This is a genomic window from Planctomycetota bacterium, assembly GCA_018242585.1.
Classification (GTDB): Bacteria; Planctomycetota; Planctomycetia; order Pirellulales; family PNKZ01; genus JAFEBQ01.
Genome location: JAFEBQ010000003.1, coordinates 1 through 115,343, shown reverse-complemented (window position 1 = coordinate 115,343; position 115,343 = coordinate 1). Strand labels below are relative to the sequence as shown.

The following is a 115,343-nucleotide window of genomic DNA, read 5'->3' as shown; positions in this document are numbered from 1 at the left end:
GCGTGGCCACCACCGTGTCGCCGGCGCCCGACACGTCGGCCACCGGGCGGACGTGCGCGGCGAAATGATGAACTTCCTGGCGCGAGACCAGCGTCATCCCCTCGGCCGCGCGCGTGACCAGCACGTAGTCAAAGAAGAACTGCCGGCACAAGTCGCGGGCCGCCTCGACGATTTCCGTTTCGCCAGCCAGGGGCCGGCCGACGGCTCGTTCGAGTTCCGCCAAGTTGGGTGTGATGAACGTCGCGCCACCGTACAGGCTGAAGTCGCGTTTCTTGGGATCAACCAGACAGAGAATCCCCTGCTCGCGGCACTGGTCGATGACGGCCCGCAGAACTTCTCGCGGCAAGGTTCCTTTTTCGTAATCCGCCAAAAGCACGATGTCGTGCTGCGACACCCGGCCGACCATCTCGCCCAGAGCTTCGATCGCCGATAGCTCCAATGCTTCGCGCACGCCGTCCTGATCGAGCCGGACCAATTGATGCCAGGCGTCGGCCAGCACCCGGGTCTTGCAGACGGTGGGCGAGTCGTGACAGACGTGCAAATGGGCATCGATCGGGCCATGCCCCACCAAGGTATCGCGCAGCAGATCGGCCTCGGGATCGTTCCCCACCACGCCGACCAGCGAAGCCCGGGCCCCCAGCGCGGCCAACGAGGCGGCCACGTTGGCGGCGCCGCCGGGGCAGTGGCGCTGGCCTTGCATCAAGACAACGGGAACCGGCGCTTCGGGAGACAGGCGTTTAACGTGCCCCGACACGTAGCGGTCGAGCATGCAGTCGCCAATGACCAGCGCGCGGACTCGGTTAAAAGCTTCCCACGTTTGCATGCCGGCTATTGTAGACTCGCCAGCGCACGGTGGCGAAGGGGTATGAGCAGACTGGCTTTTGCGAGGCACATGTTTCCGAGTGGCACACCCAGACTCCGTACGAGCTAGTGTCACTAGCCGCTTTCTTCTTGCGAGGTGCCGGTGGCGACCGTGCCCCCCGGGGCGATGATCGGGGCCTGGCTGCCGTACCACCACCGCGCCAAGCGGCGATTCAGCTTGCCGCGCGGCGATTGGTTCAACACGAACATCACGAAGAACCACAGCGCGCTCATCGCCAGCAGCGCCGTGCCAAACGCCCACAGCGACGTCATGGCCATGTCGTAGCCCAGCACGTGGGCCGGCTCGATCGCCGCTTCCAACCGCTCCTGGACGATCACCGCCATATCGGCGTCGCGAAACGCCGCGGGGCGCGCCGGAATGATCACTGGCTCGATCGCCGCCAGCCAACGCCCCGCGTAGTCGCCACCAACCGGGTCCAGATAATCATCCAGCGATGACAGGTCGGCCTCTTGGGGCAGGTCGCGCGGGCCATCGCGATTCGACAACTCGCGCAGCGTTTCGATCCGCGCCAAGATCCCGTCGGTCAAGTAGAACCGCGGCGGAAGCTGATCCTGATCGCGATACCGCTCCAGGAACGGATGCTCGATAATCTGGCCGCGCATGGGCGGTCGACTGTCATCGCCGCGCAAGTCGACCAACACCGTCACCAGGTTCCGCTCCCCCGGCGTCTCGGTCGGCAACTCGGCAAAGTCCCCCAACTCGACCTGCACGCCCAACACGCCCACGACGCGGCGTGCCGGATCGGCGGGGTCGTTCCAGATCGGCACGGTGATGGCGATCTCGCGCTCGCCGGTCGCTCGGCTGTTGAAGATGTGGGACCGGTGTGGGTAGGTGATCGGTTCGAGGCCGCGCGTCTCGGGAGGCAGGTCACGGCGCTGGCCATGAAAGTAGTCACGGAAGGCGAAGTTATGATCGATCGTCTTCGTGCTCAGCGGGCTCCGTGCCAACTGGGTGCCATCGGCCCCCATCACGAACCAGATATTTGCTTCCAGGTCAGACGAGTTCTCGTGCGTCGCCTCGATCAGCTTTTGCAGTTGCTGGCGCGGCGCGCCGTCGCGCGCTTGGCCGGCCGATTCGCTGACCAAGCGCGCCAGCTTCGGGCCCGCCGCCAGGTGTTCCAAGCGATACCAGCGGCGATCGATCTGCCGGGCCACGTTCTCGGCAGCCAGCCGCGACGCGAAGCGTTGCCCTTCCAAGGCTCGATCGACCAGCGTCGTTTCCGACAAGCCCACCGCCGTCGTCGCCTCGCGCCAAAAGAACAGTGCCACAATTACCAGCAGCAGCGCCGGCCCAATCGCCCCCAGCCACATCAACGGCCGCCGAGCCAACCGCGTGGCCCGGGCGTCGAGCGCCCCGAGCACCGCTTGCGGGTTGGCGAATCGCCGGCGCGGGTCGATCGTCAGGCAGTGGTCGATGATGTCGGCCAGCTCGCGATCGACGCCGGGTACGTGCCGATGCGCGGTCGGCCGCGGAGACGTCGACAACTGACGGACGTACTCGCTGAGTTGCGATTCGAGCGGGCCCGCCGTCGCGATGCGCTCGGCCGCCCCCGCGCTTCGGTACGGCGGCTCGCCGGTCAACAGACAATACAACAGCGCGCCGAGCGCATAGACGTCCCACCGCGCATCGGGCGCGGCGTGCAGGCTGGCCTGCTCCGGCGCCATGAAGAACAAGGTTCCCAGCGCCGGCGTCTGCTCATTCGACAAGCGCGACTGGCCAAAGTCGGCCAATCGCGGACGCATATCCTGGTCCAACAGCACGTTGGCCGGCTTCAGGTCACAATGCAAAATCCCCTTGCCGTGGGCATGGACCAGCCCCACCGCCAGGTCGCGAAACAACGCGATCGCTTCCTGGGCCGGCACCGGCCCGTCACGCAGCCGGTCGGCCAGCGAGCCATGCTCGCAGAACTCCATGATGTAATACGGGGGCTCGGCGTCCCAACCGACGTCGAGCAATTGGACCACGTAGCGATCGGCCGACAGGAAAGCCAGCTTCTCGACCTCGCGCGACAAGAAAGACCAGTCGAGCCCACCCCGGTGGGAATAGAACTTGATCGCCACGTGGCGGCGGGTGTTCTGCTCGATCGCCATCCAGACTTCGCCATAGGCGCCGGCCCCCAGGAACCGCTCGGGGACGTAGCCGCGCACTTCGGTCGGCGGCCCGCTGTGCGACAGGCTGCGCTGCTGCGCCTGGCGGCGTTCGTCCTCGGATAACGGCAGTGTGGGCGAGTCGGTGCTCATGCGGCTGCTGCACGAAAACGATGGCGGCGCGGCTCATGGCGCGAAGCAACCCCTTCATCTTACTCCGCGGCGCAAGAAAAAACCCCGGCTAGTCCGCGGGGACTGGCCGGGGCGGCAATCACGGAGCTGTCACGCGGCGCGGTTTAGCGCTGCTTGGCCGGGCGAACCGCTTGCCGCCCAGGGCGCTTGGCCGGTTGGGCCGATGGCTGAACTTCCAGCAGAGCCGGCTCGTCCAGCGAAGTCAGCGACGGACGCGCCTCGGCGGCCAACGGCGGCTGGGCCGCGGGGACCGACGCTTCCTCGGCCGCGATCGGCTTGAGCGCCACCGCCGGCTTTAGTTCGAGCATCCCCTTCGCCTCGGCGCGTTTGCCGTCAGACTTGGCCTTCGCGGCCGGTCGCGCGGTCTTTTCTCCTTGCGGCGCGGTGGGCATCTTGACCGCGCTTCGCGAGACGTTCGACAGCGACTTTGGCGCGCTGGTCAGTTGCGGCTCCGGCACCGGCGGCATGGCCGGGCTGTCGAAGTCTTCTTGCACGGCCGGCGCGCCAGCGCCAATGTTATAGACGATCGATTGGGTCGCTTGCCCGTCGGTGTTGTACCAACTCCATTCGCCGATCTGTTCCCCCTTGGTGTATTGACCGACGATCTGCTTGCGGCCGCTGTCGTACCACCATTGCCAACGATCGCTCTGTTGGCCGGCGGTGTAGTGCCCCTCGATGGCCCGCTGGCCGCTCGGGTGCCACCACGAGAACTTGCCGTTCGGCTCGTCGTTGCGGAAGGTTCCTTCCATCGCCTTCTGGCCGTTGCGATACCAGACGGTGTAGGTGCCGTCTCGCTCGTCGTGGCCGTCCTTGCCGATGACCTTGGTCTCGCTCGCACCGGCCAGCCAATCTTCGCGAGTCTCGGTTCGATCGAGCGCGAACAGGAACTCGGCCTGGGTCTTCTTGACACCCGGCGAGAACCATTCGACCTTGATGCCGCGGCGGCGGCCAGCCGAGTAGGTCTCGTCGGCCACGACCTTCTTGTCGGAGGAATACTCAATCAGGCGGCCGTCGATTTCGCCGTCGCGGTATTCGACTTCGCGCCAGGCGTTTCCATCGGGGAAGTACCAGACGCTCTTGCCGTGGCGCAGGCCTTGTTCATATTCCCAACGCGCCACCGGGCGCTCGTCGGCGTCGACAATCGCCCACACGCCGGTCAGCTTGCCATCGACGAACGTGCCGGTGGCCAGGAATGGGGCCTTGAACAGCTTGCCCCAGGTGTTGTTCAAGCACGAAGCTTCGCCGGCGTCGAAGTGTCGGACCCAGGTGCCATGCCGAGCGCCGTTGCGGCATTCGCCGCGCACCATCAGCCGGCCGGTCTCGCTCCACATGGTCCATTGACCGTGATTGACGATGTCGCCCGAGGCGTCGCGAATGACCTGACGCTCGACCTTGATCTTGCGGTTGGGATAGCGCTCCTGGACGACTTCGACGTCGCCGGGCTGAGCCTGCAGGGTTTGCGGCTCGGCCACCGGCAACAAGCCCGGCGCGGCGGCCGGCGTGGACGCTTCGACCTTGGGTTCAGCCGCCGCCAGTCGCGGCGCTTGGCTCATCGTGCCAGCCAAAGCCACTGCCACGGTTCCTACCCAGCGAACCATGCGAGGATGGATGAGTTGCACCATGGGTCTCGAACTCCCTTTCGATCGACCAGACGACTGGGGCTTGAAATGTTGATGGGCTGCGGCCGACAGCTCGCGCGGTGCGACCGATCGGCATTGGCGACGTGCGAGCGTCGCCGGCGAGCAACCCGGTGGCAAAGCCGGCATGGAAGATAGACTCTTCGCCGGCGTCAGAACCGAGTCGCTCAGCAGACCTTATCGGCGCGTCACAACCGGCTTTTGATGCTTTTGCGCCTTTTCCTCACAGGCTACGCAGTTTGCCGCGTCGCATGTAAAGTTACGCGAAGTTTGCGGGAAATGCCGCTGCTAGCGGCGGCATATTGTCCGTTGTTAGTGGTCCGTGGTCCGTTGATAAAGGCATTCCAGTGGAGTGCAACTGGCAACGGACAACTAATCACTGACGAATTGAGGGCCAAAGGCCCGGCACATACCAGCCTGGGGCAACGCCCCAGATCGTCGCGATTGAATAGGGATCAAGGGCTGAAAGCCCGACCCATCCTCGCGGTGACACGGAACGGAGATGGGGCGGGCCTTCAGCCCTTCAAACAATTTGGCGCCCGAAAACGTGGGGCGTTGTCCCGCGCTGGTATGGGGCCGCACCTTTGGTGCTAACGGCTACGCCGTGCGAAAGCAAAATATCGGGTAGCCCCGACAACTCGCTTGTCGGGGTTGCGCAGCAACAAGAGGGATCGTGCTACGGCGTAAAGCGAGCATCGAAACCCGCACTGCGTCCTCCCGTCGCTCGCGCGACCCGGACAACAAGTTGTCCAGGCTACCCCGCTGTTTGTCCGTTGTTAAAGACATTCCAACGGACTATTGACCACTGACAAGACAGAGCCAACGCGCGAGGGCCACTCGTCACGCTTACTTCCCAAACAACTCCTTGAACCGCGCGGATGATTTCGGGAACTCGGTCCCTTCGCGCTTTTCGGACTTGGCCGGGCCCGGCGACAGCTGGTGGTTGCCACCTTCGGAATCGTTCACGTCGAAATAACAGTGAAACGCCACGCGGTTCGCCGGGTCGTTGACGAACGCGTGCATCTGCTCGATGAAGTGGACGTTGTCCTGACCCCCGTGGCCGTCGGGCCGGCGGTTCAATCCCCACTCGGGAATCGCCAACGGCTTGCTGTGCTTCTGAGCGAACTCGGTCCAGAACTTCAGCCCGCGCGGACTGTAGTAGATCCATTCTTCCCAGACCTTCCGTTGCCGGGCGGCGATCTCGGCAACCGTCGCGTCGGCTGGCCACGGGTAGGTGTTCACGTTCCAGGTCTCGTCGTACACGTCGACGCCGACATAGTCGACGAACTTGTCGCCGGGCCAGGCCTCGTCGGCCGGAAAATCCTGATCGCCGAGCGTCGGGTTCCAACAGAACTGCAACTGCTCGCAGCCCGGCACGCCGCGCATGGTGGTAACGATCTGCCGCCAGTACTCGGCGAAGGCTTGCGGATCGGCCTTGGCGCGCCAGGTGTACCAGCCGCCGTTGAACTCCCAGCCGGGTCGCAGGATCGTGTCGGTCAGCTTGTAGGCCACCAGGTTCTCGGCCAGTTGGCGGAAGTGCTGGTTGTAGTCGCCGGCCGCGCCGCGCGCCAGCGAGACCGGCACGTTGACCCCCTTGGTCCCTTGCTTCGGCCCGCTGCCGTCAACCGGGCCGGCGAGCATTGGCACGGCCAGGATCAACCGCCGGCCCGGCTTGGCTGCAGTCCACTTGCCCCAGGCGTCGAGCCAATAGGTGGGCCACTCGACGTTGTCCCACGACTCGCCGCCAATGAAATCCAGTCCCCACACCGCCGGCCGATTCAACCAGCCAGCAAACGCATCGACACCAGCGGTGCCCACGGGCCAGTGATAGGTACCCAACGCGGGTTCAGCCGCCGGCTCCGCGGCGTCACCCAAAGAAGCGACGCATAACCCAACAATCAGAGCAAGAATCTGTTTCATTGTTCTCTCGAATCTCCGTCCATGATCGAACCTTGGCACTAGCCCCAACCTTTGAAGCGACTCGCAGGCAACTTGTCGTACGCCGCTAGCGCACGCTTTTGAGGAGCCGCCGCGAGTCGCTTACCACGATAACTGAAATAGACGATCTGGTCGCCTTCTTCGCCGGACTGGTCGTCAATGATGTACGGATGCACCTGCCACCAACTATGTGACTCGACGCCCACGGAGCGAATCCATGTTTCTGCTCCCTTGAGCGAAGAGGCGACATGAAATTGCAGGGCGTCGAAGTATGGCCTACGACGCGGCCCCAATACCTCGTAATGCATCACCACCCAAACTTGGCGACCCTGCTTTCGATTACTCTTTTTGCTTTGTCGATTAAGCGTCGCAATTTTGGCTTTGCTCATGTTTTGCCCCATTCTCGCCACCTCCGTGCCAAGTTCCGTGTCAGCTGGGTAGCCCCGACAACTCGCTTGTCGGGGTTGCGCAGCAACAAGAGGACTCGATTTTGGATTGAAACTCTCGCAGCGCGACTTCTGCTCCCTCTTGTCGCTAGCGCGACCCGGACAAACAAGTTGTCCGGGCTACCCACGGTTCATGCTTCTTCTCAATCCCGTCTTTTCTCTCCGTGCCGAACTCCGTGTCACCGTGCCTCTGTGGCTAATCCGCCTCACTCGCCGATGACTTTGACCAAGACGCGTTTCGGGCGGCGGCCGTCGAACTCGCCGTAGAAGATTTGCTCCCAGGGGCCGAAGTCGAGCTTCCCCTTGGTGACGGCCACGACCACTTCGCGACCCATCACTTGCCGCTTCAGGTGGGCGTCGGCGTTGTCCTCGCCCGTCCGGTTGTGGGCATAGCGCGCCGGCGACGCGTCGAACGGGGCCAGCCCTTCGAGCCATTTCTTATAGTCCTGGTGCAGGCCTGACTCGTCGTCGTTGATGAACACGCTAGCCGTGATGTGCATGGCGTTGACCAGGCAGAGCCCTTCCTGAATCGTGCTCTGCTTGACGATCCGCTCGATGGTTGGCGTGATGTTCTCAAAGGCCATCCGCGCCGGCAGGTTGAACGTCAGATACTCAGTGTGGGACTTCATGAGAGGAGCTACAGGATTCACCACAGAGGCACGGAGGATACGGAGAGGTCTTTATTGAAGAGAATCCGACCACGACGGACACGACGCAAGAAGCGAAGAGAGCAGAAATATTGAACCGCAAAGACGCGAAGAACGCAAAGAAAGAAGAGGTCGGGATGTGGGGAAGTAGCGGGTGGGGAGTCGCTATCGCGAACTGCGGGCCGTGAGCAGAGAGGTCGTTTACACCTCCACGTCTCAACACCCCCACTTCCCCACGTCTTCTCCGTGTCCTCTGTGTCTCCGTGGTAAATCCTTCTCCGTCGTGCCGTCGTGTCGTCGTGGTTGGTATTACTTCTTCTCCGCTGCCGACGGGGCATCGATGGCCGGGAAGGGGAAATCCGCCGACGGCGTGTGTTGCTCGGTCATGATCCGCTCGATCTTCGCCACCAGCTCGGGATGCTCGGCCGAGACATCCTTCGTCTCGCCAACGTCGGTGCGCAGGTTGTACAGCTCGATGTGCCGGTTCGGCTCGCGCTTCTTCTGTCGCGGGTTCAAGTCGGTGCGAATTCCTTTCCAGTCGCCGACTCGCACGCTTTGAAAGCCGTCGTAGGCCGAAAACTCACGATACAAGAATGGCCGCTCGGCTTGCGTCTGGCCGTTCAACGTCGGCACCAGACTGATCCCGTCGCAACGTGCCGGCACCAGCGACTTGCCACCGGCCACTTCCAGCAGCGTCGGCAGCCAATCCTCAAAGCCCGACACGCGCTCCGAGGTGGCGCCAGCTGGCGTGTGCCCTGGCCAGCGCACGATCGTCGGCTCGCGCACACCCCCTTCGTAGAGCGATCCTTTGAAGCCGCGAAACGACCCGGCCGAATGGAAGAACTCGCTATCGGCTCCGCCGACGCGGTCGTAAACCGGTCCATTGTCCGAGCTGAAGACCACGATCGTGTTGTCGTCGAGCTTCAGTTCCTTGAGCAGATCGAGCAACTGTCCCACGTGCCGATCAAGCCGCGTGACCATGGCCGCGTAGGTGGCGTGAGGCTTGAAGACCGGCACGTAACCTTGCTTGCCCACGTAGGGCTCCTCGGGATACTTGTCGGCGTACGCGGCCAGCGAGTCGTCCGGCACCTGCAACGACACGTGTGGAATGATCGACGGGAAGTACAAGAAGAACGGCTGGTCCTTGTTATCGCGCACGAACTGCAACGCCGCGGCGGTGATCATGTCGGGCGCATAGTGCTTGCCGATGAAGGGGGCGAACGACGCGGCGCTGGTCGGGTCGGCGCCGACCGGGAACTTGGCGTGGCCATCGACCGCGCCATCAAGATCGACGCGCTGGTCGTCGTTCCACAGGTGATCGGGATAGTGGCTGTGGGCGACCCGCTGGCAGTTGATGCCGTAGAAATGAGTGAACCCTTGCCGCAGCGGCCGCCCGGTCGACTCGGGCCCGCCAAGGCCCCACTTGCCGTAGCCGCCGGTCACGTAGCCCAGCTCTTGCAACAGCTTGGGGAGCGTCACCGTGTCGGCCGGCACCGGGAACTGCCCCTCGGGCTTGGCCTCGCGATTGTTGCGAACGAAGGAGTGCCCCGGGTGCAGCCCGGTCATCAGCACGCAACGCGACGGCGCACAGACGGCACAGCCAGCGTAGTGCTGGGTGAATCGCATCCCTTCGGCGGCCAGCCGGTCGATGTTCGGCGTCTGGTATTTCTGCTGGCCAAAGCAACTGATGTCGGCGTAACCCAGATCATCCGCCAAAATGAACACGATGTTCGGCGGCTTCGGCGCGGCGCTCGCTCGCTCGGCGGCTAATGACAAGCCGAGCGTCGCCACGACGAAGGTGCAGGCCAGACGGACCAAGCGCAATGGGAACACGTGCGAGCGGGCCATGACAGAAACCTTTCGCGAGGGCAAGTGAAGGGCTAGCGATGCGGTGCGGCTGGCAACGCTCAATCTTGGCTGGTCGCGCGGCGCGGGTCAATCGTCGGGGCCCGAGGGCCAACGAATAACGCGAAAGCAAGGAATCGCCAAGTACGGCGGCAGCCTAACTGTGGCTGAACTCGTCAGACTTCAGGCTGAATCACGTTCAATGCTCCGAAGTCCAACGACTTCGGCTACAGGTCACCCGCATCGCCCCTTACGTCACCCGTTCGGCGAACAGGATGTCGAGCGTGGTCCCGAGGCGCGCTAGTCGGCGGACCATCGCGTTCTGGCCGTTGCGCCCTTCGTGGCCGGTCTGGCCTCGCTGGGCGAAACCTTCCCCAGGGGGGTGCGCGTGCCCGAGATTTCCGTCATCCTCGGCTTCACGGAAAACGATTGGCTTGCGGGTGAAATTGCCCCTAAAATGCCGGCTTCTTTCCGAGCCATCGAACGATCATTGTCCTCTGCCGGAGCGATCTGCATGACACGGTTACGTTACGCCACGCGCGCCCTCGCGTGCTTATTTGCGGCACTGATCTTGTTGCTCGTTCCACAGGCGATGACAGCCGCCGAGCGGCCCAACATTGTGTTCATTCTGGCCGACGACTTGGGTTGGCACGATGTCCCCTGGCATGGCAGCGACTTCAAGATGCCTGCGCTCGACGAATTGTCAAAGCAGAGTCTGAAGCTTGAAGCGCATTATGTCCACCCGATGTGCAGCCCGACGCGGGCCGCGCTGTTGAGCGGGCGCTACGCCAGTCGCTATGGCGTGACCGGCGCGCAGAACGAACGCGCCTTTCCGTTCGACACCGTGACTTTGCCAGCCGCTTTGAAAACGGTGGGCTACACGACGGCCATCACCGGCAAGTGGCACTTGGGCTCGCTGCCTGAGTGGGGGCCGAACAAGTTTGGGTTTGATTACGCCTATGGCGTGCTGGCCGGCGGCGTGTCGCCGTACGATCACCGCTACAAGGAAGGCCCGTACGTCAACACGCTGCATCGCAACGGCGCGCCGATCGACGAGAAAGGGCACATCACCGATCTGTTCACACGCGAAGCGATCGACTTCCTCGAACGGAAGCACACCGCGCCGTTCTTCCTGTACGTGCCGTTCACCGCGGTCCATATTCCCATCGACGAAGAGGCCAAGTACATCGACCAGAACTCCCAGATCAGCGACCCGGGGCGACGGATGTTGGCGGCCGATTGCACGCATATGGATGAATCGGTTGGCAAGATCCTGGCCACGCTCGATCGAACCGGCCAGCGTTTGAACACGATTGTGATCTTTTGCAGCGACAACGGCGGACACAGTCCTCATCCCAATCACGGCGGCTACAAGGGCACCTTTCCCGAGTTGACGATTGCCAGCAGCAACACGCCGCTGCGCGGCTTCAAGACCGAACTGTACGAAGGGGGCATCCGCTCGCCGACGCTGGTGACGTGGCCCGAGCATTTACAGCCTGGCACGATTACCGAGCCGATGCACTGCTCCGATTGGTTCGCCACGCTGGCGGCCCTAGTCGGGTATGAAGCGCCGAGCGATCTGCGCTGGGATGGCGCGAACCTGTGGCCGGTGCTGTCGGGCGAGGTCAAGGCGCTGGCCGAGCCGCGCACGTTGTACAACGCCGGCGTGCGCTACCGCGAGCAATGTGTCCGTCGCGGAGAGTGGAAGCTGATCGTCTCGGCCAAGGGAAACGTCGAGTTGTTCAATCTGGCGGACGATCTGAGCGAGACGAAGAACGTCGCGGACCAGTATCCCGACGTGGTCAGCGACCTCAAGCAACGTCTGAGCGAAGCCGCCGCCCGCGACAACGAAAGCAAAGTCACCGGCGACGTGATTCCGAAGTCGTAATGGTTTTTGCAAACCGAGGGTTTTCCCAAGGACGAATCACCGCAACGTCATGACGAGTTCAGAAAAGAGCAAGAGTGCAACATGGAAAGCTGTATGCTTGTCCGGTCTTGTAGCGTCAGTTGTTGGTATTGGAGGCATGGTGTTTTACGAGCCACCGTTTTACAGCGATTACCTCTCGGACATGTGGGTTCTCGCGCTGTTCAATCTGGCATTCTATTTCGGGCCGATTGCGGCGATCATTGGTGGCATGGGCTGGTGGCTGCGGCGATGACCTTAGTTCATCAAGTCGTTAACGATCGCTTTGTGCTTGCCGCGATGGCATTTTCAAGCACCAAAGGTGCGCACCATACCAGCCTGGGCCAACGGCCCAGGTACGATGGCGCATTTAATTCCAAGGGCTGAAAGCCCGCCCCATCGGACTGTTGACGTGCCACAATCGCTGAGCCTGGTAGTCGTGCATCTGATCTTCAGCACGCATGGCCGCAAGACTTGGCTCAGCACGGAATGGCTGCCGAACCTCCACGCCTACCTTGCCAGCGTCACCCGCAACAAGGGTTGCGAATGTTTTCGCGTCGGCGGGACCGCTGACCATGTTCACCTGGCAATCCGGCTGTCGCGCACCGAGACGATTGCCGACGTGGTAGAAGAGGTGAAAACCGCTTCATCGAAGTGGGTTAAGGAGCAAGACGCCTCGTTGGGCGCGTTCGCCTGGCAGCGCGGCTATGCCGCGTTTTCGGTTTCGCCCAAGGACGTTGACGCGCTGGTCGCTTACATCGACAACCAAGCAGAACATCATCGCACGCGATCATTCCAGGACGAATTCCGCGCCTTGTTGACCAAATATGGCGTCGATTTCGATGAACGCTATGCCTGGGATTAGGTTGGGGCAGGCTTTCAGCCCTTGGGCATTGTGGCGCGACGCATACCTGGGGCGTTGCCCCAGGCTGGTATGGGGTCGGGCCTTTGGCCCTGCAACTTGCGCTAAACCCAAACAGCGTGCTGGGCTGAACACAATGGCGACGTCAAATCATAGACGCAGGCGGTTTGGCCCTAGCACTTCAACCCCTGCCCCAACGACGTGGTCGCTCTCGCCCTCGTTGTGGCGCATCTTCGTCGTGTCATCGTGGTTAAATCCCCCCGCGCGTGATCGCCCGGCGGCGTCACACGATCTGGCAAGCTTCGTTGAATTCCAATCGCGGGCTGCGCGGATAGAGCTTCGCAGCGTCGCCGTAGCCCAGGTTGCAGAGGAAGTTCGACTTGACCGTCGTGCCGGCGAAGAACGCCGCGTCAACCGCCGCGTTGTTGAACCCGGACATCGGCCCGCAATCGAGCCCCAGCGATCGCGCCGCCAGCATCAAATAGGCCCCCTGCAGCGACGAGTTGCGCAGCGTCATCGTCTCGAGCACATTCTCAGGCAAGTCCTTGAACCAGGACCGGGCGTCGGCGTGCGGAAACAGCTTGGGCAGCAACTGGTAGAAGCGCAGGTCCATGCCGACAATGGCCGTGACCGGCGCCGCCATCGTCTTGTCGACGTTGCCGGGATCGAGGGCCGGCTTGAGCTCGGCCTTGGCCGCCGCCGATTTGACGAATACCAGGCGCATGGGGCTCATGTTGGCCGACGTGGGGCCGAACTTGGCCAGCTCGTAAACTTGCTTCAGCAGCTCGTCGTCGACCGGCTTGTCGAGCCAATGGAAATGGGTCCGCGCGTCGCGAAAGATCAGATTCAGCCCGTCATCGGACATCAGCTTGGCCATCGTATCACTCCTTGCCGCAAAAGATGAGTCGGCCGACGAATGCGCCTATGAGATGTGGCGCATTGTAAGGAGCGCAGTCGGCCAAGGCCAGCGGCGGAGAGTGATGCAAATCGGAACTACGAGGCGACCTATCGCCTGACAATCTCATCCCGCAACCAGTTCATGACGCTAAAGAACTGTTCCCTTGCTGCTCCGCTTTCAAGCGCGGCGAGGTCGAACGCCGGCTCTCCATCAAGCAGGTCTCCCGACATCGACACGCCATGTATCTTTGCCAGTCGATCTAAAAGCTCCTGTCGCATGCTCGGCGCGTCAAACGGCGCAACCCGCTTGAGCCGTTTCATGCGCAACGCGACCCTGCCAAGCGAATAAAGCGTGAACAAGACGTTGGAAAAATCGCGGTGCGTGAAGCCGACGGTAACCGAGCCGTACGTCGTTCCTTCGCCCCAGCGCAATTCGCAAGCAGCGTTCTTTGCCCATTGGATGATGGCCGCCGCCGCATTACGTGTCCCCGTCCCAAATTGAGTATCTATGGCCGATAACAGCGACGTCTCGTCCCAAGATCGCTTGTCACGCGGCCCCGCCTCAATGGTTTGCCCAATGACGCGAGGCACCAGAGTTTTGAGCCCTGGGCCGGTGTATTGCTTGATCTCGACCGCCAGCACCTCGGCGGGGTCCATCTGCTTGTTTAAGAATTCGACAATCCGCTGTAGCTCGGGCGGGATGATATCGGCGACAAAAACCAGGCGGATTTTTCCCGCCTGCAAATTCGTTTTCGCTTGTTCCCAGAACTGGTCCACAGTCCCCGCCTGGCCGATGAATCTTTCTATTTCTTGCTCTGGCATAACACCGCGCGCTTCACACGATGTTTCGTATTCCGCACGCATTTTCTCCACCGGCCAGTAGGCAACCGCATTGGCCGCGTAATCGAGCAATTGGCCCACGACTTCACGGCGAATTCGCGTGTCACTGCTGCGCTTTACTTCAACGAGCGTGGGAATGGCATCCTGGTCGAGAAACAAGTGGTCGAGCGACCAGCGGCCACCGCCATCCTGTTCGCCAGGGACCGACACCTCGCGCGAAATGAGCAGCCAGCGCCTTGGCTCAGCGCGATTCATCTGGCCGCCGGCCAACAAATTCGGATGCTTGGCGAGGATCGCCTGAAAATCGTCCTCTGTTTCGTAAGGCTGAACCGTGAGTTCAACGAGTTGCTCGCCGTTGAGGACAAAAATGCCATCGCTCATTGTTGGTTACTGCCCACTTCGATAAAAATGTCGGCAAGTCGCACGTATTAGGCCCGTCTGGCGTTAGCGCTTCGGTGGCGCGGCGATCATATCGACGGTCAACGCGCGCCCCGGCGCGCCGGTGGCGGCGATCGACGCCTTGCTGGCCGCCGGCGGCCGAGCCGGATCGTAATACTCGGGGCGCAGCGCGTTGAGCTGCTTGCTCGTGTCGTCGCTGGTCACATAGTACGTCGCTTTGACCAGATGGCGCAGATCGCTGCCGCCGAGCGCCAACAGCTTTTGCAGGTGCTGGAACACCTCGCGCACTTCGTGGGCCCCGTCGCCGGCCGTGTTGCTGTGCAGGCCCGAGATGTACATCGTCTGGCTGCTGTTCAGACAAGCCACGCGGCTGAAGACCGGCGACGCCTTGACGCCCGAGGGTGTGAAGAACGCCACCGACTCGCTCTTGGGCAATCCGGCCGCGGCGCTCGACAGGGGCGGCGTGGCGATCAGCTCGATTTCGATCGGGCCGGCCATCGTCCATTCGACGTACACCACCGGCGTGGGCCGACCGCCGAAGAACTTCACGATCTCGGCTTCGGCCAACGGGGCGGCCGAGATGGGCTGCAAAAAGCACTTCAACTGCACGACCGATTCGCGAGTCAGCCCGAGTTCCTTGAGCGTGTTGTCCAGACTGGCCAGTGTGGCGGCCGTGGCTTCGGACATGTCCCCCGGCTTGGCGTCGCCCGAAACATAAACCTTGGGACCGGCGGGCAGCACGCCGACGTGCGCGCCCCCCAGTCCGCTCGGCGGGGAAGGGACGACGGCCACACGCTCGCGCAGCGCCTGGCCCGGCACAGCCTTGATCGACGTGACCGCCACGGCGTCGGCCGCAACCAGCGCGTCGGCATGGGCCAGCTTGCCCACGGCAAACGTCACGGCCGGCTTGTTGCCGCCAGAGAAGCGTGCAGCCATCACGGCGCGGGCTTCGGCGGCGGCGGCATCGCTGGTCGCACAGACGTTCAACTTGACGATCGCGCTCATATCGCTGCCCGAGTTCTGCAGCACCGTGGCCAGCAGGTCGAAGACCTTGTGGGCTTGCTCGGTGGCCGTGCGGCCGACGACCGACCCTTGCGGTTCGAGCGCGAACAGTTGCGTGGTGTGCAGCAGATTGGCCGGCCCGACCACGACGGCTTGCGAGCTGCCAGTGGCGGCGTCGGAGCCGATGTATTCGAGCTGCGTGACCGGCTGCTGCGCCCAGCTCCACGCCGGAACGAGCAACACGACGACGACCAACAGAGCCAGGCGATCCAGGCGGCGACTCATGGTGAGGTTCCCAGCGGTTCGGCAGGAGATCAACGGCAGGAAAGAGATGGCAATTGTGGCCAATCAGGTGCGCGGCTGGCAAGCAATTAATACCTTTTCACCGCAAAGACGCGAAGGACGCAAAGATAATACAGAAGGCAGCTTGAATCGCAGAGCACGCAGGGAGGCGCGGAGATCGTTACTTCCGTTCTTTTCTCTGCGCTGCTCAGCGTCCTCTGCGATTCAATTCTTCTGGTCTTCCTTGGCGACCTTTGCGTCTTTGCGGTTCAAAACTTGCCCGCTTAAGTCTACTTGTCGCCGACGACGCGCGTGACGATCTCGCGGTCGAAGTAGTTCACCGACATGCCGGCGTCGATGACCAACTGCTGGGCGTTGATGCCGCTCGACCGCGGGCTGAGTAGGAACGCCACGGCGGACGCCACTTCTTCGGTCTTGACCGCGGCGCGGCGCAAGGTGGCCTGCTCGGCGAACAGGTACGAATCGACGTACCCGGGAATGCCAGCCGAAGCGCTGGTCTTCAGCAAGCCCGGGGCGACGGCGTTGAACCGGACGCGCGAGAACTGGCTGAACGATTTGGCCAGGAAGGCCAACGACGAATCGAGAGCCGCCTTGACCGGGGCCATGAAGCCGTAGTTTTCCGACGCCATCCGCGTGGTCGAAATCGAAATCGTCACCACCGACCCGTCGGGGTCCAACAGCGACTGAAACTCGCGGGCAATCGCCAGCAGCGAATAGCACGAGATGTCGACCGCCCTGAGGAACGCTCCCTTGTCGGTCTCGTGAAACGGCCGCGGGCCCCCCGGCGGATAATCGGCAAAGGCAATCGAGTGGACAATACCGTGCAGTTTAGGATGCTTGGCGGCGATCTCTTCGCGCACGCGGGCAAGCTGCTCGGGAAACTCGACGTCGCAGACGAACACGTCGGCCCCGTCGACGAGCTTGGCGACTTCTTGCTTGCGCTCGGGCGTGCGGACGACGTGGACGACCGTGGCCCCGGCCTCGCGCAACACGCGCCCCACGTGCCAGGCCACGCTCTTGCGATTGGCCAGGCCAAAGACCAGCATCGTTTTGTCGGCCAGTTGCAGAAAGTCGGTCATGCGAACCTTAAATGCTTAGCCACAGAGGCACTGAGACACGGAGGGGAGCACGGAGGAAATCAAATGCTTAATGCGAAATGCTTAATTGAAGACAAGCGACAGGACAATTGAAACCCTCGCATTTCCTTTCTTGCTCTACTCTCCGTGCTTCACTCCGTGTCTCAGTGTCTCCGTGGCAAATACCGTCAGCCGGGCGGGACCAGCATGCATGCGAAGTCGAACCTCACGGCCAGCTTGCCGGCCGTGCGCACCGTGGCTTGCAGGAAGTACGCCTCGGCCAACCGCTCGGTCAGCTTGACTTCGATGTCAATCGTATCGCCCGGGCGGACCATCTGCTTGAACCGGACGTCGTTCATCCGCGTGGCCACCGGTACGCCCGCCTTGCCGGCGACCAGCTTCGATAGTAGCACCGCTCCGGCTTGCATGGCCGCCTCGCACAACAGCACTCCCGGCACCAAGGGAAACTGCGGGTAATGCCCGGCAAAGAAGTCTTCTTCCCCTGAGAAGTGTTTACGGCAGACGATGCGGTCGTCACTTTGTTCGACGATTTCGTCCAACAGCAGCATCGGCGGCCGGTGCGGGATGGCGGCCAGGATCGCGTCGCGGCTCATGACGCCGCCACCGTGGATGAGGCCGACGCCGAGTTCGCCCCCGCGGCGGTCGCGCTCTTGAGCAGGTAGCTGTCAACTTCGTTCGAGACGATCACTCCGTAGTTCACCGCACCGAGCCAACCCGACATGATGATCCCCACGCTCCCCGCGTGGTACAGACCGCGAACCTGCTCGGGCAGAGCCCGGCTGACGGCCAGCCCTTCGAACTTGGTGCCAAAGCTGGCGCCGCGCTGGTGGCGCGTGTAGTGCTCGAAGGTCCGCGGCGTCGACGCTTCGGTGTAGGCCAGCCGCGTGCGAACGTCGGGAATGTATCGTTCCAGGGCCGCGATCGTGCCGTCGATCAAATCCTGCTTCGAGGCGGCGTAAGCGACTTCGTCCAGGTGGGCCCAATCCTCGAACCGCGCGTTGGTGCTCGACACGATCATCGAGCGATCGGTCCCGGGGCGCGTGCGCGGATAATAGAACGAATAGGTCCGGCTGGTGATGTCGCGACTCAGCAGCGCATCGGTTCGGAACAGCGGCGCGGTCGAGCTGAACAGCAAGTCGCCGTGGCTTTCGTCCAGCGCGTCACCCGGGTGCAGGGCCATGTAGACCTGCGTGCTCGAATTGTTCAGCCGCACGGCCTTGGCGTCGTCGACAAACTTGCGGTCAAAGTGCTGCTCGCCGACCAAATTGAAGACGGTGTTCAGAAGATTAGCATTCGAGATCACCGAGCCGGCGCGGATCACACGGCCGTTGACTGTCACGCTTTCGACCCGGCCGTTGTTCACGCCGATGGCGTCGACCGCGGTGCGAATGCGCACGTCCACGCCATTGCGCTCCATTTCGGCGCGCATCAAATTGATCAGCCGATCGGTCCCCCCCTGGAACGTGTAGACCCCCTTCGACATGAAGTTCGAGAACACAATGCCATAAGTGATGGCCGGGTCTTCCAGAGTCGAGCCGTTGGCGTACGTGATCGGCTCCATCAACAGCCGGATCACGTCTTCGCGCCCAGGGAAGAACTTTTGGAACAACTGGCCGACCGTGGTCTGCTGGTCGTCGTAGAAGTTCATGTTCCGCGCCGCGTCGAAGAACGCGGTCACGGTCTCGGCCGCGATACCGAACCGTTCAACAAGCTGGCGAGTAAAATCCTCGCGCGTGAACGTGGTCCGCAGCGAGAACATCGGGTTGTCAAAGCGGATGTTCTTGAGCTGCACGATCGAGTCGGCGATTTCCGGCGTCCAATACCGGCGACAGCTCTTGATCATGCCGACCGGAAAGCCGTGCAAAGAAATGTCAAAGATGTGCCCGCCGGCGCGCTTGAACCAGGTGGCCATGCCGCCCAACTGGTAATGATGCTCCAAGAGCAGCACGCTGCGCCCCTGCTTGGCCAAGGTGTTGGCCGAGGTCAGCCCGGCCAGACCGCTGCCAATGACGATCACGTCGTAATAGTCACGGGCGTCTTTGAGAAAGTCTTTGGCCATGGGGGTGGGGAAAAAGTTGCTGGTTGTTAGTTGCTGGTTGCTAGAAGAAATGCGTTGGGCATCGGCGCGGTGTCCTAATTCCTTGTCTTCGCTAGCAACTAGCAACACGCAACTAGCAACTTTTTATTTGCAACTAGGAACCAGCAACTTCTCGCGACAACACATGCCTGTTCGCCATGCTGATGCCGCTGACGATGCTGCCAATGATACCAAGGAAACCTTGGTCCGTCCCGCACAAGAAGACGTTTTTCAGGTGGGTCAGCCCGTCGTAATGCTTGACGGCCGCGCCGTAGACCGCGCCGTTTTCGTGGCCGGTAAACCGCTTGATGGTCGTGGGGGTGAACATGTCGCTGGCCACGATCGACCCGCGGAAGTCGGGCACGAACCGGACGGCCGACGCCAGCATCTGCTCGTACCAGTCGCGCTTGGCGGCGCGATAGTCGGGCTCGGCCAGGGCCTGCCAACGGTCAAAGTTGGCCAGCGCCGTGATTCGCACGATGCCTTCTTCGAGCGGCTGGTCGTATTGAAAGTTATTCGGCGAGCAGATCACGCCGCTCCGCACGTCGCCCAGCCCGTCGGGCCGCCGCCAGTGGAACTTGTCGCTGTCGTTGAAGAAGACAATCGTCCGGTCCACGCCCAGCGCGCGGGGCTCGCAGTTCAGGATCGACATCGACTCGATGAACGACAACTGGCCGATTGCCTGGGCGTCGATCGCAGGCTGCTGGTCACAAAGGCGCATCGTCTCGAGCCAGCCGGCGCTCGACAGAATAGTCCGCGCTTCCAGTTGCGTGCCGTCGTCCAACTCAACGCCGGCGGCCTGGCCATCGCGAGTGACAATCTGCTTCACGCCGGCGCGCAAGCGCAGCTCGCCCCCCAGCTCCTTGAACCGCCGCACCAGCAGCTTCAAGATCGGCCGCACGCCGGCCCACGGCCGGGCGAAGCCTTCGAGGTAGACCCCGCGGAACAAGATGCAGAACTGCACCCAGTCCATGTCGTCTTCGCGGGCGCTGCCGTAGTACAACACCGGCGCGAAGATCATTTCGACTAGGAGCGGGTCGGTCACATACTGGCCCACCACGGCTCGAGCCGACGGCTGGTCGTGCGCGCCGTCCATCTGGTCATAGTCGACCAGCGCGGCCACCAGCCGGCGAAAGCCGTCGATCTGCGCGGGGAACCGCTCGGCGACCTGCGACTCGAACTTGCGGAAGTCATTGTCAAAGTCGAGCGTCACGCCGGGAAAAGCGACCTGCGAGCCCACCTGCGGGCACAGCGCGAAATCGTCCCACGAGAAGCGCAACTGTCTGAGCAGCCGGGCCAGCGGGCCTTGCCGCGCGCCCTTGGGCGTGAAGTTGGTGACCGCGTGCAGACCGACGTCGTAGTTGCGACCGTCCAGTCGGTAGAATGAGTTCAAGCCGCCGATCGTGGTGTGGCGTTCGAGGATGGCGACACGCTTGTCGTAATGGGCCAGCCGGATCCCGGCGGCCAATCCCGACAAGCCAGCGCCAATGATCAGAACGTCGTACATCGCGCTTGCGCTATTGATAGGTTGTGAGGCGATGAACGCGGAAAAGGTTTCAAGCGGGACCGACGAACACCCCTCCCTTTCAGGGAGGGGCTGGGGGAGGGTCGAGGCATCGCGCCAGATTGAAGCGGAACCCTCATCCGGCGGCTAGCGCCGCCACCTTCTCCCGGAGGGAGAAGGGGTTGTTCTGGAACTCGCTCATGGCGTTGAATTGTTAGCGCGTCGAATGCCGGCGCGTCACTCGATACCGACCGCTCAGGCCTTCTGCAAATCCTTCATCACCGGTTCGAGGTACGTCACCGTGCTCTGCATCGAGCGGAGTTGTGGATAGTCTTCCTCGGGAATCTGCACGCGGTATCGCTTGCGCAGCTCCATCACGATGTCCAGGAAGTCCATGCTGTCCAACTGCAACTGTTCGCGAAACGCGACGTCGTCTTTCAAATCCCCCAACTCGGCGTCGGGAGAAATGTCCTCCAGGATTTCGATAATCGCTTCGCGAATCTCAGCCGATGTCATCCAGGCAACTCCTGCGTAGGCTTGTTTAGTCGACACGTCGGACAATGACGGCAGAGTTGATGCCCAACATGCCGAATGAATTGTTCAAAATGTAGTTCACTGGTCCGATCTTCCGCGCCTCGTTCACCACCAAACCCGGCAAAGCGCACTCGGGATCGAGCTCTTGGACGTTGATCGTGGCGTGACAAGTCTGGTCGTCGAAGGCCGGCAAGTTCCCCGCCAGCTCCAGTGCGCCGGCCGCCCCCATGGCGTGGCCGATAAAGCTCTTGGCGTTGTTGAAGTACGTGTTCGGGCAGTCGTGAAACACCCGTCGCAGGGCCGCGCACTCTTGGGCGTCGCCGCTCGATGTGCCCGTGGCGTGGGTGCTGACGATGTTCACTTCGTCGGCCGAGATGCCAGCGCTGCGGAGCGCCTTTTCGACACATTCGGCCTGCCGGTCGGCGTTGGGCAGCACAAAGTCCGTGGCGTCGCTGTTGATCGCATAGCCGGCGATCTCGCCATAGATCTTCGCGCCGCGAGCGCGAGCGTCGCTCAACCGCTCCAGGACGTAAATGCAGCCCCCTTCGGCCACCACGATCCCGTTGCGCTGCTTGTCGAACGGTCGCGAAGCCCGCGTGGCGTCGTCGTGCCAGGCCAGCGCTCCTTGGCTCTTGAAACTGGCGAAGATGCCGAACGTGTGGATGCTTTCCGACACGCCGCCGGCCAAGGCCACGTCGACCTCGCCCAGACGGAGCATCTGGGCCCCTTGGATCAAGCCCGCGTTGCCGGCGGCGCAGGCGGCGCCGATTGTGTAATGCGGGCCGGTGATTCCCATGTTCAGCGAGATTTCACCCGCCGGGTTGTTGGCCACCGTGCGTGGGTTGTGATGGTGCGACCAGAACTTGGTGTCGTAGTCGAAACCCTTCAGCTCGTGAATCTCGTTTTCGGTCTCGACGTTGCCGTGTTCGGTCACGCCGATGTAGATGCCCACGCGCGACGGATCGAGGCCGGCCCAGTCGAGCTTCGAGTCGGCCACTGCTTCTTGAGCGCAATAGACACTCACGCTGCCGGCTCGGGTGCCGCGGCGAACGTCTTTCTTTTTCTGATAGCGTAGCTCGTCGAAACCGCACACGCCGGCCACGGTTGCGCCGATGTAGCGAATCTCGTAGGGGCGGACGCCACTCTGGCCGGCCAACAGCGCGGCGCGGAACTCGGCCAGATTGTTGCCATTGGGCGCAGTCAGGCCGATGCCGGTGATGACGATCCGTTGCTGGTCGGGCCGCTCGGCGGCCGGGACACCGGCGATCATGGCGTTTGACTGGGAGAAGAGGATCGATGGGTGGGCCAAAACGCCGACTCACCCCGGCCGGTCACCGACTTAGATCGGTGTTCACGGCCAGGCGCATACGTAGAGCCGGTCGCACGGACAGTTTGCGTCTTTGATACGAACCTTCGAGGTTACCGGTTCGGGGCCAGCTTGACAAGCGGCCGGGGCGTAGGGAGCGTCCAGTGGCAGGCATGTTAAGCCGTTTAGTCGCAGGGATTTGCTACGCGAATCCCTTGGATTCGCCGATCTGGTGGAGAACCGGGGGGTGGGGCACTATCGCAACTACGGAAATCAGAATCCATCTAACGGTCAATAACCCAGTCATTAGCATGAGAAACACGAGCTTTCGACGGCTTGAGACCACGGCTCGCTTAAGATTTACGATGAGATCATGCACTCGTGCCGAGCTTAGCGTAGTTAGACAGGGGTCTATTGGCCGATTTCTCTAGCCCCTAGCCCCTCTTCTCCCCAAACTCCTGCCAGAGGTACCACGTGGCCAGGGTGTACCCGATGGCGATCACGATCCAACGGATCAGGTTCTTGTTGGTCCGCTGGGCCATCAGCGCCCCGCAATAACCGCCGGTCATCGACGCGACGGCCATCAGGCCAGCAATCGGCCAGTCGATCTGTCCCGACATGATAAACACCACGACGGCCACGCCGTTGATGCACGAGCCGAGCAGGTTCTTCAGCGCGTTCATCACGTGAATGTCAGGCAGCCCCATCATCGCCAGCGCGCTGAGCATCAGAATGCCGATCCCGGCGCCGAAGTAGCCGCCGTAGATCGCCACCAGGAGTTGAAACCCCATGATCGCCAGCACCCGCCCGCGGGTCGGCGCGTCGTGGGCCGCGCCGATGCCCATCGCTCGCGCAATCACCGGCTGCAGCGCAAACAGCGACGCCGCTGTCAGGATCAGCCAGGGGACCAGCGCGTCGAACACCTTCGACGGCAGCTCGATCAACAACAGCGCGCCGATCAAGCCCCCCAGCAAGCTCGGCCCAATCAGCCAAGGAACCCAGCCGCGCGCGGCCGGCCACTGGCGTCGATAGCCCCACAAGGCGGCCACCGAGGCGGGGAACAGCGCCACGGTGCTGGTCGCGTTAGCCGCCACCTTGGCATCGGCGGGCGAGAGCTGGCGAGCCACGGCCAGCGCCGCGGCCAGGGCCGGAAACGTCAGCAGGGTGCCGCCGCCAGCCACCGAGTTGATCGCGCCGGCCACGAACGAGACCAGTGCCAACAAGATCATTTGCGCGACGCTCATCGATCGGTCGCTCCTTCCAGCGGCGCGGCGCGACCACGATCCAGCCAGGCGAGCACGGCCCCGACGCTCAGAATGAACAGCGACCAGGCCGACTCCCACGACCAATTGGCCCAGGCATAGTCGACGCCAGCGTAGACCATGTATGCGCACACCAGACAGACGACCAGCGGCAAGACAGGGTACAACGGCACGCGGAACGGCCGCGGCGTGTCGGGCTCGCGCACTCGGAGGACGAACAACGAGCTGATCGACGCGGCCAGAAACAGCCAATAAATCGGCGCGGTGAAGGCCACGAGCTTGTCGAACATCTCGCCGCTGGCCGCGTAGACCCACCACATGACGACGATCACGCTCGTCGACAGGATGGCTTCGAGCGCCAGAGCGGCGGTCGGCGCGTCGCGCCGCTCGTCCCACCGGCCGAGCCAGGCAAACCGCGCGTGTCGGCAACCAAGCGCGTAGTACAGCCGCGAGCCGGTCAACGTCATGCCGTTCAACGCGCCGAGCGTCGACACGCAGACCAGCACGGCCACGAACCGCCGGCCAAAGTCGCCGAGTGTCAGTGCCGCGACATCGGCGGCCGGCACGTGACTTTTACCCAGGCCTTCCAGCCCGAGCGCGTGGACCATTGCGTAGTTGACCAGCAAATAGATCGCCGCGACCGACGCGGTGCCCAGCAGCAGCGCGCGGAACAGATTGTGCTTGGGATCGCGAACCTCGGCCGCCACGATCGGCATTTCGTGCCAGCCGCTATAGGCGAACAGGACGAAGATCAGGGCCAGCGCCCAGTTGGTCGAAATATCCCGCGCGATGAGCTGGGAGACTTGGGGATCGTGAGGTTGCGCCGGTGTCAGCAAACCCAAGACCACGACGGCCAACAGCCCGATGATCTTGGCGGCCGACAACACATTCTGCGTCCACGCGCCGCGGCGCAAGCCGAACAAATTCACCACGGTCAGCGACAACGTCGAGCCGAGCGCGTAGATCAGCATGCCAGAGTCGCCCAGGTTCCACAGCTCTTGGGCATAGTTGGCGAACACGGTGGCCAGCACGCCGACCGAGCCGGGCCGAATGATCCACAATTGCGCCCAGGCAAAAATGAAACCCGCCCACGAGCCATAGCCGCGCGACAGGTAAACCAGATCGCCCCCCTCGGCGGTCCAGGCAGTGGACAACTCGGCGTAGCAGAGCGCCCCGGCCAGGGCGAACAGCCCGCCGAGCGCCCAGACGAGCATCAGCGCCGCTTCGCTCGGCACGCTGCGGGCCACCGTCGGCGTCGATTGAAAAATGCCCGAGCCGATGATGATGCCAACGATGATCGAAGCGGCATCCCACAACGAGAGTTGCGGCCTGGGCCGCGCCGTCGTTTCAGCAGGCTGGTTCACGTTGGCTCAGGCTCTTTTTTTGCCACAGAGACACGGGGGCACGGAGTGAAGCACGGAGAATGGAATGAATGTTAATGACCAATGTCCAAGCACCAATGACCAATTTACTCAACGAGTCCGCTTTTTTGGTCATTGCGACTTGGTCATTGGTTATTCGTCACCCTTGCCCCACTGCCTTCTCCGTGCAGGCCTCCGTGTCTCCGTGGCTAACTTACTTGGAAGCGGCCGAAGGGGCCGGCAAGACCGCGATGTCGCGGAGCCATTGCTCACAGGCCGCGGGCCAGGTGGCCGCCGCGGTGCCGGGCACGGCGCGCATGCCGAACCCGTGGCCGCCCCGCGAGTAGACGTGCAGTTCGGCCGGCAGCTTTTCGGCCCGGACTGCCTGGTACAACTGAATGCTGTTGTCGGCGGCTGATAGATCGTCACCCGCCACGGCAAAGAACATCGGCGGGGTCTGCTTGTCGACCTTGAATTGCGCGCCGAGCTTGCCGGTGGCCTTGTCGACGATACCGCCGCCGTAGATCAACGCGGCAAAGTCGGGCCGGCAACTCGAACGATCCGAGTCATCGATCGATTCGTAAGCTCGGTGGGCGTAGTTGCATGACAGATTCGCGGCCAGGCTCCCCCCCGCCGAAAAGCCGATCATGCCGATCTTGGTCGGGTCGATTTGCAGCTTGCTGGCGTGCGCGCGCAGCAAGCTGAGCGCGCGCTGCGCGTCTTGCAACGGCTGGAGCGGCGGGCCGGCCTCGGGCTGTCCTTCGCGGCGTGGCACGCGATACTTGAGTACCGCCGCCACCATGCCCAGCGAGTTGGCCCACTGGGCGATCTCGACCCCTTCCTTGTTCCAGGCGAGCATCCGGTAGCCGCCGCCGGGCGCGACGATGATTGCCGCGCCGTTGCGCCACTCGGCCGGCGGAGCATAGATCGTGATCGTCGGCTGCGTGACGTTTTCGACGCGCTCGGGGGGCTGGCCCGGTCGGCCAACGCTAAGCTTCTCGGGTTCAATCTTGCCAGTCTCGCTGGGTGCCTTGCCTGGCCACAGTTCGATGCCGCCGGCAGTCGTCACGTCAAACAAGGTCACCGGCTCGCGCATCGCCGGCCGCAGTATTTCGCCCGGCAGCGGTGGAACGCCGCCGCGCGGAATCTTGGGCGCGCTCGGATCATTCGGAAGCTGCGCCAACGTGAGCGAGGGAGCGGCGAACAATAACGCGGCGGTCCAGACGAAAGGTGCGCGAGACATGGAGCATCCTCCAGCAGGGAACGGGCAGGAAAGTCGAGCGACAGCGACCGCTGAGTATAACGTCTGGCCAAGTCGCGTGCGCCGTCTCGTCGATTTACGCCGGTAAGCGATAGAACTTCGCGGCCGTGCCGCCGAAGATTTGTTCGCGCTCGGCGGCGCTCAAGGGGGCCAGCGCCTGTCGCATGCTGGCGAACACTTCTTCGTAGCTGGCCGACAACTCGCAGACCGGCCAGTCGCTGCCAAACATCAGCCGCTCGGGTCCGAACAGCGCCAAGGCCGCGGCGACGTACGGCTGCAAGTCGGCCACGGTCCAGGCGTGCCAAGCCGCCTCGGTCACCAGCCCCGACAGCTTGCAATAGACATTCGGGCATGCCGCCGCCGCGCGGAACGCCGGCAGCCAATCGTCGAGCGCGTGCTCGCGGACACGCGGCTTGGCCAGATGATCGATCACCAGCGGCAACGTCGGGACGTGGCGTGCGACCGTGGCCGCGTGCTTCAAATGCTTGACGTAGAACAGCAGATCGAACGGCACGCCGGCCCGCTCCAGCACGCGCAGGCCGCGCAGCACATCGGGGCGAATGATGAAGTCGTCGTCCGGTTCATCCTGGGTGACGTGGCGCACGCCGACGAACTTGGGGTGCGCGCGGAACTCGGCCAACTGATCGGCGCAAGCTGGGCTGGCCAAATCGACCCAGCCAACGACGCCGGCCACAAAGTCGTAACGCTCGGCCAGTCCCAAGACCCAGCGGTTCTCGGCCAGGTCGTGCTGGGTTTGCACGAAGATGCTCCGCGCGATGCCGGTCACCCTTAAGTGCGGCAGGATATCTTCGGGCAGAAAGTCCCGACAGATCGGCGCCAATTCCGGCGCGCGAAGCCACGCATAATTGAACGGCTGACTCAGTTGCCAGAAGTGCTGATGGGAGTCGAGCATGGGGGGGAGAAGTTGCTAGTTGCTGGTTCCTAGTTGCTAGCGAAAGGCGTCTAGTGGTGTGTCTTTACTAGCCGCTAGCAACTAGCAACCAGCAACTTTTTGAACCAGCAACTCGCAACTTTTCTCATTTCCCCAAACACCAGCGGCCGTCGATCAACTCGAGCTTGATGGACGGGGCCGGGATACCGGTGGTGACTTTGCTGGCGTCGAACGTGGCTACCGTACCCCCTTCGTTCATCCGTGGGTCAATGTTCTTCAGCGCTCGGAGCGTGATTGCCATTTTCTCTCGCACCTCTTTCAAGAAGCCCATCTGCTGCTGACGACCATCGGCGGTGGCCCCTTTGACCAACGCGGCCGGGATCGCCAGTTCCACGAATTCGTCGTACTTCTCGGCGTCGAGCAGGTTGGCCGCGCGCTCGACAAAGGTGTTGATCGCCTGGCGCTCCGCAGGCGTGGCCGCGCGCAAAGCTGCGGCCGGCGGCGGCGATGATGACGCCGACGCCACGGCCGGCGCTGCGCCTGCGCGCTTGCAGATCAGATAGATGAACCGGCTCCCCTCGACGTTGTCGAACTGTTGGGGCCAGGGGTCATCAATGCTGCTGTTCAGACAAATCTTCAACGCACCTTCGTCGAGCTCGTAAATCCCTTTGCGCCCGTTCTTGATCGGGTTCTTGGCATCCCAGATCTTGATTCGCTTGGGGCTCGAGCTGGCGTCGACGCTGAACCGAAACTCGCTAAGCGTCCAGGTGATTTCGAGCGGGCTGAAATTGACTTTGAACTTGTACAGGTCCGCGTTCGGCATGATCTTGCCATCGACCTGCGCGACCAACGGCTCCCAAGCCCCCTGCAGCGCCAGTCGATCGCCGGCGAGCTCGTCTCCCGCTTTCGGAATCGCGTCGCCGTTGAAGGGTTCGCTGGTCGGCTTAGCCGCGCCGACGGTTGGCGCGCCTCCTGGCGGCAGCGCGCCGCGTCCCAAAGGTCCAAAACCAGGGCGCATGCCAGGGCCAAAGCCCGGTCGCCCACCGGGCCCGACCATCGGTCGTCCAGGTCGTTCGGCTGGCGCGCCGTCAGGGTTCTGCGGAGTGGCTGGCTTGTCGGTGGCCGATCGGTCTGGCCGCGGCCGTTCGACCCGAACCTTCGCGCCCCCTTGCCCGTCAACCTTTTCCGGCGGCACGCTGATCGTGATCTCTTTGCCCTGCTTGTTAATCACCTTCAGGCGCAGCCAACCAGGCTTGGTGTATTCGATGAACTCGCCGGTCTCCTTCTGACCAGCCCGCTCGAAGGTGACCTTGTCACCCGGCTTCAGCGCCTTGGCATCGTCAGCGGCCGCCAACACAGCGAAAGCCGACACGAACAGCCCGAGGATCAGAGCGAACACCCAGCGAGCGCGTGCGAAGTGCATGGGGGCCTCGTATAGAAAAGTTGCTAGTTGCTGGTTGCTAGCGGCTAGTTAAGACAATCCAGTGGACGCATTTCCCTAGCAACTAGCAACCAGCAACTCGCAACTTTTAATTCATTCTCACACCAATCGTTAGCAGCACGTTGGCATAGCGCTGCAGGTCGGCGGTTTGCACCGTCAGGACATGGTCCGGCGTGGCCACCGCGTCGTAGAAGCTCCACTTCTCGATCGGCCTGAGTTCGACCCCAAGCTTTTCGCGCTTGATGACCGCGCGATACTCGTCCCAGACCGGCGGATCGGACTTCAAGGCGTACGGCCCCTCGAGCTCGTACATCATCGTATTGATCTCCTCGACCGCCACGGCCGAGAGGATCGCCTCGAGCACCTGGGTACACGTCACCACGCCGGGCATCAGGTTCAAGCTCACCAACTCGGCGTTGGGGCCGCGCTTGCTCGACGCCGGGTAATGCCCGTCGGCGATCAACACCTTCGAATGATGGCCGGCCCGGCCAAGAATCTCGTTTAACTGGGGATGGATGAGTTTGTGTTTGAGCATGGGGAAAGAAGTTGCTAGTTGCGAGTTGCTGGTTGCTAGTGAAAGGCATCAGATGGAAGGTCTTTACTAGCTGCTAGGAACCAGCAACTAGCAACTTATTAAACGCCACCATCGTCTGCATCGCCGCTCCGGTCGCGTCGGGCCAGGAGAGGACTTCGGCCGACAAGTATCCTTGGTAATCGATCGATCGCAGCGCGGCAATGATCGGGGCGTACTCCATGTGCCCCAAGCCGGCTGCCCGACGGTTCGTGTCGACAAAATGAACGTGGCCGATCTTGCTGCCGCCGGCGCGCAGGGCCGCCGCGATGTCGACCTCTTCGATGTTCATATGGAACAAATCGGCCAGCAACACCAGGTTGTCGGTCCGCGCCCGGCTGATCACCTGCAGCCCCTGCTCGACCGTGGTGGCCATGTTGGTTTCGTAACGATTCAACGGCTCGTAGACGAGCGGCACGCCATACTTGCGGGCATGCTCGGCCAGGTCGTGCAGCGCCTCGGCCAACCAGCCGTGCGCCGTCGCCGCGTCGATCGTATCGCCCCAGCAACCTTGCATCGAGCCGATGATCGCCGGCGCGCCGAACGATCCGCCATAGTCGATCATCGAGCGGATGAACGCGGCGGCCTTGCGCCGTGCCTCGGCGTCGGGCAAGCACAGATTCAACTTGTGCTTCACCCAGCCGGCGCCGGTGCCAACCGCGGCCAGCTTCAAACCATACTCATCGAGCAACCGGCGCAGCGTCGCCGGCTCGACCGCGTCGGGACCGGGTGCGAACAACTCGATGGCGTCGAAGCCCAACTCGCGGGCCACGCGACACGCCCCGGGCAGGTCGTCCCAAAAAACAAACGGCCCCCCGCGGGCTTCGTTGACGAGGCTGATGGTGACGGCGGATTTCATGGGGGAGAAAAGTTGCTGGTTGCTAGTTGCGAGTTGCTAGGGAAAGGCATCAGGTGGAGGGTTTTTACTAGCAACTAGGAACTAGCCGCTAGCAACTTCCTCAAAGAAACAACGGCTTCAAATGTCGGTCATACAAATTGCCCGTCACGTTCTTGGCAATCGTCGTTTCGCAGGTCTGCAAGCAATTCAGGTACTTGTCACCCATCTGCGCCGCGATCTTGTAGCCGACGTGAATCAATTGCCGCAGGTGCGGGTTAAAGTCGGGGCATTTCGGGTCGTGCCTTAGCGCCGCCACGAACTGCTCGCTGCTCCAATCGTTCACTTGCTCAACCGGCGGTAACTTCTTCGGGTCGATATCGATCACCGTGGCGTAGGGGGCACACAGGGCGTCGCGCTTGTCGAGCGCCTTGGCGTAGATTTCCTTGGCCACCTTCAACCCGTCGCCCCCTGCTTCGGCCAGACCGATGCACTCTTCCAACCACGTCGTGCCGGCCGTCTTGATGTGCAAGCCGGCGTCGAACTTGGCCAGGCAACGCCGAATTGGCCCATAGATCGAGAACTTGTCGCTTCCCGAGTGGACGCTCAGCTTCAAGTTCTTGGGCAAGCCGAACTGCGCGACCGCATAGGCGATCACCGCCAGGTCGTCGTGGAATTCCTTCTCGAATTGGACTAGATCGCCGACGTAGTCGACCCCCTTGTTGAACCGCCCCGTGAACTTGGGGGCGATCGTCTGGATCGGAATTTTTTGGGCCGCGATCGCCGCCAGGATCACCAACAACTCCGGCGGAGTCTGCGGGCTGTCGGTCTCGTCCATCGAGACTTCGGTGATGAACTTGTCGGTCCCTTTCTTCTCGGCGATGTGCCGGTAGATCCGGCCGGCTTCCTGAACCGCCAAGAGATACTTGCCCGCGATCCGCTCGACGTCGGCGCGCGAAATCTCGAACGGTTGCGCGATGCCGGGAATGGAAATGCGCCCGACCAGTTGCGGGTGGGCGTCGGCAAACTGGCGGACCGCGACCGGATCGGCCGGCTTGCCGATCGATTCGGCCACGTCGACGGTGTAGAAGTCGCTGGTGCCGATAAAGCCGTCGACCGTTTCGAGCCGAATGTGATCGGCGTCGATATGGAACGGCCGCTTCCAACCGAGCTTGGTGACGGCAGCCTGGGCGGCGGCCAACACGCTCGGCGGTTCGGAGCCGACGGTGGTGTGTTCGCGGTACGACTTGTTCCAGACGGGGACGATGTCGACCCCTTGTTCGGCGGCGCGGAGGCAAGCCCGTAACTGGGCCTCGGCCTGATGTGCAAAGCGATCCCCCATGCCGAACGAGTATTTACCGAGCGTGAGCATTTTTTGTTGGTCCGTTGTCAGTGGTCCGTGGTCAGTTGTTGGGCGGAGCGATTAGCAATTAGCGATTAGCCAGAGAGACGGTTCAGACTTCTTGTCGATCTAATCGCTAGATTTGTAGGTCAGGCCTTGGCCTGACAAGTGGCTTTAACGAGCCTCCGTCAGGCCAAGGCCTGACCTACGGGCTAATCGCTCGCTGCTCGCAGCGCCCCCTATTACGCCAGCGCGCAGGCACGTCCGCAAGGGGCGACAAAAACCGGCGACTGAACGCCGTGCTCACCAACTCGCGGCTCTCGCCGCCCTAGCCCCTAACCCCTAGTCCCTAGCCCCTCTTCTCCCCCCTCAACACACTTCCACCACCGCTTTGATCACGCCGGTCTCGGGGCGGGTGTACGACGGGAAGGCCGCGATCAGCCCGTCGATCGGCGTCCGGTGCGTGATCCACGGCCGGGTGTCGATCTGGCCATCTTCGATCAACTTGATAATTCGCGTGAAGTCGGGCGGCAGGGCATTGCGGCTACAAAGCAGCGTCCCCTCGGGGCGATGGAAGACCGGGTGCTTGAACGTCACCTCGCCGGTCGTGATGCCGACGTAGACCAACCGCCCCGTCGGCGCTACGTAGCCGAACGCCGCCGACATCGACACGTTCGAGCCGGTGGCGTCGATCACCACGTCGGGCAGGTTCCCATCGGTCACGCGGCGCAGGTCGGCCTCGACGTTTTGCGTGAGCAAAATCGTCTCGTCGACCTTCATCGTCTCTTTGCAAAAGTCGAGCCGCTGCTGGTTCATGTCGAGCACCAAAGTCCGCGCACCCGACAGCTTGACAAATTCGATCGTGGCCAGCCCGATCGGCCCCGCGCCGATGACCAGGCAGTTCTCGCCCTTGACCGGCGCGCCCCGGTTCACCGCGTGACAGCCGATGGCCAAGGTTTCGACCAGCGCCAACTGGTCCATCGTCAGCTTGGTCGACGGGTGGAGCTTGTCGGCACGCAGCACGAACCGTTCGCACATCCCGCCGTCGATCATCACGCCGATCACATTCAGATTCGCGCAGCAATTGCCCGCCCCCTTGCGACAGGCGTGGCAGTTGCCGCAGTTCATGTACGGCTCGACGGCGCAGCGATCGCCCGGCTTGACGTTCGTGACGCCGGAGCCAACTTCCAGCACCTCGACCCCCAGCTCATGTCCCGGGATGCGTGGATATTTGAAGAAAGGCATCTTGCCCAGGTAGCCGCTGATGTCGGTGCCACAGATGCCGACGCGATAAACGCGGACCAGGGCCTGGCCCGGCCCAGGCTTGCCGGGCTCGGGAACATCAATCGGCCGGAACTGCTTAGGAGCCTCGAGCTGGAGTGCCTTCATGCGTGCGTATACCTCTGGTTAAGTTTGTTTGCCACGGAGGCACAGAGACACTGAGTTAAGCACGGAGGTGACGAGTCAGTAATAACCAAGCACCAATGTCCAATGACCAATGACCAAAGATTCTGCTCGCCTATCGCTTTTATTGGTCATTGAGATTTGGTCATTGGTGCTTCGCCATGCATCTTTATCTCAATTCTCTCCGTGTAATCCTCCGTGACTCTGTGTCTCCGTGGCTAATCCTACCCCGGCGCCGGGTCATTGTTCTCCGGACGGCCTTCGGTGTAGTGCCAGTTGTGGATCGGTTTCAAGATGGCCAGCACTTCGTTCAACAACGGCTGATCGATCGGCTTTTCGGACCATTCGACCCAGCGGCGGACGTTCGCCGGATTGGCCGAGCCGACGACACAGGTCGTCAGCTCTTCGTTGGCAATCGAATATTGCAGCGCCAACTGGGCAATGTCGACGCCCCGCGCGGCGCAATGCTCGGCCGCTTGTTTGCAGATGGCCCGCACCTCGGGCGTGGCCTTGTGCCACGGGGGCAGGGCTTGATTGGTCAACAAGCGTGCCGAGAAGGGGGCCGCGTTCATGATGCCGACGTTCTTGCTCTTCAGGTACGGCACCAGATCGGCCAGCATGGTGTTCTGTAGCGTGTAATGGTTGTACGACAACATCACGTCCAGCTCGGTCCGATCGAGGACGTAACGAAACATCTTCATCGGATAGCCGCTAACGCCGATGAAGCGGACCTTGCCTTGTTGTTTCAGCTTGCGGAGCGCCGGCAGGGTCTCGTCGACGATCTGCTGCATGTCGACGAACTCGATGTCGTGACACAGCACGATGTCCAGATAGTCGGTCTTCATCCGCTCGAGCGAGACGTCGACGCTTTCGACGACGCGCCGCGAGCTGAAATCGAAATGGCTGGGCGCGTAGCGACCGAACTTGGTCCCCAGCAGGTACTTCCCTCGCGGCACATCGCGCAAAGCGACGCCCAGCAGCACTTCGCTCATCCCCCGACCGTAGTACGGCGAGGTGTCGATGAAGTTCATCCCCAGTTCCAGCGCCTCGTGTACCGAACGGAGGGCTTCGTTCAAATCGACGCTGCGGAACTCTTGGCCCAGCGACGACGCGCCGAACGACAGCCACGACAGATGCAGACCCGTGCGGCCCAGCGGACGTAAACGCACAATCGAATCTCCACGCGACCAGTGAAGGAGCAAGTCCGTGGATATTAGCGTCTTTTCGAGGGCAATGCGAACGGCCAGAAAGTGCCGCGTCGTCGCTTAATGCCCGGCGCCCCAATGGCTGCCCGGTGGGGGCAAGTTGCCGGTCGCATCCAATGGCAACGGGCGCGGTGGGACGATGATCTCCAAATCCTTCCGCTCCCGCGCCTCGGCCAGATAAGCCACCGAGCACTCCGCTTCGACCAGGTGAAGCGTGTTGTGAATCCAGCAGACTCGCGCGTCGATCGGATCGACCAGCCCGATTGTCGCCATGGCCGCGTCGATCGCGCCCCGGTCGGTGGCAAAGCTCAAGGGGAGTCGCGCCGCCTCGGGATGGCCGCCGGTAATGCAGTTGATCTTGGTGACTTCCATGTCGGCCTGCTCGACGGCGCGCTTCAAGACATAATCAGCCAGGCCGATGCCCGTCGCGTTGCCGTGCGTGGCTTCGGTGAGCGCGCGAACAATAATCCGCCGCACGTTGCCACGTCCGCCCGGCTCGCCCGCCGCGGGGGTCATCCGCTTGCGATAGACCACGTTGGGGTCCAAGCCGGTGCCGCTGATGTTCTTGCCGATCTCGTCGATCAGCAGCACGTCGGTCCGCTCGAACGGCAACCGTGGCAGCCAGGCCGCCGCCAGCTTCAGCAACTCGCGCTCGCGGCTCTCGAAATCTTGCGGCGCGACGGCCTCGATCAACGCCGTCTGGTCGTACGGGTTTTCGACAATCGCCAAACCCGCCACGATTCGGCAGCGCTTCAGCACCTGGCCTGCGACACTGCGCAGGATTTGACCGAAGCTGTAGTTTTGAATGGCCCGGTGATAGATGATCGCGCCGTTGTGCTTGCCTAGACCGATGAGCATCATCTTCATCAGCCCGCTCTCGATATCGCCGACAAACCCGGTGTGCGGCTTCACGCGACCACAGACCAGCACATGGTCCGCCGTCGAAGCGTGCTTGTCGAAATGGATTGGGAAGCCTTCGTCGGCCTGGCAGACGACGACCGTTTCCATCGACGCGCGAATCGGACAGCCGCAATACTCGGGCGTGACGTTGTAGCCGCGGAGGATTTCGACTTGCCCCTCGGCCGTGCCGCCGCCGTGGCTCCCCATCGACGGAACGATGAACGGCTCGGCTTGCAGACTTTTCAGGTGCTCGACCGTGGTTTTGATGATCAGGGCGATGTTGGCGATGCCGCGGCTGCCGGCGGTGATGGCCACGGTTTGACCCGGACGGATGGTCCGTTCGAGCCCGAGCTTCTTCAACTCGGCGCCGACCGTGCCGGCGATGTCGGCGACCTGTGGCGCGTCGAACGTCTGGCGGACGCGAAACATCTGGGGGTAATCAAGCATGGGACACTCGCTAACGATCGTGGGTTCTGACGCCCTCATCATATCGCGCCAGGAATACCAACCACAACGGAAGCAAATGACGACGCTCTGCAAAAAAGGAGTTTTGAACCGCAAAGACGCAAAGTTCGCAAAGAGAACACAAAGGGTGGTCAATGCTTCAACATTTACGTGCTCCTTCTTCTTTCTCCCTTCTTTGCTCCCTTTGCGTCTTTGCGGTTCAGACTCTCTTCCCATGGTTTTCACGTCGTGCCGTCGTATCGTCATGGTTAGCCTTCCCCTGCCCCCATGCCCGCAGCGTCTTCCTCTGCTACGATCAGCAGCATGATCGGACCCGAGATTACCAGTGTGCAGAACCCGCGCGTCAAGCAGCTTGTCAAGCTGCGCGACCAGCGCGGCCGTGCGCGGCAAGAGCGGATCGTCATCGACGGCCCGCGCGAGGTATCGCGCGCCGTGGCCGCGGGCGTGCGCCTGGCCGAGTTGTTCATCTGCCCCGCCCTCTGCCGCTCGGCCGAAGCCCGCGAACTGTGTCAACAGGCTCAGGCCGGCGCGCTGGGAGACGCGCAGATTGCGCCGGTCACGGAGACCGTCTTCGCCAAGTTGGCCTACGGCGAGCGTCACGATGGCGTGGTCGCGGTGGCCGAGCGGCCGACGGCCCGGCTCGACGAGTTGCGTCTGCCCGAGCGGCCGCTGGTCGTGGTGCTGGCCGGTGTCGAGAAGCCAGGGAACGTCGGCGCGGCATTGCGCTCGGCCGACGGCGCCGGCGCGTCGGCGCTGGTCGTGGCCGATGGCGCAACCGATCTGTTCAACCCCAACACGATTCGTGCCAGCCAGGGGGTGATCTTCTCGTTCCCGGTGGTCGAGGCCACGGCGGCCGAGACGTTGAGTTGGTTGCGGCGGCGTGGTTTGGCGATGTATGCCGCGCGCCCCGACGCGGCGACGGTTTACACCGACGCCCATCTGACCGGCCCGGCGGCGTTGATCCTGGGGAGCGAGGCCGAGGGGCTCGACGCCGTGTGGCAAGCCGACGATGTCCACCCGATCCGACTACCGATGCTGGGCCAGTCGGACAGCCTGAACGTGTCGGTCACCGCAGCGGTGTTGTGCTATGAAGCGCTGAGACAGCGCGAAGCGATTAGCAATTAGCGGCTAGCGATTAGACAAAGGCAGCAACCGGGTAGCACCGACAACTTGTTGTCGGTGTCGCGTCAGCGACAAGAGGGATCTGTGCAAAGACGCGATCTCGCGCGAGTGCGCCTCTTGCTGCTACGCAGCCCCGACAATAAGTTGTCGCGGCCACCCAAAGCACACTGACGAGCTTCGACCATTCAATTTTCTTGTTCGCAACCGTCGGCCGTGGTACGGTGAAGAGCATGTCGAACGGGCTCTCACCACAGAACGAACAATACCTGGCCCAGGCCGTGGCCAGCGGGCTTTACCCGTCGGTCGAAGCGGCGATCGATGCCGCGGTTCAAGCGCTGCGCGAAAAGAACCCAGCGCCCGAGTTCGTGCCCGACGAACATGCCGATTTGGTCGATGAAGCGCTGGCTGAATCGGCCGCCGGCAAGTCGCGCGTGATGACCTCCGAAGACTGGGCACGCCTTCGGCAACTGGCACGCGAAGTGGCAGCTGCGTCAGGACAACGCGTCTGATGGCAACGGTACGTCGCGCCGATGCGGCTGATCGCGACCTTGACGAAATCGTCAGGTACATCGCCCGCGACAATCTTAGCGCTACCCTGGCGTGGCTTGATGAAGTTGAACGACTGTTCGCGCTGCTGGCCACGCAGCCTGAAATGGGGCACGTCTTTCGTGCTCGCCGACTGGGACTCGTGCGTCGTCACGTCATCGGCAATTACGTGATCTATTTCCGACCCGAAGCGACGGGCATCGAAGTGTTGCGCGTGATTCACGGCGCTCGCGAACAGCGCCGGCTTGTCTGAGTGGGTAGCACCGACAACTGGTTGTCGGTGTCGCGTCAGCGACCAGAGGGATCGGTCACAGGACGCGATCTCGCGCGAGCTTGCCTCTTGCTGCTAGACAGCCCCGACAACAAGTTGTCGCGGCTACCCACTGCGTAACCTTACCGGCCCGTGGCGGGGGCGGCTTTCTTGCGGCGCGAGAGGTCGGCTGGCGTGCTGCTCGTCTTGTTCGTCAGGTATGCGACGAGGTTCGCGATCTCTTCCTGGGTTAAGTTGTCGAGCAACCCGTCGGGCATGATCGACTTCTTGGCCAGTTGCATCTCTTCGACATCGTCCTTCGGCACGGTTACCTTCTGGCCGTTCGATTGCAACACCACCAGCGTGTGGGTGCCGGCCGAGCCGACGATGCCTGTGTAGGTCTTGCCCGCCGTGGTGGTCACGACCTTGCCGGCGTACTGATCGGAGATCACTTCCGACGGGAACAGCAGCGCCCGGAGGATTTCCTTCTTTTGGAACCGCTGGCTGACGGTCGACAAGTCGGGACCAATTCCTTCGCCGCGACCGGCATAGCGGTGACACTTGGCGCACTGCGCCTTCTCGAAGACCAGCGCGCCCAACGACGCGTCGGCCACTTCCAGCGCCTCGCCGTCGATCACCGTCAGCAATTCCTGGTAGGTCCAACGGCTGCCGTCCGTCTCGGCCGGAAGCTCCGCCGCCGGCAGCTCGGGATACGTGGCCGCGAACCACTTCTGCCATTTTTCCAGCGCTTCGTCCCACTTGGCGTCGGCCGGGCAAAGCTGTTGATCAGTCCAGTGGTCCAACAGCTTCGGCACCAGCAGCTTGCCTTCTTCGCCCAAACGGAGGCCGAGCAAAATCGCTTGCCGCATCGTTTCGGCGTCCTCGGGCTTCTTGGGACAGGAGGTCAATTGCATCAATACTTCCTGCGCCGAGCCGGCTTCCAGAATGGGCAGCGAGCGCATCAACAGCGGCCAGTTGTCACCGCCAGGCTGTTGCGACAGCCCCATCGCCAGATCAAGCCGGCGGTCGGGCTGCTTCTCGAAGCAGCGCCGCAGGTAGTCCATGGCGTCTTCCTGGCCGCTGCCGGCCAGCAAGGCGACGATGCCTGTCTGCAAGCGCCGCGCGGGCTCACCTTCCAACTCGGCCAGCTCGTCATCCAAGTCGATCAGTTGCGCCACCAGCTTGGGCGTCATCGCTTCCAACGTGGCCAGCACGTTCAAGGCCGCGGTCGGGCGCTTGGCCCCTTCGGCCAACACCTTTTCGCGTTCCTCGGGATTCAACAGGGTGCAGAAGTCACGCGCCACGTTGTCCAAGTAACCGGCGTAGCTATAGCCCGCCGTCTTGGTGCGGGCCAGCTCGTAGAACTCAAGCACGGCCAGCTTCTGGTCGGTGTCCCAACCGCTGCGCAAGAATCGCGCGCACATCGCGGTATGAATCTTGTCTTCATCAGCCGCCTTGCCGTTCAGCTCGTCGATCAAGCGCGGGATAATCTCCTCGGCTTGCAAGTAGCAAAGCACGCGGACCAACTCGCGGTTCATGTCGGCGTTGCCGCTGGGATACTCTTCGGCCAGCGCCTTGCGCAGCTCCTCGACATCTTTTCCTTTCAGCTTCCCTTCGATCAGGGCCAACTGAGCCACGCGCATCAGGTCCAGGAAGTCGCCATCGCTCAAGTAACCTTTCAGCAACTCGCGCGCGCGAGTCAAAACGACCAGCGACGTCTCGCGATCTTGCTCCAGCGGCAACAACGCCGCCGAGCCAACCAGGAACACGCGGGCGGAAGGGTCGTCCAACACCAAGTCGCGCCACTCTTCGACCGGCAAGTTCTGGATCGCGCGATACGCGGCCCAAGCGGTTGTTCGATCGGCGTCACCCAACACCGGAACCAGCGACGAGGCTTTCACCTGGTAACGTCCGCGGGCGATTGCCTCGCAAGCCTGTCGGCGCACCAGCGGGTCGGCATCGGCCACCAGCTTGACGACAGTTTTGGTCATGGTGGGCTCGGGCTTGATGCCGGCCAGCCAGGCCGCCTTGGCCCGGATCGGTCCGCTGGCGTCCGCGGCCAAGCGCTCGATCAGCGTGGCATCCGCATCGGGTCCGTACAACGGCATCAGCATCATCGCCCGCAAGCGATCTTCGACGCGGTTGTTGGCGTCGAGGGCCACGGCGACGATTTGTTTGTCCCAATCGGCGCCGAGCTTTTCCTGGATCATGGCGATCCGCTGGCGACCCCACGCGCTGTTGGGCTGCGGCTGGCGAATGGCCTGGGCAATGGGCGATTGCTTCGGTTGCGGCGGCTGCTTGCCGGTCCAGACCACGCGGTAGACGCCCCCTTCCGAGCCGCGACCACCGCAGACAAAGTACAGCCAGCCGTCCGGGCCCACGCCCAGATCGGTGATGTTCAGCGGCTGACCCGCGACGAAAACTTCCGTCGTGGCCGTGTAACCCGCCCCCTTGGGCTCGGGATGAACGGCCAGAATGCGACCTTGCGACCAATCACCCAGGAACAATGTCTGGCGGAACTCGGGCGGAAAAGCCGTGTGCTGATACGACTCGACGCCAGTGGGCGAACCGCGACCGGTGTCGGTCACACCAGGGAGCCCATCGAGGAAATACTGCGGCCACGGCGACCAGCCGCTGCGCGAGCCCAACTCGGCGCCAGCCGGCACGTGAAACACACGGGTCTGCCGATACCAGGGCAAGCCGGCGTCCCATTCCATATCCGAATCATAAGTGAACAGCTCGCCCCAGCCGTCGAACGCCATGTCATAGGCATTGCGCAAGCCGCCGGCATAGACCTGGACAAAGTTTCCATCGGCGTCGGTGCGAATCACCGTGCCGCACGGGGCCTTGATGCCCACGGCATGGCCGTTGGCGTCTTCATACTTGGGCGTCAGCAGATCCCCTTCGTAGGGATGATGGTACGGGCTGTTCAGCGCGGCCAGTGGCGCGGCGGCAGGCGTCGCTTCTTGTTCGGCGTCGGCTTGCTTGACCGCGGGCTGCTCGGCGGCAGGCTCCTTCTTGCGTCGGGCCGATTCCTTAGACGCCGACGCATTGGTGGCGGCGGGCTTCTCGTCCGTCGCTTGTTCTTCGTCGACAGGGTTGGTCGTCGCCTGGGCTGGCGTCACTTCGCCGTCGGCGCTTGGCAGTTGGGCCGAGGCGTGGTTGCCGATCATTACGTAAATCAGTCCGTCGGGCCCCAAGGCCACGGCGTGCGGGCCGTGCTCGGCAATGCCACCGGTGAACTTTACGAGCGCGGTCACCTTCTCGGCCGTGCCATCGTTGTCTTCGTCGCTCAAGCGATAAAGCGCCGCCCCGTCCGGGCCTTCTCCCACGGCGAAGACCTGACCATTCAGGGGCAACATTCCCTGCACGCTGGTGATCTGTTCGCAATAGGTCTCGACCGAGTCGACGAGGCCGTCCTTGTTCTTATCGACCACGACCATCAACGGCCCGCGCTCGCGCGAGATGAGGATTTCGCCCCACTCGTTGAAGGCCATCGCGATCAGCGAGCCCGAAGCGTCGGGATGAATCACACGTTCAATGCGGAAGTTGCGCGTCACCTGGAAGCGCCGCGCCTGAGAGCCGTCGTCGGTGCGGACCTGTTCGCCCCAAGGGGCCGTGCTTCCCAGCTCGCCAAAGCTGCGGGCCGCCGGCCAGGCCGAGTCGTTCAGACCATAGCGTTCCCAGCCCGGCTGCACCTGGGTACGGGCGCGCCAACTGGCGTCGGTCGAGAAGGCCAGCTCGGTCGAACCCTTGGGACGCACGACCACGCGCGCCACCAGGGCCGCCGACGTGCCTTGGGTGTTGTCGACTTTGACGGCAATGCAATTGCGACCGCGAACGAGCATCTTGGTGATGTCGAACGTCTGCATCACGTGCCAATCGCTCCCCTTGCCAGCCAGACGACCGTTGACGTACAGCTCGTAGCGATCGTCGGCGGTGATTTGCACGCGGGCCGTGTCGACGTTGTTCAAGTCGAGCGACTTGCGAAAGTAGCAAGTCGCGACGTCCTTCGGCGCGCCGGCCGCCCAAATCCATTGCGGCTCGCCGGTGTCGACGCTGGGCGTGCCGGGCTTTTCGGGGCCGGCGACGGCAGGCGGTTCCTGGCCCGGGCGCGGCGGGGCGGCGTTGGGACGCGCCGGCTGGGCGTTCGGGTTCAGATTCGGGCGCGGACCATTCATGGCCTGGCGCGGGCTGGCGTTGTTCGACGCCCCGCCGCGCTGGTTGGCGTTGGCCGTTTTGTTCGAGCGATTGCCGGCCGCGCCGTTCAGCGCCGCCGACGGATGGGTGTGCGCGTGGTTCCGAGCGCCGGTTGAGCGCTGCGCATTCGCGCCGCTCTTCGTCATGGGCGCGCCGGTTTTGCCGGCGGCGCTGTTGTTCATCGCGCCGGCGCGAGTGTTCGTGCGCGGCCCGTTGATGGAACGCGAGTTCGGATCGCGCTGCGCTTCGGCCGGCAAGGCGCGCGGAGCCGTGCTCTGCTCTTGCGCGAGCGCCCACGTGGCCAGACACCCGGCGAACACCGCGCCCACCATCAGGCGGCGCGACCAGCGGCGAACATTGACATCCATGTCAGTCCCTCTGTCGAGTTTCACGGGCGACGCAAGGCGTCGAGCGATTCTCGCGCGTGACGAAACAAGTTCGACAATCTTGATGGGCTCGGGCCGAGCGCAATCCGTCACGCTCGGCGGGTAGTGGAGGCGAAGATTACCAATAACAAGAGTTTCAGAGCAACACGACTTAAGCGTGATAGCACGTCGAAACGTCGCACCGCGCCAGCACTCGACTGGCGCCGCCGCCGATTGACCCGCGCCGAACACGCCGATAGCATTGGCACTAACCTGGGCTGGCGGCGTGGAGATTGCCGACCCTCGGGCACTGGCGCGGCTGCCAGTTCTCTCACCTGCGAAACGGATTGATCAGCATGCAGTTACGCTCGTTCGGCCCGCTGGCGGCGTTGTTGATTTTGACCAGCTTCTGGGCTGGCTGCGGCTCCGACTCGAAGCCGGGTAAAGCTGTCAGCGAAGCCGGCGCGCCAGCAGCCACGGCTTCGTCCCCCGCGCCAGCGGTCGCCGCGAAGCCTGCCGAGCCGGCTCCGGACGAGATGGCCGAGCGGCGTGCCAAGTTTGTGCCGCCGGCCACGCTGGCCGAGGTCGACAAAGCAGCCGGTGGTTGGACCGACAACGAGCTGATCGACGGCATCGCGCGCCTGCGCCAGCAACAAGCCGCCGCCAAGCCGCTGGTCGACGTGGCGACGGCGCTGAAACTGAAAAACGACAGCAGCGACGCCAACACCAAGATCGCCAGCGCACTGGGCCAGTTGCCGGCCAATGACAAAGAGGTCGATTACGAAGCCACCTGGACGCATCACCTCAAGAGCGAGATCAAGAGCACCAACCCGATCATGTTCAACTCGGTTGAAGAAGGGGATCTGGCCTCGTTGACGGCGGTCGACATGTTCGCGCTGAGCAACAACATGGTCTCGTACGGCTCGAAGGAAACGCTGGTCTCGTGGCAGACCAGCAAGGACCATCTGCTCGACAAGGTCGTGCTTCGCGACGACCTGACCTGGTCGGACGGCAAGCCAATCACGGCCCATGACATTGAGTTCTCGTTCCGCATGATTCTCGACCCCAAGGTGCCGATTCCGGCCGTGCGCACGGGCGTGGACAAGCTGTTGTGCGTCAAAGCCTACGACGCGCAGACCGTGGTTTACTTCCATCCCGAGGCGCAACCGATCAATCACCAGAACATCAATTTCCCGTTCCTGCCCAAGCACGTCTACGAAAAGACGTATCAGGAAGACCCGACGCTCGTCACCAGCGCAGCCCACCATGAATTGGAACGGCACCCGCTCAGCGGCAACGCTTACGTGGTCACCAAGCACGAGCCAAACCAGGAGTTCGTCCTCGAGCGGCGCGAAAGCTATTACACGCACAACGGCAAGCAGGTCCGTGACAAGCCGTACTTCAAGCGGATTGTCTTCAAGATCATTCCCAACGGCACGACGGCGCTGCTGTCGCTGAAGAAGGGGGACGTCGACGACTTGCAACTGACGCCCGAGGACTGGCACACCAAGACGAACGACGACGACTTTTACGCCCGCAATACCAAGGTCCGCGCGCCGGAATGGACGTACGCCTACTTTGGCTGGAATTGCAGACGGCCTTACTTCACCGATGTGCGCGTGCGGCGGGCGATGAGCTTGGCCTTCAACTATCGCGAGATGCTCGACAAGCTCTGCTATGGCCTATACCAGCAAAGCCGCGGCATCTTCCACGCCGGCGCGTGGATGGCGGCGAACCCGATGCCCGAGCCGTACACGCAAGATTTGGATCGGGCCGAGTCGCTGCTCGACGAAGCCGGCTGGACCGACAGCGACGGCGACGGAGTTCGCGACAAGCTGATCGACGGCAAGCGCGTGCCATTCGAGTTCACGCTGTTGTGCTACGATCTCGAACCGGCCAAGGGGATCTCGACGTTGATGAAAGACTGTTTGGAACAGATCGGCGTCAAATGCAACGTCCGGACAATCGAACGAACGACACTGATCGCGTTGGAGCTGGAGCACAACTACGACGCGGCGTTCGGGGCCTGGGGCACGGGGTCCGACCCGTACACGCTGGAAAACATCTTCGCCACTGGCGAGGGGCGGAACTTCGGCCTGTACAGCAACCCGGAGGTCGATCGGCTGTTCGAGCAAGGCAAGAAGGAGTTCGATCGGCAGAAGCGGGCGGCCATTTACGCCCAGATTCACCGCGTGGTCTGGGAAGATCAACCTTACACGTTCCTCTACAGCCGCAGCTCGTTCTATGCGTTCAACAAGCAACTGCGGGGGTACAATTTCAGCCCCCGCGGGCCATTCCACTTCACTCCGGGGATCAACAGCATCTGGCGCGTGGCGGAGTGACGGGGCGGGCAAGAACGCCTCTCCCTCCCAGGGAGAGGTGGCGAGCCCTGCGAGCCGGAGAGGGTAAAGACGTCGCAGGCCGAACGGCTTCGCGCCCGCGAACGAATAACCTGACCGCCGAACCACTTAACCAAGAACGCCGATATCCTCCCCCCTGCCCCTCCCTGGAAGGGAGGGGTGTTTGCGGTGGGCGATGCGAACGTCGTACATGACACGGTGACCACTCACTAAATAATGCTCCACTATCTGGTGCGACGATTGTTGATCGGTCTGCTCACGCTCGTGATGATCACGTTCGTGATCTACGGGCTGATTCGCGCCATGCCCGGCGACGCCACGACCGCCGGGATGAGCGAAGACCTCTCGCACAAGATCAGCGAGAAAGACCGCCAACAAATGCGGGCCATCTACGGGCTCGACGACCCGTTGCCAGTCGGCTACGGCAAATGGCTGAACAATGTTTTGCACGGCGACCTGGGCTTCTCGCGCTCGCAAAAGGATTCCGTCTCGCGAATTCTGTGGGCCAAGATCGGGCCGACGCTGCTACTGAGTGTCAACTCGCTGCTGCTCACTTATCTGTTCTCGGTGCCGATGGGGCTGTACGCCGCGGCCCGCAGCAACAGCGCCAGCGAGCGCGCGATGAGCGTCGGGCTATACATCCTGTATTCGTTTCCCACGTTCGCGGCCGCGGTGTTGCTGCAAATTGTGCTGGCGGTTCGCTTCGAGTGGTTTCCGCTGACCGGAAACCGGAGCCCGAACTACGACGAGCTGTCCTTCTGGCAGCGGGTGCTCGACATGGCGCACCACGCGGTGCTGCCGCTCGTCTGCGAAACGTACGTCGGGCTGGCCTACTACTCGCGGTTCGTCCGCTCGAACCTGATGGAAGTGCTGCGCCAGGATTACATTCGCACGGCCCGGGCCAAAGGCTGCGACGAGCGCCGCGTGCTGTTTTATCACGCCCTGCGGAACACGATGATCCCGCTGGTCACGCTGGTGGGGCTGACGTTGCCGGCGCTGCTCAGCGGTTCGGTGATCATCGAGCGCATCTTCAACTGGCCTGGGCTGGGGCTGATGTTGTTCGAGTCGGTCGCGGCGCGCGATCGGGAACTGATCATGGCGATCACGTTTCTGTACGCGGTCCTGGCGCTGCTGGGGACGCTGTTGTCGGACATTCTCTATGCCGTCGTCGACCCACGCATCACGTACAGCTAGGAGACACGCGCACTAACATCACGCGGCCCGCACCGACCCTTCTCCCGCCGTGAGAAGGTGGCCGATAGGCCGGATGAGGGTCACCGATTTTTCGTAACACAGCCCGAGGCGGAGTGGACCCTCATCCGGTTCGCTGCGCTCACCACCTTCTCCCGGGGGGAGAAGGGTTTTGAATGCGAACCGATGACTGAACTTGCGACCGACAATTTGACAACGTCCGCCGAGGCGTCGCGTGGCTTTTGGGCCGAGACGTGGCGTCATTTTCGCCGCCGGCGTTTGGCGATGGGGGCGTTGTATTACATTGGCTTCCTCAGTCTGGTGGCGTTGTTCGCGCCGGCGCTGGCTGGTACGCGGCCGGTGGTCTGCAAGTACAAGGGGAGCATCTATTTCCCCTGTCTGTACTATGTGACTGGTAACGAGACGCCGGTCTTTCTGCGCGATCGCGTCCGGCGGCCGCTGGCCAAGAATCTGAAGGTCAAGGATCCCGACAGTTGGGCCCTCTGGCCGCTGATCTTCCAGGATCCCTATCGCCGGGTCGACGACAATGAATGGGACGATCGCCCGGGCAACCCCAGCGGCGCCGACGGCGCGCCCAATCGCATCAACTTGCTCGGCACCAACCAGAGCGGCGTCGACGTGCTGGCCCAGATGATTCACGGCACCACGATCGCACTCTTGGTCGGTTTTGTCTCGATGGGCATCGCGTCCACCATCGGGATCACACTCGGGGGCCTGGCCGGCTACTGTGGCGGCTGGCTCGACATCTTGATCAGTCGCCTGATCGAGCTGGTGATGTGCGTGCCAGCTTTGGTGCTGATTCTGGCGCTGTATGCCGTGCTGCCCAAGGTGACCATCTGGCACATGATGGCCCTGATCGGCTGCACGGGCTGGACCAGCATCGCCCGGCTGACCCGGGCCGAGTTCATGCGTCTGCGCCAGGTCGACTTTGTGACGGCGGCCGAGGCGTTGGGCGTGGGGCAATTGCGGATCATGTTCCGCTACATTCTTCCCAACGCGCTGGCGCCGATTCTGGTGCCAATCACCTTTGGCATTGCCGCCGCGATTTTGACGGAAAGTTCACTCAGCTTCCTCGGCTTCAGCACGCCGCCACCGAATCCAAGCTGGGGCACGCTACTGACTTCCGCCCACGGCAACCCCAGCTTGTGGTGGCTGGCGTTGTTCCCCGGAGTTGCGATCTTCCTGGCCGTGCTGGCGTATAACCTGGTAGGCGAAGGGCTGCAGGAAGTGACCGATCCCCGCTTGCGCGGAGGCCGCTAGCAACACCTCCGCCGGGCCGGCCGCCGACGACTACCACTAGCCGAATCGAGCGGCGCACGGCAAAATCATGCGATCGATTACCTCGTTGCCGTTCAACTTGACCTAGCTAGCACAGCTTTCCATGAGCCGACCGACCCAGCACGACACCTTGACCCCCTCCGACCTCGATCGACCCGCGCCGCCGATCGTCGTGGACGTACAGTCGGTGCATAAGGTCTATGGCAGCGGCGAGTCGGCCTACGAAGCGCTGCTGGGGGTCGATCTGGCCGTCCCGCGCGGCGAGTTCGTGGCGATCATGGGCCCGTCAGGCTCGGGCAAGAGCACTTTGTTGCACTTGATGGGGGGCATCGACACGCCCAGCCAGGGACGCGTGATGCTCGAAAACATTGACATGGCCACGTTGGACGACGACCGGCGAACCATCCTGCGGCGCAAGCGAATCGGCTTCGTGTTTCAGTCGTTCAACCTATTGCCCTCGCTGACCGCGGAAGAAAACGTGGCTTTGCCGCTGTTGCTCGACGGCGTGCCGCGGGCCGAAATCAACCGCCGGGTCGAAACCATGCTCCAGCGCGTGGGGGTGGCGCACCGTCGGGCCAATCTTCCCAGCCAGATGTCCGGTGGCGAACAGCAGCGCGTGGCGCTGGCCCGAGCGCTGGTCATCGAGCCAGCCGTGCTGATGGCCGACGAACCGACGGGGAACCTGGACTCGGCCAAGGGGCAACAGATTACCGCGTTGCTGCGGCGGCTGGTCGACGAACATGACCAGACGATCGTCATGGTGACCCACGACCCCAACGTGGCCCAGCAAGCCGACCGGCTGGTGCGCCTGCGCGACGGACAGATTGAAAGCGACGAACGGGTCGGCGCGACGCAAACCTTCGCCGCCAGCGGCTGAAACATCGCAGCAAGCAAAGTCTGCACCTCTCCCTTGAAGGGAGAGGTCGCGAACGCAGTGAGCGGGTGAGGGTAAAGGCGTCGCTGGTCGAGAGACTTGGTGCTCGGTGGGAAGACTCTGATCGCGATACCTTTTGGCTTGCGACGTCTCTACCCTCCCCCCTGCCCCTCCCTGAGAGGGAGGGGTGTTTGTCGCGCACGCTGCAACGATCGATCGTGACTCGTAAGTTCCTAACCAAATCCAATACACCACCATGCTTTGGCATTTGAGCCGACGATTGTCTGCTGGCCGCCGTGGGCGCGTCTTGCTCACATTGTTCAGCGTGATCATCGGTGTCGGCACGATGGTTGCCACCCAGGTGGCCATCACGACCACCCGCCGCAGTTACGAGGCCATGAGCCACGCCATGAGCGGCCGGGCCGACTTGGAAATCACCAGCGGCGTCGGCCAAGGCATCGACATTGGTTTGGCCGAAGTAGCGGCCAAGCAGCGCGGCGTCGTCGCGGTCACGCCGGCCATTTCGCGCGCCAGCCAACTCTACTTCGAGAAGGAAAAGGCCAAGCTGCTGGTCCTAGGGGTCGAGCCCGACTCGCTGGCCGCCAAGCAAGACTATGAACTCCACGGCGGCCAGTTCTTCGACCAGGGTGAAGGGGCGGTCGTCGATCGTAACTTTGCCCGCAGTTTGGGCATCAAGCTCGATGACGAGATCAAGTTCCTGACCGGCCTCCGTGGCATGCAACGGGTGAAGGTCGTCGGGCTGATGGCCCCCAGCGGCGCGGCCAGCCTGATGCGCGGCGGCACGGTGCTGTTGCCCTTGCCGTTGGCGCAAAAGATGTTCGGCCTGGGCCGCAAGGTCGACGTGCTGCAACTGGAACTCGACCCGCACGCCTCGGCCGAGCAAGTGATCGCGTCGCTCACGCCCCAGTTGCCCGCCGGCGTGGTGATTCGCAAGCCGGCGGCCCGCACGTCGCTGGGCGAGGAAACCTTGCAGTCGTCCGAGCAAGGGCTGTCGTTCGCCGGCGGCCTCGCGCTGATTCTGTCGGTGTTCATCATTCTGAACACGTTCATGATGAGCGTCACCGAGCGCCGCGGGCAGATCGCGGTGATGCGCGCCATCGGCGCCACCCGGCGGCAGACCATGAACCTGATGCTGCTCGAAGCGACGACGCTGGGCATCGTCGGCTCGCTGCTGGGATTATTGTTCGGGCTGTTCGGGGCCTATTGGATCACGCGCGCCATGGAGCGCGTGCTGCAAGCGCAATTGCCGGCGTTGGTCGTCTCGTACGATCGCTTGGCGCTGGCGGTGATGTTGGGAATCTGCTTGTCACTGTTGTCGGCCTGGTGGCCGGGCTGGCGGGCCAGCCGCGTGTCGCCGCTCGAAGGGCTGGGGCAATCGCCGGCCGGCGAATGGCCGGGGCTGCCCAAACTGCTCGCCTCGCTGGGCCTGGTCGCACTGTTGATCGGCAGCACGTTGCTGACCCTGGCGATCTTGCGAATCCTGCCCATCGAGTTTGCCGTGCCTGGTGGTTGTGCGGCATTGATCGGCCTGGTGTTGGCCATTCCATCCTGCTTACGCCCCCTGTCGGGCGTGATCTCCTGGTTGCCGCGCCAGATTCGCCCGGTCGAAACGCAGATGGCTCTTGGCCAACTGCTGCTCCACCCGATCCGCGCCATGTTGACCGTTGGCACGGTATTTCTGGCCCTAGCGGCCGGCATCGCGCTGGGGACGACCATCCTCAACAGCACGCGCGACATCGACAACTGGGTCGACAAGCTGCTGGTCGCCGACTTCTGGGTTCGCGCCATGATGCCCGACATGGCCACCGCCAGCGCCGCCGACGTGCCGGCCGAGGTGGGGCAGGAACTGCGACAAGTCGAAGGGATCGAGCATGTCGGGACCATGCGCTATGTCAGCATGCGGGTCTCGAATCAGCCCGCCATGCTCATCGCCAAGCCGGTTGGTCCCCAGGATCGACTCCCCTTGGACCTGAAGGCGATCAGTGAAGCCGAGGCCGAACAGAAGCTACTGGCGGGCGAAGTGATCCTGGGTACCGCTCTGGCTCAGCGCGTCGGCAAAAAGGTCGGCGACCAGGTGCAACTCGACACCACCTCGGGGCCGCGCGACTTCCGCGTGGCCGCCGTGACCAACGACTATTTCGCCGGCGGGCTGACTGTTTACATGGAGCGGCAAATCGCCGAGAAAGCCCTCGGCATCTCGGGCGTCAATGCGTTCGTGGTCCGTGTCAAACCGGGACAGGCCGCGACGGTCGAAAAACAACTTCGCGCCATCTGCGACAAACACGGTCTCATGCTGCAATCGGCCGCCGAAGTGCGGCAGTTGGTCGACGGCATGAAGCTGGGAATTGTCGGTGGCTTGTGGGGGCTGTTGGCCCTGACATTGGTCGTGGCCGCGATCGGCATCGTGAATACCCTGACCATGAACGTCCTGGAACAGACACGCGAGTTGGCCCTGATGCGAATCGTGGCCATGACCCGCGGGCAAATGCGGGCCACGATCCTGATGCAAGCCGCGATGCTGGGGCTCATTGCCCTGGTGCCGGGCACGGCGGTGGGGGCGCTGCTGGCGTGGATCATGCATCTGGGGGCGACGAGCGAATTTGGCCACACGATGGCGTTTTCGCCTCAACCGGGGTTGATGGCGATCCTGCTGGCCGCGGCAGCGCTAACCGTGGTGATTTCTTCGCTGTTTCCCGCCGAACGAGCGGCGCGACTCAACCTGCTGACCGCGATTCACTGGGAATAAGCGCGCTTGATCGCACGTTCGCCATTTTCCCAGGATGACACCCCCTGGGCCTCGTATCGCCGGTGACACTTTCGGCGCCATCTGAATTTCGTTGCATTCTCTCCGTGCCGCGCGGTAGGCTTGAGGTGCGTGCCGATTGTGTAAGGTTCCGGTTGCCCCTTGTTCCGTGCGAACAGATGGTAGCCCGCGGCGCGAAGTCCGGTCGGTTCAGCGCCGCGGTTCCGTGGGTGCTGGCCGGAACGCCTCGCACCGCGCGTTGAACGACCAGGCCGACGCCACCGCGACGCCACTGTTAGTAGATCGCAGCGCCACGACGACATCGACCCGTGCCGTGCCATCTGTCCGCAGCTCACCCCAGGAGTGCGGGCCGTGGACATTGAACTCAGATTTTCGACCGAATCGGTCCTCGAAGCGGGTCCGCTCGATTCGCTCACCGTCGATCCGCGCCTCAGCATCGAACACGTCCTAAGGCTGATGCGCAACTACGTCTCGGGCAGCGTGCTCGTCTGTAGCGACGGCCAGTTGTTGGGCATTTTCACCGAGCGCGACGCGCTGCGATTGATGGCCCGCGGCTGCGACATGTCGGCGCCCATTTCGACCGCCATGGTCGAAAACCCGATCACGATTCGCAGCGACTCGTCCATTGCCCAGGCGATCCTGCGGATGTCGTCCGGCGGCTATCGACGGCTGCCCATCGTCGATGGCAACGGCTGCGCCACCGGCGTGGTGCAGGTGGCCGGCATCATCCACTTTCTGGCCGAGCTGTTTCCCAGAACCGTTTACAACCAGCCGCCGGTCAACGAGCCGGTGGCCTATGAGCGCGAAGGACCGTAGCGCCAAAGTATCGCAGGTGGGGAGCCGACGCGCCGCCCATCGTCCGCGATGCGCGGCGCGCCGGGCGTCGGCTCCCAGGTTGATTCGCACCGGGTTACCTTGCTGGGATTGATTCATGGCTACGGTCGAAAAGCCGATTCGGGACATCGAGGAAGCCACCGTTCGCTTCTGTGGCGACTCAGGGGACGGCATGCAATTGGCCGGCACTCAGTTGACCAACACGTCGGCCCTACTGGGGAACGACGTCGCCACGCTGCCCGACTTCCCCGCCGAGATTCGCGCGCCGCGAGGGACGCTGGCCGGGGTGAGCGGCTTTCAGATTCACTTCGCCAGCCACGACATTTACACCCCCGGCGACACGGTCGACGCGCTGGTGGCGATGAACCCCGCGGCGCTGGCCACGAACTTGTCCGACCTAGCGCCCGGCGGCACGTTGATCGTCAATGAAGACGAGTTCGAAGATCGCCAGATCAAGCAGGCCGGCTATCTGACCAATCCGCTCTCCGACGGCAGCCTGGACGGTTACCAGTTGTTCCGCGTGCCGATGACGCGGCTCACGCGGCTGGCCGTGGCCGAGCAGAACCTGGGCGTCAAGGAAAGCGATCGCTGCCGGAACTTCTTTGCGATGGGGCTGGTCTTCTGGCTGTACGATCGGCCGCTCGACCCGACGCTGCGCTACATCAACGACAAGTTCAGCAAGCGCCCCGAGATTGCCGAGGCCAACCGTCGCGCGCTCCGCGCCGGCGTGAACTATGGCGAGACCGTCGACGCCTTCACCAGCCATTATCGCGTCCGCCGCGCCAAGCTCGCGCCGGGCACCTATCGGAACATCATGGGGAACGAGGCGCTGGCCACGGGGCTGATCGCCGCGTCGAAGCTGAGCAATTGCGAGTTGTTCCTGGGCAGTTACCCAATCACGCCCGCCAGCGACATCTTGCACGAGCTGTCCAAGTTTAAGCATTACGGCGTGCGCACGTTCCAGGCCGAAGACGAAATCGCCGCCGTCACCTCGGCCATTGGGGCCGCGTTCGGGGGCAGCATGTCGGTCACCAGCAGCAGCGGCCCGGGCATCGCCTTGAAGCAAGAGGCGATCGGTCTGGCGGTGATGACGGAGCTACCGTTGATCGTCATCAACGTCCAGCGTGGTGGACCGAGCACGGGGCTGCCCACCAAGACCGAGCAAGCCGACCTGGGCCAGGCGATCTTTGGCCGCAATGGTGAATGTCCGCTGCCGGTGATTGCCGCCCGTAGCCCGGCCGATTGTTTCGAGGTGGCGATCGAGGCCTGGCGGTTGGCCACGCGATATATGACTCCGGTCATGCTGCTGAGCGACGGCTTCATTGCCAACGGCAGCGAGCCGTGGCGATTGCCCAACGTGGCCGACTTGCCGACGATCAGCGTCGAGCACCCGGGCGCGCTGAACGAAGGTGACACGTTCCGGCCCTATGCGCGCGACGAGCGGTTGGCGCGCCCCTGGGCCTTGCCCGGCACGCCGGGGCTGATGCACCGGATCGGCGGCCTGGAAAAGCAGGACATCACCGGCAACGTCTGTTACGACGCCGAGAATCATCAGCACATGGTCCATCTGCGCGCTCGCAAGGTGGCCAACATCGCCAACGACATTCCCGAGCAAACGGTCGACGGCCCGGCCAGCGGCGACTTGCTGGTGGTGTCGTGGGGCGGAACCTACGGCGCGTGCGCCACGGCCGCCCATCACGCCCAGACCGAAGGGCAAGCGGTCGCCCATTGCCATTTGCGATATTTGAATCCGCTGCCGCGCAACCTGGGCGAAATTCTATCGCGATATCGTCGCGTCTTGGTCCCCGAGTTGAACCGCGGGCAGTTACGGATGATCTTGCGGGCCGAATACCTGGTCAACGCCGTCGGCTTGAACAAGATCAAGGGCAAGCCGTTCGTCGTCGGCGAAGTGACGCGCAAGATCAACGAGCTGTTGAAAGGCGAAACGAACGGCGCGACGAACGGCGACGGTTTCGTCCCCACGCCCACGCAATCACCTGTCTCTTTAAGAGAAGGGTTGCAGGGAGACTAAAGAGATCACGCATTATCTGAGCATCCACCATCATAGAGTCAGCGCTAGCCCTTCTCCCTCCGGGAGAAGGTGGCCGGCAGGCCGGATGAGGGTCAACTCACCACCCGCTAACACAAGACAACCCGCAACCAACCGATCCAAGCATCGCATTCCCGGAACAGAAAGCGCACGCCACGATCATGGCTACTGAAATCTCACTTCCCGTGCTCAGCCCCAACGACTTTGCCAGCGACCAGGAGGTCCGCTGGTGCCCAGGCTGTGGCGACTATTCGATCCTGGCCCAGATGAAAAAAGTGCTCCCCACCCTGGGCGTGCCGCCGGAGCGGACGGTGTTCGTCTCGGGCATCGGCTGTTCGAGCCGGTTCCCGTACTACATGAACACGTACGGCATCCACTCGATTCACGGCCGCGCGCCGGCCGTGGCCACGGGACTAAAAGCCAGCCGGCCCGATCTGTCGGTCTGGGTCATCACCGGCGACGGCGACGCGCTGTCGATCGGCGGCAATCATCTGATGCACGCCATTCGCCGCAATCTGGACATCAACATCATCCTGTTCAACAACCAGATTTACGGCTTGACCAAGGGGCAGTATTCACCGACGTCGCCGCTGGGCAAGGTGACCAAGAGCACGCCGCTGGGCGCGATCGACAACCCGATCTATCCGCTGTCGGTGGCGATCGGCTGCGAGGCGACCTTCGTGGCCCGCTCGACCGATACCAACATCAAGCATCTGAGCATGGTGCTCAAGCGCGCCGCCGAGCACCGGGGCACGTCGTTCGTCGAGGTCTATCAGAACTGCCTGGTGTTCAACGATGGCGCGTTCGACTACGCCACCGAGCGCGATCAGAAAGTTGAACACACCGTCGAGTTGGAACACGGCAAGCCGTTGATCTTTGGCAAGAATCGCGACCGGGGCATCCGCCTGAACGGCATGAACCCCGAGGTCGTCGAGCTGGGGCGCGGCATCAGCGAGGATGACTTGCTGTTCCACGACGAACGGCTGCCCGAGCCAAGCCTGGCCTACCTGCTGAGCCGGATGCGGTACCCCGAGTTTCCCGAGGCAATCGGCGTGTTCCGCGACGTCGACCGGCCCCGCTACGAGGAATTGCTCAACGACCAGATCGCCGAAGCCCGCAAGGCGAAGGGGGACGGCGAGCTGGCCAAATTGTTTTCCGCGGGAGAGACGTGGACGGTGGAAGCTTAGTTTAAGGACACCAAATCACCCGCGCATCACCATCGAACGCCCCCGGTCATTGACCGGAGGCTAAAGTGAACGCGCCGTAGCATCCCAGGAGTCGCATCATGTCGATCTGTCCCTACTGTGGCGAAGAGAACATCGACGGCGCCGATGAATGCGTGCAATGCCAGACGTCGCTGGCCTATCTGACCCGTCCCAAGGCCAATTCGAGCCTCGAGGAAAAGCTGCTCCGCGACCGGGTCTCGATGCTGGCCCCGCGCCAGCCCATCGTCGTCAGCCCGGACGAGCACGTGGCCGAGGTGATCGATCTGCTGGTTGGACAGTCGATCGGTTGCATCCTGGTCGTCGAGGGGGACGTGGTGGTCGGCATCTTCAGCGAACGTGACGCGCTGATGCGGGTGAACACCGACTTCGACGCCTTGCGCCATCAGCCGATCCGCGACTTCATGACCCCGCGCCCCGAGATGATCGAAGCCTCGGCCCAGATCGCCCAGGCCTTGTCCAAGATGGACACCGGCGGCTACCGGCACATGCCGGTCACGACCAACGGCCGGCTGACCGGCATCGTCTCGATCCGCGACATCCTCGACTACATCACGGCGAATCTGTTGACCGATGCCGTGTAGGGGAAAAAGTTGCTGGTTGCTGGTTCCTTGTTGCTAGTGAAAGACCGATTGGCGTATTCTGCTTCACTAGCAACTCGCAACTCGATCAGTTGCTGCCGCTTTGTCGCAAGCCGCAACCGTTGTTCTTTCATCCGTTTTGAAAGCGCGAGCAGGCCAGCGCTAACCCTTCTCCCCCCGGGAGAAGGTGGCGGCGCAAGCCGCCGGATGAGGGTTCCGTGGCAATCTTGTTTCGTCCGCCAAATGCCTATCACCTCAATCGTGAATCCGTTGACGCCTAATCCCTCATGGTGAGTTGACCCTCATCCGGCCTTCGGCCACCTTCTCCCGGAGGGAGAAGGGTTGATGCAGGCCGTCGCCTGAATTGGAAGCATGACACTGCTGGACTGCGGAAAGTATTTGCTTATGAATCGCTCGCGATTAACGCTTGCCGCATGTTGCCTCATCGCCAACTTCGCACTCTCCGCCCGCGCCGACGAGCCAGGCGACAATCGGCTGCAACCGTGGCAAAGCGGCGTGAGCATTCGCCCCGTGTCGAGCGTCCCGGGCCGGCACACCATTCACAGCTACTACGTCTGCAACCCCGAGAGCCCCGATGGCCGGCAGGTGCTGTTCTATTCGTCCCTCGCGGCGAACGGACACACCGGCGATATTTGCTTTGTCGATCGCCTGACTGGCAGCGAAACGACCGTCGCCCGCAATGTTTCGTGCGAAGACGCCCATCGGGCCGCTTGTCAGCAGTGGATTTCCGGCGGCCGGCGCGTGGCGTTTCACGAAGTCCGCGACGGGCGCTGGTACGTCGTCGTGGTTGACGCCCAGACGCTCGAGCGGCGCGATCTGGCCGCCGATCGGCAATTGGCCTTCGGCGCGCCGCGCGGCGACTGGCTGCCGATCTATGGCTGTCACTGGGACCCCGGCGAGCATCGCGACCTGGAACTGGTGAATGCCGCGACCGGCGAAATCAAAACCGCGGTTCGCGCGACCGACGTCGAGCGGGCCTATCCCGACTGGCTGGCCAAGGAGTTCGGCGATAAGCGAACCTCGCTCTTCTTCCCGGTCCTCAGCCCCGATGGCCGGCGTGTGTTCTTCAAGATCGCGGCCGGCAACGGCGGCAGCGTCTATCAATCAAAGGCCGCCAGCCACCGGCAGGGACTGATCGGCTATGACCTGGAGCGCGGCCAACTCACCTTCCAGCGCGCCAAGTGGGGACACCCGGCCTGGCACCCCGATTCGCGCCGCGTGATCGAGATGGGGAACATCCTGATCGACGCTGAAGGCGGCGCGGTCACTAAGATTCCCAGCGAGCCTTATCTGAGCGGGTCGCACCCCTCGGTCAGCCCGGACGGCAAGCTGTTCGTCACCGACGGACTGCTGGGCGATCTTGGCGACGAGCCGAAGCAGTGGGGGGTGATGGTCGGCGACCTGCGCGGGACCGCGCATCAGGTGCTCCACCGCTTCGACAACTCGCGGGGAGCGAAATCGTGGCGGGTCTCGCACCCTCACCCGGCCTTCAGCGCCGACAACCGGCGCGTCTACTTCAACGTCAGCAACAGCGAGTGGACCACGCTCTACGTGGCCGAAGCTGGCGGCGCTGACTGAACCGAGACGGCCGGCGCCGCTTGAATTGGCGCTGACTGGCTTGCTGGCGCCGCGGGACTTGTCGGCGCCACCGGCATGTTCGCCGAAGCCGGCACCGCCGTCGCCGTGCCACTCGGCGCAGCCACCGGCGGAGTGAACAGCGCCGGGTGAATCACCTGCGGCTGCAGCGAGCGGGGCGTGAACGGCGAACCAGTCTTCAACTCGCGCAGATGTTCGAGCAGAATCCGCCGCACCTCCAACACCGCCAGCGGGTGGCGATGCACGTTCATGTGATCGGACGGCACGACGATCTCGGAGTTCACGCGTTCCAGGTGCGCGCTCTTGAACGCCACCACGCCATCGCCTTCGCCGGCGAACTTGCCGGCCAGGCCGCGCTCCGGAACCATGCCGACGATGTTGTGCGACTTGACCCACGGTGGCTGATCCGACTGGAGCATCACCGGCAAGACCGGCGATCGCGGGTCCAACGAGTCTAAGCTGGTTTTCACGCTCACCAACGTGGTGTCCCGGAACACGCCCGGGTTCTGCGTCACCACCTTCTCGGGCACCAACGAGCGCGGCAGCGAGATGAACTTTTGCGCCAGGTAGCGCGTGGTGTCGTTGGCAAAGCTGCTGCCGCGATGCGGCGTGGCAATGGTGATCAGCCGGCGAACCGACGGATTGGCCTGGAAGAAGAACATCTCGGCGAGCTGTTCCTTTTCCTCGAACGACGCTTTGACCACGTCGAACGGCTGGTCGCTTTCGATCTTCCAGAACGAGTCCTGGCTGTTGATCGTTTGCAGCTTCGAGACCAGGCCACCCATGCTGTGGCCGACCATCACCATCTGGTCGAAGGCCGGCTCGCGGCGCTCGGGATCGAATTGCTTGCGCACGGCGGCCAGGTCGCGGCGGCAGCGCGTGGCCGAGTTCCAGAACGGTTCGCCGGTCGGGTACAGGTAGAACCAAATCTGGTAGTTGTCGCGCAGCTCGGGCACGCTTCGCAGATCGTTGAACATCTCGGTCCACGTCAACGGACTCGACCACAGGCCATGCACCATCACCACCGGAATCTTGCCGGGCTGATAGGGCTGGAGCATGTAGAGCCCGGTCAGGTTTCCTTCCTTGTCGGGCCGCAACAGCCCGTAGGTCGCCAGATCGTTCAGCTTTTTGTTCTGGTTCAGGAAGTACGCCAGCGGCGTGCTCAGATCGCTTTCCAGCGGCACCTGGTTCTGGCCGACGGCCACCTTGGCGGCTTCCATCGGGTCGTACAGCTCGAGCAGCGCGCGGTGTCGCGCGCCGGGGCGCAGCTCGTTGCAGTTCTCGTCGGGCAACAGCCGCATGAACGCCGTCAGCGGGAAGGTCATCCCCTCGGGATAATACTTTTCCTGGTCGCCCTTCGTTTCCGGGCGTTTGCGAACCGCGATCAGCGGCACGCCCAGGCCATAGGCGCGGAACTGGTTGGTCAGCCCAGTCACCTCGAAATCGCTGGCGAACTTGATCTCTTCGATGTCCTCGGACTTCCAGGTCTGGCTAGACAGAGCGACCGTCACGTCGAATTTCTGCCACGCGGTCTCGATATGGTGCGTCCGGCCGGGCATCAAGCTTCCCTGCTTCTTGGCCAGTCGCAAGGTCGCTTCCAGCGCGCCGTTGTACAACTCGCACGCGCCGCGGAACTGGGGATCGTACGGATTGCGCAGCGAGGCGAACCGCGTGTCGAACAGGTACAGGTAGGAGTAGGCCACGCTCGCCCCGTAGTAGTCGAGCGCCGCCTTGCGATCGCGCGCTTCGACTTTCTGGCCGGCGCGGTAGCTCAGCTCGGCGAACGTGTACAACTTCTCGGCCGTCGGGTCGTGCTCGATCACCGATTGCAAGTCGGTCAACAGCTTGGCCGGGTTGCCGCGCAGCTCCTCGGTCAAGTTGTACTGACGCAGCACCTGCATCGACCGTTCGGTGGCCTCGGTCTTGGTGCGCAGCTTCAACTGATCGACCAGCGGATTATTCGGTGCCGAGCGGACGTTCAGGTACTTGGGCGTCGCACAGCCGACGACGAGCACTAGGGCCAGGCTCGACACCAGCGCCGCCGCGCGCAGCGACGCCCGCGGCGCGCTCGTCGAGCGCGCGGTCTGAGCGATCGGCATCAAGGTCGGACAACGATTCATCGGCCGCAATGATTACAGGCGGGGAACCAGGCGGTTTGCTGGGCAAGTGTGCGGCGCAGGTCTTGCTATGGACCGTTCGGCGCGCGGCACCGCCCGATAGGGACCGGGGTGAATAGGAAATTCCGCGCTAAGGGTCAATGCCGAAACGGGTTGAGCGAGTTGCTGGCGCTCGCCAAACACAACCCGACGGGTGGCCCGGACAGCTTGCCTGTCCGGGTCGCGACAGCGACGAGAGGCACTCGAACTCGGCCACTACAAGCTCGCTTCCGTAACGCAGAACCCTCTTGTGGCTGCGCCACCACGGACAACAAGTTGTCCGGGCGACCCGAGTTAATGTGATTTTCCTCGGGAAATCCCCGGGATTCTGCCCCCGCCATCAAGCGCGTACAATGCACACACTCCCGCTGCCAGCAACGACCCGCTAGCGAGCACTCGCCGGCGACCCGCGACTGGCCCGGGGGCGTATCAGAAAGTATCGCCACGACGCCGCTTGCCAGCATTGGAAACGGAACCGCTTCATGCCACCTCGGGTCATTCACAATTTCGACGAGCTGCAATCGCTGGTCGGCCAGAAGCTCGGCACGAGCGATTGGTTCGAGATCACCCAGGAGCGGGTCAACGCTTTTGCCGACGGGACCAGCGACCATCAGTGGATTCACACCGACCCGGTGCGGGCCGCCAAGGAAAGTCCGTTCGGCACCACGGTGGCGCACGGGTTCTTGACCCTCTCGCTGATCCCGGTGCTGGTCCAACAGATTGTCGACTTTCACGGCGTGAAGCTGATCGTCAACTACGGGCTTAATCGGGTCCGCTTCCCCAGCGCGGTCAAAGTCGGCGCCCGGGTCCGCATGATCTGCGAGCTGTTGGAAGTGAAGGATCTGCGCGGCGTGCTGCAAGTCACCTGCAAACAGACCTTCGAAATCGAAGGCGAGGCCAAAGCCGCCTGCGTCGCCGAAACCATCGTCCGACTCTTTTCGTAGTCCTTCCGTGGCTCAGTTTATTTCACCACAGAGACACAGAAAGCACCGAGGAAGACACGGAGCAATGCGGCAGGCATTTTGAACCGCAAAGACGCAAAGATCGCAAAGGAAAAAGGGAATGCGTCTCGAATCGCGGAGCTATGAATCTACAACACCCTCACTCTCTGCGCTGCTCAGCGTCCGCTGCAATTCCATTCCTTTTGTCTTTCTTAGCGTCCTTTGCGTCTTAGCGGTTCAAATCCTCTTCTGAGCAGCGACTACCGGCGCGCGGACGTGGGTTGCTGTGACGGCTGCAGGCGGCGTTCGACCGCCAGCTTTTCCAGCAACTCGGGCGAGGCCCGATCCAGGACGATGATCTCGCTCTTGGCCCGCGGATCGTTGAGCGACCGAACAATGCAGATCAACTCGGCCCCTTCGCTCTTGGCGCTCAACTGCTCAAGCAGCACCTGCTCGCCAGACTGAAGTGACGCAGGCTGAGTGGCGGGAACGGCCGCCACCGGCGTCGTGATCGTATCGAACGGCACAGGCGCCACGGTTTTATCTGCCGCCCCAGCGCCGGCGATCACGCGGTCGAGTTCGTGCTTGGCCAACTCGGCGTGAATCACCTTCAGCGACGCGAACAAGCCTTCGTTGTCCTTCGGGTCAGCCGCATTGCAGACGCCGATCAACAGCCCCTCGGCGGTGAACAGCCCGCCGCCACTGCGACCCTGCACCGGTTGGCCAGCAGTCTGCAGATTGTCGGCCCCCAGGTATTTGTTGATCGCGGTCACGCGCGTCAGCCGGGCGCTCGACGGCCCGCCGTGGTCGCAACCAATGCTGACCACCGGGTCGTCTTTGGCGATAGTATAATCGCGCGGCGCGACGCGGGCCGGCTGCACGCCGCAGCCGGGCCGAATGCTCAGCAAGGCGATGTCTGGTTCAATGCTGTAACCAATCAGCCGAGCTGGCAGCTTTTGCGGCGCACCAGGGGCGAGCAGATCGACTTCGATCTTCCCCTTGCCTTGCGATTCGCGGAACACGTGGCCGCAGGTGACGATCAAGGCCTCGCCCGATTGAGTGTCAATGATCGTGCCCGAGCCGACCGAGTGGCCGCTGGCATCGTTGATCCGCAAGCGAACGCTGGCCGCAGTCAGTCGATCGACCATGCCGTCGGTCGCGTTGCTCGGCACTGGAGGCACGCAATTGACGTACGGCGTTGCCGGCATGTTCGCCGGCGCTGAGCTATTCACCGCTGCGTCGACATTCGGCGATTGGACGTGCGGAATGGCCGGGCCGGTGGCCGCGGTCAGTTGCCGTTGTGCCGGCTGGGGCTGACGCGCCCCCGCGGCGGTGAACATGGCAATCAGCTTATCGGCCGTCGTCGCGCCGACCACCCGCTGGACTTCGCGACCGTCGACCACCAGCACGAAGCACGGCACGCCGGTCACGTTGAACTGTTTGGCCAAATCCTTCTGCGCGTCGACGTCGATTGCTTGAACCGGATAGCCGGCGGCTTGCAGTTGCTGAATCGCCGGCTGCATCTGCCGACAGGGGCCACACCAACTGGCGGTGAAGTCGAGCAACACCGGCTGGCCGGGGCTCGCAAGCGCAAGCGACAACAAGACCATCTGCACTGCGACCATGTTTCCCTCCGTGGATCGTGTCGCCGCATTGATTATTTTTATAGGCCAGGCGCGATCGAGCCGTTCCCTGCTCGATCCCTCGCCGGCGAACCCCGCATGCCGTCCGCGCATCCTTGCTTGGTCGGCACAGGGGAGGCGAATCTTGGTCAAAGTCCCTGTTTCGAGCAATGGCAATCGCGCGATTTTAGGCAGCCGGGGGAGGCCCGTTCGGGGGCCGATCGCACTAGCCGCTAGCACGTCGCTTCGGCTACATTGACCACGCGTTTTGCCGCTGGTTTCAGCGGCGGATTTCGACCACAACGACACGACGAACACGACGTAAGACAGAGAAAGAAGAGAGTTGAGCCGCAAAGACGCAAAGATCGCAAAGGCGGAAGGAAAGGCATTTTGAATCGCAGAGAGCGCAAAGGATCGCGGAGTTAGAATTCTGGTATTCCTCTCTCTGCGCAACTCTGCGTTCTCTGCGATTCCATTCCTTTTTGTCTTCCTTTGCGAACTTTGCGCCTTTGCGGTTCAAATGATCTCTCTTTGCATTAAAGGTCGTGTCGTCGTGGTCGAATCTGTCTTGTTCCTTGTCCGCACGTTTTGAGTTTTGATCCATGCCCCGTCGTATTCTGGTTACCAGCGCGCTCCCCTACGCCAATGGCCACATCCACCTGGGCCACTTGGTCGAGTACATCCAAACCGACATCTGGGTGCGGTTCCAGAAGCTGACGGGCCAGCAATGCGTCTATATCTGTGCCGACGACACGCACGGCACGGCCATCATGATCCGCGCCCGGCAAGAAGGGCGCAGCGAGACGGCGCTGATCGCCGATATGAAAGCCGCCCACGAGCGCGACTTCGCCGGCTTTCAGGTCGCGTTCGACCATTACGGCTCGACCAACAGCGACTCGAACCGCAAGTTGTGCGCCGAGTTCTGGGCCGCGCTACGCAAGGCGGGCCTGGTCGTCGAGCGGAGCGTCGAGCAGCTTTACGACCCGGTCGCCGGTACGTTCCTGGCTGATCGATTCATCAAAGGCACCTGTCCGAAGTGCAAGTCTCCCGACCAGTACGGTGACAGTTGCGACAAGTGCGGCTCGACCTACAGCCCGACCGAGCTGATCGACCCGCGCAGCACTCTGTCGGGCGCGGCGCCGGAACTGCGCGCGGCGCACCATTGGTTCGTCCAGACCGAGCAGTCCCACGAGTTCCTCGACCGCTGGACGCAAGAGCACGATCACTTGCACCCGGACGTGGCCAACTGGCTCAAGGCGGCCTTTCTGGCCGAGCCACTGCGCGACTGGGACGTGACGCGTCCGGCGCCGTACTTCGGCTTCGAGCTGCCCGACGCGCCGGGCAACTACTGGTACGTCTGGTTCGACGCGCCGATCGGCTACCTGGCCAGCACGGCCGATTGGTGCGCCAAGCATGGCGAGGACTTCCTGTCGTGGTGGAAGAACCCGACGACCGAAGTCCATCACTTCATTGGCAAGGACATCACGTACTTTCACACCTTGTTCTGGCCGGTGATGCTGAAAGCCGCCGGCTATAACTTGCCGCACAAGGTTCACATTCACGGCTTTCTGACGGTCGACGGCGAGAAGATGTCGAAGACCAAGGGGACGTTCATCCGCGCGGCCACCTATCTGAACTATCTGGACCCGGCGTGGCTGCGCTATTTTTACGCCTCGAAGCTGGGGCCGAAGCTCGACGATCTGGACCTGAACCTGGAAGAGTTCACCACCAAGGTGAACAGCGACCTGGTCGGCAAGATCGTCAACCTGGCCAGCCGCACCGCTCACTTTGTCGAAACGCTGTCGGCCAAGTATCCCGACGACGGCGGCTTGTTCGCCGCGGCGGCGGCCGAGGGCGAAACGATCGCGGCGGCCTACGAGGCGTGCGACTTTAACAAGGCCATGCGCCACGTGATGGCCCTGGCCGACAAGGCCAACGAATATGTCGACGCCCAGGCGCCGTGGAAGCTGAAGAAGGATCCGGCCCAGGCCGACAAGCTGCGCGATGTCTGCACGATTGTGCTGAACTTGTATCGGCAGTTGGTCGTGTACCTGGCCCCCGTGTTGCCCCGGCTGACCGAACAGTCGGGCACGCTGCTCGGCGACCCGATTGTCGATTGGCGGCAGGCGCAGCAGCCGCTGGTCGGCGCGAAGCTCGCGAAGTTCGAACACTTAATGACCCGCATTGACCCCAAACAGGTGCAAGCCATGATCGACGCCAGCCGTGAAGAAACGCCCGTGACTCCCGCCGCGCAGGCTTCGTCGAGTACGCCATCGGCTTCGTCGAGCGCGCCTACTGCCGCTTCAAGCGCGCCAGCCGCCGCCTCGAGCGCCGCCGCGCCGTCGGCTTGGAACGACACGGCGGACGCTTTGGCGAACGAGCCGCTGGTGGCCGAGCGAATCACCATCGACCAGTTCACCAAGGTCGACCTGCGCGTGGCCCGGGTGATCGCGGCCGAGGAGATTCCCAAGGCCAAGAAGCTGTTGAAGCTGACGCTGTCGCTGGGCGGCGAAGAGCGCCGCAACGTGTTTGCCGGTATCAAGAGCAAGTACAAGGCCGAGGAACTGGTCGGCCGGCTGGTGGTAATGGTCGCCAACCTGGAGCCGCGGCAGATGACCTTTGGCATCAGCGAAGGGATGGTCACGGCCGCCGGCGCGGGGGGCGAAGAGATTTACCTGCTCGCTCCCGACAGCGGCGCCAAACCCGGCCAACGCGTACACTAAACGTGCGCGCTCGGTGACAGTTCGGTTTTTCACCGCAGAGGCGCAGAGGACGCAGAGCATCGCGGAGGAAGCTGCGAGAAGGGTTTCATCGCGCGGCGATCTCATCGCTTCCATCATCCCCGGGTGCCATGCTCAAGTCAGCAGACTTGAGCATGTGAAGCGGGCACAAAGCATGCTCGCGCGTAGCTGAAGTCGTGGGACTTCATTCGTTGTCTCGCCCGCCGCTCCGAAGCCTTGCGACTTTGGCTACATGGCGCCGGGCCACGGACGGGCTCGCTTATCACTCGATCGTGACGAACGTCGCGCTAGCCGCGCCCGCCTTCGCAGCAGGTTTCGCAGATGCGGTGGCAATCGGCACATTGCAGCTTGGCGCGAATGTCGATCAGCCGCCCGCCGCAAACCGGACAGAGCGGCGCGGTGTTCGCGCCCAAGCGCTGACACGCCGACTCCGAATTCAGACGCTCATCGGTCGCAGGATGGTGTTGCATGGGCGTCAGTGTAGCGCGAACGTGCATTTTCGTGTAGTAGGCCCGTCCGCGCACACGCGCCAGCACGCTAACGACACAAGCAGCCGACGCATCGCCATGCCCCATCGCGGCCAAGGCCGCGCACCCTCGCCCCTTGTGGGAGAGGGTGGCGAGCGCAGCAAGCCGGGTGAGGGGTGGAAGCGTGAATGGCTTCGTGTTGCAGGGCTTTGGGCCCTGAATGTTGCCGTGGCGCACCGACCGTCGTACAGTGGTGTCCCGTAAGGCACCATTGTCTAGGAGAAGAACCACTGCCGTAATCCAGGCAACCATGAAAACAATTCGATCTGACGTGTGAACGTCAGTTCTGCTTCCTACAACGACCAACCTGGGCCGCAAGGCTCTTGAATGCACAGAAGCAGCACTGCCACGTCCCCGCAAGGGGGCGTCGGCTATTGCTGTTCTGTGCGCCCTTGGTCGGGCAGTAGGAGCGGTCGTAGTTCGGCGCTCCCGTTTTTATTCCGACAGGGGACACAAGCATGGCAAATCAATGGTTCGTGGTCCGCAATGGCAAGGAACAAGGCCCGTTCACTTCACAACAGTTGCGAACCTTTGCCTCACAGGGGCAACTTCGCCCTGCCGATGACCTTCGTCGGGACGACATGAAGGTTGCCGTCCATGCGCACACGATCAAGGGCTTGTTCCCGGCCGCTGAAGTGGTCTCGGCGCCAACCGCGACGGCGCCAACGCCACCCGCGCACGGCACAATTACGATCTTTCGAGAACCGTCGTCAACGGGCTTTATGTACGGTCTGGGGGTATCAGTCGATGGAACCGCCAAAGGCCGTGTCGGTGGTGGGCTGCTTTCGGGACTCATGGATGTCGCCATGTCGAGAAGGCATTCCATTACGTTCGAGCTTCCCGCAGGTGAACATGTCGTTGACATTGCGGGCGGTGGCCTCAAGCGCAGTTCAACCATACTCGTCGAGCCAGGAACCACGGCTCGGTTTCAGGCGTTTTTCAGCAACCGCGGTGCTCTCGGTGGGGGTATCAACTTCGTTGCCGGGAATGGTGGCACGATCTTGCCAGCCAATCCTACCGAAGCACCGGCGAAGAAAAAGAGAAGCTTAACGAAGGTGGCTTTTGCCACAATGGGAGCGATGGTCGTCCTGTTCGGAGCAATGCGAGGTTGTAGTCAGTCGACCAACACGGACATCCAGATGGTCAAGACCGGATCGTTGGAGACGCATCCGGGCATTGCGATGGGGCCTCTCGTCAATAGTTTCCTGGGACACGCGAAATGGAGTTCTGGAACCACATCGAAAGGCCAGCGATACGTCAATGTTACGGGGGACATGACTTTTCAGGGAAAAAAGGTTCGTGGTTTGATCCAGTTCCTGGTGACCGATGACAATTTTGAGTTTTATGCCTTCGAGATGAACGGCATTCCACAGAACGACCTAATGACCGCTGCCCTGATCGCAAAAATGTATGAGGAATTTCAGCGGTCGCAGTAGGTTGCAATAGCCCAGGACTCTCGGCAATTCGGCGGCATCCGCGTGGACCCAAGAAGACGTCGAGCAAAGTCAGTAAACGAGGCTGCCTCCAAGTAGCCACTCAACGCATTCTGAACGAGCTTCAAAGCGCTCGAAAACGCCAGCTTCAAAGGGCTGGGCCAAAGCCTGACCTGCATGTCTCGGCCACGCTACGCCGCTTCTTTCCGTTTTGGGCGGAACCAGCTCACCACTTTGCCCCCTGTGCGGTAGGCCAGGCGGATCATCCGCGGCAGCAAGACGATCGTGACCAACGTGGCCACGATTACCAGGCCGATCGCCAGCCACGGCAACCAGATCGTCAGCGCCACCGTGAAGAAGCTGGTGATGTCCTCGGCCACGCTGGCCGCGATGTTGGTGAACGGCTCGGGGCTGGCGTTCAAGCCGACGCGCGTCGCCGACTTAACCGCGTGCGAACCGGCCGCCAGCGTGCCCCCCAAGAGGAGCGCGCACATCTGGAACGTCGGCGAGGCGTCGCTGGCTGCCGCATAGGCCAACAGCGCGCCAGCCGGCGGGCGGATGAATGTATGGACCGCGTCCCAGGTGCTGTCGAGCCAGGGAATCTTGTCGGCAAAGAACTCGATCGCGTACAGCACGGCCGCAATCGCGATCACGGCCGGGTGTTCGAGGACCGCCATCTTTTCGGGAAGTTCCACCGCGCCCAATCGGCCGGCCAGTCCCAGCGAGGCGATCGTGGCATAGACGTTGAGCCCGCTGGCCCAAGCCGGGCCGACGATCAATGCCAAGGTATGGTGCATGTCCATCGTTGTTGTCTCGCTCGCAATGCGGCGCGCGGGCCTATGTCCCCGCGGCTAGAGCGCATCTCGCCACGTTCTAGTGTCTGGGTGGCACGTCCGTCCTTCGGGCGTGGGGAAGCTTGTACCGACCTCGATATTTGATCGGCGACTTCCCACGCCCTGCGCTGCGCTTGGGACGTGCCACCCCCGCTACAGTCTCTTGAGAGTTGCTCTAAACGGGGACGTGCGGAATCGCCGTCTCCCTTCTCCTCTCGCAACTCTCCTCTCTTTTCTCCCCTGCCCCCACTGTACCCGACCGCTCGAAAGCAGGGTATCATCAGAAGGTCATTCCCTCGACGGGGCACGCCATGGCCGTTGATCTTCCCAGCATCATCAAACAACTTGCCGACACGGGCGTTGTCCCGCCGGCCGCGCTCGGGGAGTTTACACCGCCCAAGGCCGCGCCCCAGTCGGTCGAGGAACTGCTGGCCGCGCTGGTCAAGCAAAAGCACCTGACGCCGTTTCAGGCCGCCCAGTTCAAAGCCGGCAAGGGTCGGGCGCTGATCCTCGGCGCGTACACGCTGGTCGATAAGATCGGCGCCGGCGGGATGGGGCAAGTCTTCAAGGCCCATCATCGGCGGATGGATCGGCTGGTGGCGATCAAAATGTTGCCGCCGGCCATGACCAAGGACGCCGCCGCGGTGGCGCGCTTCGAGCGCGAGGTGCGCGCGGCCGCCAAGCTGCGTCACCCGAACATCGTGGCCGCCGACGACGCGGCCGAAGCCAACGGCGTGTACTTTCTGGTCATGGAATATGTCGACGGGCGCGATCTGTCGGCGCTGCTCAAAGAACGCGGACCATTGCCAGTCGACGAAGCGGTGGGCTACATCGCCCAGGCAGCCCGCGGACTGGCGTACGCCCACAAGAGCGGCGTCGTCCATCGCGACATCAAGCCGGCCAACTTGCTGGTCGATCAAGAAGGAACCGTCAAGATTCTGGACATGGGGCTAGCGCGGATCGAAAGCGCCAACGCCACCGACCATCAACTGACGAACACCGGCACGGTGATGGGGACGGTCGACTACATGCCGCCGGAGCAGGCCAACGACACTCGGCGTGCCGACGCGCGGAGCGACATCTATTCGCTCGGCTGTTCGCTGTATCGAATCGTGACCGGCGAAAGCGTGTACGGCGGCGACACGGTGGTGCAAAAAATCCTGGCCCACCTGAACGACCCGATTCCGTCGCTGGTGGCCCGGCGGCCCGATGTGCCCGCGGCGCTCGACCAGGTTTTTCAGCGGATGATCGCCAAGCGCCCCGACGACCGCTACCAGACGGCGGCCGAGTTGGTGACGGCACTCGAAGGTTATCGCAATTCGGGGGCAAGCACGTCGTCCGCCAGCGGCTCGTTCGGCTCGCTGCCCAGCACGACTGCCGGCGGCAGTTCCCCCTCGGCCACCCAGCGCGAAAGTTACGTCGAAGACGGTATGACGGCGGCGCTGGGGCAGCAGCAACTGAAGGGCATTCACGACTACGAGCAGACGGCGTCGAACATCGCCCCCGACATCGACACCGATCCCAAGAGCCAAATCGTCATCAAATCGACGGCTTCGCGCGGCAAAGCGTCCCCGCGCGCCGCGGGCGCCGGCGGCAAGCCGCCGCTGAAGAACCCGCTGGTCTTGGCCGGCGCGGGGGGCGCGGCCTTCCTGATGGTGGCGTTGGGCTTGTGGTGGTTCGTGTTCCGCGACAAGCAGGGGAAAGAAGTCGCCCGGGTCGAGGCCCAGCCCGGCGTTAAGGTGCAGACCGCGCCGGGTACGACGGTGGAGCTGAAGAAAGAACCGGAACAGCCCACGTTCCAGATCGGCACTGGCGTGGCGACGCCGACGGACAACGCGACCGCCCAAAAGATCACCACCTACCAGCAGCCCGCGTTTAAGAACTGGCTGGCGGTGACGTCAACCTTGGCGGCCGACAAACAAGTCGAGGCGGTGCGCAAAAAGCTGCAAGAGTTGAACCCCGGGTTTGACGGGAACCTTTCGCCGACGATCAAAGACGGCTACGTGGATCAGATTCGCCTGGTCAGCGATCGGATTACCGACCTGTCGCCGCTGCGGGCTTTGCGGCAGTTGCGATCGCTGGCTTGCTCAGGTGCGATTGGCAAGACGGCGCCCTTGGCGGATTTATCGCCACTCGAAGGACTGCCGCTGCACGGTCTGGACGTAGGCTACTCGCGGGTCACGGACTTGTCCCCGATCCGCGGCTTGCCGCTCAAGAACGTCTACCTGGTCAACACGCTGGTGAGCGACCTATCGCCTCTAGAAGGTTGCAAAGAGTTGCAGACCGTCAACGCCTACGGCTCGCGCGTCACGGCGGCCACCGTGGCGTGGCTGCAAAAGGCGCTGCCCAGTTGCAAGATCGAATGGAACGATCCGGCCCGGGCGACAATTTCCGCTGATCCAGAACGTAGGGCCGCGGAATGGGTGCTGAGTAAAGGGGGTTATCTTAAAGAGGCTGCCGACATTGAGATGCGCAGCCTCCCCCAGCGAACACTTCAGATTACCAGCGTTGCCCTAAAAAGAGATCCCAATGGCATGTTGGCCGATCAAATCATCGATGCCGACCTGTTGCATCTGTTGGATCTCAAGTCGTTGAACTCGGTGATGCTCAATGAACAGACGATGATTGCCGACGAAGGTCTCGGGATTCTGCAAGGGATTCCCACGCTCCAAGGCTTGATTCTTAGTGGCACCGGAGTTTCGAATTCAGGGTTGTCTTACCTGAAGTCCATTCGCGCCCTGCGCGTGTTGTATCTCGACGGCACGGCAATTAATGACAACGGACTAGCGCACCTTTACGGCCTGAAGACGCTGAGTGTGGTAAGGCTGAATAAGACGAAGGTCACCGCCGCCGGCGTAGCCGCCCTGCAACGAGCCTTGCCCAACTGCAAGATCGAATGGGACGGCGCGACTGCGACGGCGAGCCTACCAGCAACTGCGACGCCTGCGGTTGCCGTCGCGCCGTTCGACGCGGCACAAGCCAAGGCGCACCAGGCTGCCTGGGCCAGTCATTTGAAAACTCAGGTCGAGATGACCAACGGCGTCGGTATGCGGATGACGCTGATCCCGCCCGGCCAGTTCCAGATGGGGAGCTCCGATGAGCAGTTGGCCGACGCCATCAAGTCCGGGTTGCAGCCCAACTGGGCCAAAGGCGAAGGCCCGCGCCACCAGGTTTCGATTACCAAGCCGTTCTTGTGTCAAGCGACCGAAGTCACGGTGGGGCAGTTCAAGCGATTTGTGGACGCCACGGGCTTCAAGTCCGAAGGCGAAGCCGCCGGCAAGAACTTTCGTTCGCCGGGATATGTGACGACGGATGAGACGGCGGTGACCTATGTCTCGTGGAACGACGCGGTCGCTTTCTGCAACTGGCTGAGCGTTAGCGAGAACCTGACGCCTTGTTATTCGGGCTTGATCGGCAACTGGAAGTACGAACCTGCCGGGGGCTATCGATTGCCGACGGAGGCCGAGTGGGAATACGCTTGTCGAGCGGGAACCGCCACTCAGTTTCATTTTGGCGACGACGGCAAGTTGGCTTCCGACTACGGCTGGTATGCCAGCAACTCGGACAAGCGGGCCTGGCCGGTGGCCAGCAAGCGACCGAACGCCTTTGGCTTGTACGACATGCACGGCAATGTTTGGGAATGGTGCCAGGACTGGTATCAACAGGTCTACGACGTGCGGCAGAGCAGCGACCCCGAAGGCCCATCGTCGGGCACGCAGAAGATTTGTCGCGGTGGCACCTGGGCGCATATCACGCTGATGGCGCGAAGCGCCTATCGGCTGGGCATGCCCCCCACATTCGTCGGCACCAACCATCACGGCTTCCGCGTGGCTCGCACGCTCGACGCCATGAAAGCGGAAGCGGGCTTAGCGGCGAAGGCCACGCCGACAAAGAAGCTCGCCTATCTTGACCCGGCCTTCCAGCAATGGGTCACCGACACGCAGAAGCTCTCGGCCGAAAAGCAGATCAAAGCCGTCAGCAAGAAGCTGATGGAGTTGAACCCGGGGTTTGATGGGAAGGTCACGAACACCGAAGGGAACGGCTCGCCGACGATTGAAAATGGTGTGGTTACACGGTTGTGGTTCTACTGCGACGAAGCGACCGACATCTCGCCAGTGCGAGCGTTGGAGGGTTTGACGTTTCTACGGTGCATGGGTAGTAGCCCTGGCAAAGGCAAGGTGCTCGACTTATCTCCGCTGCAAAACATGAAATTGACAGGTATTATGTGTGCGTTTACGCAGGTGTCCGATCTGACGCCGCTGGAAGGAATGCCGCTGGCTTTCCTGGGTATTGCCTCCACCCAAGTGACTGACCTTTCGCCACTACGCGGGATGAAACTAGATGAACTGAATTGCTCTGACACTCCAGTGTCGTCGCTATCGCCGTTACAAAGCATGCCTCTGAATAGATTGATTTGTTCCGGCACACAAGTATCCGATTTATCGCCGCTTGAAGGTTGCCAGAGCCTTCAATTACTGAGAATCACATCCACCAAAGTCACCACCACACAAGTCGCTGCCCTGCAAAAGGCGCTGCCCAACTGCAAGATCGAATGGGACGATCCGGCGAAGGCGACTGCTCCCACAAAAAAGCTCGCCTACACGGACCCAGCCTTTCAGCAGTGGGTCGCCGAGACGCAAAAGCTGCCGGCTGAGAAGCAGATCGAAGCCGTCAGCAAGAAGCTGATGGAGTTGAACCCGGGGTTCGATGGAAAGCTCGGTGGGATTCATGGCCGACCTAAGCCAGGTATTGAAAATGGCGTCGTAACTGACGTGGCTCTGAACAGTGACGTGCTCACTGACCTGTCGCCGTTGCGCGCGTTAACCCGACTGAAGAACATCGACGTCTGGAACAGCGCTGGTCGCGCGGGCATCCTGGCCGATTTGTCGCCGCTCGAAGGCCTTGCCCTGAACCACCTGACCGTTCCGAATACCCAGGTTTCAAATCTGGCGCCGCTCCGAGGAATGCCGTTAGCCACGCTGGGCATCGGCAGCACGGCAGTCAGCGACCTGGCGCCGCTACGCGGGATGCCGCTGCAGTTACTGTATTGCGACAAGACACAGGTGGCCGATCTGACGCCGTTGGAAAACACTCAGCTTACTCACCTCAGAATCACCAATACCAAGGTGTCGGCGGCCAGCGTCCAAGCCCTGCAAAAAGCCCTGCCCAACTGCAAGATCGAATGGGACGGCGCGGCGAAGCCCACGAAGAAGCTCGCTTACCTTGATCCCGCCTTCCAGAAGTGGGTCGCCGACACGCAAAAGCTGACCGGCGACCAGCAAGCGGCCGCGGTCGTCAAGAAGTTGCAAGAGTTGAATCCCGGCTATGACGGGACAGCCTGGCCGAAGGTCGAGAATGGTACGGTCACGGAGTTCACGCTGATTACCTCGAACGTGAGCGACATCTCGCCGATCAGGGCGTTGGCCGGGCTAAGCCGTCTGAACAGCAACGGCGACAGCCAAAAGATCGACGGCAAATTGGAGGACTTGTCACCGTTGCAAGGGATGCGGATCACGCAACTCATTTGTCGCAAGAACCCCCGGCTGAGCGATCTTTCGCCGTTACGGGGACTGCCGTTGCGAGAGCTTTCCATCTACAACACGGCCGTTGTTGATCTGTCACCGTTGGTGGGGATGCCACTGAACAACCTGGCCATTAACGACACCATGGTGGTAGACCTTGCGCCGTTAAGAGGCCTGCCCCTGACCGAACTGGCGATTTACCACACGCCCATTGTCGAGCTGTCGCCGTTGCAGGGGGCCCCTTTAATTACCCTCCGCGCTGGTTACAGCAACATCGCTGACCTGTCGCCACTGGCAACATGCATGGGCCTGAAGCAATTGGACCTGAAGAAAAGCAAGGTCACCGCGGCCGGCGTGGCCGCCCTGCAAAAAGCCCTGCCCAATTGCCAAATCGATTGGGATGGCGCGGCGGCCGCCAAGTAAGCTGTTTGACGCCGTCCATCGTTGGGGGATTGCCATGAGCCGCGTCGCGCCTTGGATGTCGGTGTTTGTCGCCACCTGCGCGGCCATTACCTTCGGCGACTCAAGCCCGGCCCAGGCGGCCAGCTACAAACTCGAAATGCCCAAGGAGGCGTTCGGGTTCAACGGCACGCTCGTGGCCACCGTGGCCAAAGCCCCCGACAAGGTTTACGGCTGGTTCGAGATTCAGATCGTCGACGTCGCCGCCTTTGGCCGACAGAACAAGTCGAAGCTCAAGAACCTGCCCGCGCTGAACAAGGCCTGGCAAGGCAAGTACGTGGCGATCCTGGGCGTAAAAGACATGCCTGAGCTGAAGGTGGGTGACACGGTCACGGTCAACGCGGCGGTCCACGAGGTCCACCTGCGGGCGACGAAAGTCGAACTGGGCAACCATCGCCCAGCCAAGCCGACCGCCAAGCCGCCCGTGAAGAATTGATCTCGACGTGGTGTTCTGCTGGCTAAATGGGCGTCACGTTTTCCTGGGGCTTGCCAGTTCTCGCGTCAACCGGGTCGGCTTCCCGCGCTTGCGATGCAACACCTGGTCGGGGCGCCGCGAGGGAGTTACTCGCGAGCGATACCCACCGTGCTGAAGCAGCCCAACGAGGCGAGGGCTTGCGAACTGAAACATGGCCGACCAGACAAAGTTGGCGCCGGACTTACGGCTAACGCTTGGCGCGAGCCTGTTTCTGGGTTAAAGGCACCTCACGACACTTTCTCGACCATGCTTGTCGCAATTACAATGGAGGCTCGCATCCCTGAAACATCATTCCCTAAGGTTTTCCAATGAAAATGGAATTGGCTGTAGGCATCGGTCTGGCTTGGTTCGCGGCGGTCGCATTCGCGGTGGGAGCTGAGCCAGCGACATCGAGCGGCACTCTCGACGCGGGTGTCGGTATCGTGGACATCACCCCCACCGAACCCGTCGTACTGGCCGGGTCGCCCACTCGATTGGAGTCAACGGCAGTGGAGACTCGCCTCTACGTAAAGGCGTTAGTCTTGGCGACCGATGGGCGAAAAGTGGCGATCGTCACCTTGGACACGTTGAAATACCCCGTCGAGCATGTGCGGCGAGCGCGGCAGCAGGTTGAAAAGACCACGGGCATTCCGGCCAGCAACGTCATTATCTGCGCGTCGCACACTCATCGGGGGCCGCTCTGGTCTTATTACGAAGACCAACTAGTCACCCCCATCACCGAGGCGGTCGCGATGGCCGCGCGCGATCTCGCCCCCTGCACGCTCGGAACCGCCAAGGGCCGGGCCGAAGGCGTTAGCCAATGCCGCCGGGTGATCAAAGATGGTCAAGCCTGGAACCGCTGGCAGTTGGCCCCCTCGGAGGCCGACCGCTACCCGGCCGAAGGGCCAGCCGATCCGGAGTTCGATCTCTTGGCGTTGGTCGCGAAGGATGGACGGTACAAGGCGATCGTCTACAACTTTGCCTGCCACGCCTCCAATAGCCGCGAACTGAAGATCTCGGCCGATTTTCCCGGCGATGTTCAAGAATATGTCCAGAGGCGTTTGGGCTATGCGACACAGACGCTGTTTCTGACGGGCGCGTGCGGCGACGTGAATCCCGCCCCTGGCGAAAAGCGAGAATACTTTGGCCAGCAACTTGGCGGCGAGATCGTGAAGCAACTGGAGCAACTCGAACCCGTGGCCCGGCCGTCGTTGGCTATTACAACTCGCGAACTGCCAATGCCCGCGCGTGAACACCCGGAACTCAGGGAAGCGGACATTGCGCTGAAATGGCCACGACAGCTTGAACATTACAAACAGACGTTCAAAGCAATGAAACAGCGGGAACAACCAAGCTACGCGTTCCTCTTCACCGGCATCCGCATCGGCGACGACTTCGCGATGGTGACCAACCCCACTGAGTTGTTTTGCGAAATCGGACTACGCATCAAGCAGGGCTCGCCGTTTAAGCACACGATGGTTGTGGAGGAGACCAACGGCGCTCATGGCTACGTCCCCACGGCCAAGGCGTTTGCCGGCGGCAGCTACGAAACCTGGTTCGGAGAGCACTCCCACCTCACCACGCGAGCCGGCGAGATCATCGAGAAGGAATCGCGCGATATCCTGAACCGCTTGAAACGAGCCGAGTAGTTGCGCTTGGTCAGCGATCGCACGAGGTCGGTGACGAACGCGACGTTCGCTCTTTACCGGTCAACGAAAACGGCCCGCTGACAACTGGTGTCAACGGGCCGCGTGCAGGGTGACTGATGGGACTTGAACCCACGACCCCCAGATCCACAATCTGGTGCTCTAACCAACTGAGCTACAGCCACCGTCGTGATTTGTTGCTGACCGCCGGAGCTAGCCGGCAGCCTCGCTTCTCATTGATCGGCGATTCCGACCAGCCGGCGTGAGTCGGCGAGTTTCAGGCTGACTTTGCCGGCCGCGCCAACCGGTGCGAACCCTTAAGGCTATCAAGATTCGCCCCCGCGGCAAGCCCGGCGACGCTAAATCCTTGACAAGCCTCAAGTTCCCGCGAGCGGTGCTGGCAAGTTTCGACGCCCGAGGGGTCCGTCTGGTAGGGTGCTCTGTGAGCACCAAATCCTCACGCGGCGGGCCAAATGACCATGCGCGGAGGTACACAGCCGGGAACGTGAAAATGGTGCTCACAGAGCACCCTACCAGACCACCTGGCATCTGGCCAGACCGTGAGCGCCCGCCCCAGTGTGGCGCGCGCCCGATCAAAAGACACGGCCTACCGCTCAATTGTTCGCGCTGCGGTTCGTCGCGGCTGGGGTGGCTGGTTGCACGCCGCGCGAGGCGAGCAAGCGCAGGTTTTGCCGTGCCCCTTCGTGTTGTGGGTTCAGCCGCAGCGCCGTGCGAAACTCCTCGCTCGCCTCGGTGAACTTCTCTTGCCGCTGCAGCGCAATGCCCAGGTTGTTGTGTGCCTTGACCATCGTTGGCTCGAGCTCGATCGCCTGGCGGAACTCGGTCACCGCTTCGTCCAGCCGGTCAAGCTTCGAGTACATGTTCCCCAGGTTGTAATGCGTTGACGGCAGCTTCGGATTCAATTCGAGCGCCGCCCGATAGCAAGCCATCGCCCGCTCGTCCTTGCCCAGCGTCATCAGCACCGCGCCGAAATGGTTGTAAGTGCGCGGGTTGTTGGGATCGAATTTCAGCGCCTGTTCAAAATGAGGAACCGCCGCTTCCAGCTCGCCAGCCCGGGCGTGGGCCATCGCCAACATGCCATGCCCGCGACCGTTCATCTCGGTCACCTCGACCACGTGAGTGAACAAGGTGACGCCGTTGCGCCAATAGCTGACCTGTTGCCAGGTCAACGCCAGACACGCCGCCGTGGCCGCCAGCGCGGCGAAGTCCAAATAGAACTGCTTGAAGCGCGCGTGACGTAGCAACTCGGGCACGCTCCAGGCGATCATGATGAAAATGCCAATCAACGGCACATAGGTATAGCGATCGGCGCGCCCCTGGGTTCCGACCTGCACCAGCCCGATCACGGGAACCAAGGTTCCCAGGTACCAGAGCCAGCCAACCAGCAGGTAGCGATGACGCCGCGCCAAGATCAGGACGGCCACGCTGATGACCACCAGCGCCGTCGCGGCCAGCGCGGCGTGCCCATAGAATCCTGGTGCTGGCGACCAATCGGGAGGCGTCAGCCCCGGGTGCGGATAGAAAACGGCCAAGCCGCGCGGCCAGATGGTGTTCCACAAATACATGCCGCACGACAAGACGGCGTTCGTCACGCGGAGCAGCGGCGAATACGTTTCCAGGTCGCCGACGGCGCCGTCATTCGATTGGGCCAGCATCGTCAACACCGCCGACAGCGCCACCACGCCCAGCAGCGGCACTTTCTCGAGCGCCAATCGCGCCGCTTGCCGCCACCACGCGCCGGGGCCGTCGCCGGGCAGCGGAAACCGCGCCAGCGGCCAGATGTCCAACAGCAGCAGCACGGCCGGCATGGTGACCAACATGGCCTTCGACATCAGCCCCATCAGCAGCAACACCGCGGTCAGGGCGTAGCGCCAGACACTCGGCGCGCGAACATAGCCGACATAGGCGGCCATGGTCAAAATCCAGAACAGCGTGCTGAGCACGTCCTTCCGCTCGGAAATCCAGGCCACCGACTCGACGTGCAGCGGATGCAACGCGAACAACAACGCCACGACCACGCTCGACCAGCAGGCGGACGTCATCCGCTCGAGCACCAGGAACAGCAGCACCGCGTTGATGATGTGAATCAACAGATTCATCAGGTGCATCGGACCCGGCCGCAGATTGAACAGCTCGCGGTCGGCCATGTACGACAGCCACGTCAGTGGGTGCCAGTTGGCAAAGTAATCGGTCGTGAACGCCCAGCGGACATTCTCGGCCGTCAACCCTTGTTGGACCCAGGTGTTCTCCTGGACGTAGGTCGGGTCATCGAACGGCACAAAGTCGCACCAGCCCACGCGCCAATAGGCCAACAGCGTGAGCAACACGATGGTGACGCAAAGAATCGATTTAGTGCGGAATGATGCGGGCATGAATCGGTTGGTCGCGAATGTTTTTTTGTCAGTTGTCAGTGGTCCGTGGTCAGTTGCAGGAAGCAGCGCACCACCGGCGATGAGATCGTGGCCGAGTGCAACTGACGACTGACAACGGACAACTGACTGTCATCCCCTAATCCCTAACCCCTAGTCCCTAGCCCCTCTTCACTTTTTCACCGCATACAGCTCCACGCTGCCGCCGCGGCGGAACAAGGCCTCGGGGACGAGCATCGCCACGGCCAACGGCCCCAGCGCCGCCAAGCCCAGCACCGACACCAGCGATTGCCAAGGATAGCGCCGCCAGGCGTCCGGCACGCTGCGCGCCGAGGGGCTGCGCAACAGGTCATACATCAGGTTGTACGGCAGCCCCAACCGGTTCAGGATGCCTTGCACCCAGCCGTAGGGGTTCTGCTCGAACGAGGCGTAGTTCTGACGCTTGATCTCGAACCCCAGCGATCCCAGCTTTTTGATCAGCCAATCGGCGCTGAAATGCCAATAGTGGCGCGGCATGTCCAAGTGGAACCAGTCGTACTTGGCCACTTGCGCTTGCCAGCTCGCACGGTTCGGCACGGCCAAGGCCAGCACGCCGCCGGGCTTCAGAATGCGTTGAATGCCCCGCAAGGTTTCGTCAAGGTTGATGACGTGCTCGAGCACGTGCCAGATGACGATCGCGTCGAAGTGACCGTCTGGATACTTGCCCGGTTCGAAGGGTCCGACCGTGACGTTCAACCCCAGCTTTTCCTTGGCGTGCAGGGCCGACGTTTCGCTCAGCTCGACTCCCTCGGTTTCCCAACCCAGCTCGCGCAGCCGAGCCAGCGTCATCCCGCGGCCACAGCCAATGTCCAGCACGCGGCCGGGTCGCGGCTGTAACCGCGCCACGCCGTTGGCGCGACCCGAGCCGAGCCAGCGTGTGAGCCGCTCCATGATCGGGTTGAACCGCGCGTTCTTGTGGCCGTAATACCGGGCCGGATAGTAGGGGCCAACCTGCTCGCCGGTGAGCTGCGGGACCGTGAACACCAACTCGCACTCGCGACATTGGCACAGTCGGAACTCGCTCGGCCCGCCGCCGGTCGAGCGCGGTGGCAAGTTCCGCCACACCGGCGCGGCATCGGCCGCCCGGCAGAGCGGGCAATTCCACGACTGCGAGAAAATCGCGTCGGACAACTCGGCGGCTGAAAGCGGCGGGCTCGCAGGGCGTGTGTCGGAATCCTGGCCGCTTGCGCCAGCTTTGGCTTGCGCAACGACCACGGGCGAGCCGGCCGGAGCGGCCGCGGCAGGTTGAGTATCGAACATCGTCAAGCTGGCGTCAGCCATGGCGTCCTCGGCCTATGCCTGCAACTGAAACGCGGCGTAATACGTCGGCTTGGCCGAGTCGGTGTCATCCAGCTTGCGACCTTGCCGATTGAAGATGGCGGAATGCGCCAAGCCCCAACGCTCGGCGCGAAACCGCACGCTGGTCCACAACACGCCGACGCCGTACTTTACCGAACGGCGGAAGGAAATCGACGAGGCGTCTTCAAAGTACTTGGTTGGGCAGGTGATCTCGCCGATCCGATAGTCGAAGTAGACCGCCTGGGTCAGCATCTCGTTGTCGAACAGGAAGTCATCCGAGTTTTCGTTCAACGGCAAGCTGGTCAGTACCTCGCGCGAGAAGGCGCGATAGCCGGTGTGATACTCGGACAGCTTGTGCCGCAGCAAAATGTTCTGGAACAGCGTCAGGAAACGATTGGAAATGTACTTGTACAGCGGCATCCCGCCGGCCAGCGCGCCGGTGCCCAAGATGCGCGAGCCGAGCACCACGTCAAACTCGCCGTGGGCGATCAAGCTGGCCATGGCCGTGATCAGCTTCGGCGTGTACTGATAGTCGGGGTGCAACATCACGACGATGTCAGCCCCCAGCTTCAGCGCCTGGCGATAACAGGTCTTCTGGTTCCGCCCATAGCCGAAGTTATTGCGGTGGACGAAGGTCGTGATGCCGAGCGAAGCGGCCAACTCGGCCGTGTTGTCGCGACTACAGTCATCGACCAGGATCAGATGATCGACCACGTCGCGGGGAATCTCGTCCACGGTGCGACGGAGCGTCTTTTCGGCGTTGTACGCCGGCATGACGACGACAACTTTTTTGCCGTTGAGCATGACCGATGGCCCTGAGGATAAGGCTATTTGATGTTAGAGCGGCCGAGTGGCCGATCACTAGAGGTTTATGCTAGTCACCCTACATTTTCTATTCAATTCAGTTTACCCATTCTTACATCTATGAGGCTGGCGGGCCGCCCGCATAATCGGCATAAACGGACCTGAAGCGGCTCGGTAAGCTCCACTATGGCAATGAGTTGCGATGGCTTGCCCTATGCGCCAAGCGAGTCGTGGCCAAGGCGTGGAAACGAGCCTTCCGCTCCGTGAAACGCCTAAGTGATAACGGCCGGCCTACGTGTGATAGTCCGCGTTCAGGTGGACGTACTCGGCCGTTAAATCGGTCGTCCAGAAGCGGGCCTTGCCCGACCCTTCACCGAAGCGGAGGACGATCGACACGTCTCGATTCTCTTTGATCGTCTTGCTGACTGCCGTCTCGTCAAACGCCACCGGCGAGCCGTGCTCGTACAGCAGTTCGCCATTCAAGTGGAGCGTCACCTGATTCGGATCGAACGGCACGCCGGCGTAACCCGCCGCCGAAACGATCCGCCCCCAATTGGGGTCGGCCCCGGTGATGGCTGTCTTGACCAACGGGCTTTCGGCCACGGTCTTGGCAATGCGGTGGGCCGCAGCGCGATCGGCACAGCCGATGATTTCGATCGTGATCAGGTGCGTCGCCCCTTCGCCGTCGGCCGGAATGGCCCGCGCGAGTTCAGCGCTTAACTCATTGAGCGCCGCCTGGAATCCGGCCAGTTCGTCACCGGCCAGCGGCGCGCCGCCGGCGGCGCCATTGGCTAGCAGCAGCACCGTATCGTTGGTGCTCATATGACCATCGACGCTGATGCTGTTGAAGCTGTCGTGAACGGCTTCCTTCAGCGCGCTCTGGGCGCTGGCCGTGGCCAGCGGCGCGTCGGTCAACAGCAACCCCAGCATCGTGGCCATGTTCGGGCCGATCATCGCGGCCCCCTTGGCCATGCCGGTGATCGTCACGGTTCGATTGCCTAGCTTGACCTGGCGGCTGCCGATCTTGTGGCGCGTGTCGGTGGTCAGCATTCCGCGCGCGGCCGCGACCAGCGCGTCTTCATTGCCGGCCAACTGGTTCGCGCACAGATTGATGCCGGCGGCGATCTTCTCCATCGGCAGGAACTCGCCGATCACGCCGGTCGACATCACCAGCATCTCGGTCGGCTGGACGCCGCAGATCGAACCGGCCAGCTCGGCCATTCGCTCGGCGTCGCGCGCGCCCCGCTCGCCCGTACAAGCGTTGGCGTTCCCCGAGTTGATCACCACGCCACGCATCTTGTCGCTGGGGGTCCGACTGCGGTCGAGCCCCACCGGCGCGGCAAACACCAGATTCCGCGTGTACACGCCCACGGCCACGGCGGGCCGATCGGACAGCACCAGGCTGCAATCGAGCTTGCTGGTGTTCCGCTTGATACCGCAATAAACGCCGGCGAACTGAAACCCTTGAGCAATCGGAAGCGACATGGCAGGTGACTCTCTCGCGGAATAATCGTGTCGCAAAGCAGGCGGACGCCCGGCCGGCGCCACTAGGGCAAGGCCAGCGTCTCGGGAAAGCCGTGGATCAAATTGAAGTTCTGCACGGCGGCGCCGGCGGCGCCTTTGATCAAGTTATCCAGGCAACTGATCGTGACGATCCGCCCCCCGACGACGCGGGCCGTCACGTCACAGAAGTTGCTGTGCGCCACGTCCTTGGTGCCGGGTAGATGGCTGACCACGCGGACGAATGGCTCGTCTTCGTAGAACTTTTTCAGCGTGTCCATCACCTGCTCCTCGGTCACCGGCTTGACCGGCCGCGAGTAGGTGGTGGTCAGAATGCCGCGGTCCATCGGTACCAGATGCGGCGTGAAGATCACGTTCACGTCGGCCCCGCTGGCCATGTTCAACACCTGATTGATCTCGGGCGTGTGGCGATGCCGGCCGACGTTGTACGCCGACAGGCTTTCATTGCACTCGGGAAACAGCGTGGTCAGCTTGGGCGTGCGCCCGGCCCCCGAGACGCCGCTCTTGCTGTCGACGATGATGTCGCCGGCCTCGACCAGGCCGGTCTTCAGCAAGGGCGCGAGCGCCAAGATGGCCGACGTCGGATAGCAACCGGGGTTGGCGATCAAGCGCGCCGCCGGAATCTTTTCACGAAACAACTCGGGCAGGCCGTACACCGCTTCGCCCAAGTGTTCAGGATCGCCGTGCTTCTCGTTGTACCACTGGGCATAGACCGCCGGATCGCGCAGCCGGTAGTCAGCGCTCAAGTCGATCACCTTGCAGTTGGCGGCCAGAAACTTCGGCACCGAAGCCGTCACCACGCAGTGGGGCAAACAACTGAACACGCAATCGGCCCGCGAGCCAATCGTCTCGGGCGAAGGCTCTTCGAGCCGCAGGTCGATGCGGTTGGTGAGCCAGGGATGAACCATCGCCAAGGGGGGGTTCCCTTCCTGCCGGCTGGTGGCGACGGTGATCTCGACCTCGGGATGGCGGAGCAGAATCTTGATCAGTTCCAGGGCCGAATAGCCCGTCGCTCCCAGGACCGCAACGCGAATCATAGACAGCTTTTCTGGTGCAAAAGGGGCGCGGGATATCACGTGGGTATTGGTTGAATGACAGCCGCCCGGCCCACCAGGTTCACACTGCGCCGCGCCGGCACAATCACTCAACTCGCCGCAGTATACCGGCCAGCGGAACCGGCGAGCTAGGGGCGAAAGGCGAGGAGATTCTTTGAACCGCAAAGACGCAAAGGGAAGAGCAAGGCCAATTTGAATCGCAGAGAACGCAGAGGATCGCGGAGGGACTTTTAGAATTCTTTTCTCTGCGCAACTCAGCGCCCTCTGCGATTCCACTCCCGTTATCTTTCTTTTGCGCCCTTTGCGTCTTTGCGGTTCAAATCTCCTCACTCGGGTCGAGCGCGCGGCAGCGGCACATCACGGAACACGATCTCCAGGTTCCGCTCGGCGCGCAAACGTGGGTAGCTGAACCGCAGCTTCCCGGGCTTGCTGCCGGGGCTTTCGGCCTGGAAGGTAAGCTTCGACCGGGCGCCGTCATCGGCGAACGAGTTGGTCTGGCTTTGCCGCCGGTACATCCGCCCGTCGGTGTCGAACAGATCGAACTCGTATTCCTGGAATACCACGTCGCGCGGCTCGGTCACCATCTGCTCGCGGTGGACCACCACACAGACCTCGCACCGCGCGGCCGCTTCGGTCGGCAAGCTTTCGATCTGCAGCTCAACGTCGTCTTGCTGGTGAATCTTGCCCGGCGTCAGGTCGCTTACTTCGAGCGCGGCGTAATCGCCGACGGCCATCACGCCCCACCGTAGATGAAACGTATCGAGCTGTTTGGCGGTCGTCACCGGCGGGTGCAGCCGCATGCTCATCGTCACTTGCCGCGTACCCGAACCGGCCACGTTCCATCCGCTGGCCGCCGGCGGGGTCGCCGCCAGATCGGTCTGTTTGTCCGTGAGCGCCGACACCAGTTCGGGCTGCGCCCGGTAAGCGACCAGACGGAACCGATCTTCCCAGACGAGCGCGAACGTCACCTGGAAGGTGTGCGATCGCTCGCTGGTGACTTGCTCGTAGTCGAGATCCTCGGAAAAGTTCCGCCGGGCCGAGATGATTTGCGCCCGCACCGGACCCGAGTAAGCCGTGGGATAGCTAGTCTGCCCGCCGTCGATCACCACCAGCCCTGGCTGACGCGTGTCGTAGTGCGCGCGGACGCGGTGTTCGGACTTGCGGCAGATTTCATCGAGCAGCGGCCAGAACGTCCCCGACGGTTGTTCCAGCTCGATGTCCTTGTCGTGGAACCCGCCGTACTGGTCACCGAGCATCACATGGTTGCCGGCTTGCTCGGAAAGCTGTGCAATTAACTTGCCGGCTGAGCCGCGCGCGGTTGGGAAGGCGATCCGGCTGGGAGCGAGCAGTTCTTCAATCTTCACGCGCCGCAGCAGTTCACCAGCCCGCAGGCGCACTTCGGGATCGTCCGACTTGAGCGCCGTCTCGAGCACACCTCGCGCAGCCGGGCCCAGCTCGGCCAGCGCCTGGTTGGCTTCGACGCGAACTTCGTATTGGTTGCTTCCCAGATCGGTGATCAGCCGCGCCAGGCGGACTGGATCGGCCGATCGCGCCGGCGAAGGAGCTTGGGCCGCGGCCGAGGCCGCCACCGCCGACAACGACACCGCCAGAACCAAGCACATCTTGCGCATGGTACGCCGACCTCGCTGAATACCCACGAAATGATTGGCCACGACGTATGATCGCGTGACCCACTTGGGTCGCAGGAAATCCGGCCCGAGGCGACGCCAGCCGGCTCTGAAATCATTTCAGAGCGTCGTCCGCCGCGCGCGTTCCGAGCCGTTGCCAGTTGAAAAGCTGGCGAGCCGTGATCGTGGGTGCTAGAACCAAGTTGCGTCGGCTGTCAAAATCGGTTCGCCTGCGACCGCAAGCCGGGCAACTGTAGGTCGAAAGGTCGATGCCGGTCAAGATCGGTCGTGGCCGCTAGCATCCCGCCCATACCTCCCCGCATATTCAATGATGAACGATTCGCCCGCCTGTCTGAGCGTTGGCCTGTTGGTGGCCGACCATATTTGCGCGCCGATCCCGCATCTGCCCCAGTCCGGGCAACTGGTGCTGACCGATCGGCTCGAACTGACCACTGGCGGGTGCGCGTCGAACGTGGCGATGGACTTGGCCCGGGTCGGCGTCAAGTCGGGACTGATCGGCTGTGTCGGTGATGACGCCTTCGCCCAGTTCGTCATCGACACGCACCGCGACGCTGGCATTGCCGTTGATGGCATCCGCCGCATCGCCGGCGTCGGCACGGCCGGGACGATGATTATCAACGTCACCGGGCAGGATCGACGATTCATCCACGCGCTGGGCGCGAATGCCGCGCTGTCGGCCGACGATATTCCGCTGGATCTGGTGCGCCGCAGTCGCGTGTTGTACGTCGGCGGCTACTTGTTGATGGCCGGCCTCGATCCGGCGCGCCTGGGGGAAGTGTTTCGCGCAGCGCGTGCCGCCGGCGTGACGACGGTGCTCGACGTGGTGCTCCCCGGCCCGGGCGACTACTGGCCGCAGCTTGGACCGGTGCTCACCGAGACCGATGTGTTTCTGCCCAACCGGGACGAGGCGGCCATCATCACCGGCGCGCACGACCCCAAGCAGCAAGCGCTGCGGCTGCGCGAAGCCGGTGCCGGAACCGTGGTGATCACCGCCGGCGACGAGGGGCTGACCGTTGTCAGCGGCGAGCGCCGGTTGCTCGCGGCGGCTCACCGCATGCCGTTCGTCGGCGGCACCGGCGCCGGCGACGCCTTTGTGGCAGGCTACATCGCCGGCCTGCTCGACGAGGGCAGCTTGGAACAATGCCTGGCCTGGGGGGCGGCGCTGGGGGCCAGTTGCGTCCGCTCAATCAGCGCCACGGCCAGCGTCTTTACCCGACCCGAGGCGATCGAATTTATTCAGCAGCATCCGCTACAGATTGAAAGCTGGTAAAGACTCGGCCCAAATCATCGAATGAGGTTTTGGTCGGTCACCTGATGTAGAATAGTTGAAACGACTCCACGGACTCGATTTCGCGAATGACTTATGGCTGCTAGTCGTGACGAGCTTTTGGCCGCGTGCTTGCAATTGCCTGAGAACGATCGTTTGGTGCTTGCCGAACAGCTCTTGGGCAGCTTGCCTGAGGAGTTACCCGGATTGTCGCTCGACGATCCACAACTACTCGAAGAACTGAAACGTCGCGCGAACGACGGCCAGCCAGACGTTGCCTTGAGTGAATTGTGGAAACGCCCGCTCGCACTGCGATAAATCATTTACTTTTGCCTTCAAGGGCCAACGGCCCGGCACATACCAGCCTGGGGCAACGCCCCAGGTAACAGTCGCAACAAGGGACTAAGGGCTGAAAGCCCGACGCATCCGAAGATGGTGCGGGCCTTCAGCCCTTAAAGACTCGCGGGTTCCGATACCTGGGGCGTTGCCCCAGGCTGGTATGAGGCGCACCTTTGGTGCTTAAAGACCTGCACCTCGCCGTGAATCGTCCGAGAACAGGCGATCGATTTCCTCGTTTCTCCGACCCCCTCTTGCCGCGAGGCCCTTTTATGCCACACCGCATCACGCAATCAATTGCAACCGCACTGGCTTGTTTGGCCTTGCTGTCATGCAACGCCCCACTCCGCGCCGAGCCTTTGACACCCGTTGCCGATGTCGAGGCGCAGCCCTTGGCGGCCCAGGCGGCGCGCGTGGCCGACGCCCTGAACATGGTCGGCGCTCCGCTCGAACCGGCCGCGCGGCAACAACTGGCCGCTGCGCTGGCCGAACAGGACGCCACGGCCCGCGTCCGCGGCATCCAGCAAGTTCTCGACCCTCTCTGTCTGGCCCAGGTGAACATCAATCCGGAAAGCCGGGTGAAGGTCGCTCGTGGCCTCGCCGCGGCCCAACTGATGCAACACGGCTGGAGCGTGTTCCTCGTCAAGGTAATCAACGAAGCCGGCGTGACCGCGCCGCTGCGCGTGAGCAGCCCCAATGCCGCGCCGCTGCATCGCCGCTCGTCGGGAAGCCCCGCGCCGAAAGACATTCTGCCCGCCGAGCAGGTCGAAGCCCGCTGGATGGACGTCGGCCAATACACCGATCAGCCGCTGGCCAAGGAACTGTCGGCTTTGAAGGTCGAGTATCGCGTCGTCGAGTTGTACAGCCGCGACGCCGGCAAGCGCGAAGCCAAGTTGATGTTCGACGTCGGCCAGGGGACGCAAGATTTGGGCTTTCGCAGCGAGTTGAACGTGCTGTTCGATTGCGCGCCGGCCCAGGCCGTGACCTTGCGCGTGCTCGACACCGACGGCCGGCCGACGACGGGGCATTTTGTCTTTCGCGACGGGCGCGGGCGCGTCTATCCGTCGCGCACCCGGCGGTTGGCCCCTGACTTTTTCTTCCACGATCAGGTCTACCGGGCCGATGGCGAGAACGTGCTGCTGCCGCCGGGCAAGTTCACCGTGGTGTACGGTCGCGGGCCCGAGTATCGCGTCTTGTCGCGCGAGATCAACGTCGTGGCCGGGCAGCCATCGACCGAGACGTTCAGCCTGCGGCGCTGGATCAAGCTGGCCGACCAGGGCTGGTACTCCGGCGATCATCACGTCCACGCGGCGGGCTGCTCGCACTACGAATCGCCGACCGAAGGGGTGCAGCCGGCCGATATGATGCGGCACATCCTGGGCGAAGACCTGAACGTCGGTTGCGTCTTGTCGTGGGGGCCGTGCTGGTACCACCAGAAGCAATTCTTCGAAGGCAAGACGCACAGCTTGTCGACCCGCGATTACTTGATGCGCTATGACGTCGAAGTGTCGGGCTTCCCCAGCTCGCACTGCGGGCATCTTTGCCTGTTGCGGTTAAAAGAGGACGACTATCGCGGCGTGAGCACCATTGAGGAGTGGCCGAGTTGGGACTTGCCGATTCTGCAATGGGGGCAAGAGCAAGGCTCGGTCGTCGGCTTTTCGCACAGTGGCTGGGGGCTGAAGATCGAAAGCACCAAGCTGCCGAACCTGGAAATGCCGAAGTTCGACGGCATTGGCGCCAATGAATACATCGTCGACACGGTCCACGGCGCGTGCGATTTCATCTCGACCGTCGACACGCCGGCCCATTGGGAATTGAACATCTGGTATCACACGCTCAACTGCGGCATGACGACACGCATCAGCGGCGAGACCGACTTCCCTTGTATTTACGGCGAGCGAATTGGCCTGGGGCGCTCGTACGTCAAGCTCGGCAAACAGCAACTCGACTACGACACCTGGGCCGAGGGGATTCGCCAGGGACGCTCGTACGTCAGCGATGGACTGAGCCACGTGTACGACTTTAAGGTCGAGCAACTCGGCGTGGGCGAGCCCGGCGCCAAGGACGCCGACGGCAAGGAGCGGGCCAGCGTGCTGGCCGCGAAGGCCAACCAACCGCTGAAGGTGACGGTCAACGCGGCCGCGTGGTTGGACGAAACGCCCAAGGCCGAGATTCGCAATAAGCGTTGGGACGAGAAGCCCTACTGGCATCCGGAACGAGCCCGGCTCGACGACTCGCGCCGCGTGCCGGTCGAGTTGCTTGTGAATGGCCAGGCCGTCGAACGCCGCGAGATCGCGGCCGACGGGACGATCACACCGCTTGAGTTCACGATTAAGCCCGGCCGGTCGTGCTGGGTCGCGGTTCGCATTCTCCCCACGTCACACACGAACCCGATCTGGATCGAAGTCGACGGCCAACCAGTTCGCGCCAGCCGCGCGAGCGCCCAGTGGTGCCTTGACGCGGTCGATGTCTGCTGGAACGCCAAGCAGAAGAAGATTCGCGACGACGAACGCGAAGCCGCCGCCGCCGCGTACGAAGTCGCCCGACAAGCGTATCGCAAAATCCTAGCCGAGAGTGCGGTGGACTGAGGTTTGTCAGTTGTCCGTGGTCTGTGGTCCGTTGTAATAAACGACCACCAACATCCCGCGGCCAGCGCTAGCCCTTCTCCCCTTGTGGGAGAAGGTGCCCGAAGGGCGGATGAGGGGTAAAGAAGTTATCAGTCGTACGAGCTTGGGACTTACCCCTCACCCGGTTCGCTATGCGAACCACCCTCTCCCGCAAGGGGCGAGGGTTGAAGGCGCCAGCTTCGCAGCTCCGCAATTCAGCATTACGCATTAGGCATTCCGCCCCGCCGGTCTGGCCGGCGGCAGGCAGCAATCGACCGGACACACATCGTGACTGGGGCCCAGGCATCCGAGCGCCGGGCGCGCGGGCGCACCTCCCTGCTCGGCCGCAATCCGCTCGACGATCAGCTCGCGTATCATTGTCACGAATCGCGGGTGCGTGCCGACCGTGGCCGCGCGGACGAGGTTCATACCCAGTTCATGGGCCAACTGCTGGGCGGCCGTGTCCAGGTCGTACATCACCTCCAAGTGGTCCGAGACAAACCCGACCGGCATCACCACCACGTCGCGCACTCCTTCGGCCGCCAGCGTGCGCAGCACGTCGAGAATGTCGGGCTCGAGCCACGGCTGGTTCGGCGGGCCGCTGCGACTTTGATAGGCCAACTGCCAGGCCGCGCCGGGGAGCGCCGTCATGATCAACCCGGCCGTCTCGCGGAGTTGATCTTCGTACTTGCACTGGTCGGCCATCGCGCTCGGGATGCTGTGGGCCGTAAAGACCACGCGGGCTGCGGCGCGGCGCGACTCGGGCACTTGCCGCCAGGCCGACACGACGTTTTCGATCGACGGTTCGACAAAACCCGGGTGGTTGTAAAACATCCTGAGCTTGTCGACGCGCGGGGCGCTGGTGCCGACCTCTTGCTGGGCCGCCATCACGTTCTCGCGGTACTGGCGACAGCCGGAGTAGCTGCTGAACGCCGACGTAAAGAACGCCACCGCCCGGCGGCGACCATCGGCGGCCATCTGGCGCAGCGTGTCGGGCAACAACGGATGCCAGTTGCGATTGCCGAAATACAGGGGCAGCTCGGGGCCATGACGCCGCAGTTCGTCGCGCAAGGCCACCAGCAGCGCACGGTTCTGGGCATTGATCGGGCTGACGCCGCCGAATTGCTGGTAATGCTCGGCCACCGTCAGCATCCGCTCGCGCGGCACGTTGCGGCCGCGCAGCACGTTCTCCAGAAACGGCAGCACGTCGTCCGGCCCCTCGGGCCCTCCGAACGAAACCAACAGGAACGAGTCGATCGGCGTATCCATCGAGCGGCGTGCCAACGAAGTGATTCAAGGCAGAGATGAAACGAGCAGCCAAGTGGCGGTGAATTGCCAGTGTAACATGCCGCAGCGGCGACTACCCAGGCATGGTTTGCGCCTTTGTTCGGGGCGCCGGTTGCCCTAGCGACCGATGCTACCCCCTCACCATTGTTCGCGGGATGTCATGCTCCAGGCCTTAAGGATTGATTGCGCGACACAGAGAAAAGAAATGACGAAGGGGATTCGACTACGACGACACGACGGGCACCACGCCGGAAAGACATCAGCAGAGGATTTGAACCGCAAAGACGCCAAGGGCGCGAAGAAGAACGTGCCGTGAAGGAAGGAGGGGCGAAACACGCTGGCGATTTGGCCGTGGGGCCACTGGCTTGCGCGCCTCGCTTCCACGTTCGCATTCTTTATCTTTCCTGCGTCGTGCCCGTCGTGTCGTCGTGGTCGAAATCTCTTCAGCATTTCTTTGCGCCCTTTGCGGTTCATTTCTTCTCTCTTCTGTTAGCGCGCATGAAAAAGCCCAGGGAGGGTGAGGCCCCTGGGCTGGTGGATTCGTGGCGCGACCGGAGAGCGGTAGCTTCAACAATGCCGGCGCGCAGATTCCGCGCGGTGTTCGAGGGATAAGTGACCCCGACGGGATTTGAACCCGTGTCGCAGGCGTGAAAGGCCTGTGTCCTAGACCTGACTAGACGACGGGGCCGCGTTGGTCGCCAGCAACCCGCCACCGGTCGGCGGGCAGAAAGCGCCAAGTAGGCGTGTATACTGGCCGCTGCGCTGGCGCGTCAAGCCCCGGCTTGCGCTGGGGTCCGTAGTCAGTTGTCAGTGGTCCGTTGCACTCTGCTTCAAACTCGTTGATTTTCGCCCGCTGCAAACTGCTTCCTACAACTGACAACGGACTACTGACCACGGACAAGCGCGCGACCACGCACCAGCAAACATTCAATGGAAAAACCGCTCGGCGCTGCTAGCACCAAGCCAATGCGCGCGACGGCGCGCTGAACGAGAACGCAACTAGCTGCGGTCGGCCTTGCCGGCTTCGGGTTCGGCGGGCTTCTCGGTCGTCGGGGGGTGCTCAGCGCTGGAACGCTGGATGGCGTCGTAGACCTCGCGCCGGTGAACCGGCACTTCCTTGGGGGCTTCGACGCCGAGTCGCACCTTGTCGCCGCGAATCTCGACCACCACGACCGTGATCTCGTTGTTGATCACGATGCTTTCGTTCTTCTTGCGGGATAAGACCAACATCGCCCGGTTCCTCAACTTACTTGTCGAAACACCGCCTGCGGCGGATGAGTGTCTTCCTTGGACAAAGGTTCGGCGAACGGCTTGGTTTACCCGCGTCGCAACCGAGGACAGAATCGTCAAACTCGTCCCAAGCGTTACGCGGCATTCGTCAATAACACTCTACGCATACCACACCCAGAGTCAAGCAACGTATTGATTTACGAACATTTGCCGGGTGGTTCTTTTGGGGGCTCCGCAAGCTGCTGGAAGCTGGCGAGACCGGGCTGTCGGTAATGACCCCAATGGGGTGTGGCTGGCCAACCAAAAGTATCGCAACGCTATTCGCGGCAAAATGTTACGAAACTAGACTCACCATCCGGTGAGGCTCGCCACGGCGGGTCCAGCTTGCTGCGACAGCGGTAAATCACCCGCAACACCGGGTTTTACAGAACTGGGCCGTTCCCCCAAAAAGGAGCGGCAAACGAGCTGGACTCTTGGGCTTTGTATGCCCCTGCGGCTGTTGACCGGCCCAGCCGGGGCCGGCTGGGCGAGGGGCCGCCAAGTGCTTTGGGCGATTGTCAGGGCGGCAGTGGATCGCGTATGGACCGACGGACGAGTCGCGACCGCGCCGGTGAGACTGGCAAGCACTCACCGATGCCGACCGTCCCCGGCTCCCTCACGATGGCATGAGGGAGGCGAACAGCAACCGCCACGACCCAGCACCGCCAAACGCGCCGCGCCCGATGAACAACGTCGCGTCCGATGATTAAGCATTTCGCATTAAGCATTTCACCGCCTCCGCGCTGCCTTGCGACCGGTTCGGCGGGGCCTATAATTGACCGCGAATGATCGAAACGTCTGAAGTCTGACGACTTCAGCGACTCGAATCAGATTTTAGGGTCGCGCGGCTGCCATTCGCGTCGCAAGCGACCCGTTCGTTCTTCGTGCGCGCCGAACCAGAAAAGAAGTGCTCCATGCTGCAATGGTTCAAAGACGTCTTCAGCGCGGTCTACACGGTCTTGCACGGGCTGTACGTGACGCTGCGGTACTGGATGCGGACCTATGACCCCCAGCGCCGGACGTTCACGCACCACTTCGAGTACCCCGAGTTGCCGGTGCCGGTGGCGCCGCGCTATCGCGGATTCCACCGCTACGACCTGACGACGTGCATCGCTTGTGACCAGTGCGCCAAGGCCTGCCCAGTCGATTGCATCTACATCGGCAAGGAACGGGTCACCAACGGCAAGGGCTTCAAGATCACCGGTTTTACGATCGACTATTCGAAGTGCATGTTTTGCGCCTTGTGCGTCGAACCTTGTCCAGTCGATTGCATCTTTATGGGAGCGACGCACGACCTGAGCTGCTACAGCCGTGACGGTTGCATTGTCGATTTCTCGCGTTTGCCGGTGGAAATCGGCTGGGGCCGAGCTACGCTGAATCCTACGGCAGTCGCTCAGTCCAAGGTGATTGCCGAGCCAGTCCACGGTGGTCCAAACCAGTAGGACCGCGCGTCGACCGTCGCGCACAGTAGTCGGCGAACCATTCATCGCTCGCATGCGTAATGAATGGCTTGGCGACCAAAGTGGTTTTACGAGCACCGTGGTTTGCGACCACCGCGCAAAGGCTCGACGCGGGTACAATGCCCGCGAGACTGGCTGGTCGAAATCGCAGCGCCGCCAGCATGGTTGTTCCGGTTCACTTCCGATCCACGATTCTCGCTCGAGCGCACAGAAAGCTTTCCGCCGATGACCGACCGCCCGTCCGACAAGCCTAGCCCTGAAGCTTCGCCCCTGCACGCCAACCAGCCGCGGCTGTTCACCGTCGAGCAGGCCAACGCCATGCTGCCATTGGTGCGGGCCATTGTCGGCGATCTGGCTCAACTGTCGCGCGAGTTCCGCGAACGCAAGCAGCGCGTTGGCGAGTTGATCGAAGCCCACGGCTCGAAGCGCGAGACCGTGTATAGCGATGAACTGCACGAGGCCGAGTTGCAGCTCGAGCGCGACCGGGCCAAGATCCAGGAATACGTCGACGAGCTGCTGGCCCTGGGGGTCGAACCCAAGGGTGGACCCGAGGGGCTGGTCGACTTTCCCGCCGCAATCGACGGCCGAGTGGTGTATCTGTGCTGGAAGCTGGGCGAGCCCGAGGTGCTGCATTGGCACGAGCTCGACGCCGGCTTCGCCGGTCGCCGGTCGCTGGTGGCTTCGAGCGGCACGGGGGGCACCTTCGGCGAGAACTCGCTAGGCTGTTAGGCCCCGTCGGTCTCCCTCTAGCAAATCGTTAGATTCGACCACGACGGCACGACGGTCACGACGCCGGAAATGAGCGAAGAGCACCGCCCACATCCCCGAATCTCGTAGCCTTTGCATTACTGCCTTACGTCGTGTTCGTCGTGCCGTCGTGGTTGATTTCTGGGGCCAGGCTCGCCGCTTGCAAACCGGCCTTAACTGCCTAAAATCTGGGGAGTTTACGTCGCCGGCGACTCTTCTCCTTGGAAAGCACCCCCACGATGTCTCCTACCGCGATCGTTGGTTACCTGGCTCTGTTTGTCGCGGTCGGCATCGCGTTCCTCTTCGCCAACTTGCTGCTCGGGCGGTTCCTGCGTCCCAAGTCGCCGAACGAAGAGAAGCTCGAAATCTACGAATGCGGCGAGCCGACCATCGGCTCGAGCTTTGTCCAGTTCGACTTGCGGTTCTACGTGGTCGCGCTGTTGTTCATCATCTTCGACGTCGAAGTGGCGTTCTTCTTCCCCTGGGCCGTGGTCTATGGCAAGGCCACGCACCTGATGGACCCGCAAGCCGCCGTGGTGTCGCAAACCGGCGCGCTGACGCCGGCCGCGCAGAACGTGCTGGGTGAGTTGGGCGTGGCCAAGCCCGAGTTGCCCGACGCCAAAGCCACGCCCGAAGCGAACGTCGCCACGATTCGCGGCATGGCACGAACACTGGCCGCCACGTCGATTGCTGACATACTGGTTTTCTTTGCCGTGCTGATGGTGGGCTTTGCCTATGTCTGGCGGCGCGGCGACTTGGACTGGGTCCGCGCCGTCAGCCGCGAACGCGCCCTGGTGCGCGATGCTGCCGAAGCCGAGGAAGAATCGCTGGCGCTGGCCTAGCGCACTGCGGTCTAGCGCACCGCCTGCGCGCTTGCGAACGGCGGTCGACGAAGCCGGCAACGAGCGCGGCCGGCAGTCCAACAACACCTGAATCGCTCAACCTGTTCCGTCTTGCAAAGGTCGCCCGACAATGCCCAACGGCCAAGCGTTTCTCGATCAACTGAAGAAAAAGTTCGGCGACGGCATCACCGGGTCGAACCTGGAAGCGATCGATCCGTGGATCGAAGTCGCGCCCGACGCGCTGGTGGACGTCTGCACCTACCTGCGTGACGACCCGGCTCTGCAGTTCAACTTTTTGAACTGCATCTCGGGCGTGGACTACTTTGAACCCGACGCCAAGAAAGCCGCCAAGGTCACCTGGCAGCCGCACACCGAAGTGGTCTACCACCTGTGGAGCCTGCCGAACAAGGTGAGCCTGGTCCTCAAGGTGATTCTGCCGCGGTGGAAAGACGATCAGCCGGGCCAGTTGCCCGAGGTGCCGACCGTCAGCGGTGTGTGGGCCACGGCCGACTGGCACGAGCGCGAAGTGTTCGACCTGTCGGGCGTGAACTTCGTGGGGCACCCGGACCTGCGGCGGATCCTGTGCCCGGAAGACTGGCTGGGACACCCGCTGCGGAAAGACTACGAGATGCCGCTCGAATACCACGGAATCCGCGGGCGCTAGCCTGCGGATTTGTCCGTTGTCAGTGGTCCGTTGTCAGTTGTTAGGAAAAGTTGCTTACCATCGGTTCTGGAAAGTAAGCGTTGCGAGGGCTGGTCGTGGCGCGAACCCAATTTGAAAATCTGCAGGTATACCGGCTGGCCGAAGAACTCGCCGATCGCGTGTGGGAGATTGTCAAGAACTGGTCAAACTTCCCACGCGACACCGTCGGCAAGCAACTGGTGCGAGCCGCCGATAGTATCGGGGCGAACATCGCCGAAGGGTCCGGTCGCGGTACGTTCCCAGAGAATCGACGTTTTGTTCGCATCGCCCGGGCGTCGCTTCACGAAACGAAACACTGGCTAAGAAGAGCTTGCCAACGAGGACTCTTGTCCGCCGAACAGGTCGAACAGCTCAAGTTGCTTCTCGACGAATTGGCTCCAAGGCTCAATGCGTACATCAACTCCATCGGTCAATCCAAGCCAGTTGCTCCCCCAACAACGGACAACTGACCACTGACAACGGACAAAAAGTAATGGCTACCCACCTCGATGACCCTCGAGTAATCGAATTCGACGTCCGCACCGACGAGATGTTGGTGAACATGGGACCGCAACACCCCAGCACGCACGGCGTGCTCCGGCTGGTGCTACGGACCGACGGCGAAATCGTCAGCGAAACCACGCCTCACCTGGGCTATCTGCATCGCTGCGCCGAAAAGATCGGCGAGAATCTGACGCCGCGGCAGTGGATTCCGTACACCGACCGCATGGACTACCTGGCCGGCATGAACATGAACCTCGGCTGGGCCATGACGGTCGAGAAGCTGATGCGGCTCGAACTGCCCGACAAGGCCAAGCACCTGCGGGTGATCATCGCCGAGATGAACCGCATTGCCAGCCACCTGGTCGGCATGGGGGCCTATGGCTTGGACCTGGGGACGTTCAGCCCGTTCTTGTACGCCTTCCGCGAACGGGAAAAGATTCTCGACCTGTTCGAGATGGCCTGCGGCGCGCGGCTGACGTACAGCTACCTGACCGTGGGCGGCGCGACGCACGACTTGCCCAATGGCTGGCTGCAAAAGTGCGAACAGTTCCTCGAACAGTTCTGGCCGGTGATCGCCGAGTGCCACGCGCTGCTGACGACGAACGAAATCTTCGTCCGCCGCACGGCGGGCATTGGCGTGATGTCGGGCGAGATGGCGACCAGCTACGGCTGCACCGGGCCGGTGCTGCGCGGCAGCGGCGTCGACTGGGATCTGCGCCGCGACGGCGAAGCCTGGTACACGTCGCTGTACGACGGCTATGCGTTCGAAGTGATCGTCGAAAAGAACGGCCACTATCCGCGCGACTACCAATATCCAGCCGTCCCCAAGACCGCGATCCTGGGCGACTGCTGGCACCGGTTCTATGTCCGCATGCTGGAAGTTGTGCAGTCGATTGACCTGGTGCGGCAGGCTATCGATCGTTACAGCCGAGCGACCGGCGCGTATGGCGTGCCGGTGAAGCTGAACGAGAAGCTCCCCAAGGGTGAGGTCTATCTCGAGACCGAAGCCCCGCGCGGCCAGATGGGCTTTTACCTGGTCAGCGACGGCTCGCCGATTCCCTGGCGCGCCCGGGCCCGCAGCAGTTGCTTCTGTAACCTGTCGATCACGCACGCCCTGTGCCGCGGCTGTTTGATTGCCGACGTGCCGGCCATCGTCGGGTCGCTCGACATCGTGATGGGCGAGATTGATCGGTAGGGGCGCGAGCGATTAGCGGTTAGCAATTTGCGATTAGACCGAACGTCGGCCAGGCTGAATCGCTCTGACGCGCTGACCACTGATTGCGTGAATGAAATACGCTGCATTCGCTCGCGTGGCGTCACGCAAGATCGTCGGAAGTTTTCTGTTCGCGTTCTTTTAAGTCGCGACGATGCGCAAACCCACGGCCACGGCCCAGCCGACGACGCAACTCTCCCTTGGGGGCGCAAAGCCGTTGGCCGAACATCCCGGCTATCTCTCCCGGCAGCTAATCACCTACCTGGGGAACAAGCGGTCGCTGCTGCACCACATCGGGGCGGCTGTCGAGCGCGTGAAGCGCCGGCTGCGCAAGGAACGGCTCCGCTGCTTCGACGTGTTCAGTGGCTCGGGCGTGGTCTCGCGGCTGCTCAAGGGCCACAGCTCGCTGCTGGTGAGCAACGACCTGGAGGACTACGCGGCCATCACCAGTCGCTGTTTTCTGGCCAATCGCAGCCAGCTCGACCTGCCGCTGCTCGCCGAAGTTGTCGACGATCTGAACCGGCGGGTGGTCGCCGATGACCTGCCCACGGGTTTTATCGAGGAGATGTACGCCCCGCAGGACGAGCATCGCATCACCAGGCACGACCGCGTGTTCTACACGCGTGACAACGCGCGGCGGATCGACGTCTATCGACAACTGATCGACGCCGCCCCGCGCGAACTGCGCGATTTCCTGCTCGGCCCGCTGCTCAGCGAAGCGTCCATTCATGCCAACACCGCGGGCGTGTTCAAAGGTTTCTACAAGAATCGCGCCACCAAAATCGGCCAATTCGGCGGCAGCGGCGCCGACGCGCTCGTACGCATCAAGGGCAAGATCGAACTCGACGTGCCCGTGCTAAGCAACTTCGAGTGCCCCTGCCAGGTGTTGCAGATGGACGCGATCGCCGCGGCCCAGGCGGCTCCGGCGGTCGATCTGGCCTACCTCGACCCGCCGTATAACCAGCACCCTTACGGTTCGAACTATTTCATGCTCAACCTGATCGCCCGGTATCAGCGGCCGGCCGCCGTGAGCCGCGTCTCGGGCATTCCCGAGAACTGGAATCGCTCGGGCTACAACGTCCGCTCTGAATCATTGCCCTTGATGCGCTCGTTGATCGAGCGGATCGACGCGCCATTTCTGCTGGTCTCGTTCAACAACGAAGGCTTCATCAAGCCGGCCGAGATGCGCGAGCTGCTCGACTCGGTGGGCCGCGTCGAGGTGCTGGAACTGCCCTACAACGCATTTCGCGGCAGCCGCAGCTTTGAGAACCGCCCCCTCCACGTCACCGAGCACTTGTTCCTGGTGGAACGGAGTTGAACTCGCCGACGCGAGAGAAGAAGCTTCGACGCGGCAGACGACGCAAACCATAGCAGTCGCCGCACAATCCCAGAGGTTTCATCCCCTGGGGATCGTCGCCGAAATCGTTGGCCGTCAAAATGACCGCCGCGGTTCCAGAGGTAAATCAACGTCGAATTTCATTTCGCTGCCGCTTCGTTCGATCACTACCTCAATTTTCTTGCCTACTTGCCGCTTCAGAAGATTCCGTAGTTCTTGAATGTTATCTGGAATCGCCTGCAAATCCTGGACGCGTATCAGCCGATCTTTCACCATGATTCCGGCCTTGGCGGCAACGCTTTGCACGGCAACGTGCTCCACAATGACACGGTTGTCCTCGGCGGCAAAGACTAACCCACTCGTATCAGGCGAGCCTTCGACGTAAGCATGTAGCCGGCTCTTCTTGAGAAAGCATTTTCTGGTGGGGAAGTCGCAGATGATTTGGTAGCGCGACAAGAACGGCAACCCTAATGCATTGGTATTGCAAGACGCCGTCACACTAATTCGATGGTGAACAAATCCGTCCCGCTCAATCTTTGTCAGCCGCCCAGAGCAAGTTGACTTGTAGCCCTTGACGCCGACGATTCCGTCATCGTGAATGTCCGTGATTAATCCTTGTGACACGAGCGTGGTAAATAGCGAGTCGCTCAATACGTTTATGTTCGCTCCCGAATCGATCATGAACGATTGCCATTCCTTTGCGATCCGCATGTTGAGATGTGGCCTGCCACCATTGTCGAAATCCAAGTAAATGGGCTCTCCCCACGTTTGGTCTGGCATCTCTTGTGACGACGTAATGTGTAAAATCTGGTGGTCAAAGTCAAATTCCAGCCGGTATCTACCTAGCGCCCCCATTCCCAACAAACCGCGCACGTCCTTGCCGCAAGCCCGCCGTATCTTGGTGAAATCGAAAAGCTTTGTGTGCGCCATGTCGGTCATATCGAGTGTGCCGAGTCGGAGTGGCACTACGGCACGCCCATCAACCCGTGTCACCTGCGCGTCACTCGACGGCTGGATTGCCGCGATTTCACCAGCTAAGGAAATGTCAAAGACGTTGTACGCGCTGCCAGTATCTAAGGCGAACAACAGTGATCGATTGTTGAACGTGACCGATGCAAAGATGTGATTCCCGTCCGTCGGCAACGCAACCGTAGCCTCGGCCGGCGACTCGGCGTTCGCAAACGTGGTCAAAAGCGCGAGGCCGAGCGTGGCGAGAACTTGAGTGCATGTCCGTCCGTTGGCCATCGTCGCTTGTCTCCTGGGTGCGCAATGCAGGAGCGGCGATTATGCCTCATTGAGGCTGTTTTCGGGAGATGGCTTTCGCAGCCACGGAGTGTTAGCGCTCTTGCAGAATCCGCTGCACTGTGGCGTCGGCGTTCCAGGCGGCTTGTTGCGCGGCCGGCAGCTTGTCGTACGCCGCCCGCAGCGCCGTGCGGAACTTGGCGCGATTCTCGCCGGTCATGTTCAGATACTGGTTCAACACGCCGTCGCGCTGCGCGTCGAGTTGGTTGAGCCGCACTTGCGCTTGTTGCAACTCCGAGAGAATCGCCTGCTGTTGCAGTTGATAGATGGCCTGCGTCTGACGAACTTGCTGCCCATAGAGCGCCGACGAATAGCCCAGCGCTCCGGCCGTGCCAAAGCCGGCGTAAGGGAAGCTGCCGAACATGCTGTACGACCACGGGCTTCCCGCGTAGCCGGCCAAGCCGTAGCCGCCCGCCCCATAGCCACCGAGCCCGTAACCACCTAGGCCGTAGCCACCTAGACCATAACCGCCATAGCCGTATCCCGCCCCCATTCCATACGGCGACCACGCACCATAGCCCGGCCAGCCGCCGAAGCCGTACCCGTGAAAGCGCCCAAAGGAGTAAGGCGCGTAACCGACGCCGGCCATCATTCCCGGCGCGGCAATGGCGCCGTAGCCGGGCATGCCATAGCCGGCGAGATACGGCGACACGAATCCGCCACCATACCCCATGCCGCCGTTACCCAGTCCACCGTAGTAGCCCCCCGGCGTGTACATGCCCGGCACGGCGTACGAGCCGAGCCCGCCGTAGATGCCCAGCGGTCCATAGCCGACGGCCATCGCGCCAACGCCCGGCGCGAAGCCCATGCCCGGCATGTATCCAGCGCCGGTCGCGCCATAGCCCATCGCGCCGCCGTACCCGGCCATTGCTGGATACGCCCCCTGCATTGGCGCCGGCGAGCCGAACGCGCCGTTCACCGACAGCCAGGCCAACTGCGGCCGCACGTAGTTGTCGAGCCAGGTGCTCGAGCCGCCGATCTGGGCCGATGCCGACCCAGCCCAGGCAAAGACGCCCACGAACACTGCAACCCACGCCAGCCACCGGCAGCGCGATATGACAAAGTAGCGCGACATGATTGATCTCCACCTGGCCCGAGGGGAGGAAACGCTCGCTAACTGAATTCTAGGGGCTCGCGGCCAGACTGCCACCAGCAACGGGCGAAACGTCTTAAAATCTCGCCATGAACGGCGGAGGAAGAGGGGCTAGTGCGGCGTCAACGTCTCGCAGCGCGGGAAGTGGCGCTCGACCACGTCATGAAACTCGGCCGGCGAAGTGACATGCGCGACGCGGGTGCGAAACTCGCGCGCACCGGGCCGCCCCTGGGCGTAGCAGCAGGCGAACTTGCGCATCAGCACGGTCCCCTTTTGCTCGCCGAACCTGACGACGACCAATTGAAAGTGCTCAAGCAACAGCGCGCGTTCTTCGTCGAGCGTCAGATCCCGCGGAATCGGCTCGCCGCGCAGCGCAGCGCATGATTGCCGGAACAGCCAGGGCTTGTTCAGCGCCGCCCGCGCGATCATCACGCCGTCCACGCCGTACGTGCGCAGCGCGTGGACGACCTTCTGGGGCGAATCCAAGTCGCCGTTGCCGATCAGCGGAATCCGCTGCATGGCTTGCTTCACGCGGGCGATCTGGTCCCAATCGGCCGAGCCTTTGAAGAAGTCGGCCGCCGTCCGCCCATGCACGGTCAAGGCCGCCCCGCCGGCCCCTTCAACCGCGTGGGCCACATCGATGGCGTTAATGCAGTCGCGCGTGCAGCCCAAGCGAATCTTGGCCGTCACCGGCACCGGGGCGCAGGCCTGACTGACGCGCTCGACAATCGCGCCAATGCGATCGGGCCACCGCAACAGGTAGGAACCGCTGTGGGCTTCGGCCGTGATCTGCTTCACCGGGCAGCCAAAGTTGATATCGACGACGCTCACACGGAACTCGTGCGCCAGCCGGGCTCCCACCTTGGCCAGCGTCTCGGGATCGTTGTCCCAAATCTGCACGGCCAGCGGACGCGCCTCGTCTTTCACCCCCCAGAGCCGTTCCGGGAAATCGTCCTTGTGTTCCTCGATCGAGAGAAAACCCCGGGCGCTGACCATCTCGGTGGCTTGCAGGCCAGCGCCGCCGAACTGGCGCACGATCTGGCGATAGGCGTAGTTGGTGTAGCCCGCCATCGGCGCTTGCAGAATCGGCGGATCGATCACCAGCGGGCCGATCCGCAACGGGCGGACCTCGAACCCGCGGACCTCGAACCCTACGTCGACCGCGGCCGGCGACAACTCAGACTTGGTGATGGGAGTGACACGGCCGACCATGAGGAATCTCGAACAAGCTACGAATTGCTGGGTAACTGGCGAATAATGAACGAGTGGTAACGTGCGTCATCGACGCTTCCCCAGGACATTCTTATCGAAAGCGCGTCAAACCTCAATCCGCCGCGATACAATGACCGGCGTTGCTTTGTTAATGTGCGGCGAGTGACATTGCTGAAGGCGCTCGGGCACAAGGCCCCCGGTCATTGACCGGGGGCTAACGGGAATGCGTTCGCGTCAAATGAATACTTGCTTCAATCGCCATCAGCTTGTTTTCCCCTCATCCCTAGCCCCTAGTCCCTAACCCCTCTTCTCCCCATGTCCCGCCTCAAGAACTTCCTCACGCTGCTTGTCCTGCTGGCCCTGTCGGGCGTTAGCGTCGCGGCCGTGTGGCAGGCGGCGCGGTTCGAGCAGCGCGACACCACGGCCGACGATCGCGAGGCGTTTGGCGAATGGCTGCGCACAGCGCCGGCCGACAATGTGCCGCTTGAGGTGAATCGCCGCTGGATTCGGCAATTGCACCGGGACTTTCGCGCCGGCTACGATTGGCGCGCGGTCTATCGCGACTTGCCGGTCGACGAACAGCAGCACATGGTCATCAACCTGTCGCGGCTGGCGACCCTGTGGCTGCAAGATAAAGTCGATCGGTACTATCGCGAGCGAGGTCGTGGGCGCGAGCAATACCTCCGCCGCGAGTTCGAGGATCTGCTGATCTGGAAGCCGATCCTCGACGCCGCATCGAACACCGACGATTCGGACCTGTGGCAACTCGTGTTCGAGCGGACGCGAAGCGACGTGGCCAGTCGTGACCCCGACGCCAAGCGCAAACTCGAGACGTTCTTCACCGTGATCCAGCGTCATCGGCTCGAACAGATGATGCGCACGCTGGTTCCCGGCCGCGACCGCCCGGGCAGGTAATCGTTTGATGACGCCTCGAAGTAGGTCAGGCCTTGGCCTGACTTCATGGTGGCGTCGATCGCAACTTTAACCCGCCACACTTGCGAAGCACCGCCGTGTCAGGCCGAGGCCTGACCTACGGATTTCACCGCTTGATTGCGTCCACGACGGGAACACTCTAAACGCTCGCACCACTGAGCGACCAGTTGCTCGTCGAGTGTGTCATTTCGATCGCCGTGACAGACCGCTCCGCGCACGGCCAGATAATCGGGTGCTAAAGGCAGCAGCAAATCAACATCTTCCAGTCGCAATGATCCGGCCAGCACGACCAGCAACTCGCGATGCCGTGCCGCGCGGACAATCGGCAACAGCGCGTCGAGCGACAGGTAATCGAGCAACCGTCCCCGCGATTTGTCGAAGGTGTCGAGCAACAGCGCGCCACAGCCCAAGGCCGCGCCGACGTCCAAGATCGCCTGTGGCGACGGCGCGCCGGCCTGTTGCCAGTCGGCGTAGGCGACGGCCACCGGTGTGACGAGGGCCGGCCAGGTGACGAGCGTGCGGCCCCACCCGAGTTGCCAATCGCTGCGCTCGGCCAAGCCAGCCAGCCCTAGCTTGGCGAAGCCAACGCCGGCCGGCCACGCCGGCAACGGCGCATCGCCAGCGACGTCACGCAGCTCTCCCAGCGCCACGCTGAGCGGCACGCGACCAGCAACCGCGGCGGCCACCTGGCGCACCGTGTCGATTGACGCGGCCCCCAACGAACCGTGGGCCGGCTCCTTGACGTCGATCAAGGCCGCGCCGCCGCGCAGCGCTCGCTCGGCTTCGACCGCGTCGCGCACGCTGACCAGCAACTGGGTCATGAGGCCACTCCGGCCGTCGGCGGCGGATGGGTGACATCGTACAGGCGTTGATTCAAGCGGTTCACCAGCGCCAGCGTCAGCGGCTCGCTCCAGGTGCCGCGAATGGTCACATAGTGACCACACCAGCCGGCCAGTCGCGAGTTGGTTTCGACCTGCTCCCACTCGGCGGCGCGCTCGGCCAGTCGGATGACCAGCGTGTTGGTGTCGAGGCGCGCGGGCGCCTTGCCGGGCAAATAGCTGGGCCCTTGGCCGAGCAGGAACCCCTCGACGACTTCAATGGGGACGCGAATGGGCCGCGCCCCGTTCAACCAACAAAGGAGCGATCCCGCCTCGTAGCCCAACAGCGGATGCCAGCGAAACCAGAGCCACAGCCCGGCCAGCGTCAGGAAACCCGCGACCGCCAGCCCGGCCAGCACACCCGCCGCGAATCCAGCCCCCAGCAGGACGACGCCCGAGGCCATCAGTAGCAATAGGGTCGGCGCCAGGGCAACGACCAATAACGGCCGGGTGTTTCGGCGGCACCAGACTTCGCGCATCGACAACTCGGCCAAGGAAAGTGAACCGTGACGAAACCGCCAGCATTGCTGGCAGCCGCCGGTGTGACAAGGGGGTCGATTGGGGGCTGGCGGCCTGGGACGGCCGATGCGCTTTGACCCTGCCCGCCACGATCGCCATAACTCGCGTAGCCACACTGGGCAGCCTACGGTATGATCCCGTCGTTTAGGCTGCCGAAAAGTGTCGCCGCCGCCGTTCGCGACAACGCGAATCGTGCTGCTCGTTCATCATTTGGTGCGCTACAAGCCGGTTCGCTGGCCCGTCTGATCGTCAAGGAGGACGCTCGGGTGACTACGATCAAAACGCTGTTCATGGCAATCGTGTTGTCGGCCGTAGGCTATGGGGCCTACGTGGTTCTGACCGGCCCCAGCGATTCGCACCCGCCCGCCGAAGCCACCGTGTGGGGCGTGGCCCCTAGCGTGGAAATGCCCTCGGCGGCGAGCGCACCTGTCGCCGCGCCGGCCGCGCCAAAGGTATTGTCGGTCAGCACGCCGGCGACGAACGATACGTCGTCGCAGGATGCCCAGGGTTCGACGACGAGTTGGCCCACCGTTCCGAACGAACCCGCCACGGCGGCCACTTCCGCCGCGCCCAACGCCGCCACAGCTTCGACCGGCCCGAGCGGCAATAATCTGGGGACCAGCATCTCGTCGACGACCGATCCGTTTGCCGCGGCAGGCGCGACGAACAATTCGACCAGCTCGCCAACCGGGACCGGCGCGCCGACTGTGTTGGCCACGTCGACTGCGGCTACGGCGACACCGGCGTCGTCCAGCGAGCCGACCATGCCGGCGACTCCGCCGGCTTCACCGCTGGGAGACACCTACGCCAGCACGGCGACGGCGACCAACTCGACGACGACCGACACTTCGTCCACGGACGCCCACGCCGAGTTCGCCACGGCCTGGGCCACCAGCCAACAACAGTTGCAAGCCGGCAAGCTTGACGAGGTGTTGCTCGATTTGTCGAAATGGGTCACGGACTCGCGGTTGTCGGCCGGAGATCGAGACCGGTTGCTGAACCTGCTCGATCAACTGGCCGGTTCGGTGATCTACTCGCGGCAGCACGTGCTCGCGCCGGCTTACGTGGTGCAGCCCGGCGACACGCTGGACAAGATCGCCACGACCTACGAAGTGCCAGCCCAGTTGCTGGCCAACATCAACGGCATTGCCGACCCCAACGCCCTGCGCCCCGGCGACACGTTGAAGGTCGTCCACGGTCCGTTCGACGTGCTCATCGACCTGCAACGGCACGAGTTGACGTTGTTCCTGCACCACATGTACGCCGGCCGCTTTCCGATCTACCTGGGGCAGGACCAGCCGATCGCCGATGGCGAGTTTCAAGTGCAGAGCAAAGTGGCCAAGCCGACCTACCAAGGACCCAACGGGCAAGTGATCGGCCCCGACGATCCGTCCAATCCGCTGGGCGTGCAGATGCTCGACCTGGGACAAAAGCTGTCGATTCACGGCTCGGCGACCACGGTGAACGGAACGATCGACACGCGGGGCTCGATTCGCCTGAGCGCGACCGACATCAACGACGTCTACAACATCGTCAGCGTCGGCTCGCATGTGATTATTTGGAAGTGACGAAGTTGCTGGCTGCTAGTTCCTAGTTGCAAGAGGGACGCAAAGCGTTGTACTTGCCTTTCACTCGCAACTAGCCGCTAGCAACTAGCAACTTTCCTCATCCCCTTCTCGCCACTTTGCTGCCGGATGTGCGGCGGATCAGGCGGCGGACTTCCAGCACGCTGAGCGTGGCCAGGATTTGCGACGTTTGCAGCCCCGTGGCCGCCACGATCGCGTCGACATCGACCCCTTGCGTATCGACACAGTCGAGCACGCGACGCTCTTGCTCGTTGAGCAGCAACTCGGCCGGCGCGCGAATCTCGCGCCCGTCGGGCTGCGCGACCGGCGCCACCAGCGGGCCCAACTCCTCCAACACGTCGTCGGGCGTTTCGACCAGCTTGGCCCCGTCGCGAATCAAGCGGTGGCAGCCTTGCGAGTTCCGGCTGTCGACGCGACCGGGCACGGCGTAGACCTCGCGGCCTTGCTCCATCGCCAACCGCGCCGTGATCAGCGAGCCGCTGGTCTTGGACGCTTCGACCACGACCACGCCCAGCGACATGCCCGAAATGATCCGATTGCGCGAGGGGAACGAGCCGGTGTGGGGCGCGCTTTCCAGCGGCGCTTCGCTGATCAGCGCGCCGGCTTGCAGCACCTCGTCGGCCAGGCCTCGGTGCTCGGGTGGATAGATGTTCAACACGCCGCCGCCCAGCACGGCAATCGTGCGCCCGCCGGCGGCCAGCGCGCCCCGGTGGGCGGCCGCATCGACGCCGCGAGCCAAGCCGCTAACAATCGTCAAACCCGCTCGGGCCAGCGCCCCGGCCAGTCGTTCGGCCTGGGCCAGACCATATTGCGTGGCGTGGCGCGAACCGACGATCGCAATCGCCACCGCGTCCTGGGGCAACAACTGGCCGCGCACATAGAGCAATTGCGGCGGGCTGTAGATTTCGCGCAGCAAGGCCGGATAGCGCGGGTCGCTTTCGGCCAGCATGGTGATGTTGTGCTGTGCCGCCAGTCGGCACGCTTCACTGGCGTCGAGTTCACGCCGGGCGGCGGCGATCCGCTCGGCCAGCTTACGACCGACGCCCGACGTCTGGGCCAGGTCGCTGGTCGATGCGTCGAGCACCGCGGCCACGGTGCCGAAGCGTTCGAGCAGGGCGCGGCGCGTCTGTGGCCCCACGCCCGGCACCAACGACAACAGCAGCGTGTCGTGCAGTTCGTTGTCGCCGTTCGACTCGGCCATGCCCCGCGCTCCCGTCCCGAAAGAACTCATTCTTGGCAAGCTGGTCTCATGGGAGCGAATATGCGCGGGTCAGTCAACCGAGCCGACGGTTCCCGGGGCCGGATTCGTCGGCAAAGTTTCGCGCGCCGGCCCGAGCGGCACACCCGGCGCAACCGGCACGGGCCACACAGCAGTGTTTTCGGCCGCGGCACGCGCGATCGGCCGCCACGCCACACGATAAATGAGGGTGAACCGGTGTCGTCGCGGCATCTGCTTGTCGCCCAGCAGTGAATAGGCCATTCACTGGCGGCGACCCCGGGGCGGGAACGGCTGCATGACGTTTCGCACCAAAACCTTCTTCGCCATCCTGATTCTGCTGGGCGGCGCCGCGGCGGCGTACTTGAACCGCAAGCCCGACCACCAGGCCGGGTCGCTGCCGGCCTTTGCGCCGGCGACGTTCTCGCTGCGCGATCAGACCGGCCCGGCGGCCAACGGACCGATTACGGGTAGCGCCTGGCCGGGCCCGATCGAACTGAGCGGCCCGGCGACGCCGTCGCTCGAGCGCCGGCCGATCTCACTGGCTCCGGTGGCCCCGACGGCGCAGGTCGCCCCCGCTGTTGCCGCGCCGAGCAACGCCACCATGCCCAACAGCTTTGCCGCGCCGCAACCGGTCCTGGCGCCGATTCAGCCCAAGGTGTCGCTCGAGTACAACGGCGGCGACAACCAGCCCGCCGCAGTCGGCTATCTGCGGCACCGCGTGCGCGAAGGCGAGACTCTGTCAAGCATCGCCCAGCAGTACCTGGGCTCGGCCGGTCGGTACCGGGAAATCTTCGAGGCCAATCGCGCCGCGCTTCGCAGCCCGAACCAGGTGCGCGTGGGGATGGACCTGGTGATTCCGATGCGCGGCGACGAGCCGACCGTCCTGCCGCCGTCCCAGGCGCAACTGATGACGACCGAGCCTCGCTACAGCGGCGCGACCAGCGCCACGAACGCCGCGCCGGGCGAAACGGTCTGGACCCAGAGCCTGCCCGAGCATCGCGGACTGCGCACCTATCAGGTGCGGGCGAGCGACACGCTGGCGGGCATTGCCCGGCAATTCTACGGCGACCCGCGCGAAGCGCAGCGGCTGTTTGAAGCCAACCGGGACTTGCTGCGCGTGCCGGACGATCTGCGCGAGGGGATGACGCTGGTGATCCCGCAATGAGTCGTGCTCGGATTAGCCACGGAGACACAGCGGCGCGGAGGTTGGCACGGAGAATGAGAGGGAAGAGCAGGGACTAAGAGATATCAAGCTGAGTTGGACGTAGTTCTTGACTGTCTGAACTCAACAACTTTATCTCCGTGTCTTTCTCGGTGAACTCCGTGTCTCCGTGGCTCATTCCCTGCCTTAGAGCGGGCTCGGGCGGTCTTTCCACGGGGCGCCGATCTTGCCGGCGCGAAGGTCGATGAAGCCGCCGATGAACTTGTCGATTCCCAAGGCTGGTTGACCCAGCATCTTGGTTCCCTGCAAGCGGGTCTTTTCCTTGTGCAGGAAGATGTCCTTGTCGGCCGGATCGGTCGTTGGCCGGCGCCCCCGTTCAAACAATTGCAACACCCGCGTGGCGTCGCTGGTGCTCTTTGTGTCGTCGCCACCCACCACGATGAACAATGAGACTGCCGTTCGCGCTTCGGAGCGAGACGCCAGGTTCATCCGCAAGGTTTTGAAGTTGAAGTCGGGCGAGATCATCACCACCACCTTGACGTCCTGACCTTGCTTCGAGGCCACGGTCACCGGCCAACTCCAGTCCTGATCGGCGAACAACATGGCCACAATGGCCCCCATGTCCGAACCAACCATCGCCAGCTTGTCGATGTTCAGCTTACCGGCGTTGTTCAGCTCCATCAGATACGCCTTCCAGGTCTCGAGATCCTGGGTGATCATGTTGGTGTACTCGACCGGCGGCATCGACTCGGCCAGAATCTTTTTCTTGATGTCGCGCGTCTGAGTGCTTTCGCCGTGGCCGCGGAGGTCAATGTTGAGGACCGCGTGGTTGTGATTCTTATTCAAGTAAACCGCCAGCGCGGCCATCTCCTTGCGGCTGCCATTGGCGCCGTGAATCAAAATGACGGGGATCGCTTCCTTCCCCTTGTCGCTCTTGTAATAGGTGCCAACCACCTTTACTCCGTCCTTGGTCATCCGCGAAATGTCCTCGGGCTCGTCTTCCGCGGCCGCGGCACCCGGCGCAGCCGGCGTGGCGGGTTCCTGGGCCCAGACCGCGGCCGGCGCCAACCACGCGCCCAGGGCCAGCATGAACAGGCTTCGACGCGCCAGAAACCCGAGGCGTGCCAGACGGTCAACCATGTCAGAAACCGAGGAGCCAAGCGCGGGGAGATTCATGGTGAAATCTTGGGCGGTGAAGGATTGTCTAGGGCGTGCGTCAACGGGAATGTGAATTGCGACGCGGCCGGAAAGAACGCGATTCAGGTGGGACCAACTCATGGTAAATCGCGCGCCGCACAGGGTCAACGCTCGGCGGGCGAAATCGCCGATGGAATGCGCGGGATCATCGCGATTGCACTGGCTAGCCCCCAACACCGCCCGCCGGGCGGCGGTCCAAACGTCCCTGAAACCGCGGCTCAAGTTGCTAATTCCGCCCGCAGCTAGTATGCATATGATTGGAAGGGGGATGGGGAAGGCAGGAATGTTCGTTCCTGACATCCGGCGGACCTGCGGGGGCAGGTGTTTGCCGCCGCTGGTTGGCTGTCGCTTGGCGACTCTCCTGGGCCCCTTTTTGGTACGATCATCCGGCCGAAACAAACCACACGACAGTTTGTCGGCGGCGGAGTTCAACTCAGCAATCACCCGCGGCTTGCCGCCGCTCGACGGTATCGATGGCCAACATCACGCTCAGAGTGCTCGACGGCGCGGATCGCGGCCGCGTCTTTGCCAACCTGCCGACGCCGGTCACCATTGGCCGCGAGGAAGGGAACTCCGTCCAGTTGAACGACGAGCGGATCAGCCGCTTTCATCTCAAGATCCAGGAAGATCAAGACAAGATCGTCCTGACCGACCTGGAAAGCACCAACGGCACCAAGGTCAACGGCGAGAACATCCAACTGCGCATCCTGCGGTTTGGCGACATTGTCCACTTAGGGCGCAGCGTCTTGCTGTTCGGCTCGCGCGAAGAAATTGCCGATCGTCTGGCGCGGCTGCGCGGCGAACAGCGTGTCAGCGGCGAAGGTTCGCCGACGTCGAACCCGAGCCTGGACTTCGAGCTGAACTGGACCGAGCATCCGAACCCGCACACGACGTTCCAGTCCATTGAGCCGCCCGAGTTGCCCCAGCGAATGAGCCCGGGTCAAGCGGCCCAGCTTTCCGAGCTGCTCGAGTATCTGCACATCAAGCTCCGCGACCTGATCTCGTCGGGACATCCCGATCCGGACGAGAGCGGCCGGATGTCGATCGAAGACCGCCCCTGGCAAGCGGTGGCGGATTTGCAAGCGCAAGTGGTCCGCTACCTGCGCGCCATCGGCGAACCGCCGGAAGAGTGATTTGTCAGTCGTCCGTGGTCAGTGGTCAGTTGCAAAAGAGCTGTAACCGCTGGGCCACGGTTGAACCCACGTCACGGCATCCAGTGACCCTTCTCCCCTCGGGAGAAGGTGGCGGCGCAAGCCGCCGGATGAGGGTCCCGCCTCAATCTTGGGACGCCCCGCGCCCAGGGAAACTAAGAACGCTGATGCTCAATGCGGTGATTCAAGCCGATGCGCTCGTGACCCTCATCCGGCCTTCGGCCACCTTCTCCCGGCGGGAGAAGGGTTTGCGCGGCGTCAGTGATCGACCAAAGGTTCATCGGCGGATCAAGTGACCTCGGGGCATGTTCAGCCGGCTGATTTATGGTCTAATTACCGGCAGCGGCCATGAGCCATCGAAACGGAATTTCACTCTCTCGGGCTCCCCTCCATGCGCTCGTTCGTTCACCTGCATTGCCATAGTCATTACAGCCTGTTGGACGGCGCCAGCCCGATCGACGCCTTGGTAAAAAAGGCCAAAGCCGAGGGGATGAACGCGCTGGCGTTGACCGATCACGGCAACTTGTACGGCGCGCTCGAGTTCTATCAAAAGGCCAAAGAGAAAGGCATCAACCCGATCCTGGGTTACGAGGCCTACGTCGCGCCGGGCAGCCGGACCAGCAAACACGATCCCAGCGGCAACCAGGAGAGCAGTTACCACCTGACCCTGTTGGCCCAGAACAAGACCGGCTTCAAGAACCTGATCCAGATGGCCTCGAAGGCGTACCTGGAAGGGTTCTATCGCAAGCCGCGCATCGATCGCGAGCTGCTCGAACAGTACAACGAAGGAATCATCTGCCTGAGCGGGTGCGTGTCGGGCGAGCTGAGCCGCACGCTGCTGCGCGGCGGCGGTCCCGACTTCGATTTCAAGCAGATCGAGGAGATCATCGCCTGGTTCCAGCGGGTGTTCGGCGACCGCTACTTCATCGAAATCCAGAACAACGGGCTCGATATCCAGCGCTTGGCACTCGAAGCCTCGGTCGACGTGGCGCGACGGATGGGCTTGCCGCTGGTCGCCACCAGCGACTCGCACTATGTCAACCAGTCGGACGCCGAAGCCCAGGACATCATGTTGTGTATCAACACGGGGCGCTTCCGCACCGACACCAACCGGATGCGGATGGAAGGCGATCAGTTCTACCTGCGCGGCCCCGAGGCGATGTATGACGCGTTCCCGGGACTCGAGGACGCCGTCGCCCGCAGCCAGGAAATCGCCGACCGGGTCGACATCGACCTGGAACTGGGCAAGCGACACTTCCCGTCGTTCAAGGTGCCCGAGGGGAAAAGCGCGGGAGACTACCTGCGCGAGCTGTGCGTTGCCGGGCTCAAGGAACGCTATGCCGGCGACCCCGAACGGATCATCGACGGCGAGCTGGCCCCGGTGGTTATCGAACGGCTCGATCGCGAGCTGAACGTCATCAACACGCTCGGCTTCCCGAACTACTTCTTGATCGTCTGGGACTTCGTCAATTTTGCCAAAGAGAAGCGCATTCCGGCGACGGCGCGTGGATCGGGCGTGGGGGCGATCGTTTCGTTCGCGCTCTACCTGAGCCACGTCTGTCCGCTGAAGTACGACTTGCTGTTCGAGCGGTTTCTTGACATCAACCGTCTGGAAGCGCCCGATATCGATATCGACTTTTGCCAGGAACGGCGCGAAGAAGTCATCAATTACGTCAAGGAAAAGTACGGCTCCGAGAACGTCGCCCAGATCGGCACGTTCGGCACCCTGAAGGCCCGAGCCGCCATTCGCGACGTCGGCCGCGCACTGGGGCTGCCGATTCCTCGCGTCGATGGCATCGTTGCGCTCGTGCCCGAGATTCTCAACGGCCAACTTGGACACATGCTCGTCAAGAGCGATGAACCCAAGTACGCCGGACAATTCAGCGCCGACCTGCGCAAAGCCTACGACAGCGACGGCGAGGTGAAGGAGCTGCTCGATCTGGCCATGAAGATCGAGGGGCTGGCCCGCAACGTCGGCACGCACGCCGCGGCGGTGGTGATCGCCGATCGGCCGCTGGTCGAGTATGTGCCGCTGCAGCACGTACAAGACAAGAAGGAAGTCATTACTCAGTGGGCGATGGGTGACGTCGAGAAGGCCGGCCTGCTGAAGATGGACTTCCTGGGCCTGCGCAACTTGACCATCCTGGCTAAGAGCGTCGATCTGATCGAACAATCACGCGGCGTGCGAATTGACCCCTACAAGTTCCCGCTCGACGATCAAGAGACATTCGCCCTGCTCTGCCGCGGCGAGACGAAAGGGATTTTCCAGCTCGAAAGCGGCGGCATTCGCGATCTGCTCCAGCGGATGAAGCCCGACCATTTCCGCGACATCATTGCCACCAACGCCCTGTATCGGCCCGGCCCGTTGGAAGGGGGCATGGTCGACGATTACATCCAGGTCAAGCACGGTCGCAAGGCGGCCGAGTACAAGCACCCGGTGATGAAGGACGTTCTGGAAGAGACCCACGGCGTGATGGTCTACCAGGAACAGGTGATGCGGATTCTAAACGGCCTGGGGGGCATCGAGCTGTCGAGCGCCTATAGCTGCATCAAGGCGATCAGCAAGAAGAAAGAAAAGGACATCGCCAAGTTCGAGGGGCAATTCCTCGACGGTTCGGTGGCCAACGGACTGAAGCGCGCCGAGGCGGCCGAACTGTTTGGCATGATCCAGAAGTTCGCCGGTTACGGCTTCAACAAGAGCCACTCGACGGCCTACGCGCTGATCGCGTACATGACGGCCTATCTCAAGGCCCATTACCCGGTCGAGTTCATGGCGGCGTTGTTGTGCGGCGACATCGATGGCCGCAACTTCAAGCGGAAGGACTCGTTGGTCGAGCACCTGGAAGATTGCCGGCGAATGAACATCGAGGTGATGGCGCCGGACGTGAACACGTGTGACTTCGAGTTCACGGTCCTGGACAACAAGATCTACTTCGGCCTGTCAGCCATCAAGGGTTGCGGCGGCGGGGCGGCCCGAGCCATCGCGGCCGAGCGCCGCGCCAATGGCCCGTTCCGCGACCTGACGGACTTCTGTGGCCGGCTCGACGCCAGTCTGGTGAACAAAACGGCCATCGAGTCGCTGGTCAAAGCCGGCGCGTTCGACCGGCTCGGCGGGCACCGGGCTCAGTGGCTGGCCGCGGTCGAGCGCGCCTTGCAAGCCGGCGCCGCCGCCCTGGCCGACAAGAAGCGCGGCCAGAAGGGATTGTTCGACGACGCCGATGACGAGCTGGCCGCCGGCGCGGCCACCAGTTCGGCCCTGCCCAACGTCGCGCCGTGGGAAGAGAAGCAAAAGCTCCTGTTCGAGCGCGAGGTGCTGGGTTTTTACCTCAGCAGCCACCCGCTGTCGGAGCACGAGGAAACCCTGCGGACCTATTGCACCCACACCACGGTCGAAGCGGCCGCGCTGTCGAATCGGGCCGAGTGCATGCTCGGCGGCATGATCGGCTCGATCAAAATCTCGCACACCAAGAATCCCCAGCCCGGCAAGCCGAGTAAGTACGCCATGTTCGACTTGGAAGACGCGGCGGGCCTGATGCGGACGATCGTCTGGCCCGAACAGTACGCCCAATTTGGCGAGCTTGTGCAGGCCGAGGCGGTGGTGGCGCTGCGCGGCGTGATCGACAAGCGGCCCGGCAGCGAAGACGCCAATTTCATCGTCAACGAAGTAATCCCGCTCGATCAGTTGCCGCAACGCTTCACGCGGGGCATTCGACTGCGCGTCGACGAGAATGTTCACTCGGCGGCGACGTTGGAACGATTGCTGGAAATCCTGCGCGGCTATCCGGGCCGGTGCGAGCTGCAGTTCCTGTTTCAACTGACCGACGGCAGCCGGCTGCAATGCGTTTCGGACAAGGTCAAGGTGGAACTCCATCCCGAGATGCGTGAGCGGCTGGTCGATTTGCTCGGCCCCGGCAGCGTGCAACTATTGGCCGAACCGCCCAAGCCGACGCAACAGCAACAGCGTTACGGCCAGCGCAACGGCCAGGACTTCCGCCGCAACGGCCGCGCTCCTGCCCCGGCGTGATTTTGGTCACTGGTCTCCGACTGCGGCGGCGTGGCTGTCGCGAACCGCGCGGAGCGATTGCAGCAGCTCGTCGGTTTGCTGCTGGATGTCGAACGGCGCTTTGATCACCAACAGGCCTTGCGGCTCGAGGCAGGTGATCGAGTCTTCGGCGTCGACCCAAAGCTGCGACCGCAGCGCCCCCTGCAGCGTCTTGATCAGCGATGTGGCTTGCAGACTCCGTTCGTCATGGTCTTCCGCATCGACGAAGTCAGGCACCGCAAAGACGTAAGTCTGCAACATGCCGGCCGAGTAAGCCTCGTCGCGGGTGGTAATCAACACCACCTCGTCGCAGATCAAATACGACAGATTCAACGGCCTTAGCGCCAGCCGCAAGGCCGAACGCAGGGTCATGTCTTTCAAATTGAGCGTGAGTGGCGAGTCGCTGGCCACGCCGGCGGCCTCGAGCGCACGCCGATCGAGATGGATCGCAAGGCGGTGCTTGCTGCGAAAAAAGTCGACGATGTCCGACAAGGGCGATTCGATGAACTCGGCCTCCGTCGGCTCGTTCAGCTTGGTTTGCAGCTTGGCGTAGGCGGCGGCGTTTTCTGCCGGCCGGCCGCGCCACGACTGTGCCGGTTCCGCGGCCCAGCTTCCGCTGACAGCGCATGACCACAAGAGTCCCAATACCAACGACGAGAGCGCAAGGGTACGCGACATGATCGGCCAGCTCCTGAATCAGAGAGACGAGAAGAGGTTGGCGCTGCGCCCGGCCACTGGGGGCCGGTGAGCTGCCGAGCAACTTCAGTCTACTCTGCCAGGAAACTGCGGGTCAAACTCTCATCGTGGGGGAGCTGGGAGGTGGGGGTGTATCCGAAAGCAGTCGATCGTGTGCGAAAGGCCAGTGTTTCAAAGCCAACGCTCGCCGTGAGAGCGAGAAGCTCTTACACCCCCACGCCCACACGCCCCAACACCCCCACCTCTTCCCCAGCGCCTCACGCCTCCCCCGACTCGGCTTCGCTCGGCGACCAGCCGGCGGCGAACACCTGGTCCATGAGTTCGCGCTTCGAGCCCACGCCCAGCTTCTTCCAGATGGCGGCCCGGCGAAATTGCACCGTCCGCAGGCTGAGATCAAGCTCCTGGGCGATCACCGGGTTGCTCCGCCCCAGTACAATGCCGCGCAGCACGGCCATCTCGCCCGGCGTGAAGTCCTGGAGTCGTCGGCGAAAATCGTCGCCTCCGGCGGCCTCGACGAGCGGAACCGAGCGCAGCGCCTCTTCGATGGTCGAGAGAATCTCGCTCGGTCGGATCGGCTTCTCGAGCACGTTGACCGCGCCAGCCTTGATGGCGTCAACCCCCAGGCGCAAATCGCCGTGACCGGTCAGCACGATCGTCGGTAGTTTGATCTCGCGCTCGCGCAGATGGTCTAGCAGCTCCAAACCGCTCATGCCGGGCATCCGCACATCGACGATCAGACAGCCCGGCTGGCCCGGCTGATAATGGGTCAAGAAATCAGCGGCCGACACGAATGTTTGCACCTGCCACCCCGCGCTCTCCAAGAGCGCGCGCAACGAATCGAGCACCGCTGGGTCGTCGTCTACGACAAATACCGTCATCCTCGATCACCTTCATTCCATCTATGCCCCAGCAACACTTGGCAAACTAAAACGAAAGACAGCCCCGGCCGCGGGTCGCGGCTCGTGCCAAAGCTGTCCTCCGTGAGCTTCCACAATCGCGCGGCTAATGGCCAGGCCCATGCCCAGCCCCGCCGTCTTGGTCGAGTAAAAAGCGTGGTAATTGATTACCGTCTTACGCC

The 115,343-nt window shown here is 62.7% G+C and carries 89 protein-coding genes and 2 tRNA genes (1 of these 91 running past the window's edge); 37 read left to right on the top strand and 54 right to left on the bottom strand.

What is annotated here, in order from left to right; genetic code table 11:
* The 7 genes from JSS27_01610 to JSS27_01580 form a co-directional block, all read right to left on the bottom strand.
* Positions 1 to 823: the 5' portion of a bifunctional heptose 7-phosphate kinase/heptose 1-phosphate adenyltransferase gene (locus tag JSS27_01610; protein ID MBS0207627.1), read on the bottom strand. It extends 614 nt beyond the left edge of the window; 823 of the gene's 1,437 nt are visible here — the first part of the coding sequence; the start codon lies at positions 821 to 823; the stop codon falls past the left edge of the window.
* 113 nt (positions 824 to 936) lie between these two features.
* On the bottom strand, positions 937 to 3,123 hold the full coding sequence (locus JSS27_01605) for a protein kinase (GenBank protein ID MBS0207626.1): 2,187 nt from the start codon (positions 3,121 to 3,123) through the stop codon (positions 937 to 939).
* A 143-nt stretch (positions 3,124 to 3,266) separates the two neighbouring features.
* Complete coding sequence (locus JSS27_01600) at positions 3,267 to 4,784, bottom strand: hypothetical protein (protein MBS0207625.1); 1,518 nt, start codon at positions 4,782 to 4,784, stop codon at positions 3,267 to 3,269.
* Between the two features lie 861 nt (positions 4,785 to 5,645).
* Positions 5,646 to 6,719: a beta-mannanase gene (locus JSS27_01595; GenBank protein MBS0207624.1), complete on the bottom strand. Its 1,074-nt coding sequence runs from the start codon at positions 6,717 to 6,719 to the stop codon at positions 5,646 to 5,648.
* Between the two features lie 38 nt (positions 6,720 to 6,757).
* Positions 6,758 to 7,126: a hypothetical protein gene (locus JSS27_01590; GenBank protein MBS0207623.1), complete on the bottom strand. Its 369-nt coding sequence runs from the start codon at positions 7,124 to 7,126 to the stop codon at positions 6,758 to 6,760.
* Between the two features lie 263 nt (positions 7,127 to 7,389).
* Positions 7,390 to 7,812 carry a YjbQ family protein gene (locus tag JSS27_01585; GenBank protein MBS0207622.1) on the bottom strand — a complete coding sequence of 141 codons (423 nt, stop codon included), beginning with the start codon at positions 7,810 to 7,812 and terminating at the stop codon, positions 7,390 to 7,392.
* A 327-nt stretch (positions 7,813 to 8,139) separates the two neighbouring features.
* The gene (locus JSS27_01580) at positions 8,140 to 9,678 is read right to left on the bottom strand and encodes an arylsulfatase (GenBank protein MBS0207621.1); all 1,539 of its coding nucleotides are present in this window, start codon (positions 9,676 to 9,678) and stop codon (positions 8,140 to 8,142) included.
* A 511-nt stretch (positions 9,679 to 10,189) separates the two neighbouring features.
* On the opposite strand from JSS27_01580, the gene JSS27_01575 reads away from it, so the two are divergent.
* The 3 genes from JSS27_01575 to tnpA all read left to right on the top strand — a co-directional run bounded on the left by JSS27_01575 (position 10,190) and on the right by tnpA (position 12,443).
* Positions 10,190 to 11,563 (top strand): sulfatase-like hydrolase/transferase, encoded by a 1,374-nt coding sequence (locus tag JSS27_01575; GenBank protein MBS0207620.1) that lies wholly within the window; start codon positions 10,190 to 10,192, stop codon positions 11,561 to 11,563.
* Positions 11,564 to 11,612: 49 nt separating this feature from the next.
* Positions 11,613 to 11,834 (top strand): hypothetical protein, encoded by a 222-nt coding sequence (locus JSS27_01570; GenBank protein MBS0207619.1) that lies wholly within the window; start codon positions 11,613 to 11,615, stop codon positions 11,832 to 11,834.
* A gap of 156 nt (positions 11,835 to 11,990) precedes the next feature.
* Complete coding sequence (gene tnpA, locus JSS27_01565) at positions 11,991 to 12,443, top strand: IS200/IS605 family transposase (protein ID MBS0207618.1); 453 nt, start codon at positions 11,991 to 11,993, stop codon at positions 12,441 to 12,443.
* A 280-nt stretch (positions 12,444 to 12,723) separates the two neighbouring features.
* On the opposite strand, the gene JSS27_01560 is transcribed toward tnpA, so the two are convergent.
* The 20 genes from JSS27_01560 to JSS27_01465 all read right to left on the bottom strand — a co-directional run bounded on the left by JSS27_01560 (position 12,724) and on the right by JSS27_01465 (position 35,320).
* Positions 12,724 to 13,317, bottom strand: coding sequence for a malonic semialdehyde reductase (locus JSS27_01560; protein ID MBS0207617.1), 594 nt, complete (start codon positions 13,315 to 13,317; stop codon positions 12,724 to 12,726).
* Between the two features lie 128 nt (positions 13,318 to 13,445).
* Positions 13,446 to 14,558 (bottom strand): hypothetical protein, encoded by a 1,113-nt coding sequence (locus JSS27_01555; protein ID MBS0207616.1) that lies wholly within the window; start codon positions 14,556 to 14,558, stop codon positions 13,446 to 13,448.
* A gap of 63 nt (positions 14,559 to 14,621) precedes the next feature.
* Complete coding sequence (locus JSS27_01550) at positions 14,622 to 15,863, bottom strand: RidA family protein (protein MBS0207615.1); 1,242 nt, start codon at positions 15,861 to 15,863, stop codon at positions 14,622 to 14,624.
* Positions 15,864 to 16,150: 287 nt separating this feature from the next.
* Positions 16,151 to 16,960 carry an SDR family oxidoreductase gene (locus JSS27_01545; GenBank protein ID MBS0207614.1) on the bottom strand — a complete coding sequence of 270 codons (810 nt, stop codon included), beginning with the start codon at positions 16,958 to 16,960 and terminating at the stop codon, positions 16,151 to 16,153.
* Between the two features lie 185 nt (positions 16,961 to 17,145).
* Entirely contained in the window at positions 17,146 to 17,571 is a 426-nt protein-coding gene (locus tag JSS27_01540) for a beta-hydroxyacyl-ACP dehydratase (protein ID MBS0207613.1), read from the bottom strand.
* Entirely contained in the window at positions 17,568 to 19,037 is a 1,470-nt protein-coding gene (locus JSS27_01535) for an NAD(P)/FAD-dependent oxidoreductase (protein MBS0207612.1), read from the bottom strand. The genes JSS27_01540 and JSS27_01535 overlap by 4 nt, the downstream gene beginning before the upstream one ends.
* A gap of 133 nt (positions 19,038 to 19,170) precedes the next feature.
* Positions 19,171 to 20,562 (bottom strand): NAD(P)/FAD-dependent oxidoreductase, encoded by a 1,392-nt coding sequence (locus tag JSS27_01530; protein ID MBS0207611.1) that lies wholly within the window; start codon positions 20,560 to 20,562, stop codon positions 19,171 to 19,173.
* Positions 20,563 to 20,814: 252 nt separating this feature from the next.
* Entirely contained in the window at positions 20,815 to 21,075 is a 261-nt protein-coding gene (locus JSS27_01525; GenBank protein ID MBS0207610.1) for an acyl carrier protein, read from the bottom strand.
* A 25-nt stretch (positions 21,076 to 21,100) separates the two neighbouring features.
* Positions 21,101 to 22,363 carry a beta-ketoacyl-[acyl-carrier-protein] synthase family protein gene (locus JSS27_01520; GenBank protein ID MBS0207609.1) on the bottom strand — a complete coding sequence of 421 codons (1,263 nt, stop codon included), beginning with the start codon at positions 22,361 to 22,363 and terminating at the stop codon, positions 21,101 to 21,103.
* Positions 22,364 to 22,833: 470 nt separating this feature from the next.
* Positions 22,834 to 23,643, bottom strand: coding sequence for a sulfite exporter TauE/SafE family protein (locus JSS27_01515; GenBank protein ID MBS0207608.1), 810 nt, complete (start codon positions 23,641 to 23,643; stop codon positions 22,834 to 22,836).
* Positions 23,640 to 25,025: an amino acid permease gene (locus tag JSS27_01510; GenBank protein ID MBS0207607.1), complete on the bottom strand. Its 1,386-nt coding sequence runs from the start codon at positions 25,023 to 25,025 to the stop codon at positions 23,640 to 23,642. Before JSS27_01510 ends, JSS27_01515 begins: the two co-directional genes overlap by 4 nt.
* Positions 25,026 to 25,236: 211 nt before the next feature.
* Entirely contained in the window at positions 25,237 to 26,265 is a 1,029-nt protein-coding gene (locus tag JSS27_01505) for an alpha/beta hydrolase (GenBank protein ID MBS0207606.1), read from the bottom strand.
* Between the two features lie 94 nt (positions 26,266 to 26,359).
* Positions 26,360 to 27,196, bottom strand: a complete 837-nt coding sequence (locus JSS27_01500) for an amidohydrolase family protein (GenBank protein ID MBS0207605.1) — start codon at positions 27,194 to 27,196, stop codon at positions 26,360 to 26,362.
* 124 nt (positions 27,197 to 27,320) lie between these two features.
* The gene (locus JSS27_01495) at positions 27,321 to 28,598 is read right to left on the bottom strand and encodes a TIGR03067 domain-containing protein (GenBank protein MBS0207604.1); all 1,278 of its coding nucleotides are present in this window, start codon (positions 28,596 to 28,598) and stop codon (positions 27,321 to 27,323) included.
* Between the two features lie 106 nt (positions 28,599 to 28,704).
* Entirely contained in the window at positions 28,705 to 29,151 is a 447-nt protein-coding gene (locus JSS27_01490) for an RbsD/FucU family protein (GenBank protein ID MBS0207603.1), read from the bottom strand.
* Positions 29,152 to 29,224: 73 nt separating this feature from the next.
* Complete coding sequence (locus JSS27_01485) at positions 29,225 to 30,046, bottom strand: sugar phosphate isomerase/epimerase (GenBank protein MBS0207602.1); 822 nt, start codon at positions 30,044 to 30,046, stop codon at positions 29,225 to 29,227.
* A gap of 100 nt (positions 30,047 to 30,146) precedes the next feature.
* The gene (locus JSS27_01480) at positions 30,147 to 31,394 is read right to left on the bottom strand and encodes a hypothetical protein (protein MBS0207601.1); all 1,248 of its coding nucleotides are present in this window, start codon (positions 31,392 to 31,394) and stop codon (positions 30,147 to 30,149) included.
* 339 nt (positions 31,395 to 31,733) lie between these two features.
* Positions 31,734 to 32,753: a zinc-binding alcohol dehydrogenase family protein gene (locus tag JSS27_01475; protein ID MBS0207600.1), complete on the bottom strand. Its 1,020-nt coding sequence runs from the start codon at positions 32,751 to 32,753 to the stop codon at positions 31,734 to 31,736.
* 239 nt (positions 32,754 to 32,992) lie between these two features.
* Positions 32,993 to 33,937, bottom strand: a complete 945-nt coding sequence (locus JSS27_01470) for an aldo/keto reductase (protein ID MBS0207599.1) — start codon at positions 33,935 to 33,937, stop codon at positions 32,993 to 32,995.
* Between the two features lie 96 nt (positions 33,938 to 34,033).
* Positions 34,034 to 35,320, bottom strand: a complete 1,287-nt coding sequence (locus tag JSS27_01465; protein MBS0207598.1) for a [Fe-S]-binding protein — start codon at positions 35,318 to 35,320, stop codon at positions 34,034 to 34,036.
* A 321-nt stretch (positions 35,321 to 35,641) separates the two neighbouring features.
* Here JSS27_01465 and JSS27_01460 point away from each other — a divergent pair, with 321 nt between their 5' ends.
* The 3 genes from JSS27_01460 to JSS27_01450 all read left to right on the top strand — a co-directional run bounded on the left by JSS27_01460 (position 35,642) and on the right by JSS27_01450 (position 37,259).
* Positions 35,642 to 36,463 carry an RNA methyltransferase gene (locus JSS27_01460; protein ID MBS0207597.1) on the top strand — a complete coding sequence of 274 codons (822 nt, stop codon included), beginning with the start codon at positions 35,642 to 35,644 and terminating at the stop codon, positions 36,461 to 36,463.
* Between the two features lie 227 nt (positions 36,464 to 36,690).
* A complete protein-coding gene (locus tag JSS27_01455) occupies positions 36,691 to 36,969 on the top strand; it encodes a hypothetical protein (protein ID MBS0207596.1) in 279 nt (92 codons plus the stop codon).
* Positions 36,969 to 37,259 (top strand): type II toxin-antitoxin system RelE/ParE family toxin, encoded by a 291-nt coding sequence (locus tag JSS27_01450; GenBank protein ID MBS0207595.1) that lies wholly within the window; start codon positions 36,969 to 36,971, stop codon positions 37,257 to 37,259. The genes JSS27_01455 and JSS27_01450 overlap by 1 nt, the downstream gene beginning before the upstream one ends.
* A gap of 140 nt (positions 37,260 to 37,399) precedes the next feature.
* Here JSS27_01450 and JSS27_01445 read toward each other — a convergent pair whose 3' ends face one another.
* Entirely contained in the window at positions 37,400 to 41,824 is a 4,425-nt protein-coding gene (locus JSS27_01445; GenBank protein ID MBS0207594.1) for a c-type cytochrome, read from the bottom strand.
* Between the two features lie 353 nt (positions 41,825 to 42,177).
* Between JSS27_01445 and JSS27_01440 the strand changes: the two genes are divergently transcribed.
* From JSS27_01440 to JSS27_01395, 10 genes are all read left to right on the top strand, one after another.
* The gene (locus JSS27_01440) at positions 42,178 to 44,163 is read left to right on the top strand and encodes a peptide ABC transporter substrate-binding protein (protein ID MBS0207593.1); all 1,986 of its coding nucleotides are present in this window, start codon (positions 42,178 to 42,180) and stop codon (positions 44,161 to 44,163) included.
* Positions 44,164 to 44,397: 234 nt separating this feature from the next.
* Positions 44,398 to 45,375 (top strand): ABC transporter permease, encoded by a 978-nt coding sequence (locus JSS27_01435; protein ID MBS0207592.1) that lies wholly within the window; start codon positions 44,398 to 44,400, stop codon positions 45,373 to 45,375.
* A 183-nt stretch (positions 45,376 to 45,558) separates the two neighbouring features.
* On the top strand, positions 45,559 to 46,653 hold the full coding sequence (locus tag JSS27_01430; protein MBS0207591.1) for an ABC transporter permease: 1,095 nt from the start codon (positions 45,559 to 45,561) through the stop codon (positions 46,651 to 46,653).
* Positions 46,654 to 46,774: 121 nt separating this feature from the next.
* On the top strand, positions 46,775 to 47,548 hold the full coding sequence (locus JSS27_01425; protein MBS0207590.1) for an ABC transporter ATP-binding protein: 774 nt from the start codon (positions 46,775 to 46,777) through the stop codon (positions 47,546 to 47,548).
* Positions 47,549 to 47,801: 253 nt separating this feature from the next.
* Positions 47,802 to 50,312 (top strand): ABC transporter permease, encoded by a 2,511-nt coding sequence (locus JSS27_01420; protein ID MBS0207589.1) that lies wholly within the window; start codon positions 47,802 to 47,804, stop codon positions 50,310 to 50,312.
* A gap of 369 nt (positions 50,313 to 50,681) precedes the next feature.
* Positions 50,682 to 51,146 (top strand): CBS domain-containing protein, encoded by a 465-nt coding sequence (locus JSS27_01415; protein MBS0207588.1) that lies wholly within the window; start codon positions 50,682 to 50,684, stop codon positions 51,144 to 51,146.
* Positions 51,147 to 51,261: 115 nt separating this feature from the next.
* Positions 51,262 to 53,196 (top strand): 2-oxoacid:acceptor oxidoreductase subunit alpha, encoded by a 1,935-nt coding sequence (locus JSS27_01410; protein ID MBS0207587.1) that lies wholly within the window; start codon positions 51,262 to 51,264, stop codon positions 53,194 to 53,196.
* A 179-nt stretch (positions 53,197 to 53,375) separates the two neighbouring features.
* The gene (locus JSS27_01405) at positions 53,376 to 54,401 is read left to right on the top strand and encodes a 2-oxoacid:ferredoxin oxidoreductase subunit beta (protein ID MBS0207586.1); all 1,026 of its coding nucleotides are present in this window, start codon (positions 53,376 to 53,378) and stop codon (positions 54,399 to 54,401) included.
* 98 nt (positions 54,402 to 54,499) lie between these two features.
* Positions 54,500 to 55,021: a CBS domain-containing protein gene (locus JSS27_01400; GenBank protein MBS0207585.1), complete on the top strand. Its 522-nt coding sequence runs from the start codon at positions 54,500 to 54,502 to the stop codon at positions 55,019 to 55,021.
* A gap of 402 nt (positions 55,022 to 55,423) precedes the next feature.
* The gene (locus JSS27_01395) at positions 55,424 to 56,617 is read left to right on the top strand and encodes a hypothetical protein (GenBank protein MBS0207584.1); all 1,194 of its coding nucleotides are present in this window, start codon (positions 55,424 to 55,426) and stop codon (positions 56,615 to 56,617) included.
* Here JSS27_01395 and JSS27_01390 read toward each other — a convergent pair.
* Positions 56,587 to 58,755 carry an alpha/beta fold hydrolase gene (locus tag JSS27_01390; protein MBS0207583.1) on the bottom strand — a complete coding sequence of 723 codons (2,169 nt, stop codon included), beginning with the start codon at positions 58,753 to 58,755 and terminating at the stop codon, positions 56,587 to 56,589. The genes JSS27_01395 and JSS27_01390 overlap by 31 nt on opposite strands.
* A 518-nt stretch (positions 58,756 to 59,273) precedes the next feature.
* Between JSS27_01390 and JSS27_01385 the strand changes: the two genes are divergently transcribed.
* On the top strand, positions 59,274 to 59,735 hold the full coding sequence (locus tag JSS27_01385; protein ID MBS0207582.1) for a MaoC family dehydratase: 462 nt from the start codon (positions 59,274 to 59,276) through the stop codon (positions 59,733 to 59,735).
* A gap of 257 nt (positions 59,736 to 59,992) precedes the next feature.
* Here the strand turns inward: JSS27_01385 and JSS27_01380 are convergent, their stop codons facing one another.
* Both JSS27_01380 and JSS27_01375 read right to left on the bottom strand, forming a co-directional pair.
* Complete coding sequence (locus JSS27_01380) at positions 59,993 to 61,357, bottom strand: trypsin-like peptidase domain-containing protein (GenBank protein MBS0207581.1); 1,365 nt, start codon at positions 61,355 to 61,357, stop codon at positions 59,993 to 59,995.
* A gap of 277 nt (positions 61,358 to 61,634) precedes the next feature.
* Positions 61,635 to 61,958, bottom strand: coding sequence for a hypothetical protein (locus JSS27_01375; protein ID MBS0207580.1), 324 nt, complete (start codon positions 61,956 to 61,958; stop codon positions 61,635 to 61,637).
* Between JSS27_01375 and metG the strand changes: the two genes are divergently transcribed.
* Complete coding sequence (metG, locus tag JSS27_01370; GenBank protein ID MBS0207579.1) at positions 61,957 to 64,077, top strand: methionine--tRNA ligase; 2,121 nt, start codon at positions 61,957 to 61,959, stop codon at positions 64,075 to 64,077. The two genes, JSS27_01375 and metG, sit on opposite strands and share 2 nt — an antisense overlap.
* A 305-nt stretch (positions 64,078 to 64,382) precedes the next feature.
* On the opposite strand, the gene JSS27_01365 is transcribed toward metG, so the two are convergent.
* Positions 64,383 to 64,565 carry a hypothetical protein gene (locus JSS27_01365; protein ID MBS0207578.1) on the bottom strand — a complete coding sequence of 61 codons (183 nt, stop codon included), beginning with the start codon at positions 64,563 to 64,565 and terminating at the stop codon, positions 64,383 to 64,385.
* A 515-nt stretch (positions 64,566 to 65,080) separates the two neighbouring features.
* On the opposite strand from JSS27_01365, the gene JSS27_01360 reads away from it, so the two are divergent.
* A complete protein-coding gene (locus JSS27_01360) occupies positions 65,081 to 66,058 on the top strand; it encodes a DUF4339 domain-containing protein (GenBank protein MBS0207577.1) in 978 nt (325 codons plus the stop codon).
* Positions 66,059 to 66,246: 188 nt separating this feature from the next.
* On the opposite strand, the gene JSS27_01355 is transcribed toward JSS27_01360, so the two are convergent.
* The gene (locus tag JSS27_01355) at positions 66,247 to 66,858 is read right to left on the bottom strand and encodes a DUF4126 domain-containing protein (GenBank protein MBS0207576.1); all 612 of its coding nucleotides are present in this window, start codon (positions 66,856 to 66,858) and stop codon (positions 66,247 to 66,249) included.
* 341 nt (positions 66,859 to 67,199) lie between these two features.
* Between JSS27_01355 and JSS27_01350 the strand changes: the two genes are divergently transcribed.
* From JSS27_01350 to JSS27_01340, 3 genes are all read left to right on the top strand, one after another.
* Entirely contained in the window at positions 67,200 to 72,833 is a 5,634-nt protein-coding gene (locus JSS27_01350; protein ID MBS0207575.1) for an SUMF1/EgtB/PvdO family nonheme iron enzyme, read from the top strand.
* Positions 72,834 to 72,867: 34 nt separating this feature from the next.
* Entirely contained in the window at positions 72,868 to 73,305 is a 438-nt protein-coding gene (locus JSS27_01345; GenBank protein ID MBS0207574.1) for a hypothetical protein, read from the top strand.
* 347 nt (positions 73,306 to 73,652) lie between these two features.
* Positions 73,653 to 74,972: a hypothetical protein gene (locus JSS27_01340; protein ID MBS0207573.1), complete on the top strand. Its 1,320-nt coding sequence runs from the start codon at positions 73,653 to 73,655 to the stop codon at positions 74,970 to 74,972.
* A 108-nt stretch (positions 74,973 to 75,080) separates the two neighbouring features.
* Here JSS27_01340 and JSS27_01335 read toward each other — a convergent pair.
* The 7 genes from JSS27_01335 to JSS27_01305 form a co-directional block, all read right to left on the bottom strand.
* Positions 75,081 to 75,154 (bottom strand) — tRNA-His (locus JSS27_01335).
* A 429-nt stretch (positions 75,155 to 75,583) separates the two neighbouring features.
* Positions 75,584 to 77,362: a tetratricopeptide repeat protein gene (locus tag JSS27_01330; protein ID MBS0207572.1), complete on the bottom strand. Its 1,779-nt coding sequence runs from the start codon at positions 77,360 to 77,362 to the stop codon at positions 75,584 to 75,586.
* Positions 77,363 to 77,530: 168 nt separating this feature from the next.
* Positions 77,531 to 78,679, bottom strand: a complete 1,149-nt coding sequence (locus tag JSS27_01325) for a class I SAM-dependent methyltransferase (GenBank protein ID MBS0207571.1) — start codon at positions 78,677 to 78,679, stop codon at positions 77,531 to 77,533.
* A gap of 12 nt (positions 78,680 to 78,691) precedes the next feature.
* Positions 78,692 to 79,501 (bottom strand): glycosyltransferase family 2 protein, encoded by an 810-nt coding sequence (locus JSS27_01320; GenBank protein ID MBS0207570.1) that lies wholly within the window; start codon positions 79,499 to 79,501, stop codon positions 78,692 to 78,694.
* A gap of 291 nt (positions 79,502 to 79,792) precedes the next feature.
* On the bottom strand, positions 79,793 to 80,986 hold the full coding sequence (gene argJ / locus JSS27_01315; protein ID MBS0207569.1) for a bifunctional glutamate N-acetyltransferase/amino-acid acetyltransferase ArgJ: 1,194 nt from the start codon (positions 80,984 to 80,986) through the stop codon (positions 79,793 to 79,795).
* A gap of 62 nt (positions 80,987 to 81,048) precedes the next feature.
* Positions 81,049 to 82,059 (bottom strand): N-acetyl-gamma-glutamyl-phosphate reductase, encoded by a 1,011-nt coding sequence (locus tag JSS27_01310; GenBank protein MBS0207568.1) that lies wholly within the window; start codon positions 82,057 to 82,059, stop codon positions 81,049 to 81,051.
* Between the two features lie 344 nt (positions 82,060 to 82,403).
* Entirely contained in the window at positions 82,404 to 83,708 is a 1,305-nt protein-coding gene (locus JSS27_01305) for a HEAT repeat domain-containing protein (GenBank protein ID MBS0207567.1), read from the bottom strand.
* A gap of 328 nt (positions 83,709 to 84,036) precedes the next feature.
* On the opposite strand from JSS27_01305, the gene JSS27_01300 reads away from it, so the two are divergent.
* The 3 genes from JSS27_01300 to JSS27_01290 all read left to right on the top strand — a co-directional run bounded on the left by JSS27_01300 (position 84,037) and on the right by JSS27_01290 (position 87,917).
* Positions 84,037 to 84,996, top strand: coding sequence for a sugar kinase (locus JSS27_01300; protein ID MBS0207566.1), 960 nt, complete (start codon positions 84,037 to 84,039; stop codon positions 84,994 to 84,996).
* 93 nt (positions 84,997 to 85,089) lie between these two features.
* Positions 85,090 to 85,311 (top strand): hypothetical protein, encoded by a 222-nt coding sequence (locus tag JSS27_01295; GenBank protein ID MBS0207565.1) that lies wholly within the window; start codon positions 85,090 to 85,092, stop codon positions 85,309 to 85,311.
* Positions 85,312 to 85,601: 290 nt separating this feature from the next.
* Positions 85,602 to 87,917, top strand: a complete 2,316-nt coding sequence (locus JSS27_01290) for a CehA/McbA family metallohydrolase (GenBank protein ID MBS0207564.1) — start codon at positions 85,602 to 85,604, stop codon at positions 87,915 to 87,917.
* Between the two features lie 246 nt (positions 87,918 to 88,163).
* Here the strand turns inward: JSS27_01290 and JSS27_01285 are convergent, their stop codons facing one another.
* From JSS27_01285 to csrA, 3 genes are all read right to left on the bottom strand, one after another.
* A complete protein-coding gene (locus tag JSS27_01285) occupies positions 88,164 to 89,204 on the bottom strand; it encodes a ferrochelatase (GenBank protein ID MBS0207563.1) in 1,041 nt (346 codons plus the stop codon).
* A 631-nt stretch (positions 89,205 to 89,835) separates the two neighbouring features.
* Positions 89,836 to 89,910 (bottom strand) — tRNA-Glu (locus JSS27_01280).
* A 311-nt stretch (positions 89,911 to 90,221) separates the two neighbouring features.
* Positions 90,222 to 90,452 carry a carbon storage regulator CsrA gene (gene csrA / locus JSS27_01275; protein MBS0207562.1) on the bottom strand — a complete coding sequence of 77 codons (231 nt, stop codon included), beginning with the start codon at positions 90,450 to 90,452 and terminating at the stop codon, positions 90,222 to 90,224.
* A gap of 953 nt (positions 90,453 to 91,405) precedes the next feature.
* Here csrA and JSS27_01270 point away from each other — a divergent pair.
* From JSS27_01270 to JSS27_01240, 7 genes are all read left to right on the top strand, one after another.
* Positions 91,406 to 91,933: a 4Fe-4S binding protein gene (locus JSS27_01270; protein MBS0207561.1), complete on the top strand. Its 528-nt coding sequence runs from the start codon at positions 91,406 to 91,408 to the stop codon at positions 91,931 to 91,933.
* Positions 91,934 to 92,176: 243 nt separating this feature from the next.
* Positions 92,177 to 92,680, top strand: coding sequence for a DUF2203 domain-containing protein (locus tag JSS27_01265; GenBank protein ID MBS0207560.1), 504 nt, complete (start codon positions 92,177 to 92,179; stop codon positions 92,678 to 92,680).
* Positions 92,681 to 92,937: 257 nt separating this feature from the next.
* Positions 92,938 to 93,540: an NADH-quinone oxidoreductase subunit A gene (locus JSS27_01260; protein MBS0207559.1), complete on the top strand. Its 603-nt coding sequence runs from the start codon at positions 92,938 to 92,940 to the stop codon at positions 93,538 to 93,540.
* Between the two features lie 130 nt (positions 93,541 to 93,670).
* The gene (locus JSS27_01255; GenBank protein MBS0207558.1) at positions 93,671 to 94,204 is read left to right on the top strand and encodes an NADH-quinone oxidoreductase subunit C; all 534 of its coding nucleotides are present in this window, start codon (positions 93,671 to 93,673) and stop codon (positions 94,202 to 94,204) included.
* 95 nt (positions 94,205 to 94,299) lie between these two features.
* Positions 94,300 to 94,692, top strand: a complete 393-nt coding sequence (locus tag JSS27_01250; protein ID MBS0207557.1) for a four helix bundle protein — start codon at positions 94,300 to 94,302, stop codon at positions 94,690 to 94,692.
* Positions 94,693 to 94,715: 23 nt separating this feature from the next.
* The gene (locus JSS27_01245) at positions 94,716 to 95,921 is read left to right on the top strand and encodes an NADH-quinone oxidoreductase subunit D (GenBank protein MBS0207556.1); all 1,206 of its coding nucleotides are present in this window, start codon (positions 94,716 to 94,718) and stop codon (positions 95,919 to 95,921) included.
* A gap of 172 nt (positions 95,922 to 96,093) precedes the next feature.
* Positions 96,094 to 97,257, top strand: a complete 1,164-nt coding sequence (locus JSS27_01240; GenBank protein MBS0207555.1) for a DNA adenine methylase — start codon at positions 96,094 to 96,096, stop codon at positions 97,255 to 97,257.
* A gap of 114 nt (positions 97,258 to 97,371) precedes the next feature.
* Here the strand turns inward: JSS27_01240 and JSS27_01235 are convergent, their stop codons facing one another.
* The 3 genes from JSS27_01235 to dusB all read right to left on the bottom strand — a co-directional run bounded on the left by JSS27_01235 (position 97,372) and on the right by dusB (position 100,882).
* Positions 97,372 to 98,520 carry a hypothetical protein gene (locus JSS27_01235; GenBank protein MBS0207554.1) on the bottom strand — a complete coding sequence of 383 codons (1,149 nt, stop codon included), beginning with the start codon at positions 98,518 to 98,520 and terminating at the stop codon, positions 97,372 to 97,374.
* A gap of 91 nt (positions 98,521 to 98,611) precedes the next feature.
* The gene (locus tag JSS27_01230) at positions 98,612 to 99,652 is read right to left on the bottom strand and encodes a hypothetical protein (GenBank protein ID MBS0207553.1); all 1,041 of its coding nucleotides are present in this window, start codon (positions 99,650 to 99,652) and stop codon (positions 98,612 to 98,614) included.
* A 129-nt stretch (positions 99,653 to 99,781) separates the two neighbouring features.
* On the bottom strand, positions 99,782 to 100,882 hold the full coding sequence (dusB, locus tag JSS27_01225; protein MBS0207552.1) for a tRNA dihydrouridine synthase DusB: 1,101 nt from the start codon (positions 100,880 to 100,882) through the stop codon (positions 99,782 to 99,784).
* 315 nt (positions 100,883 to 101,197) lie between these two features.
* Between dusB and JSS27_01220 the strand changes: the two genes are divergently transcribed.
* Positions 101,198 to 101,797 (top strand): hypothetical protein, encoded by a 600-nt coding sequence (locus tag JSS27_01220; GenBank protein MBS0207551.1) that lies wholly within the window; start codon positions 101,198 to 101,200, stop codon positions 101,795 to 101,797.
* A gap of 98 nt (positions 101,798 to 101,895) precedes the next feature.
* Here the strand turns inward: JSS27_01220 and JSS27_01215 are convergent, their stop codons facing one another.
* Positions 101,896 to 102,636 (bottom strand): (5-formylfuran-3-yl)methyl phosphate synthase, encoded by a 741-nt coding sequence (locus JSS27_01215; GenBank protein MBS0207550.1) that lies wholly within the window; start codon positions 102,634 to 102,636, stop codon positions 101,896 to 101,898.
* A complete protein-coding gene (locus tag JSS27_01210; GenBank protein ID MBS0207549.1) occupies positions 102,633 to 103,187 on the bottom strand; it encodes a hypothetical protein in 555 nt (184 codons plus the stop codon). The genes JSS27_01215 and JSS27_01210 overlap by 4 nt, the downstream gene beginning before the upstream one ends.
* Positions 103,188 to 103,478: 291 nt before the next feature.
* Between JSS27_01210 and JSS27_01205 the strand changes: the two genes are divergently transcribed.
* Positions 103,479 to 104,780, top strand: coding sequence for a LysM peptidoglycan-binding domain-containing protein (locus JSS27_01205; GenBank protein ID MBS0207548.1), 1,302 nt, complete (start codon positions 103,479 to 103,481; stop codon positions 104,778 to 104,780).
* Between the two features lie 97 nt (positions 104,781 to 104,877).
* On the opposite strand, the gene dprA is transcribed toward JSS27_01205, so the two are convergent.
* Both dprA and JSS27_01195 read right to left on the bottom strand, forming a co-directional pair.
* Complete coding sequence (dprA, locus tag JSS27_01200; GenBank protein MBS0207547.1) at positions 104,878 to 105,999, bottom strand: DNA-protecting protein DprA; 1,122 nt, start codon at positions 105,997 to 105,999, stop codon at positions 104,878 to 104,880.
* 69 nt (positions 106,000 to 106,068) lie between these two features.
* Positions 106,069 to 106,278, bottom strand: coding sequence for a hypothetical protein (locus tag JSS27_01195; GenBank protein MBS0207546.1), 210 nt, complete (start codon positions 106,276 to 106,278; stop codon positions 106,069 to 106,071).
* Between the two features lie 34 nt (positions 106,279 to 106,312).
* Here JSS27_01195 and JSS27_01190 point away from each other — a divergent pair, with 34 nt between their 5' ends.
* A complete protein-coding gene (locus JSS27_01190) occupies positions 106,313 to 107,182 on the top strand; it encodes a LysM peptidoglycan-binding domain-containing protein (GenBank protein ID MBS0207545.1) in 870 nt (289 codons plus the stop codon).
* 183 nt (positions 107,183 to 107,365) lie between these two features.
* Here JSS27_01190 and JSS27_01185 read toward each other — a convergent pair whose 3' ends face one another.
* Positions 107,366 to 108,319 (bottom strand): alpha/beta fold hydrolase, encoded by a 954-nt coding sequence (locus tag JSS27_01185; protein MBS0207544.1) that lies wholly within the window; start codon positions 108,317 to 108,319, stop codon positions 107,366 to 107,368.
* A gap of 530 nt (positions 108,320 to 108,849) precedes the next feature.
* Between JSS27_01185 and JSS27_01180 the strand changes: the two genes are divergently transcribed.
* Both JSS27_01180 and dnaE read left to right on the top strand, forming a co-directional pair.
* Positions 108,850 to 109,509, top strand: coding sequence for an FHA domain-containing protein (locus JSS27_01180; protein ID MBS0207543.1), 660 nt, complete (start codon positions 108,850 to 108,852; stop codon positions 109,507 to 109,509).
* 409 nt (positions 109,510 to 109,918) lie between these two features.
* Positions 109,919 to 113,551: a DNA polymerase III subunit alpha gene (gene dnaE / locus JSS27_01175; protein ID MBS0207542.1), complete on the top strand. Its 3,633-nt coding sequence runs from the start codon at positions 109,919 to 109,921 to the stop codon at positions 113,549 to 113,551.
* A 6-nt stretch (positions 113,552 to 113,557) separates the two neighbouring features.
* Here dnaE and JSS27_01170 read toward each other — a convergent pair whose 3' ends face one another.
* The 3 genes from JSS27_01170 to JSS27_01160 all read right to left on the bottom strand — a co-directional run.
* The gene (locus tag JSS27_01170) at positions 113,558 to 114,247 is read right to left on the bottom strand and encodes a hypothetical protein (protein MBS0207541.1); all 690 of its coding nucleotides are present in this window, start codon (positions 114,245 to 114,247) and stop codon (positions 113,558 to 113,560) included.
* A 275-nt stretch (positions 114,248 to 114,522) separates the two neighbouring features.
* Positions 114,523 to 115,143, bottom strand: coding sequence for a response regulator transcription factor (locus JSS27_01165; protein MBS0207540.1), 621 nt, complete (start codon positions 115,141 to 115,143; stop codon positions 114,523 to 114,525).
* Positions 115,144 to 115,164: 21 nt separating this feature from the next.
* On the bottom strand, positions 115,165 to 115,343 hold a 179-nt coding region (locus tag JSS27_01160; protein MBS0207539.1), incomplete at its 5' end, for a hypothetical protein.

Coding starts and splice junctions, on each gene's coding strand:
- JSS27_01490 (MBS0207603.1), bottom strand. CDS start 29,151: ATGCTCAAACACAAACTCATCCATCCCCAGTTAAACGAGATTCTTGGC.
- JSS27_01480 (MBS0207601.1), bottom strand. CDS start 31,394: ATGCTCACGCTCGGTAAATACTCGTTCGGCATGGGGGATCGCTTTGCA.
- JSS27_01570 (MBS0207619.1), top strand. CDS start 11,613: ATGACGAGTTCAGAAAAGAGCAAGAGTGCAACATGGAAAGCTGTATGC.
- JSS27_01395 (MBS0207584.1), top strand. CDS start 55,424: ATGAATCGCTCGCGATTAACGCTTGCCGCATGTTGCCTCATCGCCAAC.
- JSS27_01165 (MBS0207540.1), bottom strand. CDS start 115,143: ATGACGGTATTTGTCGTAGACGACGACCCAGCGGTGCTCGATTCGTTG.
- dusB (MBS0207552.1), bottom strand. CDS start 100,882: ATGGTCGGCCGTGTCACTCCCATCACCAAGTCTGAGTTGTCGCCGGCC.
- JSS27_01390 (MBS0207583.1), bottom strand. CDS start 58,755: ATGAATCGTTGTCCGACCTTGATGCCGATCGCTCAGACCGCGCGCTCG.
- JSS27_01545 (MBS0207614.1), bottom strand. CDS start 16,960: ATGACCGACTTTCTGCAACTGGCCGACAAAACGATGCTGGTCTTTGGC.
- JSS27_01360 (MBS0207577.1), top strand. CDS start 65,081: ATGGCAAATCAATGGTTCGTGGTCCGCAATGGCAAGGAACAAGGCCCG.
- JSS27_01385 (MBS0207582.1), top strand. CDS start 59,274: ATGCCACCTCGGGTCATTCACAATTTCGACGAGCTGCAATCGCTGGTC.
- JSS27_01505 (MBS0207606.1), bottom strand. CDS start 26,265: ATGTCTCGCGCACCTTTCGTCTGGACCGCCGCGTTATTGTTCGCCGCT.
- JSS27_01455 (MBS0207596.1), top strand. CDS start 36,691: ATGTCGAACGGGCTCTCACCACAGAACGAACAATACCTGGCCCAGGCC.
- JSS27_01215 (MBS0207550.1), bottom strand. CDS start 102,636: ATGACCCAGTTGCTGGTCAGCGTGCGCGACGCGGTCGAAGCCGAGCGA.
- dprA (MBS0207547.1), bottom strand. CDS start 105,999: ATGGCCGAGTCGAACGGCGACAACGAACTGCACGACACGCTGCTGTTG.
- JSS27_01245 (MBS0207556.1), top strand. CDS start 94,716: ATGGCTACCCACCTCGATGACCCTCGAGTAATCGAATTCGACGTCCGC.
- JSS27_01270 (MBS0207561.1), top strand. CDS start 91,406: ATGCTGCAATGGTTCAAAGACGTCTTCAGCGCGGTCTACACGGTCTTG.
- JSS27_01585 (MBS0207622.1), bottom strand. CDS start 7,812: ATGAAGTCCCACACTGAGTATCTGACGTTCAACCTGCCGGCGCGGATG.
- JSS27_01305 (MBS0207567.1), bottom strand. CDS start 83,708: ATGCGCAAGATGTGCTTGGTTCTGGCGGTGTCGTTGTCGGCGGTGGCG.
- JSS27_01600 (MBS0207625.1), bottom strand. CDS start 4,784: ATGGTGCAACTCATCCATCCTCGCATGGTTCGCTGGGTAGGAACCGTG.
- JSS27_01355 (MBS0207576.1), bottom strand. CDS start 66,858: ATGGACATGCACCATACCTTGGCATTGATCGTCGGCCCGGCTTGGGCC.
- JSS27_01240 (MBS0207555.1), top strand. CDS start 96,094: ATGCGCAAACCCACGGCCACGGCCCAGCCGACGACGCAACTCTCCCTT.
- JSS27_01345 (MBS0207574.1), top strand. CDS start 72,868: ATGAGCCGCGTCGCGCCTTGGATGTCGGTGTTTGTCGCCACCTGCGCG.
- JSS27_01525 (MBS0207610.1), bottom strand. CDS start 21,075: ATGACATCGGCTGAGATTCGCGAAGCGATTATCGAAATCCTGGAGGAC.
- JSS27_01320 (MBS0207570.1), bottom strand. CDS start 79,501: ATGCTCAACGGCAAAAAAGTTGTCGTCGTCATGCCGGCGTACAACGCC.
- JSS27_01460 (MBS0207597.1), top strand. CDS start 35,642: ATGATCGGACCCGAGATTACCAGTGTGCAGAACCCGCGCGTCAAGCAG.
- JSS27_01465 (MBS0207598.1), bottom strand. CDS start 35,320: ATGCTTGATTACCCCCAGATGTTTCGCGTCCGCCAGACGTTCGACGCG.
- JSS27_01400 (MBS0207585.1), top strand. CDS start 54,500: ATGTCGATCTGTCCCTACTGTGGCGAAGAGAACATCGACGGCGCCGAT.
- JSS27_01535 (MBS0207612.1), bottom strand. CDS start 19,037: ATGGCCAAAGACTTTCTCAAAGACGCCCGTGACTATTACGACGTGATC.
- JSS27_01190 (MBS0207545.1), top strand. CDS start 106,313: ATGACGTTTCGCACCAAAACCTTCTTCGCCATCCTGATTCTGCTGGGC.
- JSS27_01595 (MBS0207624.1), bottom strand. CDS start 6,719: ATGAAACAGATTCTTGCTCTGATTGTTGGGTTATGCGTCGCTTCTTTG.
- metG (MBS0207579.1), top strand. CDS start 61,957: ATGCCCCGTCGTATTCTGGTTACCAGCGCGCTCCCCTACGCCAATGGC.
- JSS27_01425 (MBS0207590.1), top strand. CDS start 46,775: ATGAGCCGACCGACCCAGCACGACACCTTGACCCCCTCCGACCTCGAT.
- JSS27_01605 (MBS0207626.1), bottom strand. CDS start 3,123: ATGAGCACCGACTCGCCCACACTGCCGTTATCCGAGGACGAACGCCGC.
- JSS27_01340 (MBS0207573.1), top strand. CDS start 73,653: ATGAAAATGGAATTGGCTGTAGGCATCGGTCTGGCTTGGTTCGCGGCG.
- JSS27_01590 (MBS0207623.1), bottom strand. CDS start 7,126: ATGAGCAAAGCCAAAATTGCGACGCTTAATCGACAAAGCAAAAAGAGT.
- JSS27_01450 (MBS0207595.1), top strand. CDS start 36,969: ATGGCAACGGTACGTCGCGCCGATGCGGCTGATCGCGACCTTGACGAA.
- JSS27_01580 (MBS0207621.1), bottom strand. CDS start 9,678: ATGGCCCGCTCGCACGTGTTCCCATTGCGCTTGGTCCGTCTGGCCTGC.
- JSS27_01265 (MBS0207560.1), top strand. CDS start 92,177: ATGACCGACCGCCCGTCCGACAAGCCTAGCCCTGAAGCTTCGCCCCTG.
- JSS27_01555 (MBS0207616.1), bottom strand. CDS start 14,558: ATGAGCGATGGCATTTTTGTCCTCAACGGCGAGCAACTCGTTGAACTC.
- JSS27_01170 (MBS0207541.1), bottom strand. CDS start 114,247: ATGTCGCGTACCCTTGCGCTCTCGTCGTTGGTATTGGGACTCTTGTGG.
- JSS27_01435 (MBS0207592.1), top strand. CDS start 44,398: ATGCTCCACTATCTGGTGCGACGATTGTTGATCGGTCTGCTCACGCTC.
- JSS27_01195 (MBS0207546.1), bottom strand. CDS start 106,278: ATGGCCTATTCACTGCTGGGCGACAAGCAGATGCCGCGACGACACCGG.
- JSS27_01300 (MBS0207566.1), top strand. CDS start 84,037: ATGAACGATTCGCCCGCCTGTCTGAGCGTTGGCCTGTTGGTGGCCGAC.
- JSS27_01220 (MBS0207551.1), top strand. CDS start 101,198: ATGTCCCGCCTCAAGAACTTCCTCACGCTGCTTGTCCTGCTGGCCCTG.
- JSS27_01260 (MBS0207559.1), top strand. CDS start 92,938: ATGTCTCCTACCGCGATCGTTGGTTACCTGGCTCTGTTTGTCGCGGTC.
- JSS27_01290 (MBS0207564.1), top strand. CDS start 85,602: ATGCCACACCGCATCACGCAATCAATTGCAACCGCACTGGCTTGTTTG.
- JSS27_01420 (MBS0207589.1), top strand. CDS start 47,802: ATGCTTTGGCATTTGAGCCGACGATTGTCTGCTGGCCGCCGTGGGCGC.
- JSS27_01575 (MBS0207620.1), top strand. CDS start 10,190: ATGACACGGTTACGTTACGCCACGCGCGCCCTCGCGTGCTTATTTGCG.
- JSS27_01365 (MBS0207578.1), bottom strand. CDS start 64,565: ATGCAACACCATCCTGCGACCGATGAGCGTCTGAATTCGGAGTCGGCG.
- JSS27_01285 (MBS0207563.1), bottom strand. CDS start 89,204: ATGGATACGCCGATCGACTCGTTCCTGTTGGTTTCGTTCGGAGGGCCC.
- JSS27_01380 (MBS0207581.1), bottom strand. CDS start 61,357: ATGGTCGCAGTGCAGATGGTCTTGTTGTCGCTTGCGCTTGCGAGCCCC.
- JSS27_01500 (MBS0207605.1), bottom strand. CDS start 27,196: ATGCTCGACTCCCATCAGCACTTCTGGCAACTGAGTCAGCCGTTCAAT.
- JSS27_01180 (MBS0207543.1), top strand. CDS start 108,850: ATGGCCAACATCACGCTCAGAGTGCTCGACGGCGCGGATCGCGGCCGC.
- JSS27_01410 (MBS0207587.1), top strand. CDS start 51,262: ATGGCTACGGTCGAAAAGCCGATTCGGGACATCGAGGAAGCCACCGTT.
- JSS27_01230 (MBS0207553.1), bottom strand. CDS start 99,652: ATGTCGCGCTACTTTGTCATATCGCGCTGCCGGTGGCTGGCGTGGGTT.
- JSS27_01255 (MBS0207558.1), top strand. CDS start 93,671: ATGCCCAACGGCCAAGCGTTTCTCGATCAACTGAAGAAAAAGTTCGGC.
- csrA (MBS0207562.1), bottom strand. CDS start 90,452: ATGTTGGTCTTATCCCGCAAGAAGAACGAAAGCATCGTGATCAACAAC.
- JSS27_01330 (MBS0207572.1), bottom strand. CDS start 77,362: ATGCCCGCATCATTCCGCACTAAATCGATTCTTTGCGTCACCATCGTG.
- JSS27_01550 (MBS0207615.1), bottom strand. CDS start 15,863: ATGAGTCGCCGCCTGGATCGCCTGGCTCTGTTGGTCGTCGTCGTGTTG.
- JSS27_01295 (MBS0207565.1), top strand. CDS start 85,090: ATGGCTGCTAGTCGTGACGAGCTTTTGGCCGCGTGCTTGCAATTGCCT.
- JSS27_01475 (MBS0207600.1), bottom strand. CDS start 32,753: ATGAAGGCACTCCAGCTCGAGGCTCCTAAGCAGTTCCGGCCGATTGAT.
- dnaE (MBS0207542.1), top strand. CDS start 109,919: ATGCGCTCGTTCGTTCACCTGCATTGCCATAGTCATTACAGCCTGTTG.
- JSS27_01520 (MBS0207609.1), bottom strand. CDS start 22,363: ATGATCGCCGGTGTCCCGGCCGCCGAGCGGCCCGACCAGCAACGGATC.
- JSS27_01350 (MBS0207575.1), top strand. CDS start 67,200: ATGGCCGTTGATCTTCCCAGCATCATCAAACAACTTGCCGACACGGGC.
- JSS27_01560 (MBS0207617.1), bottom strand. CDS start 13,317: ATGGCCAAGCTGATGTCCGATGACGGGCTGAATCTGATCTTTCGCGAC.
- JSS27_01485 (MBS0207602.1), bottom strand. CDS start 30,046: ATGAAATCCGCCGTCACCATCAGCCTCGTCAACGAAGCCCGCGGGGGG.
- JSS27_01515 (MBS0207608.1), bottom strand. CDS start 23,643: ATGAGCGTCGCGCAAATGATCTTGTTGGCACTGGTCTCGTTCGTGGCC.
- JSS27_01430 (MBS0207591.1), top strand. CDS start 45,559: ATGACTGAACTTGCGACCGACAATTTGACAACGTCCGCCGAGGCGTCG.
- JSS27_01540 (MBS0207613.1), bottom strand. CDS start 17,571: ATGAGCCGCGACGCGATCCTGGCCGCCATCCCGCACCGGCCGCCGATG.
- JSS27_01325 (MBS0207571.1), bottom strand. CDS start 78,679: ATGGCTGACGCCAGCTTGACGATGTTCGATACTCAACCTGCCGCGGCC.
- JSS27_01495 (MBS0207604.1), bottom strand. CDS start 28,598: ATGCACTTCGCACGCGCTCGCTGGGTGTTCGCTCTGATCCTCGGGCTG.
- JSS27_01445 (MBS0207594.1), bottom strand. CDS start 41,824: ATGGATGTCAATGTTCGCCGCTGGTCGCGCCGCCTGATGGTGGGCGCG.
- JSS27_01185 (MBS0207544.1), bottom strand. CDS start 108,319: ATGGTTGACCGTCTGGCACGCCTCGGGTTTCTGGCGCGTCGAAGCCTG.
- JSS27_01405 (MBS0207586.1), top strand. CDS start 53,376: ATGGCTACTGAAATCTCACTTCCCGTGCTCAGCCCCAACGACTTTGCC.
- JSS27_01310 (MBS0207568.1), bottom strand. CDS start 82,059: ATGATTCGCGTTGCGGTCCTGGGAGCGACGGGCTATTCGGCCCTGGAA.
- argJ (MBS0207569.1), bottom strand. CDS start 80,986: ATGTCGCTTCCGATTGCTCAAGGGTTTCAGTTCGCCGGCGTTTATTGC.
- JSS27_01375 (MBS0207580.1), bottom strand. CDS start 61,958: ATGGATCAAAACTCAAAACGTGCGGACAAGGAACAAGACAGATTCGAC.
- JSS27_01530 (MBS0207611.1), bottom strand. CDS start 20,562: ATGTACGACGTTCTGATCATTGGCGCTGGCTTGTCGGGATTGGCCGCC.
- JSS27_01235 (MBS0207554.1), bottom strand. CDS start 98,520: ATGGCCAACGGACGGACATGCACTCAAGTTCTCGCCACGCTCGGCCTC.
- JSS27_01440 (MBS0207593.1), top strand. CDS start 42,178: ATGCAGTTACGCTCGTTCGGCCCGCTGGCGGCGTTGTTGATTTTGACC.